This window comes from Streptomyces sp. NPDC101160 (assembly GCF_044768205.1).
Lineage (GTDB): Bacteria > Actinomycetota > Actinomycetes > Streptomycetales > Streptomycetaceae > Streptomyces.
This window is the reverse complement of record NZ_JBIWPJ010000001.1, coordinates 1130226-1235735: the sequence shown is the minus strand read 5'-3', so window position 1 is coordinate 1235735 and position 105510 is coordinate 1130226. Positions and strand designations below refer to the sequence as shown.

The window sequence follows — 105510 nt, the reverse complement described above, 5'->3', positions numbered from 1 at the left end:
CACGGAGCGCCCCCGCAGCGCGCGGCGGGGGGGCTCCTGGGGGACGGCGCGGCCCCGGCGGGGGGGGCCCGTGCACGGGGGCCCCCGCGCCCCCACCCCGGGGGCGCCCCTCCTTCGTCGTACGGCGCGGGCCGCCGGTCAGCCGACCAGGCCCGCGAGCTTGCGCAGTGACTCCGTCAGCGCCGCCGTCGCCGAGTCCTTGAGCTTGCCCGCCATCAGGGAGACGGCCGCACCCGTGAACTCCCCGTCGATCCGTACGGTGGTGGCCGCGCCGTCCGCGACGAGCGAGTAGCGCGTCCCGACGTTGACGCCCATCGGGCCCTTGCCGCGGATCGCGAACACCCGGCCCGGCTCCAGCTCCTCCACCGTCCACAGCACCTCGGCGGGGAAGCCCATCAGCTTCATGTTCTCCGTGAACGTCGCGCCGGCCTCCAGGGTGGCCGGGCCGCCGTTCGGGAAGTTTGTGTGGGTGGCGTTCCACTCCCCGTACGAACCGAAGTCGGTGAGCTGCGCCCACACCTTCTCGGACGGTGCCTCGATCCGTGCCTCCGCGCTGACTTCGGCCATGGGAACCACCCCTTCACGCGTACCAGTCGGGCCTGTCGGTGTCGCGGAACGTAGCCGGAGCAGCACGAACATTCAACACTGATGAACCGTCAGTTCTGTGGTCTCGTCGTCGACGCCGTCGATCCACCAGATCTGCGCGGAGTCGAACCGGTCCGAGGCGCGCGGCCCGCCGCTCTCGTCGTGGCAGTGGAACGCGGCCCAGAACAGATCGGCCGGCAGCGCCTCCCGCGGTGCGTACACCCGGTAGACGTACTGCCGCCCGTCGAGCGCGAGCAGAGCCACCATCCAGAACATGTCTGAAGGACGATACGGGGCGGGCACATGGTTGCGTCCGGGGCGCAATGCAAGGCGGCGCGCGCCCCCTGGGGGAGAAGTCGCGCGATCTCATCCGTGAGGAGGAGGAATCGCTCGCGCGTGCCCGACTCCGGAGGGACGCGAACATGCTCCTCGGCGGGGATGCCCCGAGGCGGGTGGGTTTGATGAGGTGGAACCGTGCACAGTCCTGTCCCTCAACAGCCGTCCGCCCCGAACGTCAGGCACCGCAGCGGCCCCGGCTCCGGGCCCCAGGTGCCGTGGTCGCTGCCCGCCGCCCGCCGCGCCGAGCTGGAGGGCGTGCTGACCGCGGAGCTCCTGACGGCGGTGGCCGGCGCCCGGCGGCGGGCGCTGCGGGACGGCGACCGGCAGATCGACACCGCCCACCTCCTGCACTCCCTCGTCGAGGCCGATCCCGAGGCCGGCGCCGCCCTCGGCGGCCCGCCGCAGCACGCCCGGGTCCTGGGCTATCTCGTCCAGCGGTCCATCGGCTACGGGCTGCGCTGGCAGCGCTCCGTCGAGGACACCGGCTCCGCGCTGCCCGCCGTCAGGGGCGCCGAGACCGCCTCCTCCGGCTGGTCCCCGGCGGCCGCCGCCGCGCTCGCGGGCGCCTGCGAACGGGCCGCCCTGCGCGGCGACCGAAGGGTCCGCGGGCTCGATCTGCTCGCCGTGCTCGCCGCCGATCCCGGCAGCCGGGCCGCCGAGGTGCTGCGCGCCGCGGGGGTCGACCGGGCCGCGCTGACGGTCCGGATCGAGGAGCTGTCTCAACAGGTGTAACGGGGGTTACGCCCCTGACCGGGTCCTGTCATCATGGCCCGATGCACGCGTCTCAGGGGAGAAGCGCCGGCCTGGGACTCGCCCTGGCATCGGCCTTCGCATTCGGTGGTTCAGGAGTGGCGGCCAAGCCGCTCATCGAGGCGGGCCTCGACCCGCTCCACGTGGTGTGGCTGCGGGTGGCCGGTGCCGCCCTCGTCATGCTGCCGGTGGCCTGGCGCCACCGCGACCTGGTGCGCCGCAAGCCCGCCCTGCTCGCCGGCTTCGGCCTGCTCGCCGTCGCGGGCGTCCAGGCCTGCTACTTCGCCGCCATCTCCCGGATCCCGGTCGGCGTGGCCCTGCTCATCGAGTACCTCGCCCCCGCCCTCGTCCTCGGCTGGGTCCGCTTCGTCCAGCGGCGGCCGGTCACCCGCGCCGCGGCCGTCGGGGTCGTCCTCGCCGCCGGCGGACTCGCCTGTGTCGTGCAGGTCTGGTCCGGGCTGAGCTTCGACCTCCTCGGCCTGCTGCTCGCGCTCGCCGCCGCCTGCTGTCAGGTGGGCTACTTCGTGCTCTCCGACACCGGCAGCGACGAGGCCGAATCCGCCGACCCGCTCGGCGTCATCGCGTACGGACTCCTCGGCGGCGCCCTCGTCCTCACCCTCGTCGCCCGCCCGTGGGGCATGGACTGGTCGGTGCTCGGCGGCACCGCCGACATGAACGGCACCGACGTCCCGGCCTGGCTGCTGATCGGCTACATCGTGCTGATCGCCACCGTCCTCGCGTACGTCACCGGCGTCATCTCGGTGCGCAGGCTCTCGCCGCAGGTCGCCGGCGTGGTGGCCTGCCTGGAAGCCGTGATCGCGACCGTCCTCGCCTGGGTGCTGCTCGGCGAACACCTGGCGGCGCCGCAGATCCTCGGCGGCGCGGTGGTCCTCGTCGGCGCGTTCATCGCGCAGTCCGCCACGCCCAAGGCCGCGGCGCCCGAGCCGGTGGCCGGATCGGCCGCGTCCACCGTGGAGGGCGCCGAAGAGGCCGAGGTGGCGGCCGGGCGGACCGCCCCGTAGGGTGCCGACCATGCACTCGACCGTTCTGCCGCCTCCCGCCGCCTAGCGCGGGCGGCTCCTTCCGCTGACGAAGACCGGGCTCGGGCGTGCCGACACACGGCCCCCGAGCGGTTCGTCGCTGCCCGCGCGCGAAGCCGAGCGACCAACCCACCCCGTCTTCACACGGATTCACGGAAGAAGAACGCGCGTGTCGAACACGTCTGTCACGCCTGCCTCCACCCTCTCCACCGGGCGGAGCCTCACCTATCTGATCGTCGCCGGAATCGCCTGGGGCACGGCCGGCGCCGCCGCCTCCCTGGTCTTCCGGGCCAGCGACCTGGGCCCCCTCGCCCTCTCCTTCTGGCGCTGCGTCGGCGGCCTCGTCCTGCTGCTCGGAGCGGTCGCCCTGCGCCGCGGACCGAAGGCCCCGGCCGCTCCCGAGCCGCTGCGCAGGCGCCTGGTCCGCATCCTCGGTACGGGCATCGGCCTGACCGTCTTCCAGAGCGCCTACTTCGCCGCCGTGCAGGCCACCGGGCTCGCCGTCGGCACCGTCGTGACCCTCGGCGGCGGCCCCGTGCTCATCGCGGCCGGCGCACGGCTGCTGATGGGCGAGCGGATCGGGGCGGGCGGCGCGATCGCCGTCGCCGGGGCACTCGCCGGGCTCGGCGTGCTCGTCCTCGGCGGGCTCGGGGACGGCGGCGCCGAGGTCCGGCCGCTCGGCGTCCTGCTCGCCGTCCTCTCCGCCGCCGGATACGCGGCGATCACCCTGCTCACCCGGTGGCTCGGGCGCACCGGCGGTGGCGGGGACGCGCTCGCCACCACCACCTGGGCGTTCGCGATCGGCGCCGTCGGTCTGCTGCCCATGGCCGCCGTCGAGGGACTCGTCCCGCACACCGACGACCCGGCGCGGGTGCTCGGCCTCCTCGCGTACGTGGCTGCCGTGCCGACCGCCCTCGCCTACGCCCTCTACTTCGCCGGAGCGGCCGTGGTCCGCGCCGCGACCGTCTCCGTGATCATGCTCCTGGAGCCGGTGAGCGCGGCGGCCATCGCGGTCACGCTGCTCGGCGAACGCCTCACCGCCGCGACCGTCGCCGGCACCCTGCTGCTGCTCACCGCCGTCACCGGCCTGGCCCTCACGGAGGCCCGCACGGCGGCGGGCCGCCGCAAGGGCGAGGCGGTGGCGGTCACTTCGTAGCGCCCGCAGCGCCCGGAGCGGTGGCGCGGCGGCGGAGCTGATGGTTCCGGGCCGCCGCGTCCCCGGGGCCGGCGCGCTCGGCGAGGCGCTCCGAGACCCGCTCCTGGACCTCCACCGGCTTGTTGCCCGCGTACTTGAACTTCGCCCGTACGTCGGTCACTTCGAGCCGCAGGACGCGGATGCCCGCGAGCATCCGGCCGAACGGCGCCTCGCCCGGGCGCACCGGCGCCGTGCCGCCCTCCGGCTGGAAGTGGCCGACCTGCCGGTTGAGCAGGGCCGCCTTCTCCTCCGGGTCCTCCACGATGTGCGCCGTGCAGCGCAACTGCACGGCCGCGTAGTACGAGGTGGGGGTGCCGTGCTCGGTGGGCGCGCCGTCCGGGGCGGTCCAGTGGCCCGGCACGTACACGTAGTCGTCGACGACGCTGAGCAGCACGGTGGGACTGCGCTCCAGGTCGTGCCAGAGCGGGTTCGGGCGGGCGAGATGGGCGATCGCCTGCCCGTACGGGCCCGGCTCGGCCTCGTAGCGGAAGTGCATCGGCTGCACCCACGGCGGCTCGCCGTCCGCGCCGTTGACCGCGAGCTGGCCGAAGTCGTGGGCGGCGAGCCAGTCGCGCCACTCGCCCTCGTCGTGGGCCGCGTCCCAGGGGTGGATCAGCATGATGTCCCTCCGCTGTCAGAAGCTGTCAGAGCGCGGCGAGGTAGCCGGGCAGGGCGACGGCCGGGTCCAGGTCGGCGGCCGGCTCGGGCGTGCCGTAGCTCTTCTGGACCGGGATCACGCCGGCCCAGTGGGGGAGCGCGGCGTCCTCGGGCTCGTCGTTGGGGCCGCCGGTGCGGACCTTCGCGGAGACCTCGGCGAGGTCGATGCGGAGCACGGCGGTCGCGGCGAGCTCCTTGGCGTTGCCGGGCCGGGAGTCGGCGGCGCGGCCGGGCACCACGTGGTCGACGAGCGCGTCGAGGGCGGTGCGCAGCTCCTCGGGGTCGGTGACCTGGTGGGCGGTGCCGTGCACGACGACCGAGCGGTAGTTGATCGAGTGGTGGAAGGCGGACTTGGCGAGGACCAGACCGTCCACGTGGGTCACGGTGAGGCAGACCGGCAGGCCCGGAGCCTCCTCGCGGGCACCGTCGACCACGCCCTTGCCCTGGGCGGCCATGCGCATCGGCCGGGAGCCGGTCGAGCCGTGCACGTAGAGGACCTCGCCGACCCGGCCGTAGAGGGTGGGAAGCACGACGGGCGCGCCGTCGCGGACGAAGCCGAGGTGGCAGAGGTAGGTCTCGTCGAGTATCGCGTGCACCAGCTCGCGGTCGTAGGAGGCCCGTTCGCGGGAGCGGGTGGGGACGGTCCGTTCGGTGGGCTCGTAGCTCCCGGCGGCCGTCATCGCGTCCGTCTCCGACATTGCGTACTCCATTGCACTAGTGCATACTTGGCTTTGTGCTAGGAGAGTATCTGATCGAAGGCCGTCGCGCATCGGAGATCGCCGCCAGCGTCGAGCGCGGGGTGGGCGCCGGGCAGCTCGCGCCCGGACAACTGCTGCCTCCCATGCGGGAGTTGGCGGCTTCGCTCGGGGTGAATCCGAATACGGTCGCCGCCGCTTACCGCACCCTGCGCGAGCGCGGGGTGATCGAGACCGACGGGCGCCGCGGCAGCCGGGTGCGGCCCGCGCCCGCGACCACCGCCCGCGGCTCGATCCGGGTCGAGGCGCCCGAGGGAGTCCGCGACGTCAGCAACGGCAGCCCCGACCCGGCGCTGCTGCCGCCGCTCGACACCGTCCTCGCGGCGGTCGCGCGCGAGTACGCGGAGCGGCCGCCGATGTACGGGGAGGCGCCGGTCGACGAGGAGTTCGCGGCGCTCGCGCGGGCCTCCTTCGACGCGGGCGGGGTGCCGGCCGGGCCGGTCGGTGTCGCGTCCGGCTCGCTCGACGCCGTGGAGCGGGTGCTCGCCGCGCATCTGCGGCCGGGCGACGCGGTCGCCGTCGAGGACCCCGGCTGGGGCAGCCTCCTCGACCTCGTACCGGCGCTCGGGCTGCGCCCGGTGCCCGTCGCCGTCGACGACGAGGGGCCGCTGCCGGAGTCCGTGGCGCGGGCGCTGCGGGCCGGGGCGCGGGCCGTGATCGTCACCGACCGGGCCCAGAACCCGACCGGCGCGTGCGTCACCGCCGAACGCGCCGCCGCGCTGCGCGCCGTCCTCGACGCCCATCCCGACGTGCTGCTCGTCGAGGACGACCACGGTCACGGCATCGTGGCCCAGCCGCTCCACCCGCTCGCCACCGGGCGCGGCAAGTGGGTCTTCGTGCGGTCCGTCGCCAAGGCGTGGGGACCTGACCTGCGGATCGCCGCCTTCACCGGCGACGCCGAGACCGTCGACCGCGTCCTCGGGCGCCAGCGCCTCGGCCCCGGCTGGGTCAGCCGGCTGCTCCAGCGCGCGGTCGTCCACCTGTGGCGCACCGGCGCCCTCGACCCCGACACCGTCGCGGCGGCCTACGGCGCGCGGCGTGACGGCCTCGTCCGCGCCCTCGCCCGCCGGGGCGTCACGGCCCACGGCCGCAGCGGCATGAACGTCTGGGTCCCGGTCACCGACGAGACCGGCGCCGTCGCCCGCCTCCTCGCCCGCGGCTGGGCCGTCGCCCCCGGCGCCCGCTTCCGCCTCTCGGCCGGCCCCGCCGTCCGCCTCACCGTCTCCGGGCTCACGCTGGCCGACATCGAGCCACTGGCGGACGCGGTGGCGTACGCGGCGGGGCCGGCGCCGGCGCGGAGTTACGGGTGAGGGTTGTTACGGATACACCGTGGGCGGTCCGGGCGGGCTGACCGGGCGGGCCCGCGCCCGCGGCCGCCCAGTCGGCCGCAGGCCGGACCTGCCGGCTCGCCCACGACCTCGTCGCCGTGCACGGCGAGCCCGGGCCCGGTTCGTCACCACCGCGACTCCGCGAGCGTCGGCCCGTCTTTGGTCACTGTCCGCGCCCACCGAGTCGCGGGCGGTGATCAACGGCGGCAGGATGGCATGGTGCGGGGGCCGGACGAGGCGGAGGATCCGCAGGCGGCCCCCGGGGCCGGCCCGGCAGCCGCCGTACGGCGCTCCCCGAGGCAGGCAGACGCCCGAACCAGCATGCAGGAGGCTCCGGTCATGGATCCCGTGCTCACCCCCGACACGCTCGCCGCGCTGCGCCGGCCCCGGCCGTATCCCGCCGTCTCGCTCGTGATGCCGACGCACCGGCGCGAACCGGAGGACGCCCAGGACCCCGTACGGCTGCGCAACCTGCTCGCCGAGGCGGAGAAGGCGGTCCAGGAGGACCCGGACGTGCCGCGTGAGCGGCGGCTCGACGTGCTCGACCAGTTGCGCAGGGCGGTGGCCGAGGTCGATCTCGTCCACGCGGAGGACGGGCTCGTGATCTACGCGGCGCAGGGGGAGCACCATGTGTGGTCGGTGGCCCGCTCCGTGCCCGAGCGGGTGGTGCTGTCCGACACGTTCCTCACCCGGAACCTCGTCGCGGCCCAAGCCGCCGAGCAGCCCTACTGGGCGCTGGCGGTGGCGGCCGACCGCGTCTCGCTGTGGAACGGCGACGCCGAGCGGGCCTCGGAGGCACGGAAGGACGGGTTCCCGCTCACCCGCAGCCTGGAGGATCCGGACGCGGAGCGGAAGGAGCGCATCGGCGACCTGCCGAGCACCTTCCGGGACGAGGCCACCCGCCAGTTCCTGCGTGAGGCGCACGAGAGACTGCGGGCCGTTCTCGCGGCCGAGCCCCGCCCCCTGTACGTGCTCGGCTCGGACGCCGCGCTCGCCCTCCTGGAGGAGCTGGGCCCGCTCGGCCCGGGCGCGGTGACCATTCAGCGGGGCGGACTCGCGGAGGGACCGGCCGCGGCCGTGTGGGAGGCCGTCGAGCCTTCGCGTACCGCGCGCGAGTCGGCGGCGACGGCCACCGTCGTGGCCGAGCTGGAGACCGCGCGGGGCCGGCGCGAGTACGCGGGCGGCATGGACGAGGTGTGGCAGGCGGTGCGGCAGGGGCGGGTGCGGCTGCTCGCCGTGGAGGACGACTACCGGACGGTCGTACGCGAGGACGGCGACCATCTGGCGCCGGCGGCGGCCGGAGACCGCGGCGCCAGGGACGACATGATCGACGAGATCGTCGAGCGGGCGCTGGAGAGCGGGACCGAGGTCCGCTTCGTGCCCGACGGCACACTGGCGGCCGAGGGGCACATCGCGGGCGTCCTGCGCTTCTGAGTCGCGGTGCCATTGAGCCGGGGTGGCCCTGAGTCACGGGCTGTCGAGTCACGCGGCGATCGAGCCACGGGCTACTGAGCCACGGTGCTACCGGGCCACCGGCCGGGGTTCGGCCGCCGGCTCCCGGACCGGCTCCTGGACCGGTTCGCCGGTCCTGCCGGTCCCGCCGGTCCCGCCGGACCCGGCGGACCCGGCGGCCACCGGGGCGGCGGCCCGCTCCGTGGGCGTACGGCGCGGGCCGCGGGTCTGGGTGAGGGCCGCGCCCGCCAGGACGACGAGGGCGCCCACCGGGGTGTTCCACGTCAGGTGCTCGCCGAGGACGGCGACGCCGGCGGCCGTGGCGATGACCGGGATGAAGTACGTGACCATGGCCGCCGTCGTGGGGCCGACCTCCGCCACCACGCCGTACTGGAGCAGCATCGCGTACCCCGTGCCGAGCGCGCCGAGCGCGATCACCGAGAGCAGCGGGAGGAGCTCGATCCGGCTCGGCCAGGTGGTGAACAGCGGGGTGACCAGGGCGAGTTGGAGGGTGGCGAGGCCGACCTGGGAGCAGGCGAGGGAGAGGTTCGAGGAGCCCGTGCCGGCGAGGGTGCGGCGGACGTAGATCCAGCCGACCGCGTAGCTGAACGAGGCGAGCAGGGCCAGTGCCGTGCCCGTGACGTCCAGGCCGGAGAAGCCCTGCCAGGCGCCGAGCACGGTCAGGACGCCGATGAAGCCGATGCCCAGGCCCGCGGCCCGCACCCGCGTCGGGCGGTCCTCGGAGAGCGCGACCAGGGAGAGGACCATGCCCCACAGCGGGGTGGTGGCGTTGCAGATGCCGGCGAGCGTGGACGGGATCGTCAGCTCGGCGTAGGCGAAGAGCGAGAACGGCAGCGCGTTGAGCAGGAACGCCGCCACCGCCAGATGACCCCAGGTGCGCGCGCCGCGCGGCAGCCGCTCGCGCTTCACGAGGAGCGCGACGGCCAGCACCGCCGTACCGAAGAGGAGCCGGCCGAAGGTCACCTGGAAGGGGGCGAAGCCCTCCGTGCCGACCTTGATGAAGAGGAAGCTGAAGCCCCAGATCAGGGCCAGGACGCCGAAGCGCACGCGCCAGTCGACCGTACGGGCGGGGCGGGCGGGGGAGGGGGAGGGGCTGCTCATGTCCCTCAGGGTCGCCGACCTGAACCTCGTAGTACAAGCGAGAATTCCTCGACCCGATGTCTTAGCATCGCTTACATGTTGAATCTGGAGCGCCTGCGGACCCTCGACGCCGTCGCGCGGCACGGCTCGGTGAGCGGCGCCGCCGAAGGACTGCACGTCACGACCTCCGCCGTCTCGCAGCAGCTGGCCAAGCTGGAGCGCGAGATCGGCCAGCAGCTCCTCGCCAAGAACGGGCGCGGGGTGCGGCTCACCGACGCCGGGCTGCTGCTCGCCGAGCACGCGGCCCGGATCCTGTCCCAGGTCGCCCTCGCCCAGGCGGACATCGAGGCGCAGCGCGGCCAGGTGGTCGGCGAGGTGCGGATCGCGGCCTTCCCGACAGCGGTGCGCGGGCTCTTCCCGACCGCGATCCGCGCGCTGCGCGCCGCCCACCCCGAGCTGCGCGTGCACACCGCCGAGCTGGAGCCCGACTTCGGCGTGCGCGAGGTGCTGCGCGGCGACAGCGACCTCGCCGTCGTCCTCGACTGGAACAACAAGCGGGCGCCCGTCCCGGCCGGGCTCGAACGGGCCCATCTGCTCGACGACTCCGCCGACGTGGCCCTGCCCGCCGACCATCCGCTGGCCGGGCGGGAGACCGTGGACCTGGAGGACTTCGCCGACGAGGAGTGGGTCTCCTGGCCGGCCGGCGAGTTCTGCCACGACTGGCTGATGTTCACGCTGCGCGGCAAGGGCATCGAGCCCCGGATCGCCCATGTCGCCGGCGACCACCACACCCAGCTCGCCCTGGTCGCCGCCGGGCTCGGCATCTGCGTCGCGCCCCGGCTCGGCCGGCCCGCGACCATGGACGGCGTCGCCTTCGTGTCCGTACGGCAGCCGGTGCGCCGCCACATCTACGCGACCTGGCGCACGGATGCCGGCCGCCGGCCGTCCATCCGCGCGGTCGTGGACGCGCTGCGGGCGGCCGGTGCGCCGGTCGCCGGGCAGGACCTGTCCGGCCGGCCGGGGCAGTCCTAGGGTCTTACGGAGTCCGCGGAGTCCGCCGGGCCGGTCTCAGCCTTCGGCGAGCTTGCGGAAGTCCCAGGAGGCGACGGCGGTCGGGGTGAGCCGCAGCCAGGCGTGCCGGCCGTCGTGCGGCATGGCGTCGAGGCCGAAGTTCTTGGCCGCGAACAGGCGCTCGGGCGCGTCCAGTTCGGGGCAGGGCTCGCCGGTGCGCGGCGCCTCGCCCACGAACTCCACGGTGCCCGACAGCTCCGCCCCGCGCAGCTCCCCGTACGCCACGCCGTCGTCGACCAGGACCGAGACCTGTGGCCGGGCGTTCAGCTCGGCCCAACGGCGGCTGCGGGTCAGGGAGTAGAGCCAGAGCGAGGTGCCGTCCCACGCGAACCAGAGCGCGCTGAGGTGCGGGCGGCCGTCGGCCGAGACGGTCGCGACCCGGCAGGTGCGCTGCTCGGTGAGGAAGGTGTCGAGCTCGGCCGGGGTCATCATGATCCGGCGGCCGTGGCGCTGTGCGACAGTCATCGTCCGCACCCTTCTGGATTTCTGATGGAGTGTCAGAAATCATGCTGCCACCGCAGTCGAGGTGCAAGGGGAGGACGTCATGGTCATGACCCGGTCCGAACGGCTCAGGGAGCAACTCGCCCCGGACGGCACCGTGCTGCTCACCGTCGAATGCCAGCAGGGCGTCGTCGGACCCCGCAGCGCCCTGCCCGAACTCGCCGCCGTGGCACGCGAGTCGGGCGCCCTGGACAACGTCGCCCGGCTCGTCTCGGCCGCGCACGACGCCGGCGTGCAGGTGCTGCACGCCGTCGCCGAACGGCGCCCCGACGGGCGCGGCGCCAACAGCAACGCCCGGCTCTTCCGCGCCGCCGCCCGGCTCCCCGTACAGCAGCACACCGGAAGCGCCGCCGTACGGATCGCCGAACCCATCACGGTCGCCGAGGAGGACCTCGTGGTGCGGCGGCTGCACGGGCTCTCGCCGATCGCCGGGACCGACGTCGACGCGCTGCTGCGCAACCTCGGCTGCCGGACCCTGGTCGTCACCGGCGTCTCCGCCAACGTCGCCGTTCCGAACGCCGTCTTCGACGCCGTGAACCTGGGCTACACCGTCGTCGTGCCGAGCGATGCCGTCGCGGGCGTGCCGGCCGACTACACGCCCGCGATGGTCCGCCACACCCTCGCGCTCGTGGCCGGCATCGCCACCACCGACGAGGTCCTCGACTGCTGGAAGTCCGCCGGGCGGGTCAGCCGAGCCTGATCGTGTCGCCCGACACCTCGATCGGCGTCGGCTCCAGGGGCTTGGTGGCCGGGCCCTGCTTCACGCTGCCGTCCGAGGCGTCGAACTTGCTCTGGTGACACGGGCAGACGATGACCCCGTCCGCCACGCTGCCCACCGTGCAGCCCCGGTGGGTGCAGCGGGCGGAGAAGGCCAGGAACTCGCCGGCCTTGGGCTGGGTGATCACCACACCCTTGTCGGCGAGCACCTTCCCGCCGCCCACCGGGATGTCACTGGTCTTCGCGAGCGGCGCGTTCTCCTCGACGACCTGCTTGCCCCCGTCGTCCCCGCCGCCACAGGCGGCCACCGCCGCCGCCAACCCCGCCGTGCCCGCCGCCGCGACGACCGTCCTGCGCGCCACACCACTCATACCGCAACCCCTTTGATCACTGTCGTGCCGGATGTACGCGCGCCATCGTGCCCGACGCACCCCCTGCGGAACGAGCCCCGCGCCCGCCTGACGTGTGGCGGCGCGCACCGTGCGGGGGTGAACCTGGTGTCCACCGACCGGTGGACACCAGGTTCAACCGGCCGCTCCTGTCGGCGGGACGGCCCTGCCGAGGAGTCTGGGGCCATGACGAACCCCACCGTACGCATGGCCCGCCACAGCGCCCGGCACCCCTGGCGCGCGATCGTCGGCTGGCTGCTCTTCGTGGCCCTCTGTCTGGGCGCGGGCGTCGCCGTCGGCCGCCTTCTCTGGGGGCAACCGTGTGGCGCGAGGCGAGTGGAGGCCACTTTACGCAGCTCAGCGCCGGTGTGAACGACAGCATCGTGTGCAACATGTGTGGCGCTACCCGTCGTGAGACTCGCTGAGTTTCGGCAGCGCTCGTCTCCGCCGGGCAAGGCTGGCTGATCACCCCTGGAATTCACACGAATTCGACTACGGTCGGGCGCATGGATCGCCTATCCGAGATCACGTTCCTTTTGCCCGATACAGCCGAATCATGCAATTTCCTCGACGAGTTGCGCTCGCTGTTCGCCGAGGTGGCATACGCCGACTTCGCCGAGGACGCGAGCACGGCCGACAGGGTGGGTGACCGCCTGACCCTCACCCCGCCGCAGCCCGCCGATGCCCGTCCCGTGACGATATTCGAGCTGGCCAGCGTGCGTGCGCCTGAGATCGTCCTCGACACAGGCCACTCCATCGGTGGGTGGGATGGCACCGACTCGCACGAGACGCGGGCCCTGCCGGCCCGGATCGAGATGGCGGAACTGACCCGCCGCATTGCCGGGCACGTCCAGCGCGTCGACCACACGGGCGTGAACGTGCCCGCCTGCGCCACTTCACCCGAGCAATGGAGCGACCTCACGACTGCGCTCGCCTCGGCGTCCACCATGTACCGCTATCCCACCGGTGAGGACTGGCCGTTCGTCCTTCCATCGACATCGGATGAGCTGATCGACGACATCCGTGACTTCGTCGTCGGCCGCGAGCCCAGGTTCGAGCTGGTTTACGACCAGTGGCTGACGCAGACGCAGTGGCAGTTCGCCCTCTGGACCGACCTGACCCGCGCAGACCTGGAGCAGATGTTTCCTGAGCCCGAAGGGATGACGTTCCCGGAACTTGAGGAGATCTTCCGCGTCGTACCAGTCCTCAGTCCATGGCCAGGCCTGGATATCCGATTCGACCTGTGCTACCGGATCGAAAACGGTCCGTCCGACTGGGAAACCGGCGAATGGCTGGTCACGGAAGGCGGCCGTATCCGCTGACACCGACGCGATCCGGCCGCCATGGTGACCGGGTCACCTCGTCTGCGAACTCAGCCGCGTTGGTTCAGAGCTCTGGTCAAGTCCCGGTTCGCCTCCCTCGCGGCATCGAGATCGGATCGGGCCTCCTCCAACGCGGAGGTCAGTTCGACGTTCTGCTGCTCAAGCCTCGTAATCCTCCGCTGGAGCTCGTCGATGTCCGCCGGGGCTCCCAGCCCCGACTCCTGCCATGCCTGAGCACCCAACGCCTACGACAGCCGCTTCTCCAGCTGCTGAACGCGGGCGGCCAGACGGGTGTTGCGGGCCTGGGCGTTGGCGAGGTCGGCCTGGAGCGAGGCCCGGCTCACTGGAGATCCGCCGGCCGGGTCCTGGGCTGCCGGTTCGAGTTCGGCGGCATGGACGATGTCGAGGAGGTCGCGGTGACGGTAGAAGAAGCTGCGGTCCACTCCGGCTTGCCGGGCGATGGCCGAGACGCGCCGGGAGTCCTCCGCGTCGTGGTCGTCGACGACCACCCGGTCATGCGCGCGGGAGTGATCGCACTCCTGGCCCCCGTCCCGGATATCACCGTCGTCGGCGAGGCGGCTGACGGCCGTGAGGCCGTCGCCCTCGTCGAGCGGCTCGCCCCCGACGTCGCGCTGGTCGACCTGCGCATGCCGGTGATGGACGGAGTGGCCGCCACAGCGGCGATCCTTGCCGGCCCCGCGCCGACCCGGATCCTCATCCTCACCACGTACGACACCGACGTGGAGATCGAGCGGGCCGTCGAGGCCGGCGCCGTCGGCTACCTGCTGAAGGACACCACTGCCGAGCAGCTCGCCGAGGCCGTCCGCGCTGCAGCCCGCGGCGAGACCGTCCTCGCTCCCTGGGTCGCCGAACGCCTGGTCGCCCGGATGCGCAGGCCCGCCCCGGTCGTCCTCACCGCGCGCGAGCAGGAGGTGCTGGGCGCGGTGGCGGACGGCCTCTCGAACGCCGAGATCGGCAGACGCCTCGGCATAGCGGAGGCCACGGTCAAGACCCACCTCCTGCGCGTCTTCGCGAAACTGGATGTCAGCGACCGCACCCGCGCGGTGGTCGTCGCCCTCGACCAGGGCCTACTGCCCGGCCGCCGGCCGTCCCGACGCAGGCCCGACCCGCCCACCCGACCACATACCCACGAGATCGCGGGCACGTCGCCCAGCAGCGGGCAGGCCGCGAGCCGTGGCTCCGCCCTGGGCGCCAGTGCGCCGGTCACGAGAACGTCCGCACAAGCGCACCGCCCTGCCACCAAGGCCCCGACCAGGTACGGGGCGGACTCCAGTGATGCTCCTGGCCGGGGCCTTGTGTCGTGCGGTGCGCGCGTCAGTCGGGGATTTCTAGTCGACCGGCAGACCGAGGAACTTTGCCGGAGCCACCTGAAGGAACTTCGACATCGCGGTGTTCAACCGGGTCGTCTCGGGACTGTCGGCAGCGGCCGCCAAGCTACGGAACGTCAGTTCCAGGGCCCTGTCACCGTCGCGCACCAGGAGCGTGGTGATCTGGGCCTGCTGCCCGACCGGGCCGGCGAGCATCGTGCGCATCAGCGCCTCGTCGCCGAACCTCTGCTCCACCTCGAGCGGCTTGCTCGGATCATCGGCCGGATCCACCACCTCGACGGTTATCTCCTGATCGCCGAGGCTGATGGTCCACGCGGCGCACTGGGCGTACACCTGTCGCATATCGGCCATCCAGCTCACGGCGGCCCCCGCCACCCGCTCCGAAACCCCCTCGTCGACGACGATCGAGGAGTCGGCGTTCACGAAGGACGTCCTGACCTCCCTCGCGGCCTTGTCGGTGAACGTACGGTTCAGCAGAGCCGTGGTTTCCGGGGTCGGGCCGGTCATCGGCGGCGGGTCTTCGTCCGACGAGGGCGAGGCCAGCTCGGTGAAGTCGTCCAGGCCGGCCGGGGCCAGATCGTCGGCCCTGACCAGTAGGCGCTCAAGGTCCCCGGACGGGGCGGCCGACGGTGTTGACGAACCTTCAAATGTGCTCACACGTTTCCTGTTCTCAAGCGATGAACGGTGCGTGACGGACACGGTGTCCCGGACCGCATCGCGCCGCTCAGCCAGGAGCTTCTCTTCCTCGTCAAGCTCCGCCCGGCAGCCCGCGACGCGTTCGGCGACCTTGTTGATCTCCGTCATCTGGGCAGCCTACGAATCCCTACGCCTCCGCGACCTGGAAACGAACAGACCGGCCTTGACCACCGCCGGACGATCAGGAGCGCAGACTGCCGCCCACGACCACCAGTGCAATGCCTGCATCGGCTCCTGAGAATCGCCACAGCAGCATCACACAGGCTGCGCACGGTCTTTCGAAAGCTTGGTTAGCGTTGCAGGCTGCTCGAATCTCGTTTGCGAACGTGACCGGGCCGCGGGCCCGTCGGCTCGGCGGCATGCCTCTTCAGGAAGACCAGAGATGGATTACTGCTCGTCGTGCCGCCGGCATCTCAACGGCGCCCTGGTGTGCCCCGGCTGCGGCGCCTACGCCCCGGATATCGCCCCGATGACCGCTGGTGGTCGCGTCGTCCCGGCACCCGTCGCCACCGCGACGACGCGGGAGATCGTGCCGGACACCGAGGTGGCGGCCCCGTGGCGGCATGGCCGGCTTCGCGGCGAGATCGCGGTCGGCGCCGTGCCGGAAGAGGCAACGGAGAGTGACTCGTCCATGGAGCTCGTGGGTGCGGCAGCGCTGGTCGAGGGCCGGGCGGCACGGCGTCGACAGCGGGCCCGCTGGAAGAAGAACCAGCGCCGTGCCGTGGTCGCGACCGCTGTCGCGCTCGTGGGCGGCGGGCTGGCGATGAGCGCGATGGACCGGCAGTCCGGCGACCGGGCGCTGGCGGCCACGGCACCGCAGGACCCGGGCACAGATGCCGCCGAGAATCATGCGGAGCAGGAACCCCTTCCGACATCGATACGGGCCGACACCGACCGCTCCGCGGCCGCGTCGTCCACGCCTCGCGCCGGCTCGCCCGCCCCTGACCGGCCGCGTCACACGTACGCGACGGCGTACGTTCGTAACACGCCGTCAACCTCCCTGCCAGCCGCCACCGCTCCGCGGCCCCCGGCCGACGTGCCGGCCGCACAGCCGAAGAGCACCGCACCGACCCATGAGGCCCCGGCCCCCGCGACTCCGGCCCCGGCTCGTCCGAGCACGGAGGACACACCGGGTGCGCACACGCAGACCCCTGCCACCACGGACGGCACCAGCGCCACGAGCCCGGCCCCGAAAACGCGGACGGACACGACACCGGCCTCGTCCTCTCCGTCGGAGATCTGCCTGCTCGTGGTGTGCCTGCCCGTCTCCTGACCTTGGCCTCGGGCTGTCTCGAACGGCGGCCCTCGTGGACAGCCGGGGCGCTCTCAGCGCCCCGGCTCTTCGCGCGCTGCGGGAGGAGGACGGCGATCCCGTCCCGAACCGCGCCGCCGACGTGCCCGACAGGACTGTCCTGATGGACGATCTCATCCGGCAGGAGTGGCGTCCGCGCTGAGGCCGGACCGCTGACGGCCGGTCCGTCGTCCCGCCGATCCGCCCCAGCGAAAACCGGCGCGGTTCACCTTTTGCTGTCTTCGGCGAGGGTGTGTGCGACGAGTGCGTTGGCGTGGCCGTGGCCCAGGCCGTGCTCGGTCTTGAGCCAGGAGACGAGCTCCATGTGCTTGGTCAGGGGCGAGGAGCGGATCATGTCCTTCCACTCGGCGATCGGGCGGCCGTACTTCTTCTCGATCGAGGGGAAGTAGCTGGCGGGGCCCTTCACTGCTTCGGTCATGCTGCTGAATCCCGTCCGTGAGTGCTTATTGATGTGGATTGTTGTCTCGCCAGGAGCGGCGGGAGAAGGAAGGAGGTGGCTAAGGGCGTACGGGTGGGGGCGTCGCGGCCACCAGCCGGGCGGTGACGACGCTGAGTCCGAGGAGGCCGAGGCCGGCTCCGGCGGTGAAGGCCGCCACGGTGGCGGCGGAGGCGGCGAATCCGGCGAGGACCCCGACCGGCAGGAGCCGGGTGGCCAGTGCCCAGCCGCGCTGTCGGCGGAAGGCGAAGTGCCGGCCGATGACGAGGAACGCGGCGCACAGCGCGAGGTAGCCGACCGTGCCGGCGAGCATGTGGACGGTGCCGTGTCCGCTCAGTGAGGCGACCCGGTCCTCGGGGGCACCGGCGGGGAAGCCGGCCCCGGGGTCGGCGCGGAAGACCCCGGCGACGAGGAACGAGGCGCCGAACACGGCGAGCAGCCGGGGTGCCCAGGTGCCACCCGGAGTGTCACGCAGTGCGCGGCGTATCGCGATCGCACCGGCGATGACGAGCGGGCCGGTGAGCAGGAAGGCGGTGACCTGGATCCAGCCGAGGTCGCCGAGGCTGAGCTGACTGAGGGCGTTGCGGGTGAAGTCGAAGCCGTCCCGGGTCAGGCCCTGGGCCAGGCCCGCCGCGAGGAAGAGCGGGCCTGCCGCGATGCCGGCGGCCGGCAGGAGCCGTGAGGCCGGGCGGGCCGGGGGCGCGGCGAGAGCGGCTGGGGGGTTGAGCGTCTGGGACATGTGGAGATCTCTCCTGGGCGTGAGCGTGGGCGAAGGCGGTTGCACGGGTCAGCGCGCCCGGGCATGAGGGGGCGGCGCGCCTGGGGGGTGTAGCGGGCTTCGATGACGCCGCTGGCGGAGGCGCGGGTGGCCACCAGGTGCATGGGGATCTGCGTCCTGCGTTCGGAACTAGACGGTACAGTACTGAAGCAGGAACTAGACTGTCCAGTACCGATCGAGGGAGACGCATGGAGACCACCGGACAAGGCCGCTCGGCCCGCAAGCATCAGGCGATCATGGAGGCCGCGACCGCGGTGTTCATGGAGAAGGGCTACGCCGGCACGAGCATGGACGACATCGCGAAACTGGCCGCGGTGTCCAAGCAGACCGTCTACAAGCACTTCTCCGACAAGGAGAAGCTCTTCGCCGCCATCGTCCTGGCCACCACCGACCGGCTCGACAGCACGATCGACCTGCTGGCCGACGTCGAGACCGACGCCGCCAACCTGGAAGAGAACCTGACCCGGCTCGCCCGCCAGTTCCTGACGGCCCTCACCCACCCCCAGGTCATCCAGCTGCGGCGCCTGATCATCGCCAACGCCGACGTCTTCCCCGACCTGGGCACCGAGTGGTACGAGAGGGGCTTCGAACGAGGGCTCGCCAGTCTGGCCGCGACCTTCCAGCGCCTGGCCGACGAAGGGCTGCTCCGCGTCGACGACGCGCTCCTGGCCGCGAACCACTTCTCCGGGCTGCTGCTGTGGATCCCGGTGAACAAGGCCATGTTCACCGGCAGCCCCCAGCACACCGAGGCCGACCTCGATCGCTACGCGGCCGCCGGCGCCCGGGTCTTCCTCGCCGCCTACCGCTGACCACCACACCGCGACAACGCACAACATCCCCCTGCAGGAGGGCTGCTCCGTCGACCTCTCCGCCCACCTGAGCATGTCGTACAGCCCACGTGCGATCGGGCTGGTCAAACGGGCCCTGGACCCTTCAGCCCCGGCAGCTCCCTGCGTGCTGAGGGCGCCCGCCTTCTGATTCCGGCCCGAAGGCCCCCGAAGCCTTCTCCCGGGACCGCGTCGCCCTGCCCTTCACGCTCGGCGCCGGCGGCGCCGGTGATCACCCTCGGTTACTATGCTCACTTCATGCCGGAAGCCGGCAGCACGGGGCGCGGCACCGTCGACGGTCTGCCGGGGGAGCGGGGAGACCGGCTCGCCGGCCGGAACTCCCCAGATTCTCCCCAGCACCGTTGACCCGCGATTCCTGCCTCCAGCTCCGGAGAAGTCGTCCGTGAATGGATAAGGCTGAAGAGATGGGTGGCCTGGGAAAGTGTTGGAAGAGGTCGTAGCGACCCGCTACGTCACGCCCCTGCGTGAAGGCGGCTCGCTCCCCGGGATCGTCGAGGCCGACGACCTGGGCACGTACGTCATGAAGTTCACCGGCGCCGGGCAGGGGCGCAAGACCCTCGTCGCCGAGGTGATCTGCGGGCAGCTGGCCCGGCGGCTCGGGCTCAGGGTGCCGGAGCTGGTGGCGATCCAGCTGGATCCGGTGATCGGGCTCTCGGAGCCGGATCAGGAGGTGCAGGAGCTGCTGAAGGCGAGCGGCGGACTGAACCTCGGGATGGACTTCCTGCCCGGCTCGCTCGGCTTCGACCCGCTCGCGTACGAGGTCGACCCGAAGGAGGCCGGGAAGGTCGTCTGGTTCGACGCCGTGATCAACAACGTCGACCGGTCCTGGCGCAACCCCAACATGCTGGTCTGGCACGGCGAGCTGTGGCTCATCGACCACGGCGCCACCATGATCTGGCACCACAACTGGCCCGGCGCCCAGGCGTCCGCCGCCAAGCCCTACGACGCGTCCGACCACGCCCTCGCGCCCTTCGGGCCCGACATCGCGGCCGCGGCGGCCGAGCTCGCACCACTCGTCACCCGCGAGCTGCTCACCGAGGTGGCCGCCGACGTGCCCGACGAGTGGCTCGTCGACGAGCCCGGCTTCGCGAGCACGGACGAGCTGCGGGCGGCCTACGTGGAGGCGCTGCTGCCGCGCGCGGCGACCATCCACGAGCGGATCACCCTCGGCCCCCGCACGGAGCGCCGGCCCCAGCAGCCCCCCGGCTGGCTCGCCGACCGCCTCGCCCCGCGCTCCGCTCAGAAGCCCGGCGCCCAGAAGGACAGCACCGAGAAGGACAGCACCACGTGACCGACCGCGATGTCTTCGAGTACGCGCTGCTGCGCGTCGTGCCCCGCGTCGAGCGCGGCGAGTGCTTCAACGCCGGCGTGGTCGTCTACTGCCGGGCCCGGTCCTTCGTGGCCGCGCGCACCCATCTGGACGAGGCCAAGCTCGCCGCGCTCGACCCGAACGCCGACGTCACCGGCGTACGGGCCGCGCTGCACGCGGTCGAGGGCGTCTGCCTGGGCGGGGACGCCGCCGGTCAGGCCGCCCGCGACGACGCCGGCCGGCGCTTCCGCTGGCTGATCGCGCCGCGCTCGACGGTGGTCCAGCCCGGTCCCGTACACACCGGTCTGACGGCCGATCCCGAGGCCGAGGTGGAACGCCTGCTCGACCTGCTCGTGCGCTGAGCGCCCGCGCGCGGCCCGGTGCACCCGGTGGGCCGTTGACACCGGGTGCCAGGGCTTCTAGCGTCTCGTCTGCGGACCTACTAAGCGGTTGCTCATGTGCGGGAGCGCGAGCCGACCGCGGGGTGCGGACCGTATCCAGGGACGATCCAAGGGCGAGGAGAACAAGCATGTCCACCACCGAGCAGCGCGTAGCCGTCGTCACCGGTGCGGCGCGGGGCATCGGCGCCGCCACCGCGATCCGGCTCGCGGCCGAGGGCCGCGCCGTCGCCGTGCTCGACCTCGACGAGGCGGCCTGCAAGGACACCGTCGAGAAGATCACCGCCGCGGGCGGCCGCGCGCTCGCCGTCGGTTGCGACGTCTCCGACAGCGCCCAGGTGGAGGCCGCGGTCGCGCGTGTCGCCGCCGAACTCGGCGCGCCGACCATCCTCGTCAACAACGCGGGCGTGCTCCGCGACAACCTGCTCTTCAAGATGTCCGAGTCGGACTGGGACATCGTGATGAACGTGCACCTCAAGGGCGCGTTCCTGATGGCCAAGGCCGTCCAGAAGCACATGGTGGACGCCGGCTTCGGCCGGATCGTCTCGCTCTCCTCCTCCTCGGCCCTCGGCAACCGCGGCCAGGCCAACTACTCCGCCGTCAAGGCCGGTCTGCAGGGCTTCACCAAGACCCTCGCCAAGGAGCTCGGCAAGTTCGGCATCACCGCCAACGCCGTCGCCCCCGGTTTCATCGTCACCGAGATGACCGCGCAGACCGCCGAGCGGGTCGGCATGGGCTTCGAGGAGTTCCAGGCGGCCGCCGCCTCCATGATCCCGGTGCAGCGCGTCGGCCGTCCCGAGGACGTCGCCAACGCCATCGCCTTCTTCACGGGTGACGACGCCGGGTTCGTCTCCGGCCAGGTCATGTACGTGGCCGGCGGCCCGCTCAACTGACGCGCGGCGCGAGAGGAGCCTGAGGAAGAGGAGTCAAGGACATGAGCGCGAAGCAGCTGCCCGAGCTCTCGGGCAAGGTGGCCCTGGTCACCGGCGCCAGCCGGGGCATCGGATACGGCGTCGCCGAGGCCCTGGTCGCCCGCGGCGACCGGGTCTGCATCACCGGACGCGGCGAGGAGGCCCTCAAGGAGGCCGTGGAGCGGCTCGGCGCCGACCGGGTCATCGCGGTGCCCGGCAAGGCCCACGACGAGGCCCACCAGGCCGCCGCGGTCGAGGCCACGATGGCGGCCTTCGGCCGGGTCGACTTCCTGGTCAACAACGCCGGTACGAACCCGGTCTTCGGCCCGATCGCCGAGCTCGACCTGGGCGTCGCCCGCAAGGTCTTCGAGACGAACGTGGTCTCGGCGCTCGGTTTCGCCCAGCAGACCTACCGGGCCTGGCAGAAGGAACACGGCGGGGCGATCGTGAACATCGCCTCGATCGCCGGAATCTCCGCGTCGCCGTTCATCGGCGCGTACGGGATGAGCAAGGCCGCCATGATCAATCTCACCCTCCAGCTGGCGCACGAGTTCGCGCCACTGGTCCGGGTCAACTCGATCGCCCCGGCCGTCGTGAAGACGAAGTTCGCCGCCGCGCTCTACGAGGGCCGGGAGACCGAGGCGGCCTCCCGCTACGCGCTGGGCCGGCTCGGCGAGCCGCAGGACATCGGCGGTGCCGCCGCCTTCCTCACCTCGTCCCAGGCGGAGTGGATCACGGGCCAGACACTGGTCGTCGACGGCGGTCTTTTCCTGAACTCCGGAGTCGAGTGACCGTTATCCGGACACTTTCCTGAATTCCTGACCGGTTTGGCCCCGGTTGCACGCGGAATGCCTCAAGTGCCCCGTCAGGGTCGGTCATTGATCTGGCGGGGCGCTGCGGTATCGTCTGCCGACCCCAGGCTGAACGAGGAGCGTGCGCGTGTTCAACCGGACCAGCCTGCAGGCAACTGCAGCTCTTGCGTCCATATCCGTCCTGTCCGGATGCAGTGTGTTTTCGGACGCCGAATCCACGGCGGAACAGAGAATCGTCGTAGGGACGACGAGTTCTCCCACGACGCTCGATCCCGCGGCCGCCTGGGACAATTCCTGGGAGCTTTTCCGGAATGTCTTCCAGACGCTCGTGGCCTTCCCCACCGGCAGCGCGGCGCCCAAGCCGGACGCCGCCGACTGCCAGTTCAAGCCGGATTCCAACAGCCGGGTCTTCGAGTGCTCGATCCATGACGGGCTGACCTTCTCCAACGGTCACAAGCTGGACGCCAACGCGGTCAAGTACTCGATCGAGCGGATCCGCACCATCAAGGTCGAGGGCGGCCCCAACGGCATGCTCGGCTCGCTCGACAAGATCGAGGTCCCCGACCCGAGCACGGTGGTCTTCCGGCTGAACAAGCCCGACGCGACCTTCCCGTTCATCCTCGCCACCCCGGCCATGTCGATCGTCGACCCGGCCGAGTACCCCGCGGACAAGCTCCGCGAGGACGGCAAGCTCATGGGCTCCGGCCCGTACGTCCTCGACTCCTACCAGGAGGGCGAGGAGGCCAGGCTGAACACCAACCCCAGCTACAAGGGCTTCGCCGACCGCAAGAACGGCGGCGTGACCATCCGGTACTTCAAGGAGTCCGAGCCGATGGTCGCCGCCCTGAGGAAGAAGGAGATCGACGCCACCTACCGCGGTCTGACGGCCGCCGAGGTCGTCGACCTCCAGGCCGACAAGCCGGAGAACGAGCACCTCCAGCTCGTCGAGTCCACCGGCGCCGACATCCGCTACCTGGTCTTCAACGCCAAGGACGGAGCGGTCGCCAAGCTGCCCGTGCGCAAGGCCATCGCCCAGCTCGTCGACCGCGACGAACTGGTCAGCAAGGTCTACCAGGGCACCGCCGAGCCGCTGTACTCCATGGTTCCCAAGGGCATCGCCGCGCACACCACCAAGTTCTACGACCGCTTCGGCTCGCCCAGCGTCTCCAAGGCCAAGGCCATCCTGCGCGGCGCCGGCATCACGGACCCCGTCGAGCTGGACTTCTGGTACACCACCGACCGTTACGGCTCCGCCACCGTCGGCGAGTTCGCCGAGCTCAAGCGGCAGCTCGAGGAGTCCGGGCTGTTCAAGATCACCCTCCACGGCAAGCCGTGGAAGGAGTTCCAGGCCGGCTACCAGCACGGCGAGTACCCGGTCTTCGGCCGCGGCTGGTTCCCCGACTTCCCCGACCCGGACAACTTCATCGCCCCCTTCGTGGGCAAGGAGAACGTCCTCGGCACCCCGTACATCAGCCCGGAGATCACCGACGACCTGCTGCCCAAGTCGCGCCGGGTCAGCGACCGCGGGGCCGTCACGGACGAGTTCAACCAGGCCCAGGAGGTCATGGTCCAGGACGTCCGGCTGCTGCCGCTGTGGCAGGGCAAGCTCTACATCGCCGCCAGCGAGGACATCGGCGGCGGCGAGCGGGCGCTCGACCCGCAGACCGTCATGCAGATGTGGGAGCTCAGCCGCCGTACCAGCTGGTAGGAACCGCGGAATCCCGCGGAGGAGGAGGGAGCGGGCGGCGTTGTCAGTGGGTCCCGGTAGGTTCTCGTTCGGAGTAACAAGAACGCCCACCGGAGGTTGTTGACGTGACCGACACCGACATGCTGCCCGAGTCCTGGCGCGGCGTCCTCGGCGCCGAGCTGGAGAAGCCCTACTTCGCGCAGCTCACCGAGTTCGTCGAGGAGGAGCGGGCCAAGGGGCCGGTCTACCCGCCGCGCGAGGAGGTCTTCGCCGCCCTCGCCGCCACCCCGTTCGACAAAGTGAAGGTCCTCATCCTCGGCCAGGACCCGTACCACGGCGAGGGCCAGGGCCACGGCCTGTGCTTCTCCGTACGCCCCGGCGTGAAGACCCCGCCCTCGCTGCGCAACATCTACAAGGAGATGCAGGCCGAGCTCGGCCACCCCATCCCCGACAACGGCTATCTGATGCCGTGGGCCGAGCAGGGCGTGCTGCTGCTCAACGCGGTGCTCACGGTCCGCGCCGGCGAGGCCAACTCGCACAAGGGCAAGGGCTGGGAGAAGTTCACCGACGCCGTCATCTCGGCCGTCTCCGCCCGCCCCGACCCGGTGGTCTTCGTGCTGTGGGGCAACTACGCGCAGAAGAAGCTGCCGCTCATCGACGAGTCGCGGCACGTCGTGGTGAAGGGCGCCCACCCCTCGCCGCTGTCGGCGAAGAAGTTCTTCGGCTCGGCGCCGTTCACCCAGATCGACAAGGCCGTCGCGGCCCAGGGACACGAGCCGATCGACTGGCGCATCCCCGACCTCGGCTGAGCCTCGCCCGGATCCGGCGCGGCGCCGGTTAGCGTCGGATCCGACTCTTGTCCCCGGCCGTCTCGTACGGGGGCCGCAGCGACCGCATGGACAGCGTGGAGGCCGTATTGACCGGGCAGCAGGTGTCGGACGACGCCGTCATGACCAGGATCGGGCAGGCGATGATGCTGCTCCACGGCGGCGACCGGGAGGAGGCCCGCAACCGCTTCGGCGCGATCTGGCAGCAGCTCGGACCGGACGGCGACCCGCTGCACCGCTGCACGCTCGCCCACTACATGGCCGACGCCCAGGACGACCCGGACACCGAGCTGGCCTGGGACCTGCGGGCGCTGACCGCCGCCGAGGGACTCGACGAGGACCGGCTGGCCCGGCACGACTCGGCGGCCGCGCTGCGCGCCCTCTACCCCTCGCTCCACCTCAACCTCGCCGCCGACTACGTGAAACTGGCCCGTCCCGACGCGGCCCGCGTCCACCTGGACCGGGCCCGCGCTGCCTCCGCGTACCTGGACGACGACGGGTACGGGAACGGGGTGCGGGCCGCGATCGAGCGCCTGGAGCTGCGGCTGCGCGGGCAGTGAGGCACGTACCCGGAGGCCCGAGGGTCCCCGTGCCCCAAGGTCCGCGAGGCCTCGTATCCCAGGGTGCGCGGGTCCCTGTGCCTCGCGGTCGCGGGTGCCGCGGCTCAGTGTCCGTAGGTACCCCGGCAGATCCGCGCCTGCTCGCTGCGCGGGCTCCAGCCGCCGTACGCCTCGCCGAGGGCGCAGACATCGGCCCGGGAGTGCGGCGCCTTCGCCACCTCCGGCAGCTCGGGCATACCGAGCTCGGGCATACCGGCGGCCGGGTGCCGGCGCTGCTGTCCCGGTACGTGGTCGGGGCGCGGGCTGGTGGCCTGGTGCCGGTGCGTCGGGGCCGCCGGGCCGCCGGCCGGGTGGCGGGCGACGGTCGAGCGGGGCTCGGGCGTCGGGGGATCGGGCATCGCCGCCTCCAGGGCCTCCCGGGCGGGGCCCTGGACGATCTGGGGCGCGACGTCCTGACCGGCGGGGCCGGAGGAGGCGACGGGCGCGGGGGCGGGCGCGGGGGCCGCGGGGGACGGTTGGACGGCGACGCAGCCGGAGAGGGCGGCCACCGCCATCCCGGCCACGCCGGCGAGCAGCGTCACTGTGGTTCTGGTTGCATGCACCCGCGCAACTCTGCTGGCCGCGGCCGGCTCCGCGAACCCCTACTCGCGGGGAATGCCCCGCACGAGTGATCACCCGGGCGCGGGCTGACCGCAGGGGCTGACCGCGCGGGCCGGCCGCGTGCGCCCAGGGCCCGCGCCCGGAAGCGTCCGGAAGCTTCCGGGCGCGTCGGGGCGGGCTCAGTCGCCGGTGGCGCCGTCGATGCGCTCGCGGATGAGGTCCGCGTGGCCGTTGTGGCGGGCGTACTCCTCGATCATGTGCAGGTAGATCCACCGCAGGTTGAAGGTCTGGCCGGAGCGGTGCCTGCCCACGCTCAGGTCGTCGAGACCGCGGCCGGCCGCGTTGGCCCTGGCCTGCTCGATCTCGGCCTGCCAGGTGGCGTACGCCTCCTCCCAGGTGTCCTCGTCGGTGACGTGGATGTCCCGGTCCCGGTCCTCCTCCGTGGAGTAGATCCAGCCGACCTCCTCCCCGGTGAGGACCCGCCGGAACCAGCCCCGCTCGACCTCGGCCATGTGGCGGACCAGGCCGAGCAGGTTGAGGTCGGACGGCGGCGCGGAGGCGGTGCGCAGCTGCGCGTCGTCGAGGCCCGCGCACTTCACGGCCAGGGTCAGGCGGTGCCAGTCGAGCCACTGTTCCAGAGCCGTGCGCTCCGCCTCCTGGGTGTCGGGCAGCGTGCGCGGGTCCGTTTCGATGCGTTCGGCAAACATGCTCCGCATCCTTGCCGATGATCCCGTTCCGATGCCAGGGAATTGACGGTGGTTCAGCCGCCGGTGCCGCCGAGCATGCCCCGCAGCAGCTCGTCGAACCCGGTGCGCAGCTCCGCCCGGCCCGGTACGGCCGCGTGGAAGGACCCGGCGGCGCAGGAGAACATCAGCCCCTCGCACCAGGCGACGAGCGAGAGCGCGTGCCGCTCGGGCGCGGGGGAGCCGGCGGCGCGCATCATCGCGATCAGCGGGGTGTGGAAGACGCTGCCCGCCGCGTCGAAGAAGGAGCGCAGCTCGGGGCGGCGGGTGGCCTCCAGGGCGAGCTCGTAGCGGGACACGAGCAGCGCCCGGTGGTCCGTCAGATAGCGATGCAGCGCGAGCGCGAGGGCGTCGGCCAGGGCCTCCGGTCCGGCGCCGGCCGCGGGCAGCTCGTGCGGGGCGAGCACGGCCGCCTCGAGCTCGACCTGGCGGCGCACGGCGGTCTCCAGGAGGGCCTGGCGGGTGCGGGCGTGGTTGGAGGTGGAGCCCTGGGGGAGTCCGGCCCGCTCGTCGACGGCGCGATGGGTGAGCCCGCGCATCCCGCGCTCCACCAGCAGGTCGAGGGCGGCGTCGCCGATGCGATCGGCGCGGGTGGGCGGTGCGCCGGGTGCGTCGTGCGGTGTGTCGGGCGGTGTGCCGGGTGCGTCGGGGGCCGGTGCTGCGGTCATGAGGGACAACCTACCGACCCGGGCCTGACAGGCCGACTACAGGTGTAGTACGTTCGCATGCGTCACTACACCTGTAGTCCCCGAGGGGGAGTCATGGAACAGCACCGCGCCGTCGTCGTCGGAGCCGGCATCGGCGGCCTCACCGCCGCCGTCGCCCTGCGCGCCCGCGGCTGGCACGTCACCGTCCTCGAACGCGCCGCCTCCCTCGCCCCCGTCGGCGCCGGCATCGGCCTCGCCCCCAACGCCCTGCGCGCCCTCGACGTCATCGGCCTCGGCGACCCGGTCCGCGAGCTCGCCGCCTGGCAGGGCGACGGCGGCATGCGCCGCCCCGACGGCCGCTGGCTCGTCCGGACCGACGCCAAGGCCGCCGCCGCACGCTTCGGCGGCCCCCTGGTGGCCCTCCACCGCGCCACCCTCGTCGACCTGCTGCGCGCCGAACTCCCCGAAGGCACCATCCGCACCGGCGCCGCCGCCGTCCTGGCCGATCCGGGCGACGCCCACCGCCCCGCCCGCCTCACCACCCCCGACGGCGAACTCGCGGCCGAACTCGTCGTCGGCGCCGACGGCATCCACTCCGCCCTGCGCCGCACCCTCTTCCCCGCCCACCCCGGCCCCCGCTACGCCGGCTTCACCACCTGGCGGACCGTCATCCCCGCCCCCACCGCCCCCTTCGCGCCGCACGAGACCTGGGGCCGCGGCCGGCTCTGGGGCACCCAGCCGCTGAAGGACGGCAGGATCTACGCGTACGCCGCGGCCACCGCGCCCGCCGGAGCGCACGCCCAAGACGACGAACGCGCCGAACTGCTGCGTCTGTTCGGCGACTGGCACCACCCCGTGCCCGAGATCCTCGCCGCCGCCGACCCGGCCGGCGTGCTGCGCCACGACGTCCACCACCTGATCGACCCGCTGCCCGCCTTCCACCACGGCCGCACCGCCCTTCTCGGCGACGCCGCCCACGCCATGACCCCGAGCCTCGGCCAGGGCGGCAACCAGGCCGTCGAGGACGCGATCGTGCTCGCCCACCACGCCCGGACCGGCGCGCCGGTCGACCGCGCGCTCGCCGCCTACACCGCCGACCGGCTGCCCCGTACCACCGCCGTCGTCCGCCGGGCCGCCCGCACCGGCCGCGCCACCATGCTCAGCGCCGCACCCGCCGTCGCCCTGCGCGACGTGCTCGCCGCCGCCGTCTCCCGCTTCGGCCCCGGGCTGATCCTGCGCGGCTTCGACGGCATCGCCGACTGGCACCCCCCGGTCGACGACGCGCCCGCGCGCGTAAGCTGACCGGCGCGAACGCCGCTACCCCCACCCCAGGAGGAGACCCCGTGAAGGTCGGCTGCATCGGACTCGGCGACATCGCCCAGAAGGCATATCTCCCCGTGCTGACCACCCTTCCCGGGGTCGAGCTCCACCTCCAGACCCGCACCGCCGCCACCCTCGACCGCGTCGGCGACACCTTCCACGTGCCCGCCGGCCGCCGCCACCGCGACCTCGACTCGCTGCTCGCCGCCGGGCTCGACGCGGCCTTCGTGCACGCCCCCACCTCCGCGCACTCCGGAATCGTCACCCGGCTCCTGGAGGCCGGCGTGCCCACGTACGTCGACAAGCCGCTCGCCTACCACTACGCCGAGTCCGAACTGCTCGTGGAACTCGCCGAGAAGCGCGCCGTCAGCCTCGCCGTCGGCTTCAACCGCCGCCTCGCGCCCGGCTACGCCCAGTGCGCCGACCACCCGCGCGAACTGATCCTCATGCAGAAGAACCGGATCGGCCTGCCCGAGGACCCGCGCACCTTCGTCCTCGACGACTTCATCCACGTCGTCGACACCCTGCGCTTCCTCGTCCCCGGCGAGGTCGAGCACATCGACGTACGGGCCCGGATCCGCGAGGGCCTGATGCACCACGTCGTGCTCCAGCTGTCCGGCGACGGCTTCACCGCCATCGGCACCATGAACCACATGAGCGGCTCCACCGAGGAGATCCTGGAGGTCTCCGGACAGGACTCCAAGCGCCAGGTCCTCAACCTCGCCGAGATCGTCGACCACAAGGGCCAGCCCACCGTGCGGCGGCGCGGCGACTGGGTGCCGGTAGCTCGTCAGCGCGGCATCGAGCAGGCGGTGCACGCCTTCCTCGACTCCGTACGCGAAGGGCGGCTGCTCAGCGCGCGGGACGCCCTGCTGACCCACGAGCTGTGCGAGCGCGTGGTCCGCGAGGCCCTCGCCCAGGCGTCCTGAGCCCGTTCGTCCCGAGCCGGTTCGTCAGCCACCTCGCCGCGGCGGTGGCCAGCAGTACCAGGACCGCCGCGTACACCGGCCAGGGGCCCAGCCGGTCGTACAGCGTCCGGGTGTCCGACAGCGGCAGTTCGTAGACGGCGGAGGCGCTGGCGCGGGTGCCGAGCACCGGGCCGGTACGCCGCCCGTCCGGGCCGTAGGCGGCACTGACCCCGGTCAGCGTCGCGTGCACCATCGGCCGGCCCGTCTCCGCCGCCCGCAGCGCGCCGAGCGAGGCGTGCTGCGCCGGGGCCCAGCTCTCCTGGAAGGTCGAGGTCGACGACTGGGCGACGAGCACCGCCGCGCCGTTGTTCGCGAGCCGCCGGCTCATGTCGGGGAAGGCCGTCTCGAAGCAGATCAGCGGACCGATCCGCAGGCCGGGCGCCGTGCCGCCCGGGGCGGCCGGCAGGGTCATCACCACCGGCGTCGTGCCGCGCCGCCGGTCCTCGGCCGCCGCCTTGCCGACCGAGGTCGCCCAGCCGAGCATCGGCCGCATCGGGATGTACTCGCCGAACGGCACGAGCCGCATCTTGTCGTAGCGCTCGTCCGTCGGCCCGTCCGGCCCGACCAGGATCGCGCTCTTGTAGATCCCGGGCCGGTCGGAGCGGCGCGCGTCCACGTTCACCAGGACCGGCGCCCCGACCCGCCGGGCGAGCGCGGTGAGCCGGGCCGAGAGCTCCGGCCGGGTCCGCAGGTCCGCGCCGACGCTGCTCTCGCCCCACACCACCAGGTCGAGCCGCTGCCCGGACAGCGCCCGGGTCAGCGCCTCGCCCCGACTGAACCGCAGGCCCGCGACCCCGGCCCCGTCGGGGTCGTACACGCCCGGCTGGACCACCGCGATCCGCACGGTGCCGGTGAGCCGCGGCGCAGGGACGCCCCACCAGACAAGCCCCAGGGCCAGCGCGCCACCGGTGAGACCGGCGATCCCGGTGCGGCGTACGGGCGCGGTCGAGGCGAAGAGCAGGGCGACGGCCGTGTTCACCGCCACCACCAGCAGGCTCACCAGCCACACCCCGCCGACCGAGGCGAGCCGCAGCGCCGGCGGCACCTGCCACTGACTCGCCCCGAGCAGCCCCCAGGGCCCGCCGAGGCCCTGCCAGGACCGGACCAGCTCGACCATCAGCCAGCCGGAGGGGACGACCAGGAGCGCGGCGGCGGCCCGCCCCGGAGACGGCCGCCCGCCGAGCATCGCCCGCACGAGCCGCCCCCACGGCAGCCACAGCAGCCCCATGAGCGCGGCGAGCACCAGCAGGAACACATGCAGGCTCGGCAGCAGCCAGTGGTGCACCGCCAGCATGAAGCCGACCCCGCCGGACCAGCCGTCCAGACCGGCCCGGCGCGCGCTCGGAGCCGTACGGATCAGCAGCAGCCAGGGAACGAGGGCGACGTACGCGAACCACCACAGGGACGGCGCGGGAAAGGCGAGCGCGGGCAGCGCGCCGAGCACCAGCGCGAGGGCGGAACGCCGCACACCGGACCACCGCCCGCCGCCGCTGTCGCCGGCCTCGGTCGTGGCTTCGGTGCGCGCGCCGACGGTCATGCCCCGCCTCCAGGAGTCGTCTCCAGTGTGCGCGCGCGGGCGCGGCGGGAGGGTCGGACGCGCCGGGAGGTTCGGGTGCGTCGGAAGGCTCGGACGGCGGGCGGGACCGGACGCGCCCGGAGATCCGGTTGGCCCGGAGGCGTCGGAAGGTTCAGGCGGCCCGGCGGGCCCGGGCCCGGTCACGACCGGCGCCACTTCTCCTCGACGACCACCGAGCGCAGTCTCCAGCCGTCCTCCGTGCGCCGCAGCGTGAAGCCGTACCGTCCGCCGCACACGAAGTCCGCGCCCGACTCGAAGCGCATCGGGTTCACGTAGTCGGCGCGCACGGTCGCCGCGTCGCCCGGGTAACCGCCGAGGTCCTGGAGGCGGACCCGGCGGTTGACGATGAGGTGCTGGCGTACGGGAAAGAGCCGCATCGTCTCGGCGAGCCAGTCGGCCACCTCGGCGGCCGGGCCCTCGATCCCGCCCGAGCCGCGGTAGTCGGCCCGCCCGTCCGGGGTGAAGAGCGCCCGGTACGCCGGCCAGTCGGAGTCGTCCACGGCCATCGCGTAGCCGGTGACCAGGTCGTCGACGGCGAGCCGGTCCATCACGGTCGCGAGATCCACGCGCTGCGTCATCGGCTCAGTGTCGGGCCTGACGGGCGCGGGGCCAAGGCCCGTGCGGCGGGTGATTCCCCGGGGTTCGGTGCGTCAGCCGGCGGACGCGCCCGCGTGCGGGGCGAGGACGCCGGCGCCGACCAGGACGAGGAGGAGGACGCCGAGGGCGATCCGGTAGTACACGAAGGGCATGAAGCTCTTGGTGGTGATGAACTTCATGAACCAGGCGATCACCGCGTAGCCGACGGCGAAGGCGATGACCGTGGCGAAGATCGTCGGGCCCCAGGAGACACCGCCGTCCTGGGCCGCGTCCTTGAGCTCCATGCCGCCGGAGGCGAGCACCGCCGGGATGGCGAGGAGGAAGGAGTAGCGGGCGGCGGCCTCGCGGGTGTAGCCCATGAGCAGACCGCCGGAGATGGTCGCGCCGGACCGGGAGACGCCGGGGATCAGCGCCATCGCCTGGCAGACGCCGTAGATCAGGCCGTCCCGCACGCCGAGCTCCGCCAGCGTCTTGCGCTCGCGGGCCGCCCGGTGCCGGCCGCCCGTCTCGTCGCGGGCCGCGAGCCGGTCGGCGATGCCGAGCACGATGCCCATGACGATCAACGTGGTGGCGGTGAGCCGCAGATCGCGGAACGGGCCCTCGATCTGGTCCTTGAGCGTGACGCCGAGAACGCCGATCGGGATCGAGCCGACGATGACCAGCCAGCCCATCTGGGCGTCGTGGTCGTGGCGCAGCGCCTTGTCGAAGAGCGAGCGGAACCACGTGGAGATGATCCGCGCGATGTCCTTGCGGAAGTAGATGATGACCGCGGTCTCGGTGCCTATCTGAGTGATGGCGGTGAACGCGGCTCCCGGATCCTCCCAGCCGGCGAACGCGGCGGTGAGCCGCAGGTGCGCGCTGGAGGAGATGGGAAGGAACTCCGTCAGCCCCTGGACGAGTCCGAGGATGAATGATTCGAACCAACTCATGGGGCCAGGGCCGTCCCGAATGTGCGTGCGCGGTCATATGGTCGGTGCGCAGAGTACAGGCACAAAGTGACGTGATCGTTCACGGGGCGGCGGGAGGTCGGTGGCCGGTCGGTGGCCGCTCGGTGGCCGCCGAGTCGCGGGGCGGTCAGTGGCGGAACCGATCCCCCTGCGACCTGCGGCGCGGCGAGCGCAGCTTGCGCAGTCCGGTCAGGGACAGGGCCGTGGCGGCGAGAACGAAGAGCACCATGGCGAAGACGGAGTGCCCCGTGGACTGGCCCTGGACGAGGGTGTAGATCCCGCCGGCCACGGTTCCCACGGCGAGACCGAGCGCCGGCGGCCAGCGGTCGGTGACCAGGCCCATGACCGTCACCGCGAAGGCGGGGAGCAGCAGGACGACGAAGGCGATGCCGGGCACCCAGTGGATCTCGAAGCTGTTGGTGACGCAGCCGCCGCGCGGCCCGCGCACGCAGTCGTCCGGGAAGTCGCGACCGAACGGGGTGATCCAGAAGTCCGTCACCGCCCACGCGATGCCGAGCGTGACGACCGCGCCGAGCGCGATCCACCACGGCTGCCGCCAGGTGTCCTCGATGTCCCGCCCGCCGTCCGACGTGCCCTGCCCGCTCATGCTGCCCCCTGGGTGCGAACTGGACGCGACTATACGGCTATGCGGCTGTACGGCTGTGCGGCGTTACGGCTGTGCGGCTCTGCGGCGCCGTCAGACGGCCGCGTGCTCGCGTTCCGGAGCCGGCTGGGCCTCCGCCTCCGCCGGCCTGCGCAGATGGTGCCGCTTGCGCCAGCCGACCACCGCCGCGACCACCGCCGACAGCACGATGAAGCCGGTCGAGATCAGGAAGGCGGGGGAGGTGGGGGAGGTGGCCTCGCTGCCCGCGACCACGTACGCGATCGTGTTCGGTACGGAGCCGAGGCCGGTGGCCAGCAGGAAGGGGAGGTACCGCATCCGGGAGATGGCGGCCCCGTAGTTGGCCACCGCGAACGGCATCCCCGGGAACAGCCGGATCGCCAGCATCGAGCGGAAGCCGTGCCGGCTCAGCTGGCCGTCGGCTGCCTGCAGCCAGCGGCCGCGGACGTACGGGCGGAGCGCGTCCTGCCCCAGCGCGCGGCCCAGCGCGAAGGAGAGGCCCGCGCCGAGGACCGTGCCGGCGAGAGCCGCCGTGAAGCCGGCCGCGGTGCCGAAGAGCGCGCCCGCCGCCAGGTTCAGGATCGGCCGCGGGACCAGGGCCGCCGTGCACACCCCGTACGCCAGGCCGAAGACGACCACCGCGCCGGCGCCGCTCGACTGCGGCGGCCAGCCCGCCGAGAGCAGCCGCTGCGGCTCGAAGAGCAGCACCGACACCCCGGCGGACAGCAGGATCACGGCCAGATAGATCAGCCGGGCCTTGGGCGACAGAAGCACCCGGGGAGCGTAACCGACACACGGATGTGATCGCCGTACCGCTGGATGCCCGGATCTGGCCGGATCGCGCCGACCCTGCCTCCTCGCGCCCGCCCACAGCCGCCTCGCGGTCTGCGCCGGGCGCGGGCGGCACCTGTCGGTGCCCCTGGTGCCTATCGTGAGGGCATGACCCAGGTCATCACGCCCGCCGTCCCCGACAGCGCCCTCGCCGACACCGTGCTCACCCGCCTCACCGGGGTCTACCCCGCCGCGGGCGACCCCTTCCGGGCGCAGGAGATGGTCGCGTACATGAAGGGCGTGGCCCCCTTCCTCGGCCTGCGCACGCCCGAGCGCCGCGCCCTGTCCCGCACCGTCCTGGACGGGCTCCCCGCGCCCGACGAGGCCGACTGCACGGCGATCGCGCTGCGCTGCTTCGCGCTGCCCGAGCGGGAGTACCACTACTTCGCCGTCGACTACCTGCGCCGGCACGTCAGGCGCTGCTCCTCCGCCTTCCTGCCGGTCGCCCGCACCCTCGTCACCACCGTCTCCTGGTGGGACACCGTCGACCACCTCGCCGCCCACGTCGTCGGCGGCCTGGTCCTCGCCGACCCCGCGCTCGTCTCCGACATGGACGAGTGGATCGCCGACGACGACCTCTGGATCGCCCGCACCGCCCTGCTCCACCAGCTCCGCTACAAGACCGCGACCGACGCCGGCCGGCTCTTCTCCTACTGCCTGCTGCGTTCCGCGCACCCGGACTTCTTCATCCGCAAGGCGATCGGCTGGAGCCTGCGCGAGTACGCCAAGACGGCGCCCGACGAGGTCCGCGCCTTCGTCACCCACAACACCTCCCGCTTCTCCCCGCTTTCGGTCCGCGAGGCCCTCAAGAACCTCTGACGGCCGGGAAATTCGCTCGACGCGGGCCGGGAGAGCCGGGAACATCGGGGGCATGTCCCGGTACGCCTTCCCCGCAGCGCCGTCCGCAGTCGCGGACGCGCCGAAGGCTGCCGTCGTCGCGGTTCCGGCAGATCTCGCCGCTCTCGCCGCTCTCGATGTTCCTGCCGCTGTCGCCGTCGTCGCGACGCCCGGCGGCGACCGAAGCTGACCCTCCCCGGATCGTCCGGCGGACCCCACAGGGGGAGGGTCGGTCCGGCCACGGGGTCCCCGCACACGCTTCGAGTCGCGAAACGAGCGATCAGCCATGTCCCACACGTCCCACACGACCCACACGTCCAAGACGTCCAAGCAGGCGTACGCCCGCACCAAGCCGCACCTCAACATCGGCACCATGGGCCACGTCGACCACGGCAAGACCACCCTCACCGCCGCCATCACCAAGGTCCTCAGCGAGCGCGGCACCGGTGGCCCGACCACGTACGTGCCCTTCGACCGGATCGACCGCGCGCCCGAGGAGGCGCGACGCGGGATCACCATCAACGCCGCGCACGTCGAGTACGAGACGGACACCCGGCACTACGCGCACGTCGACATGCCCGGGCACGCCGACTACGTCAAGAACATGATCACCGGCGCGGCGCAGCTCGACGGGGCGATCCTCGTCGTCTCCGCGCTCGACGGGATCATGCCGCAGACGGCCGAACACGTCCTGCTGGCCCGTCAGGTCGGCGTCGACCACATCGTGGTGGCGCTCAACAAGGCGGACGGCGCCGACGACGAGCTGACCGACCTGGTCGAGCTGGAGGTACGCGAGCTGCTCACCGCGCACGGTTACGGCGGCGACGGCCTGCCGGTCGTCCGGGTGTCCGGGCTGCGCGCCCTGGAAGGGGACCCGCGCTGGACGGCGGCCGTGGAGGCGCTGCTCGACGCGGTGGACACGTACGTGCCGGTACCGGTGCGTTATGTGGAGGCGCCGTTCCTGATGCCGGTGGAGAGCGTGCTCACCATCACCGGCCGCGGGACCGTCGTCACCGGAGCCGTCGAGCGCGGCACCGTCCGGCTCGGCGACCGGGTCGCCGTCCTCGGCGCGGACGCGGACACCGAGACCGTCGTCACCGGCGTCGAGACCTTCGGCCGCCCGATGGAGTCGGCGCAGGCCGGCGACAACGTCGCGCTGCTGCTCCGCGGCGTGCCGCGTGGCGCGGTCCGCCGCGGTCATGTGGTGGCCCGTCCCGGCAGCGTCGAGCCGCGCCGCCGCTTCACGGCCCGGGTGCACGTCCTGTCCGCCGCCGAGGGTGGCCGCCGCACGCCCGTCTCGACCGGCTACCGGCCGCAGTTCCACCTCCGCACGGCGGACGTCGTCGGCGCCGTCGACCTCGGCGACCAGGGCGTGGCCCGCCCCGGCGAGACGGTCACCATGACCGTCGAGCTCGGCCGCGACCTGCCCCTGGAGCCCGGCCTCGGCTTCGCCATCCGCGAGGGCGGCCGCACGGTCGGCGCGGGCACGGTGACCGAGGTGCTCTGACCCGGCGCTCGGTGCGCACGGCGCCGCCGGGTGGTCCGCGTGCGTCACTCTCGCTGCTCGGCGTGGGTGACGCAGGCGAGGCCGCGCCGACCCGGCGACGCCTCCAGGTTGCGCACGGCGCTGCACCGCCGCAGCGTGGCGCGGCGGCGTGCCGGCCGAGGGCCGTCGTGCGGTCGCGCGGTCGCGCGGTCACGCCCGGAGCGCCGCATTCCGGCCCCCGCGGGACGCGGGTGGTCGGCTGTCCGACACACTTTGATCATGACCGAGACAACGAGGCGTACGGCACTGGTTCTGGGCGCGGGCGGCGTGACCGGTGCGGGGTGGGAGATCGGGGTCCTGCAGGGACTCGCCGAGGCGGGGACGGACCTGACGACCGCCGATCTGATCGTCGGAAGCTCCGCGGGCGCGGTCGTCGGTGCCCAGCTGGCCTCCGGGAAGTTCCCGCTCGACGCGCTGTACGAGAGTCAGCTCGGCGACCCGCTCGGGGAGTTGTCGGCGCGGCTCGGCTTCGGGCAGATCGTGAAGTACGCGCTGGCCGTGCTCCGGTCCCGTACCCCCGAGGAGTACGGGCGGCGGCTCGGCCGGCTCGCCGGCGCCGCCACCACCGTCGCTCCGGCCGTCCGCCGTCAGGTGATCGCCGGCCGGCTGGGTCCCGCCACCGCGTGGCCCGAGCGGCGGCTCGTGATCACCGCCGTCGACGCCGACAGCGGCGAACTCGCCACCTTCGAGGGCGCCGACGCGGCCGTCTCGCTCGTCGACGCCGTCACCGCCAGCTGCGCGATCCCCGGCGTCTGGCCCGTCGCCGAACTCGTCGGGCACCGTTACATCGACGGCGGCCTCCACTCCACCGCCAACGCCCACCTCGCCGCCGGCTACGAGCGGGTCGTGGTCATCGCTCCCAGCGGCGCCGGCAGCAAGGTCATCGTCTCGCCGGCCACGCAGGGCGCCGCGCTCGCCGCGGCCGGGGCGCGGGTCGAGGTGATCACGCCCGACGCCGAGTCCAAGCAGGCGTTCGGCCGCAACCCGCTCGACCCGACCCGCCGGGCCCCCGCGGCCCGCGCCGGACGGGCCCAGGCCGCGGCCCATGCGCAGGCCGTCGCGGCCCTGTGGGGACAATGAGGGAGTGAACGAGCACCCCGAGCACCACGGTCAGAACGAGCGGGACGAGCCGAGCGACCCGACCGACCCGACCGAGCCGAACGAGCGGGACGAGCCGAGCGACCCGACCGAGCCGAACGAGCGGGACGAGCCGAACGATCGGGGCAAGTCGTCTGCGTCGGCCCAGTCGTTCGAGCCGGCCGAGTCGTACGAGCCGACCGAGGCGATTCCCGTCGTCCGTGACGTCGACTGGGGCACCGCCCGGCTCATGCCCGACGTGGACACCGAGCGGGGCTGGCTGCTCACGGTCGACGGCGCGCCCCAGTCGTACGTCGACCTCGACGACCCGGCGCACCTGGAGTTCGAGTACGCCCAGCGGCTCGCCCATGTCGTCGACCGGGTCGCCGAGGAAGGCGCCCCGCTCGATGTGCTGCACCTGGGCGGCGGGGCGCTCACCCTGCCCCGTTACGTCGCCGCCACCCGGCCCGGCTCCCGGCAGCACGTCGCCGAGGCCGACCGGGGGCTGCTCGCGCTCGTCGCCGAACACCTGCCACTGCCGCCGGGCTCCGGCATCGAGGTCCACGGCGCCGATGCCCGCGCCTGGCTGGAGGCCGTGCCCGACGCCTCCGTCGACCTGCTGATCGGCGACGTCTTCGGCGGCTCCCGGGTCCCGGCCCACCTCACCTCCGTCGAGTACGCCCGCGAGGCCCGCCGCGTGCTGCGCCCGGGCGCCACCTACGCGGCCAACCTCGCCGACGGCGCCCCCTTCGCCTTCCTCCGCTCCCAGCTCGCCACCTTCGCCGCCGTCTTCCCCCACCTCGCCCTCATCGCCGAACCGGCCGTCCTGCGCGGCCGCCGCTTCGGCAACGCGGTCCTGGTCGCCTCCGACGAGGAGATCGACACCGCCGGCCTGGCCCGCCGCACGGCGGCCGACCCCTTCCCGGCGCGCGTGGAGTGGGGCGAGGCGCTCGCCCGCTTCACGGGCGACGCGCGGCCGGTGCACGACGCGGAGGCGGTGCAGTCGCCGGTGCCGCCGGAGGGCGCGTTCGGCATCGGCTGAGGCGGGAAGGGGAGGGGAGACCGAGGATCGGTCCCGGTTCTCGCCGGGCCTGCTGATCCGGCCCGGCCCGGCCGACGGGCCCGGCTGCCGCCCGACGCGGGGCCGAGGGACGGTGTCGTTACCCGCCGGGCGTGCCGAGTCGGTCAGGTTCGGACGGCAGGCCCGGCCCGCCACCTCGCACGAGGTGGCGGCCCGTTTCGGGTCTTGCCGGGCTTGCTGAGCCGGCCTGGTCGGACGACAGGCGCCGCCCGCCGCCCGCCGTCCAGGGCGGGCCGGCGGTCGGTCTCGGGTCGCCCGGCCAGCTGATCCGGCCTGGTTCGGACGACAAGCACCGCCCGTCGCCCTGCGCGGGCCGAGGGCCGGACCCGGATCTGTCGGCTCGCGGAGTCGGCAGATCCGGACGACAGCCCCGGCCTGGCCCGGCGCCGCGCCCGCGCCCGTCAGCTCAGGTCCGCCGGCTCGCTCCGTACGCCGCCCTCGACGCCGGCCTCGACGCCGCCGTCCGAAGCCGCCACCGGTTTCGTACGCCGCGTCAGGTTCCGTACGTCCGGCACCAGCAGCACCAGCGCCGTCACCACCACGATCAGCGTCGCCGAGCCCCAGAGCGCCGTGCCGCGGCCGAAGGCGGTCTCCGCGGGGCCGGCGAGGGCCGTGGAGAGCGGCAGCATGGCGGTGGAGCCGAACCAGTCGTAGGCGGAGACGCGGGAGAGCTTTTCCTCCGGGATCTCCTGGTGCAGCGCCGTCATCCAGGAGACGCCGAACCCCTCGATGGCGACCCCGCTGACGAACATCGCCACCGAGAGCCCCACCACGTCGAGCGGCACCGCGAGCGCCGCCGAGGGCAGCGCGATCGGGAAGACGCACAGCGTGCCGACGAGCAGCATCCGGCGCGGTTTCCAGCGGGCCATCAGGACCGCACCGCACAGCGTGCCGACACCGAACGCGGCGAGCGCGAGGCCCCAGGGCCGGGCGCCGCCGAGCTGGTCGCGGGCGACCAGCGGTCCGTACACCGACTCGGCGGCCCCCACCAGGGCGACCACGACGGAGAACTGGGCGACGATCGACCAGAGCCAGGGCCGGCTCACGAACTCGTCCCAGCCCTCCCGCAGATCGGCGAGCAGCCCGCCGCCGGGCGCGCGCTCGGGAATGTGCCGGACGTCGAGGAAGGCGCGGAGCGCGCCCGCCACGGCGAACGCCGCCGCGTCCACGGCGAGCATCCAGCCGGGCCCGATGGCGGCGATGAGCGCGCCGCCGAGCGCCGCACCGCCGATGCCGGCGCCGTTCATCGCCATCCGGAAGAGGGCGAAGGCGCGGCCGGCCTGTTCGCCGCTGACGCTCGACATCAGCATGCCCTCGGCGGCCGGGTTGAAGAACGCCTGCCCCGTGCCGCACAGCGCGGTCAGCAGCATCATGTGCCACAGCCGGGCCTCGCCGGTGAGGACGAGGACGGCGAACACGGCCTGCGAGACGCAGTTGAGGGCGTTGGCGGCGACCATCACGCGGTGCCGCGGCACCCGGTCGGCGACCGCTCCGCCGATGAGCAGGAAGAGCACCAGCGGCAGGGTGCGCGCCATCGCCACCAGGCCCACGTCACCGCCGTCGCCGCCGGACTGGATGACGGCGAACGCCGCCGCGATCAGGGCACCGTGGGTGCCCAGGTTGGTGACGATCGCGGCGGCGGTCAGGAGCAGGTAGTTCCGCCCTGCCCAGTCGGGCATCCGGTCGCGGATCACGACTCCGGTCCCGACCCGGGTCCCGACGCCCGTCCCGACCCGGGTCCCGACTCCGGTCCCGACCCGGGTTCCGACTTCCGTCCCGGCCCTGTCATGAGTCCGGTCACGACTGCGGGGACGGGGCCTCGGGGGCCAGGCGCACGGTGGAGACGATCTTCTTGATGGTCTCGTCCGGCACCTCCTCCTTGACGCCCTTGGCGGCGTACAGCACGAAGGAGGAGAAGTCGCCCTTGGCGTTCTTGAAGGAGAAGGCGACGGACTTGCCGTCCGACTCGCACTTGTTCCGCTTCTTGATGTTCGGGGCGACAGCCGTGGCCATGCTGCCCTGGAGCCCGGAAGCGGTGGTGAACGGCACCGCCTTGGTGATCTTGATCGTGCCCTTGGGCATGTGCTGGGCGTAGCCCGCCCACACCCAGTTGCCGGCCTCGTTGTAGGCCGCCTCCGCGGTGTCCTTGGCGCCCTGGCCGCCCTTGGTGCCTGCGGTGCTCAGGCCCCAGGTCTCCGGGGAACCGTCCTTGTTGGTGTCGTAGGAGCACCAGTTGGTCTTGAAGTGCGCCGGCGCCGACATCGTGACGACGGGGGAGCCGTCGCCCTTCTTCTCGTCCTCGAAGAAGTTGATCGTGCCCGGCTTGGACAGCTCCCACTCCGGCGGTACGTCGAACAGCGTGCCGTACTTGGGGTTGTAGACGACCTTCCAGCCGGGGATCGTCGGCTGGTGCGACGCCTCGTCGCGCGGGTTGTCGAGCGACGGGGAGGCGGAGGTGGTCGGCGCCGAGATCGTCGACTGGCTCGGCTTGGGGTCGTCGGCCTGGTTCTTCTTGTCGTCGTCCTTGCCGAGGACGAGCCAGCCGGCGACACCGGCCGCGGCAAGCACGGCGACGGCGGCGACGATCGCCACCACGGTGGTCTGCTTCTTCTTGCCGCCGCTGCCGTCACCGCCGCCCGGCTGGACGGGGCCCGGCATCGCGTACTGCGGCACGGTCGGCTGCTGGTACGGGTTCGGCTGGCCGTATCCGCCCTGCTGGGTGGGCTGTTGATACGGGTTCGGCTGGCCGTAACCGCCGGGCTGGCCCGGACCGGGCTGACCCGGCTGCTGGTACGGCCCGGGCTGCGCGCCCGGCTGCTGGTTGGGGTAGCCGTAGCCGGGCTGCGGTGCCGGCTGGGCGTACGGGTTCTGACTCTGGTCCTGCGGGTTCTGCTCGCCCCCGGGCGGCTGCTGTCCTGGCCACATGGGCCGTAACGATAGAGGTGCGGCCGGTGACAGGCTACGGCCGCCCCCGTACGGATGTCGGAACGGAGAGCGGAACGGGGAGCGGAACGGATGGTGGAACCGATGGTGGAACCGATGGCGGAGGGCGGCGGAAGGGGATGGCCAAGTCTGCTACTCGCGGGTAACATCACGGCTCATGAGCGCAGACCAGATGTCCGTCGGCGAGATGCTCGCCGCCACGGTGCCCATGGCCAGGACCCTCAACCTCGAGTTCCTGGAGACCACCCCCGAGCGCGCCGTGGTGCGCCTGCCGGACCAGGCCGACTACCACAACCACGTGGGCGGCCCGCACGCCGGAGCCATGTTCACCCTCGCCGAGTCCGCCAGCGGCGCCATCGTCCTGGCCGCCTTCGGCGACCAGCTCGGCCGGGCCGTGCCGCTCGCCGTCAAGGCCGAGATCGGCTACAAGAAGCTCGCCATGGGCGTCGTCACCGCCACCGCGACCCTGGGCCGCCCGGCCGCCGAGGTCGTCGCCGAACTCGACGCCGGCCAGCGCCCCGAGTTCCCGGTGCGGATCGACATCACGCGCGAGGACGGCGCCGTCACCGGCGAGATGACCGTCGTGTGGACCCTGCGCCCGAACAACTGAGCAGGGCCCGGAGCCGGGTTCCCAGAGGGGAGCCCGGCACGGCGGCACCGAATCGGACGAACCGTCACGCATAGTGCGATCAATGCAGATCGTCGGAATCGTGCCGGTCCGAAGGAGCGCCGCCGTGCCCAAAGCCCCCGCCCCGGAGCAGCAGGAACAGCGCGAACGGCCGGAGCCGTCGCGGCACATGGCCGACCACGACGCGCCGGCCACGCCTCCCGTCACCGTCAGCGCCACTGCTCCCGTCAACGCCGCCGCCCCTCCCGTCACCGCCACCACCCCGACCGCTGCCGTCCTCGCTCGCGCATCCCGCCCGACCTCCCGGCGCCGGCTGCTGCTCGCCCTCGCCGGCGCGGCGGCCCTCACCGTCGCCCCCGCCCTGCCCGGCGGCGCCCGGGCCACGGCCCGCGGCCGACGGATCGCCACCGGACGGGTCTCCGAACGGGTCGACCGGCTCCTCCAGCAGCTCACCCTCGACGAGAAGACCACGCTGCTGCACGGGCACACCGACCCCCGTGACCTCGGCCAGGCCGGCTACGTGCCCGGCGTGCCCCGGCTCGGCATCCCCGCCCTCCGGCTCGCCGACGGCCCCGCCGGCGTCCGCGTCCACGAGCCCGCCACCGCGCTGCCCGCGCCCGTGATGCTCGCCGCCGCCTTCGACCCCGCACTCGCCCGCGCCTACGGCCAGGTCATCGGCCGCGAGGGCCGCGCCCTCGGCCAGGACGTGCTGCTCTCGCCGATGGTCAACCTCATCCGCACGCCCTACGCGGGCCGGAACTTCGAGACCTTCGCCGAGGACCCGCTGCTCGCCGCCGACCTCGTCGCCGCGGAGGTCCGCGGCATCCAGGCCGAGGGCCTGATCGCCACCGTCAAGCACCTCGCCCTCAACAACCAGGAACACGACCGGATGACCGTCGACGTCCGGGCCGGCGAGCAGACCCTCCACGAGACCGAACTGCGCGGCTTCGAGGCCGCCGTCGCCGCCGGCGCGGGCGCCGTCATGGCCGCGTACAACAAGGTCGACGGCGTCCACGCCACCGAGAACCGCGCGCTCCTCAGCGACATCCTGCGCGACCGGTGGGGCTTCGACGGCTGGGTCATGAGCGACTGGGGCGCCGTCCACTCCACCGCCGCCGCCCTCACCGCCGGCTGCGACATGGAGATGCCGGGCGGCCGCTACTACGGGGCCGCGCTCGCCCGCGCCGTACGCGAGGGCCGCGTCGAACAGGCCGCCGTCGACACCGCCGTACGCCGGCTCCTGACCGTGTGCGAACGCTTCGGCCTGCTCACGGACGGGCCGGAGCAGACCGAGCCCGCGGCCCGGCCCGAGCGCGACGCGCCCGCCGGGGCTCGGCTCGCGCTGCGTGTCGCGCTCGCCGGGGCCACCCTGCTGCGCAACGAGGCCCGTGCGCTGCCGCTCACGGGCCCGGCCGCCCGTTCCCTCGCCGTCATCGGCCCCACCGGCGCCGTGCCGTTCGTCAGCGGCGGCGGCAGCGCCCACGTCGTCCCCGACGCCGCCATCAGCCCCCTCGACGCGCTGCGCGCCCGGGCCGGTGACGGCGCCACCGTCACGTACGCCCTCGGTGAGGACCCCTACGGCAAGCCGTTCGCGCAGACCGGCGGCGGTCTCGCACCCGCGCGCTCCCTCGACGCCGTCGCCGTCGCGGCGGGCGAGACCTGGAGCTACGAGGGCATGCTCACGACCACCGTCGACGACGACTGGAGCTTCTTCGTCCACTACAGCGGCCGGCGCCCCACCGTGCTGCTCGACGGCGCCGAGCTCTTCCCCGTCCGGCCGGGCATCGCCGAGTACTTCACCGGCGGGCTCGGCGGCCGCGCCGCCGACGGCCTGGAGCTGCGCCGCGCCGACCGCCGCCTCGCCGCCGGCGCCCACGTCCTCACCGTGGCGGCCGACGGCGGCGCCGAGGGGCAGCTCTTCCGGCTGCGCGCCGCCGACGGCGCCAGCCGGGCCGCCGACGTCGCCGGGGCGGTCAGCGCCGCCCGCGCCGCCCACAGCGTCGTCCTCTTCGCCTACGAGGACGCCACCGAGGGCCGCGACCGCACCGGCCTCGCCCTGCCCGGCCGCCAGGAGGCCCTGATCAGGGCCGTGACGACCGCCAACCCCCGCACCACCGTCGTCCTCAACACCTCGTCGGCCGTCACCATGCCCTGGCTCGACGCCACCGCGGCCGTGCTCCAGATGTACTACCCGGGCCAGGAGGGCGGACCCGCCACCGCCGCCGTGCTCTTCGGCGACGCCGACCCCGGCGGCCGGCTCACCCAGACCTTTCCGCGCTCCGCGGACGCCCATCCCACCGCCGGCGACCCGAGCCGCTACCCCGGGCAGGGCGGCATCGAGCTGTACGCCGAGGGCATCCACGTCGGCCACCGCTGGTACGACGCCCAGGGCGTCACGCCGCTGTTCCCGTTCGGCCACGGCCTGTCGTACACCACCTTCGGATACGGGGAACTCGACGTCGAGGCGGTCGGCGACGGGCTCCACGTCAGCTTCACCGTCGTCAACACCGGGCTGCGCACCGGCATCGACGTGCCGCAGATCTACCTCGGCCCCTCGCCCGACCTCGCCGCCCTCGGCATCGACCAGCCGGTCCGGCTGCTCGCCGGCTACCGCCGGCTCCAGCTCGCCCCCCGGGAGCGCCGCCGGGTCACCGTCCCGGTCGCCGCGCGGACGCTGTCCTCCTGGGACCCGGCCCGGCACCGCTGGGTGCTCGGCACCGGGCGGCGGCAGGTGTGGGTCGGGGCCTCCTCCCGCGAACTCCGGCTGACGGCGCGGGCCGAGGTCCGGGCGGCACCGGGCCGGGGCGGCGCCCGGAGCGCGCCCGGGCGAGGCGGCGCTTAGCGCCCGCTTACCGCGGCCCGGGGTAGGCTGCCCGGGATCGATTCGGGTCGCCGAAGCGTCGCCGAAGCGGTCGCCGAAGCGGTCGCCGACACGGGAGAGGAACCCGCGTGCACGTCCAGGAATGGCTGGAGACGATCCCCGCGATCGCCGTCTACGCACTGGTCGGGGTGGTGATCGGGATCGAGAGCCTGGGCATCCCGCTGCCCGGCGAGATCGTCCTCGTGAGTTCGGCCCTGCTCGCCTCCCAGCACGGCCACATCAACCCGTACGTGCTCGGTGCCTGCGCCAGCGTCGGCGCGATCGTCGGCGACTCCATCGGCTACGCCATCGGCCGCAAGGGCGGCCGGCCGCTGCTGACCAGGCTCGGGAAGAGGTTCCCCAAGCACTTCAGCGAGGGCAACATCGGCCTCGCCGAGCGCTCCTTCGAGAAGTGGGGCATGTGGGCGGTCTTCTTCGGCCGCTTCGTCGCCCTGCTGCGGATCTTCGCCGGGCCGCTCGCGGGCGTGCTGCGCATGCCGTACTGGAAGTTCCTGATCGCCAACGTCCTCGGCGGCGTGCTGTGGGCAGGCGGCACCACGGCCGTCATCTACACCGTGGGCATCGTCGCCGAGGCCTGGCTCAAGCGCTTCTCGTGGCTGGGCCTGGTGCTCGCGGTCCTCATCGGCGTCGTGTCGATGCTGATCCTGAAGAACCGGGCCAAGAAGGCCGCCGCTGCCCACTCGGCGGCCGGCGAGCCGGCGGCCGTTACGGAGACGGCCGCCGCCGAATAGGAAGGTCGGGGCCCTGGGCTCCCGGGTCCCGGGGCCCGGGAGCGGTCCCGGGGTCACTCGTCCGCGAAGGTCTCCGCGTGGGCCTTCGCGAGGTGCAGGTACATCTCGGCGTTGAGCCGGAGTCCCGCCTGCTCCTCCTCCGTCAGCGGGCGGCGCACCTTCGCGGGCACGCCCGCCACCAGGGAACCCGGCGGCACCTGCATGCCCTGCGGGACGAGCGCCTGCGCGGCGACCAGCGAACCGGCGCCGATCCTGGCCCCGTTGAGGACGGTCGCGCCCATGCCGACGAGGACGTCGTCCTCGATGACGCAGCCGTGCACGGTCGCGTTGTGGCCGATGGTCACCCGCGCGCCGATCGACACCGGGAAGCCCGGGTCGACGTGGACCGTGCAGTTGTCCTGCACGTTGGTGTCCTCGCCGAGCTCGATCGGCCCGCAGTCCGCGCGCAGCACGGCGTGGTACCAGACGCTGGTGCGCGGCCCGAGGGTCACCTCGCCGAGCACCACCGAGGTCGGGGCGGTGAAGGCGGTCGGGTCCACCTGGGGCTCCTTGCCGCCCACACCCTTGATCAACGCCCCTGAGATCTCTGACATCGTTCGCTCCTGCATCGCTGGCTGTGTCGGTCGCGCTCGGACCGCACCCTAGTCCGCGCTCATGACGGACATCACAGCGCACCGGTCTGATCAGCGGCGACGCCGCCGACTACGGTGTCCGGGTGCCCCGGAACAGAAACACGTTCTCATCGCTGACCGCCTGGCGGCGCCGTGTCGTCGCCCGCGCACTGCAGGGCGGCTGGCGCCGGATCCAGCAGGCGGGCGCGGTCACGGCCGAGCATCCGGGGCGGCTGCGCTTCCGTCGCATTGGCGAGGGCACCCGGCTCGCGTTCCCGCAGGGCACGGTCTTCGGCGAGCGGTGGATCGAGATCGGTGCCTGCTGCATCATCGCCGAGCAGGTCACGCTGACCGCGGGCATGCTGCCCGACCTCGACCTGGGCACGGACACGGTGCTGACCCTCGGCGACGGCGTCGTCCTCGGCCGCGGCAGCCATGTCATCGCCGACGCGCCGATCACCATCGGCTCGGACACCTACTGCGGCCCGTACGTCTACATCACCTCGACCAACCACAGCTACGACGACCCCGACGTGCCCGTCGGGCGCCAGTGGCCCCGCTCCGAGCCGGTCGTCATCGGCCCCGGCTGCTGGCTCGGCACCGGCGCCGTGATCCTGCCCGGTGCCCGGCTCGGCCGGAACGTGGTGGTGGCCGCCGGAGCGGTCGTACGGGGCGAGGTGCCCGACCACGCGGTGGTGGCGGGCGCGCCCGCGAAGGTGGTCCGCTCCTACGACCCGGAGAAGGGCTGGCAGCCCCCGCTGCGCACGCCGGCGCCGCGGCCGATCCCGGACGGCATCACACCGGAGCAGCTGGCGGCGCTCGCGGGGCTGGGTGAGCAGGAGCTGAACGACCTCGCGGAGCTCGAGCGCTGACGTGATGTACGAGGGTGACGGCATGGCGGCGGTACGAGGGTGACGGCGCGACCCGTACGAGGGTGACGGCGCGACCCGTACGAGGGTGACCGCCTGGCGGTACGAGGTGACCGTGTGACGGTGCGTCAGCCCGAGGCCAGCAGGACCGTGCCCACCAGGGCCAGGCCCGCGCCCGCCGCCTGGACCGCGCGGAGCCGTTCCTTGAGCACGCCGCGGGCCGCCAGCGCCGTGACCACCGGGTAGAGGCTGGCCAGGACCGCGGCGACGGTGACCGGGCCGCGCTGGGCGGCCAGCGCGTAGGTGCCGTTCGCGGCGACGTCCGCGAGGCCCACGAAGGCCAGTGCCGGGAGCGCCAGGGCGACGGCCTTGAGGGGGCCGCCACCTTCCGGCAGGGCCTCCGGCAGGGCGCGGCCGCCGCGCCTGACGGAGAACCGCAGGGCGCCGCCGCCCACGACGACATTGGTCACGCGCTGCACGAAGAGGGCGAGGAAGAGGCCGGTCAGTGTGGTGGACGCCTCGGAGATCAGGGCCATCACCGCGCCGAAGCCGAAGGCCGCGACGAGGGTGAGGAGCACCGCCTGGCGCTGAACGGGCGCACCGCGCAGTTCCGGGCCGCCGGCCAGGACGACTCCGATGACCGCCACCGCGATCCCGGCGAACTGGAGCAGTCCCGGCCGGTCGCCGAGGAGCAGGCCGGCGCCGACGGGGACGACCACGCCGAGCGAGCCGAGCGGGGAGACCACGCCCATCGGGCCGAGCGCGAGGGCCCGGTAGAAGGCGAGCATCGCGGCGGGACCGACCGCGCCGGCCGCGACCGCGTACCAGAGCCGGGGCCCCGCCTCGCCGAGCGCGCCGGTGGCGAGGACGACCGTGCCGAGGACGACGACGGCTATGGACTGCGAGACGACCACGACGGTCAGTGCGGGGAAGCGGCGGGTGAGCAGTCCGCCGCCGAAGTCGGCGAGTCCCCAGAGCAGACTGGTGGCCAGGGCGAACACCGCCGTCAGTGCCGTCATCAGGGGTCCTCGCAGTACAGTGCAGTGAACAATCGGGTGCACCACACGGTAGTACAACCTGTTGAACTCTGTCATTCACAATATTGGACGGAAAGTGTCGGACCTCGATCAGCTCACCCAGTCGCTCGCCCGCAACCTCAAGCGCTGGCGCAACGAACGCGGCTTCACGCTGGACGCCCTCGCCGTCAGGGCCGGGGTCAGCCGCGGCATGATCATCCAGATCGAGCAGGCCCGCACGAACCCCAGCGTCGGCACCACGGTCAAGCTGGCCGACGCGCTCGGCGTCTCGATCACCACCCTGCTCGACTACGAGCAGGGCCCCCACGTCCGGCTCGTGCCGCCGGAGCAGGCCGTACGCATGTGGTCCACCTCCACCGGCAGCCACACCACGCTCCTCGTCGGCACCGAGGCCCGCGGGCCCCTGGAGCTGTGGGAGTGGACCCTGATGCCGGGCGACGGCAGCGCCTCCGACCCGCACCCCGACGGCACCACCGAACTCCTCCACGTCACCGCCGGGACCCTCACCCTCGTCGTGGACGGAGTGGAGCACCCCATGCCGGCCGGCACCTCCGCCGTCTTCGAGAGCAACGTGCCGCACGCCTACCGCAACGACGGCGAGCAGACCGTGGAGATGACGATGGCCGTCTCCATCCCGCCCGCACGCTGAGACGAACAGCCGTCGCGGGAAGCCGAGTTGCTAGCGTGCCGGCATGCGCGCACCTCTCGGAGACTTCGACGACGCCCGGCCCGCCCCCGACTGCCTCGACCTGCTCACCGCCCCCGTGGCGGCCGCCGTCCGAGCCTGGCGCGGCACCGTACCGGCCGAGCAGCTCCTCTACGTGGACACCGACCCGGCCGTCGCCGACACCGCCGTCTTCGTCGAGCACCACGGGCCGGGGCTGCTCGACGCGTCCGCCAACTGCGTCATCGTCGCCGGCAGGCGCGGCGAGACCACCACCCTGGCCGCGTGTGTCGTGCGCTCCGCCACCCGCGTCGACGTCAACGGCGCCGTCCGGCGCGAACTCGGCGCCCGCAAGGTGCGCTTCGCGCCGATCGAGACCGCGACCGGCGACACCGGCATGGAATACGGCGGCATCACCCCGATCGGCCTGCCCGGCGCCTGGCCCGTCCTCGTGGACGCAGCCGTCGTCGACACCGAGTGGGTCCTCATCGGCAGCGGACGCCGGCGCGGCAAGCTCATCGTGCCCGGCAAGGCCCTTGCCGAGCTCCCCGGCGCCGTCGTCCTGGAGGGCCTGGGCCTGGCGGCCGCGTAGCGTCAGGCCAGCCGCGGTATCTCGATGGCGGGGCAGCGGTCCATCACGATCTCGAGCCCCGCCTCCCGCGTCCGCGCGTACGCCTCCACGTCGACCACCCCGAGCTGGAACCAGACCGCCTTGGCGCCGATCCCGACCGCCTGATCGGCGACCGCGCCCGCCAGCTCGCTGTTCACGAACACGTCGACCACGTCCACCGGGAACGGGATGTCCGCGAGCGACGCGTACCCCTGCTCCCCGTGCACCGTCTCCGCCTTCGGATGCACCGGCACGATCCGCTTGCCGAACCGCTGGAGCGTCTGCGCCACCCCGTACGCCGCCCGGGCACTGTTGTTGGACAGCCCCACGATCGCCCACGTGTCGCCGCTCTCGGTGAGGATCCTGCGAACGGTCTCCGGGGTGCCGTACATGCGCTGCCTCCTGCGGGCGTGTGATGTGCTCTGCCGGAACGTGCAACCAGCGCGGTCACCAGGAGATTCCCGGGCGCGGACGAGCGCGGACGAGCGCATAGGCTGGCGGGATGCAGGAGCAGTACCGCACGCTCGCCGGCGAGGGCGTCCACGAGACCGAGATCAACCGATCGCGCTTCATCTGCGCGCTCGCGCCCGTCGCCACCGAGGAGGAGGCGCAGGCGTTCGTCGCCCGGATCAGGCGCGAGCACCCGACGGCCACCCACAACTGCTTCGCGTACGTCATCGGCGCCGACGCCTCCGTCCAGAAGGCCTCGGACGACGGCGAGCCCGGCGGCACCGCCGGGGTGCCGATGCTCCAGATGCTGCTGCGGCGCGAGATGCGGTACGTCGCCGCCGTCGTCACCCGCTACTACGGCGGCGTGAAGCTCGGCGCGGGCGGGCTCATCCGCGCGTACGGCGGGGTGGTCGGCGAGGCACTCGACGCCCTGGGCACGATCACCCGGCGCCGCTACCGGCTCGCCACCGTCACCGTCGACCACCACCGCGCGGGCAAGCTCCAGAACGACCTGCGGTCCACCGGCCGGTCCGTCCGCGAGGTGACCTACGGGGAGGCCGTCACCATCGAGATCGGGCTGCCCGACGCCGATGTGACGGACTTCACGGCCTGGCTCGCCGACGCCACGGCCGGCGAGGCCACGTTCGAACTGGGCGGCGAGGCGTACGGCGACGGGTGAGCCGGCGTCCGGGTCCGGCAGCGTCGAGCCGGCCGGCGTTGTCGTACCCCACCGATACGCTCAGGAACCATGAGGCTTCTGCACACGTCGGACTGGCACCTGGGACGGTCGTTCCACCGGGTCGCGCTGCTCGACGCCCAGGCCGCGTTCCTCGACCACCTGGTGGCGACGGCGCGCGAGCGCGAGGTGGACGCGGTCCTGGTGGCCGGGGACGTCTACGACCGCGCCGTGCCCCCGCTCGCCGCCGTCGAGCTCTTCGACACCGCCCTGCACCGGCTCGCCGACGCAGGCGTGCCCACCGTCATGATCTCCGGCAACCACGACTCGGCCCGCCGCCTCGGCGTCGGCGCCGGCCTCATCCAGCGGGCCGGCATCCATCTGCGCACCGACCCGGCCGGCGCCGGCACCCCCGTCGTCCTCGCCGACGCCCACGGCGACGTCGCCCTCTACGGTTTGCCGTACCTCGAACCTGCCCTGGTCCGCGAGCAGTTCGGCGCCGAGAAGGCGGGGCACGAGGCCGTGCTCGCCGCCGCCATGGACCGGGTCCGCGCCGACCTCGCCACCCGGCCCGAAGGCACCCGCTCCGTCGTCCTCGCCCACGCCTTCGTCGCCGGCGGCGAACCCAGCGACAGCGAGCGCGACATCACCGTCGGCGGCGTCGCCGCCGTCCCCGCCGCGGTCTTCGACGGCGTCGACTACGTGGCCCTCGGCCACCTCCACGGCAGCCAGACCATCACCCCGCGCGTCCGCTACTCCGGCTCCCCGCTCGCGTACTCCTTCTCCGAGACCGACCACCGCAAGACCATGTGGCTGATCGAGCTCGGCGCGGACGGCGCCGTCGACCTCGCCGAGCGCGTCGACTGCCCCGTGCCCCGGCCCCTCGCCCGGATCCGCGGCCACCTCGACGACCTGCTCGCCGACCCCGCCCTCGCCCGTCACGAGGACGCCTGGGTCGAGGCCACCCTCACCGACCCGGTGCGCCCCGCCGACCCCATGGCCCGGATCGGCGCCCGCTTCCCGCACACCCTCAGCCTGGTCTTCGACCCCGAGCGCGGCGACGACGACTCCCTCGTCTCCTACGCCACCCGGCTCCGCGACCGCAGCGACCAGCAGATCGCCGAGGACTTCGTCGCCCACGTCCGCGGCGGCGCCGGACCCGACGGCGCCGAGCGGACCGTCCTCTACGGCGCCTTCGACGACGTCCGGGTGGACGCGGCCGAGCGCGAGGTGAGCCGGTGAGACTCCACCGCCTCGCCGTCACCGCCTTCGGGCCCTTCGGCACCACCCAGGAGATCGACTTCGACGCCCTGTCGTCGGCCGGGCTCTTCCTGCTCCACGGCCCCACCGGCGCCGGCAAGACCTCCGTCCTCGACGCCGTCTGCTTCGCGCTGTACGGAGCCGTGCCCGGCGCCCGGCAGAGCCCCGGCGCCGGCCTGCGCAGCGACCACGCCGCCGCCGGCACGTACACCGAGGTCACCCTCGACCTCACCGTCGGCGAGCGGCGCCTGGAGATCACCCGCCGGCCCGCCCAGCAACGCCCCAAGAAGCGCGGCAGCGGCTTCACCACGGAGAAGGCGCAGAGCTGGCTGCGCGAGCGCGACGCCGGGACCGGCGAGTGGCGCGCGCTCAGCCGCTCCCACCAGGAGATCGGCGAGGAGATCAGCCAGCTCCTCGGCATGAGCCGGGACCAGTTCTGCCAGGTCGTGCTGCTGCCCCAGGGCGACTTCGCCCGCTTCCTGCGCGCCGACGCCGAGGCCCGCGGCAAGCTCCTCGGCCGGCTCTTCGACACCCGCCGCTTCGCGGCCGTCGAGGACCGCCTCGCCGAGCTGCGCCGGGCCGCCGAGCACCAGGTCCGCGAGGGCGACGAGCGGCTGCTCGCCCTCGCCCACCGGATGGCCCAGGCCGCCGGGACCGGGAGCGCCGCCGACGTGACGGAGCGGCCCGGCGAACCCGGCCTCGCCGAGGCCGTCCAGACCCGTGCCGCCCTCGCCCGCAGCGAGGCCCGCGAAACCCTCGACATCGCCCAGCTGCGCCTCGCCGCCGCCGAGCGGCGGCAGGCCGACGCCCGCGCCGCGCTCGACGCCGCCCGCGAACTCGCCGACCGGCAGGCCCGGCACGCCGACGCACTCCGCCGCCAGGCCGAGCTGACCGCCCGCCGCCCGCAGCGCGACGACTGGCAGGCCGCCCTCGACCGCTCCCTCAAGGCCGACCGGGTCGCGCCCGCGCTCGGCCTGCGCGAGCACGCCGAGGCAGCCCACCGCACCGCGAACAGCGCCCGCGACCGGGCCCGTTCCGTGCTGCCGCCCGACCTCGCCGACGCCGGCGCCGAGCACCTCTCCACGGTCGAGCGGCGGCTGCGCGAGGAGCTCGGCGCTCTGGAGTCCGCCCGCCGTGCCGAAGCGCGGCACGCCGAGATCAGCGCCGAGCGGGCGAGCCTCGACCGGGAGGCCCGCGCCGACGAGGAGTTCGTCCAGGACGCCGCCGCCTGGCTGGCCGGCTGGGAGCAGCGCCGCGCCGTGCTGCGGCAGCGCATCGAGGCCGCCCAGGACGCCACCGCCCGCGCCGAACAGCTCGCCGGCCGTCTCGCCCAGGCCCGCCGCCGCCTCGCCGCCGCCCGCCGCCGCGACGACCTCGCCGCCGAACTCGCGGGCGCCCGGGAGCGTTTGACCACCGCCCGCGAGCGCCGCAACGAGGCCCACGAGCACTGGCTCGACGTCAAGTCCCGCCGCCTGCGCGGCATCGCCGCCGAACTCGCCGCCGCCCTCGAACCCGGCGCCCCCTGCCAGGTCTGCGGCTCCGCCGACCACCCCGCCCCCGCCCGCACCACCGCCGACCACGTCGACCGCGCCGCCGAGGACGCGGCCTACGCCGCGTACACCCGCGCCGACGAGGTGCGCACGGCGGCGGAGACGGGCGTCGCCGCGACGACGGAGGCGTGGGAGGCGGCCAGGCAGGAGGCCCGCGCGGGTGCGTCGGGCGCCGACGAGCCCGGCCGTCGCGCCCGGCCCACGGCCGCGAACCAGGCGCCGGCCGATGGCTCCGGGGCCGCCGGGCGCGGTTCGGGCGTTGCCCGGATCGCGGGCGAGGCCGAGCCGGGCACGGCTGCGGCCGGGGCGGATCGGGTAGCCGACGCGGCTGGTGCGCTGGACCATGCCCTGGCCCCTGCCCGCACGGGCGGCAGCCCCGCCGTCGCCGTCAACGGCGGCGGCGAGGGATGGGCGATGAACTCAGCGGCCCTCAGCGCGGGAGGCACGGGTGGCCGGGCCACCGGTGCCGCCGACTCCGCCCTCGACCCCGCCGTCGGCGATCTCGTGCGCGAGGTCGACGAGCTGACCCGCGCGCACGCCGAAGCCCATGCGCTCGCCGCGCAGACGCATGCCGCGCGGGAGGAGCTGGCGCGGGCCGAGCGGGAGTACGAGGAGCGGGGGGCCGCGCTTCGTGAGGCCGAGCGGCGGGTGGCGGCGCGGACGTCGCGGCGGGAGGCGCTGGAGGAGGAGCAGGGCGCTCTGGCGGCCGAACTGGCGCGGGGGCGCGGCGAGTCCGGGAGCGTGGCCGCGCACGCGACGCTGCTCGAGCGGCGGATCGCGCTGCTGACCGAGGCGGCGGAGTCCGTGCGGGCCGCCGAGGTGACCGCGCGGGGGCTCAAGGAGGCCGACGACCGGCTGGCCGACGCCGCGTTCAGGGCCGGGTTCGACACGCCCGCCGCGGCCGCGGCCGCGCTGCTCGACGAGACCACCCGCCGCACGCTGCAGCAGCGGGTCGACGCCTGGCAGGCCGAGGCCGCGGCCGTCGCCGACCGGCTCCGGGAGGAGGCCACCGCTGCCGCCGCCGCGCTGCCGCCGGCCGACCCGGCCGCCGCCGAGGCCGCGTACGCCGCCGCCGAGCGCGCGCTGCGCGAGGCCGCCGCCGCGCTCTCCGCCGTACAGGAGCGGACGGAAGCGCTGGACCGGCTGTCCCGGGAGGCCGACGCCGAGGTGCGCCGGCTCGGGCCGCTGCGCGAGGAGTACGAGCGGGTCGCCCGGCTCGCCGGGCTCACCGCCGGCACCTCGGCCGAGAACGAGCGCAAGATGCGCCTGGAGTCGTACGTGCTCGCCGCCCGGCTCGAACAGGTCGCGGCCGCCGCCACCGCCCGGCTCCAGCGGATGTCCGCCGGCCGGTACACCCTCGTCCACTCCGACGCCCGCAGCGGCGGCCGGCGCGCCGGCCTCGGGCTGCACGTGGTCGACGCCTGGACGGGCAACGAGCGGGACACCGCGACGCTCTCCGGCGGCGAGACCTTCTTCGCCTCCCTCGCGCTCGCCCTCGGCCTCGCCGACGTCGTCACCGACGAGGCCGGCGGCGTCCGGCTCGACACCCTCTTCATCGACGAGGGCTTCGGCAGCCTCGACGACCAGACCCTCGACGAGGTCCTCGACGTCCTGGACTCGCTGCGGGAGCGCGACCGCAGCGTCGGCATCGTCAGCCACGTCGGCGATCTGCGCCGCCGCATCCCGGCCCAGCTGGAGGTCGTCAAGGCCCGGCACGGGTCGGCGGTCCGGCTCCGTACCGGAGGAGAGGCGCTCAGCGGCTGATCGCGCGCCGGGGCAGCGGCGAGGAGTAGACGACGCTCGTCGTCACCGAGCCCAGCGCGCCCACCTTCCCGGAGATCTCCTCCAGGTGCCGCATCGACCGGGCGGCCACCTTCAGGACGAAGCAGTCGTCGCCCGTCACATGGTGCGCCTCCAGGACCTCCGGGGTGGTGGCGATGAGGTCGTGGAAGGGCTTGTAGTTGCCGTTCGGATAGCGCAGCCGGACGAACGCGAGGATCGGCAGGCCGAGCCGCTCCTGGTCGACGACCGCCGTGTACCCGGCGATCACCCCCGCCTCCTCCAGGCGCCGCACCCGCTCGGTCACCGCCGACGGGGACATGGACACGGCCCGGGCGAGCTCGGCGAAGCTGGCCCGGCCCTGCTCCTGGAGGGCCGCGAGGATCCGCCAGTCCGTGGCGTCCGGGGTGTATCCGCTGGTCATGGGCGTGACCTTGCAGGGAAAACCCCGGGAGTTCAAGTCCTCCCGGGGTTTCTCACATGCCGGAATCCCGGGCGGCGCCGTCAGAGCTTGGAGATCTCCTCCACCAGGTCGTCCAGACCCAGCGGACCCTGCGAGAGCGCCGCCATGTGCCACGCCTTCGCGTCGAACGCGTCGCCGTGTGCGGCCCGCGCGTTGGCCCGGCCGAGCAGCCAGGCCCGCTCGCCCAGCTTGTAGCCGATCGCCTGCGCGGGAACCGAGAGATACCGGGTCATCTCGCTCTCCACGAAGGCCGGCGGCCGGCTGCTGTGCCGCTGGAAGAACTCCTGCGCGAGCTCCGGCGTCCACCGCTCGCCCGGGTGGAACGGCGAGTCCGCCGGGATCTCCAGCTCCAGGTGCATGCCGATGTCCACGATCACCCGGCAGGCCCGCATCATCTGCGCGTCGAGGTAGCCGAGGCGGCGCTCCGGGTCCTTGAGGAAGCCCAGCTCGTCCATCAGCCGCTCCGCGTACAGCGCCCAGCCCTCGGTGTTGGCGCTGACCTTGCCGACCGTCGCCTGGTAGCGGGAGAGCCGGTCGGCCACGTGCACCCACTGCGCGAGCTGGAGGTGGTGGCCGGGCACGCCCTCGTGGTACCACGTCGACACCAGGTCGTACACCGGGAAGCGGGACTGCCCGTCGACCGGCAGCCAGGTGCGGCCGGGGCGGGCGAAGTCCTCCGAGGGGCCCGTGTAGTACGGGGCGGCCGCGCTGCCCGCCGGGGCGATCCGGGACTCCACCTGCCGCACCCGCTCGGCGAGTTCGAAGTGGGTGCCGTCGAGCGCCTCGATCGCCTCGTCCATCAGCCGCTGCAGCCAGGACCGCACCTCGTCGACGCCCTCGATGTGCGCGCCGTGCTCGTCGAGGTGGGCCAGCGCCTCCCAGGGGTCGGCGCCGGGCAGGATCCGCCCGGCCTCCAGACGCATCTCGCCGAGCAGCCGGTGGTACTCGGACCAGCCGTACGCGTACGCCTGGTCGAGGTCCAGGTCGGTGCCGTTGAAGAAGCGCGACCAGCGCCGGTAGCGCTCCCGGCCCACCGTGTCGGGCGCGTCGGCGACCGCCGGGGCGTACACGTCGCGCATCCAGTCCCGCAGCCGGGTGCACGCAAGGTCCGCGCCCGCGCCGGCCGCCGCGAGCTCGGCGCGCAGCTCCTCCGGTACGGAGTCGCCGGCGCCGGCCGCGAAGCCCGCGAACCAGCCCTGACCGGCCCCGTCCGGCCCGGCGCTCGCCCACTCGGTGAGCTGGGTGACGAAGGTGGCGGTGGCACGCGGCCCGCCGCGCATGCCCCGCTCCAGACCGAGGGTCAGCGAGGCCCGGTAGCCCTCCAGGGCCGCCGGGACCGCGCGCAGCCGTGCGGCGACGGCCGTCCAGTCCTCGACGGTCGCGGTGGGCAGCATGGTGAAGGAGAGGCGCACGCTGTGCGCGGGCGAGCGCAGATTGCTCACGCAGCACAGGCCCTCGTCCGCCTCGTGCACGAGGAGTTGGGCGGTCAGCCGCTCCCGCAGCAGCCGGGCGCAGCGCCGCTCCGCCTCGTCCGCCGCACCCGGCTGCTGCTCCGCCTCGTCGAGCCGGGCGAGGGTGCGCCGGGCGAGGGCGGCGACGGCTTCCTGTCCGGCGGGCGAGAAGTCGGGCAGGCGGCCCGCGCTCTCGCGGACTCCCAGGAACGTTCCGGTGATCGGGTCGAGTTCGATGAGCGCGTCGACGTGGTCGTCGGCGACCTTGCGGGGGAGGGCGGGGGTGGAGGTGTCTGGCATGGAGCTCATCCTCGCCCCAGCGCCGTTCCCGCGTCACCCTCCCGAACTCTCAGTCGATCTCAGTCGGCTGACAAATGAGCACCCGGGACGGGCGGCAGCAGAGGGCCGCACTCCCACTGCTGGAAGATCAGCCGGGTCTCCACCCGGGCCACCTCGCGTCGCGACGTGAACTCGTCCAGGACGAGTCGTTGCAGGTCGGCGGGGTCCGCGACGGCCACGTGGACCAGATAGTCGTCCGGTCCGGTGAGGTGGAACAGCGCCCGGGACTCGGGCAGCGCCCTGATCCGCTCGACGAACGGACCGATCAGTTCACGCCGGTGGGGCCGGACCTGGACCAGGAGCAGCGCCTCCAGGCCGCGGCCGAGTTTGGCCGGATTCAGCTGTAGCCGGTGTCCGAGGATCACACCGGTGCGGCGCAGCCGGGACACCCGGTCCAGACAGGTGGAGGGGGCGACGCCCACCTCGGCGGCGAGCTCGCGGTAAGTGGTCCGGGCGTCGTTCTGCAGTAGGCGAAGAATGTGCAGATCGACCGCGTCCAGTACGACAGAATCGGCCATCGGCCGAACGTAGCACGGGCTTTTCCCGCTACGGTCCGGTATCCGTTCACAGTGCCGCGCATGGACACCTCCACGGATGCCGCTCTGGGCGGCTTCGCCTCAGCCGTCCCGGCCGCCGCCCTCACCCGGGCCCTGGCCACCGAAGCCGTGCACGCCGGCCGCGACGACCTCGCGGAGCTCGGTCTGCACGCCCCGCCGCTCGACCTGTCCACCACCTACCCCTCGTACGACGCCCGGGCCGAGGCCGCCCGGATCGACGAGTTCGCCACCACCGGCGCCCGGCCGGACGGGCCGCCGGTCTACGCCCGGCTCGACAACCCCACCACCGGCCGCTTCGAGACCGCCCTCGCCCGTCTGGAGGGCACCGAGGCGGCGGTCGCCTTCGCCAGCGGCATGGCCGCGCTCAGCGCGGTGCTGCTGAGCCGGGCGAGCGCGGGGCTGCGGCACGTCGTCGCCGTCCGTCCGCTGTACGGATGCAGCGACCACATGCTGAACGCCGGCCTGCTCGGTACGGAGGTCACCTGGACCGACCCGGCGGGCGTCGCGGACGCGCTGCGGCCCGACACCGGTCTGGTGATGGTCGAGTCGCCCGCCAACCCGACCCTCGCCGAGGTCGACATCCGCGCCGTCGCCCACGCCTGCGGTTCGGTGCCGCTGCTCGTCGACAGCACCTTCGCCACCCCGGTCCTCCAGCGGCCCGCCGAGCTGGGTGCGCGGATCGTGCTGCACAGCGCCACCAAGTACCTCGGCGGCCACGGTGACGTGATGGGCGGCGTCGTCGCCTGCGACGAGGAGTTCGCCCGCGTCCTGCGCCAGGTGCGCTTCGCGACCGGTGGCGTGCTCCACCCGCTCGCCGGCTATCTCCTGCTGCGCGGCCTCTCCACCCTGCCCGTCCGGGTGAGGGCCGCCTCGGCGACCGCGGCCGAACTGGTCCGCCGGCTCGAGGCCGACCCGCGGGTCGCGCGTGTGCACTATCCGCGGATCGGCGGCGCGATGGTCTCCTTCGAGGTGTACGGGGATCCGCACGAGGTCATCTCGGGCGTCCGGCTCATCACGCCGGCCGTCAGCCTCGGCAGCGTCGACAGCCTGATCCAGCACCCGGCCTCGATCAGCCACCGCATCGTCGACGCCTCGGACCGGCGCTCGGGCGGCATCAGCGACCGGCTGCTGCGGATGTCGGTGGGCCTGGAGGACGTCGAGGACCTGTGGGCCGACCTGACGCAGGCCCTCGGCAGGGCGACCGGGCCCGGGACCGTCGCCGAGCGACCGGTCCTGGCGGAGGCCGTCGCGCAGGCTTAGCCGTGGGGACCGGGTCCGGGCCTTGATTCCGGCCGTGGCCGGGGCCAGGTCCGGGCCCTGATCCCGGCCGGGCCGTGGCCGGGCCTGGGCGTCGGCCCCCGGCGTCTGGGTCTGGGTCCGGGCCGGAGTCCGGGCCGGGCTCCGCGTCTACGGCCGGGTCTGGGCCTGGGCCTGGGGCTGCGCGGCCCGGGTTCGGGCCGGGCGGTCGGCCAGGCGGGCGGTGATGACCAGGGTGCCCTCCTCGACCTGGTAGTCGAGCGGCAGGTTCAGCGCCCGCATGGCGGCCACCATGCCGGTGTTGGAGGACTGGGTCACCGCGTACACGCTCTCGCAGCCGGCCTCGTCCGCCATCGCCACCAGTCGGCCGAGGAGTTCGGCGCCGATGCCGCGCCGCTGCCAGTCGTCCTCCACCATGAGGGCGACCTCGGTCTCGTCGCCGTCCCAGAGCAGATGGCCGAGGGCGACGACCCGGCCGGAGGCCGTCTGCGCCGCGAGGGTGCGGCCGAAGCGCGGGCTCAGCAGATGGTCGAGGTAGCGGTCGGCGTCGGCGACGGGGCCGTGGTAGCGCAGGCTCAGGGTGCGGGCGGAGCAGCGGTCGTGCATGGCACGCGCGGCGGGCAGGTCGCGCCGGTCGGCGCGGCGGACGGTGATCTCGTTGCCCTCGGGCAGGGTGAGCACGTCACTGCCGGGCGGGACGCGCGGACCGAGCCGGGCGTCGAGCTCGACCAGGGCGCGGGCCCGGGCGAACTCGGTCGGCGTGAACGGCAGATGGGGCCGCTCGATGACGAGCGTGCCGCCACTGGGGTCGCGCAGCCGCATCACCGTCTCCTCCAGGACGCCCTCCTCGGGGGCCTGTTCCCCGGTGGGGCGGCCGCTGAGGGACACCGCGGGGACCGAGTGGATCGTGCACCGGCCGAGGAGCTGGCGCAGGGCGAGCGGGAGTTCGGCCGCGTCGAGCGCGGTGCGGGTGGCGAGGCCGAGCACCCGGGTCGGGGTGTCGACGAGGTCGTGGGCGTCGGCGCGCTCGGTCCAGGTGTCGGCCCCGCCGGCCGCGGCGACGGCCCGGGTGAGCGTGCCGGTCTGCAGCGCGGCGGGTGCCCGGAGCAGGAACTCGTCGACCGTGCCCTCGGCGAGCGGATGGGTCTGCAGGGTCAGGATGTCCACCCCGTGCCGGGCGAGCACCGTGCACAACGCGGCCAGGCTGCCCGGGGTGTCGCGGACGGTGGTCCGCATCCGCCACAGGACCGTTCCGGCAGAGTCCCCCACGGGGGTGGGGTCGACGCCGGACGCGGCGGCCGGCGGCAGCGAGGAGGCCTCCCCGCTGCCGCCGGGATCGTCGACGGGCGGCGCATGGCTGTGCCGCCGCGCCCACCAGGTGTGGAAGGCGGCGGTGGCGACCAGCGCGATCGCCGAGAACACCAGCAGGTAGGGGCCGTCGGGGCCCTTGGCGATGGTCTTGGCGATCGAGTCGGCCACCACCACAGCGGTGAACATCGCGGCGAGCTCGATGACGTCGTGCCGCCAGTGGTGGCTGCGGCGGGCGTTCTGCGCGGTCTTCAGATCGGTCATGAGGTCACTGTGACCCAGCGGTGTTGCGTGATCACGAACGATTTGTGTCTGATGGGTTAAGCGCCGATCTGGGGCCTTAGAGACCTATTTCGACCGCTTACGACTGAGCCTGCTCGACCCCCTGTCCGAGCGCGGCGAGCAGCCGCCGCGCCTGCACCACCAGCTGCGTCGACCCCGGCCGCGCCGCCGTCTCCGCGAGCCCCGCGACCGCCGCCGTACCGCCGGACCCGCCGCACCGCTCGACGCACTCCGCCGCGACGGCCACCAGCTCCCCGGTCCCGCGCACCGGCTTCGGCGCGGTGAGCAGCGCCGGCAGCAGCTCCACGAGCACCGCGCGCACCGTCGCGTACGCCCCGGTCGCCGCCGCCGTACGGGCCGCGTCCGCCAGCCGGTTCGGCTTCGCCGTCCCCTCGGCGACAAGCGATGCGAGCCGCGCCCCGAGCAGCACCGGATCCAGCTCGCCCCGGGACGCCAGCACCAGCAGCGCGTCCACGGCCGTCAGCCGGTCCTCGGCGTGCCGGCAGCCGAGCCCGACGGCGAGCGCGAGATGGACGGCGGGGCCGACCGGCCCGTCCGCCTCGGCCAGCGCCGTGAGCCCCCAGGCCGCGCCCCGCTCCTCCCACTCGGCCCCGCCGAACAGCGACGGCAGCAGCCAGGCCGCGAGGGTCTCCCGGTCGTCCGGCAGCACCCCCGGCCACAGCGGACGCAGCCCCGACCAGTGGTAGTGGCCGCACCCGCGCGCGATCTCCGTCGGCGACGCGCCCAGCCACGCGAACGCGGGCGGGAACTCGTCACGTATCACCCGCCGCTCCCGCACCGTGAGCACCAGCCGGTCCGCCAGCCACCACCGCCCTGACCCGTGGTCCTCGCCCCGGGTCAGGAAACGCAGTCCTGGCGCGAGCGACTCGTCGGCCGTCAGCCAGTCCGCGAGCCGTGCACCGGCCCCGGTGCCGAGCGCCGCCGCCTCCGAGGCCGCCGTGGCCGCCGACGGGTCGCCCTTCCGCACCCGCAGCAGCGCCTGCGCCAGGTCCACCGGCATCGGCTCCACTCCGGCGTCCCGGTACTCCCGCAGCCGCGCCACGAGCGCCAGCGGATCGATCGCCCCGGTGTGCCAGGTCGGCGTGGCCAGCAGGAACGGCACCCGCGCCGCGGTGGTCAGCATCCACGCCGTCTCCCACATCCGGGTGTCGACCGCCCGCGTCAGCGCCCTGTGCGCACAGGACGGCGTACCGGCCGGACGCCTGCGGGCGGCGTCGATCGTCTCCGGCCGCGCCGTGCCGAGCAGCGCCGCGAGCACGGTGAGGATCCCCTGCGAACCGTGCGAGACATGGTCCGTGCGCTCCAGCCAGTACGCCCCCGAGAACGCCTCCCGCACCGCCGCCGTCAGTGCCCTCCGGTCCCGGTGCGCATGCCGTACGACACCGTCCAGCGCCCGCTCGAAGTCCTCCAGGGATTCGTACTGGTGCCGCTCCAGCGCGACCAGCTCCTCCACCAGTTCCGCGACCGTCGCCGCCGCGGGTGCCAGCGGACGGCGCTCAGGAACCGGCGGCAGCACCTCCACATACGGCAGGTCGTCGCCCAGCGCGGCCATCCCGAACAGCTCCACCGCCGCCGCCCGGTGCACCGGGCTCAACAGCTCGGCCGCACCCGCCAGCTCCACGCGCACCTGCTCGTCCACGCGTCCCAGATGCCGCCCCACCAGGGCCAGCGCCCGCTCCTGGATCACCGTGTCCTCGTGCCCGAACGCGTCCGTGACCACCGGCAGCAGCTCCGCCGCCGCGTCCGGCGCGCGCCGCAGCACCTTGCCGAGCAGCGTCAGCTGCGCCCGCACCAGCTTCTTCTCGGTGCGGAACAGCACCGCACCGGACATCTCCGCCAGCTCCGCCACCGTGAGCCCGCCGTCCAGGGCGAGCTCGGCGAGGACCTTCTGCGCGTACGCGGCCACCGGCGACGGGGCGTCCGCCACCATGCCGAGCCAGTCCGCGACCCGCCCGCGCCGCTCCTCGTCAGTCGTCCCGAGCAGCTCGAGCAGGGCCAGCGGGAAGCGCAGATCGCGGGGCCGGCCGCCGCGGAGGAGCCGGGAGAGACAGCTCTCGACCAGCCCGGCCCGGTCCAGGACGCCCTCGTCGGCGAGCGCCCTGAGGGCGCCCGGCCAGTGCGCGGGCGACTCGGCCCCGTACGACCAGACCAGTTGCCCGGGCGTCTCGGTGAGCTCCAGGACGTACGGCACGAGCACCGGCGTCTGCGGGTCGGCGCGCAGCGTCTCCACCAGCCGCCGGCCGGCCATCGCCCGCGTCCAGCCGAGCAGATACCCCTCGTTCGTCGGCACCGGGCAGCCCGAGCGGACCACCAGCGCGTGCACCAGGCGGTACTGGTCCTCGGCGACCGCCGGCCGCTCGGCCAGTCGCTGCGCCAGGTCCGCGAGCCACGCGGGCTCCCGGTCGGCGAGCACGGCGAGGATGCCGTCGATCGTGTGCTCGCCCCAGCCGGTCAGGTCCCGGGCGCCGATCCAGGCGGCGGCCGCGGCGGCGCCCGTGTGGCAGCCCGCGCCGGCCACCCGCAGCGCGCGCTGCGCCTCCACCTGAGCGTTCCACTGGTCCCAGCCCCAGCCGCGCACCTCCTTGCGGAGCTCCTTCAGCTCCGGAAGCAGTGCCTTCCGGGCTGCCGCGTCCAGATGGGCGAGCAGGCCCGGCACATCGGCGTGCCGTCCCGCCCGGACCGCCGCGAGCAGCCCATCGGCCACCGCCGCCCTCTCCGTCACCGTCAGCGTCGTCGTGGTCATCGCACACCCCCCACGGCCGTCCCGGCCGTCTCGACCTTCGCCCCGCGACGCGTCATCCGCACCGCGAGCGCGTGCTTGCACGGGCCGCGCCGGCCCCGGGTCTGCGAGCGGGGCAGCGAACGCAGGAACCGCACCGCCTCCGCGCCCGACAGCCCGGCCCGCAGATCGAAGCCGGCCGACGACACCTGCGCCTCGGCGAACCCGCGCAGCCAGCGGTCCGGCAGCGGCACCTTCTTCTCCACCACCGGGCCGTCCAGCGTCGTCACCGCCAACTCCTCGGGCCCGACCCGCAGATGCAGCGGATCGTCCCCGGTGAGCCGCGAAAGCGCCTCCCGCAGCGGGTTGTTGACGTCCACGTTCGTCGTCCCGTGCCCGGTCTGCGCACCGCCGAGCCCCGCGCTCAGCACGTCGAGCCGTGCGTACACCCCGCCGCAGCCCGAGAACGACTCGAACCGGAGCCGGTCGCCGTTGCCCGTCACCACCGGGTCGAGCGAACCCGGTCTCATCCGCTGGTGGTAACGGGCCGCGGCCACGTCGGCGACGGCCAGCAGACCGCGCGCCGCCGGCTGCGGCGAGGTGAGGAATCCGGAGAAGAACCGGGGACGGGCCTCGGCGCCGCGCGGCGTGAGACCCCCGGCCGTCTCCAGGCCGAGCAGCCGCCCGGAGCCCACGGGCTCCAGGGCGGACGGGCGTGCGTAGGCGAGCGCCTGTACGGATCGCGTCATGCGAACGACCGTAGGGCCCGGCACTGACAATCGGCCCTGGCATGGGTTCTGGCCTGCGGAAACGGAGTTACGGGGGCCCGGACATGAGGGGGCGTCAGGCGCCCCCACCGGGCCTCCTTCACGCGCCGGCGATGGCCCGCAACGCGTCGAGATGCCGCCGGTACACCGTGCGCCCCCGTTCCGTCAGGGCCAGCCAGGTCCGGGCCCGGCGGCCCACCCGGCCCTTGTCCACGGACACGAGGTCGGCCTCCTCCAGGGCCGAGACCTGCTTGGACAGGGCCGAGTCGCTGACCTCCACCAGATCGCGGACGAAACCGAACTCGGCCTTGTCCAGCGGCGCGAGGGCCGCGACGACCGAGAGCCGCACCGGGGAGGTGAGCAGCGGCTCCAGGTCGTGCCGTGGATGTGCGCCAGGGCGGTCGCCGCCCCGGCTGTCCGTCGTCTCGCTCATGCCCGCGCACGCCGTTCGAGGAGCGCCGCGACGGCCACCGGAGCCACGCAGGCGGCCGTGGCGGCCACGGCGAAGGGCACGCTGTCCCGCAGCAGAGAGGTGCCCAGCGCCATCGAGGTCGTGAACATGGCGGCCCACGCGGCGAGTGTGAGGCTGTGCCGCAGCCCGAAGCGCCGCCGAACCGCCGGCTGGCGGGACGCGTACACGCTCAGCGCGATGACGATCGAGACGTACAGCGCCATGGTGACCGCGAACGCGGCCGGTTCGTGCCACAACAGCACCGCGGGTACGAAGAACAGCTGTACGCCGCCGAAGGCCAGCAGGTAGCGCAGATACCAGCCACCGCCCTGGCGCCGGGCCGAGCTCTCCAGCCGGGCGGTGCGGCCCAGCACCTCGGCGGCTTCCGAGTATTCGGACATGACGACCCCCCTTGTCTTGACTGCAAGTACTTTCCACTATGGCAAGTAAGTGCAGCCAAGGCAACTATGGGGTGCGCGAAAGGACTTACTGGCCCACGCGACCCGGCTGGAGCGTCTTGCTGAACAGCACCAGACCGCCCTCGGCGCGCAGCCGGACCGTCAGTTCCCCGCTGTCGCCGTCGATGTCGACCTCGCCGAAGTACTGCGGGGTCTCCATCGGCGACAGGTTGGCCCGCTCGGGCGCGCGCAGGAAGACCCGCTCCGGGCCGAAGGTGTCGTCCAGCCTGTTCGCGGGGAAGCCGCCGGCCGCCAGCGGACCGGACACGAACTCCCAGAACGGCTCGAAGTCCTGGAACACCGCACGCTCCGGCGCGTAGTGCTGCGCCGAGGTGTGGTGGACGTCCGCCGTGAGCCACAGCGTGCCGGTGATGCGCCGGTGCTTGATGAACCGCAGCAGCTCGGCGATCTGCAGCTCGCGGCCGAGCGGCGCCCCCGGGTCGCCCTGCGCGACCGCCTCGAAGTTCACGGCGCCGTCGGTGACGACGAGCCCGAGCGGCAGGTCCGCCGCGATCACCTTCCACACCGCGCGCGACCGGCTCAGCTCCCGCTTCAGCCACTCCAGCTGCTCCGCGCCCAGGATCCCGACGGTGTCGTCGGACTGCCGGTCCGGCGAGTTGGCGTTCCGGTAGGTGCGCATGTCAAGGACGAACACGTCGAGCAGCGGACCGCGGCGCACCACCCGGTGCACCCGGCCCTCCGACCGGGTCTCTTCCGCGCGCGCGTGCAGCGTGGAGACCGGGAAGTACTCGGCGAAGGCGCGCGAGGCGTGCGCCGCGAGGACGTCGACGTTCTTCTCGGTGTAGCGGGCGTCGTCCAGGATCTGGCCCGGATACCAGTTGTTGCGGACCTCGTGGTCGTCCCACTGCACGATCGACGGCACCTGCGCGTTGAAGGCGCGCACGTTGTGGTCGAGCAGGTTGTAGCGGAAGTTGCCGCGGTACTCGTCGAGGGTCTCGGCGACCTTCGACTTCTCCGGCGTGGTGAGGTTCCGCCAGATCCGGCCGTCGGGCAGCGTCACGCTGGGCTGGATGACGCCGTCCGCGTAGATGGTGTCGCCGCTGCACAGGAAGAAGTCCGGGTCGAGACGGCGCATCTCCTCGTACGCGCGGAAGCCGCCGATGTCCGGGTTGATGCCCCAGCCCTGCCCCGCGATGTCGCCCGACCACAGGAACCGCACCCCGTCCCGGCGCCGCTCCGGCGCCGTGCGGAAGGTGCCGAGGACCGGCTCGCCGGTACGGCGCGGGTCGTCCGGGTCGGCCAGCGTCACCCGGTAGTGGATCTGCTCACCGGGCGGCAGGCCGCGCAGCGCCGTGGTCCCGGTGAAGTCCGTGCCGGGCCCGAGCAGCGGGCCGTAGTGGCGGCGCACCCGCCGGAACGACTCACTGGCCGAGGTCTCCACGACCATCCGGGCCGGCCGGTCCGCACGGACCCACACCAGACCCGAGTGCGCGGTGACGTCGCCGGTCTGCACGCCCCACGCGGCCGAAGGGCGCCCCGACAGCGCGAACGACGGGCTCGCGAACGCGCCGCCGCCGGCGGTCAGGGCGGCCGCCGAGGCGGCGAGCGATCCGCGCAGGACCGTACGACGGGCGGGGGCCGGGCCGGATGCGGGCTGGGACATCGAGCGCCTCCAAGAGGTGGGCGGAGTGGGACCGTCGTGGCGTGGGACTGTCACCCGTACGGGGTACGGCCCCGAGGCCGCGTCCCATGCCTAGCGCCCGGGAACGGCGCCCAGCCGAACCCCGTGTGAACAACCGCCCGGTTCCGCAGGCCCGTTGGACGCGGTCTCGGATCCTCCGCCCCGCCGAACGAAGCCCCGGCGTGCGCGGCGCTCAGCCGCGCTCCTCCGCCGCGTACGCCCCCGCCACGAGTCCGATACCCCGCGCGATCTCCGCCGGCGGCAGATGCGCGTAACCGAGCACCAGCCGTACCGCGCCGTCTTCCGGCCGCTCCGTGCCGTACTCCTCAAGCGGCCGCAGCGCCACACCCGCCGAGCCCGCCAGGGAGAGGAAACGCTCGGTCGGGCCGTACTCCGCCGGCACCCGCGCGATGATGTGCAGACCCGCGGCGATGCCGCTCACCGCCGTGCCCGGGAAGTGCCGTTCGAGCGCCGCGAGCAGGGCGTCCCGGCGCTCCCGGTAGGCGCGCTGGCAGCGGCGCAGCTGCCGGTCGTATCCGCCGCCCGACACGAACCGGGCGAGCACCGCCTGGTCGAGGGCCGGATTCCCGAGGTCCATCGTGCGCTTGCGCTCGGCGATCTCGTCGAGCAGCGCGCCCGGCAGCAGCATCCAGCCGAGCCGCAGCCCCGGAGCGAGCGACTTGCTCACCGAACCGGCGTACGCGACCCGCTCCGGGTCGAGCCCCTGGAGCGCGCCCACCGGCGCGCGGTCGTAGCGGAAGTCCCCGTCGTAGTCGTCCTCCAGGACGTAGCCGTCCACCTGCCGCGCCCAGTCGAGCAGGCCGGCCCGCCGCCGCGCCGAGTAGACAATGCCGGACGGGAAGTGGTGCGACGGCGTCACCACCACCGCCCGCACCCCCGACGCGGCCAGCGGCCCGGGCACCAGACCCTCTCCGTCGACCGGCAGCCACACGGTGTCCAGGCCGGTCGCCGCGAACAGCCTGCCGTGTTCGGGGCTGCCCGGGTCCTCGACGCCCACCGCGCGGTGGCCGCGCGCCCGCAGCGCGAAGCCGAGCAGCGTCGCCGCCTGCGCCACGCCCGAGCACACCACCAGGCGCTCGGGATCGGCCACCACCCCGCGCCGGCGCGCGAGCAGTGCGGCGAGCGCGCCCCGCAGCTCCGGCAGCCCGCGCGGATCCGGGTAGCCGAGCTGCCGGTGCGCGAGTTCGGCCAGCACCGCCCGCTGGGCGGCGCCCCACGCGGAGCGCGGGAACAGCGACAGGTCGGGCGTCCCGGGGCGGAAGTCCACCCGCACGCCGGCGCCCGGCGCACGCGGCGCCAGATCCCGTACGCCGGGCGCCGCGGCGCGCGCCGCTCCGCCGACCCAGGTGCCCGATCCCCGTGCGCCGCGCAGGTATCCCTCGGCGGTCAACTGCTCGTACGCCTCCGTCACCAGACCTCGTGACACGCCGAGGTCGGCGGCGAGCTCCCGGCTCGACGGCAACCGCGTCCCCGGCGCGAGGCGGCCGGTCCGTACCGCCTCCCGCAGCGCCTCCTGCAGCGACCGGCCCCGCTGCCGTGCCGGCGCCGCCACGGCGGGCAGCAACAGCTCCCAGGCCGGCTGCGGGCTTCCGTTACCGGCTGAAGTGGTCCCCGATGACGTCATGGAAGTGGACCTTAAAACGGACAGCGCCCTTTCCTAGCGTCGGGACCATGCACACGAACACCCTGCGCGGCGCACTCCTCGTGACCGTCGCCTACGCCCTCGTCGGCGCCTCCTTCACCGCCAACAGCCTGCTCGGCTCCTATCCGTACGCGGGCGGCCAGGCGCTGCGCTACGCCGCGGCCTGTCTGCTCCTGCTGCCCCTCCTCCTGCTGCGCCCGCTGGGCGGGCACCGGGGCGCGCTCGCACCGCTGCGCGCCCTGACCCTCCGCCAGTGGCTCCGTGTCGCGCTGCTCGCGGCCGTCGGCATGGTCGGCTTCAATCTGGCCGTCCTTGCCGCGGAGCGCACCGCCGAACCCGCCGTACCCGGCGTCCTGGTGGGCTGCGCGCCGGTCGTGGTCGCCGTCCTGGTGCCGCTGACGGACGGGCGCAGGCCGACCCGGGCGGTGCTGTGCGGGGCCGTCGCGGTCGCCGCCGGCGCGTTCGTGGTGCAGGGCTGGGGGCGTACGGATCTCGTGGGGCTCGGCTGGTCGGTGGCCGCGCTCGCGGGCGAGGTCGGGTTCACCGTGCTGGCGGTGCCGGTGCTGCGGCCGCTCGGACCGAAGCTGCTGACCGCGGTGGTGTGCGCGGTGGCCGCCGTGGAGGCGATGGCGCTCGGTCTGCTCGCCGACGGGACGGCCGCGCTGCGGATGCCGGCGCTCGTGGAGACCGGCGCGCTGGTGTGGCAGGCGGCGCTCGCGACCGTCGTCGGCTTCGTCCTCTTCTACATGGGCGTGCAGCGGATCGGTATGGAGAGGGCGACTCTCTATACCGGCGCGATCCCGGTGGCCGCCGCGCTGACCGCCGCGGTCGTGTCCCACGGCTCCTTCGGGCTGCCGCAGGCCGCCGGCAGCCTCCTGGTGGGGGCCGGTGCGGCCCTGGGAACCGGTCTGTTCGGCCGCCCGAAGCCGACGTCAGACGGTGCTGCCGTCGAGGATCACCCGGGACACCAGGGCGGGGTCGTCGTTCATGGGGACGTGACCGCAGCCCGGCAGCCGGACCAGTCGCGCGCCCGGGATGGTCTGCTTGGCGCGGACGCCCTGACGGCGCAGCAGCAGCCGGTCGCGGCTGCCCCAGGCGACGGTGACGGGCACGGCAGGGACGTCGTCGGTGAACAGCACGGTCCGGCCGGCCGCCAGGGTCTGGTGGAAGCCGCTCGCCTGCCGCAGGGCCAGCGTCTCGGCGACCGCGGCCTCGGGTGAACGGCGGCCGGGGCGGGCGTAGATGGTGCTGGTGAGGGCGGTGCGGCCGGCCGCGCTGCGGGAGAGCCGTTCGATCAGCGGGACGGGCAGCGCGAGCGCCGCGCCGCGCATGGCCCGCAGCGTCGTGAACGCGTACCGCCGCTCGCTCTCCGACCAGAAGCCGGCGGGCGAGAGCGCGGTCACCGAGCGCACCAGCTTCTCCCGGCCGAGCGTCAGGGCGAGCAGGCCGCCGAGCGAGTTGCCCGCCACGTGCGGCCGGTCGATCCCGAGGGCCGCGCAGAACGCGCCGAGCACCGGCACCACGCCGTCCAGGTCGTACGCCAGCGGCTCGGGCAGCGCAGGGGAGGCGCCGAAGCCCGGCAGGTCGACGGCGACGACGTCGCGCCCGGCCGCCAGGATGTCGAGCACCGGCTCCCACGCCTGCCAGTGGTGCCCGATCCCGTGGAGCAGCAGCAGGGGCTCGCCGGCGCCCCGCCGCTCGTACGTGACGGTGACCGTGCGCGGCCCCGCGGGCGACTCCACGGCGAACGAGATCTGTGCGGACATGGCTGCTCCCTGTCGTACCGTCACCCCACTGAGACATCCTGTCAGCAAGAATTACCCGCGAGTAGAGTCGAGTTCAAGACCTCGCGCGTCCCACTCGGCCCGAACTGGACAGGCGAGGGTGCGTCCGCTGGGATGGGGGAGTGCCGACCGAGATGATCACCGACCCGACCGACGTGTTCGAGGCCCACCGTCCGATGCTCATCGGTGTCGCCTACCGGATGCTCGGCCGCGCCGCCGACGCCGAGGACGTCGTGCAGGAGGCATGGCTGCGCTGGTCCGCGGAGGACCGCGGCGAGGTCCGCGAACCCCGCGCCTTCCTCGTCCGGATCACCACCCGGCTCGCCATCGACCGGCTCCGCCAGGCCCAGTCCCGCCGCGAGTCCTACGTCGGCCCCTGGCTGCCCGAGCCGATCGTCACCGACTTCGGCCCCGCCGTGCCCGACACCGCCGAACGGGCCCTGCTCGCCGACACCGTCTCGCTCGCCCTCCTCGTCGTCCTCGAAGCCCTCTCGCCGCTCGAACGCGCCGTCTTCGTCCTGCGCGAAGCCTTCGGCTTCCCCTTCGCCGAGATCGCCGCCACCCTCGACCGCAGCGAGGCCGCCGTACGCCAGCTGGCCGGCCGTGCCCGCAGGCACGTCGACGAGGGCCGGCCCCGCTACGACGTGGATCCCGTCCAGCGGCGCGACCTCACCGAACGGTTCCTCGCCGCCGCCTCGGGCGGCGACCTGGAGGGGCTGCTGGCGCTGCTCGCGCCGGACGCCCGGCTCGTCGGCGACGCCGGCGGCAAGGCGAAGACCCCGCGGCGGATCATCGAGAGCGCCGACAAGATCGGCCGCTTCCTGGTCGCCATCGCCCAGGGCGCGGCGGAGGACACCTCCCTCCGCTTCGCGGAGGTCAACGGCGGCCCGGCGCTGGTCACCCTGGTCGACGGCACGGTCGACGCCGTCTTCCAGATCGACATCCGCGACGGACTCATCGCCTGCGTCTACATCCTGCGCAACCCCGACAAGGTCCAGGGCCTCGCCCTCGACTGAGCCCGGACCGCCCCGCATCGGGAACGAACGCCCCGCCCGGAACCGTACGAAACGGTCCGGGCGGGGCGTTCTGCTACGCAGACCGCACAACGACGCGAACGTCCTGTGAACGATCAAGACCAGACGGTCACATTCCGGAGCTCCCGGCGCAGGATTGGTCTTGACCAAGGGTGGGCGGCGCCCTATGGTCGCAGAGTTAGTGCAGGAACCTTTAATAAACAAGGGCGCGGAAAACGCCGCGGGACACGGCGAATGTGCGGAGGATGAGGGTGGGGACCACGCAGCTGGAGACGGTGCCGGAGCCGAAGTACTGGCACCTCAAGACCGTGATCGGCGAAGCCCTCGACTCGGACTTCGCGGTCGGCGAGATCCTGCCCAACGAGCGCGAACTGGCCGCCCGTTTCGGCGTCGCCCGCGCCACCCTCCGGCAGGCCCTGGAGCAACTGGAGCTGGAGGGCCGCCTGCAGCGCCGTCGCGGCGTCGGCACCACCGTCGCCCCGCCGCGCGTCGGCGTCGACGTCTCCACCACCCAGCACGCCTGGCCCGGCGTCGGCGAGGAGACCTGGCAGTCCATGGACGCGGGCGCCGACACGGCCCCCGCCGCCGTCGCCCGCCTGCTCGAGCTCGACTCAGGCGAGCGCGTGCACATCGTGCGCCGGCTCCGCATCACCGAGGGCCAGCCGGTCGCCGCCGAACTCCTCTACGTGCCCGCCGAGTCGGTGCCCGGCCTCGCCGCTGCCGACACGACCGGCGGCCCGGACCGCGCCCGCACCGTGCTGGGCGAACTCCAGCGGCTCAGCCTCGACGGCCAGGACCGCTCCGTCGAACTCGGCTCCGCCCGCGCCGACGACGCCAGGGAACTCGACCGGCTGCCCGGCTCCCCGGTCCTCGTCGTCACCACCCGCTACCTGTCGGAGGGCCGCACCGCCGCGGTCTCCGTCGCCACCTACCGCGCGGACACCTGCAAGCTCACCTTCGGCGACTCCGGCGACCTGGCCATGGCCTCCTGAGGCCGGGGCCCCGTCCCTGAGCGACAAGACGTACGACAACGGCCCCGGGCACGCGCGCCCGGGGCCGTTCTCGTACGTCACGCCCCCTCAGCGGCGGGCCGTCACCGTGCCGTCGACCGCGAACAGCTGCTCCTCCACGTGGTCGAGCGCGAGCCGCAGCGCGCCCGTGGCCACCGCCGCCTCGCCCAGCATGGAGAGCACCACCCGCGGCGGCCGCAGACAGAACCGGGCCAGCTCCTCGCGCAGCGGCTGCAGCACGCCGTCGAGGCCCGCGGCCCAGCCGCCGATCACCACCAGCTCCGGATCGAGCGCCAGGACCAGTGCGGCGACGTCGTGCACCAGACGCTGGATGAACCGTTCCACCGCGGCCTGGGCCCGCGCGTCACCCTGCCTGGCCAGCGCGAAGACCTCCGCGACCGCCTGCTCGTCGAGCGGGTGCAGCGGCTCGTCCGTCGTCGACAGCAGATGTTCCGGCGTGACGCCGCGGCCGAGCAGGTGCAGCGCGCCGATCTCGCCGGCGGCCCCGCCGTAACCGCGGTGCAGCCGCCCGCCGATCAGCGAACCGGCGCCCGGGCTCAGCCCCGCCAGCACGAACACGATGTCGTCGGAGTCCGTCGCCGCGCCCTTCCACTGCTCGGCGACCGCCGCCGCGTTGGCGTCGTTCTCCACGATCACCGGGCAGCGGAAGGAGCGGCGCAGCCGCTCGCCGAGCGCCAGACCCGTCCAGCCCGGCAGCGCCGTGCCCAGGCGCACCGTTCCGTCGGCCTCCACGATGCCCGGCGTGCCGACACCGACCGCCCGCAGGTTCGACCGGGGCACCCCGGTCCTGCGCAGCACGTCGGCCACCACCGTGCGGACCCGGTCGAGTCGCTCGTCCTCCGGCGCCGTGTCCGCGACCTCGCGGGAACCGGCGCCGATGATCCGCCCGTCCAGGCCGGAGATCAGCGCGGCCACCCGGTGCGGACCGATCTCGATACCGAGCAGATGTCCGGCCTCCGCCCGGAAGCGGAACCTCCGCGCCGGCCGGCCCTGGCGCCGGGTCTCGCCCTCCTCGGGCGCCGCCTCGACGACCAGACCGCCCTCGATCAGGCCCTCGGTCACGCCCTCGACCGTCGGCCGGGACAGACCCGTGATCCGGGTCAGATCCGTGAGCGTGAGCGCGTCGGAGCTCCGCAGCGCATGGAGTACCACCGCGGAGTTGATCCGCCGCAGCAGCGACGGGTCCCCGCCGGTCAGCCGCCCCACCGTGTGTCCTCCCAGCTCGTGCGCCTCTTTGGCCGGATGTTACTCAATGGACGAGGGGGCGGCGAGCGCCGTCCACGGGCCGGTCCCGGGCCCGTCGGCCGACGGGGGCTGACGGGCCGCCAACTGTCAGTGGCGCGCGCTTTACTGGCTCCATGGACAGGACACAGCACCTCGCGGCGATCGACGAGCTGGTGGGCCGGGCCTTCCCGGAGCGCGCCGAGCGCTCCGGGATCCGCGACAGCGGCCCGGGTCACCACGTCGTCGCGCTCGCCACGAGCGAGGAGTTCTGGGAGGACGACGGCACCCGCCGGTTAGCCGTCGAGGAGCAGTACGAAGCGGAGCGGGACGGCCTGTCCACGCTGCTCGGCGCCCGCTGGGGCCCGCCGCAGGTCTTCAGTCTGTGGTCGGTCCTCGACCGGAGCCTGTCCGGCGAGCACATACCCGAGCCGTGGGGCGGCGTGAGCTGTCACGTCCCGGACCTGCACCTGTGGCGGGCGGGGGAGCGGTGGATCGCCCTCGGGGTGTCCCAGTGGGACAAGGAGCTGCCCTTCCAGCTCCTTGCCCTCGTCACCACGGTCGACCCGCCCTGACGAAAGAACCGGTGACTAGCCCGTACGCCGGTCCGGCAGCCCCGCCGCCTCCCGCAGCCGCGCGAACTCCTCGGCCATCGTCTCGGCCGTCGAGTGCGCGTTCAGGCCGCTCGGGTTGGGCAGCACCCAGACCCTGGTCGTCCCGTGCGGCCCGTCGATCGTCCGCTCCTGCGGCCCGATCGCGGCGCGCTTCTCACCGAAGGCCGTGCGGTACGCGGTGACCCCGACGACCGCCAGCCAGTGCGGGCCGAGCCGCGCCACCTTCTCGGCGAGGATCCGGCCGCCCTCCCGGTACTCCTCGGCGGTCAGCTCGTCCGCCCGTGCGGTCGGCCGCGCCACCACGTTGGTGATGCCGAGGCCGTACGCCAGGAGCTCCTCCTGCTCGGCGGGGCGCAGCTGCCGCGGGGTGAAGCCGGACAGGTGCAGCACCGGCCAGAACCTGTTGCCGGGCCGGGCGAAGTGGTGGCCCGTCGCCGCCGTCATCAGACCCGGGTTGATCCCGCACAGGAGTACGGAAAGGCCGCCCGTGACCACGTCGGGGACGACGCGGTCACGGGCGGCCTCCAGCTCCTGCCTGGTGAACCGGGGAGTCCGGGTCAGAGGATCGCTCCGGGGGTGTAGCCGGCGGCCTCCGGGTTCGCCTTCACGATCTCCTCGATCCGGGAGACCACCGCGGCGACCTGGTCGGCGGCGGCGCCCGTGAAGGAGAGCTTGTCGGCCATCAGCTCGTCGAGCTGGGCGCGGTCCAGCGGGATCCGCTCGTCGGCGGCCAGCTTGTCGAGCAGCTCGTTGCGCTCGACGCCCTGCTCGCGCATGGCGAGGGCGGAGGCCACGGCGTTCTCCTTGATGGCCTCGTGGGCGACCTCGCGGCCCACGCCGGCGCGCACCGAGGCCATGAGGACCTTGGTCGTGGCGAGGAACGGCAGGTAGCGGTCCAGCTCGCGGGCGACGACGGCCGGGAAGGCGCCGAACTCGTCGAGCACGGTCAGGAAGGTCTCCAGGAGACCGTCGAGCGCGAAGAACGCGTCCGGCAGGGCCACCCGGCGCACCACGGAGCAGGAGACGTCGCCCTCGTTCCACTGGTCGCCCGACAGCTCGCCGGTCATCGACGCGTAGCCGCGCAGGATGACCATGAGGCCGTTGACGCGCTCGCAGGAGCGGGTGTTCATCTTGTGCGGCATCGCGGAGGAGCCGACCTGGCCGGGCTTGAAGCCCTCCGTGACCAGCTCGTGGCCGGCCATCAGGCGGATCGTCTTGGCGATCGACGACGGGGCGGCGGCCAGCTGCACCAGGGCGGTGACCACGTCGTAGTCGAGCGAGCGCGGGTAGACCTGGCCGACCGAGGTGAAGGCGTGCGCGAAGCCGAGGTGCGCGGCGATCCGCTGCTCCAGGTCGGCCAGCTTGCCGGCGTCGCCGCCGAGCAGGTCCAGCATGTCCTGGGCCGTGCCGACCGGGCCCTTGATGCCGCGCAGCGGGTAGCGGCCGAGCAGCTCCTCCAGGCGTCCGTACGCCACGAGCAGCTCGTCGGCGGCGGTCGCGAAGCGCTTGCCGAGGGTGGTGGCCTGGGCGGCCACGTTGTGCGAGCGGCCGGCCATGACCAGCTCGCCGTACTCGGCGGACAGCTTGCCGAGGCGGGCGAGGACGGCGACCGTGCGGTCGCGCATGAGCTCCAGGGAGAGCCGGATCTGCAGCTGCTCGACGTTCTCGGTGAGGTCGCGGGAGGTCATGCCCTTGTGGACGTGCTCGTGGCCGGCGAGGGCGTTGAACTCCTCGATCCGGGCCTTCACGTCGTGCCGGGTGACCTTCTCGCGCTCGGCGATCGACGCCAGGTCGACGTCGTCGAGCACGCGCTCGTAGTCGGCGAGCGCCGCGTCCGGCACCTCGATCCCGAGGTCCTTCTGGGCACGCAGCACGGCGAGCCACAGCCGGCGCTCCAGCTTCACCTTCTGCTCGGGGGACCAGAGGACGGCGAGCTCCGCGGAGGCGTAGCGGCCGGCCAGGACGTTGGGGATGCGGGGCTTCGCAGTCACAGCTGTCACGTGTCCAGATTCTACTGGCGATTTCTGCAGGCCAGCGCCGCGGTCCGGGCTGGAGCTTGCTACGAGACGGGCGTCACGTCGACGCCACGGGACCGGTCGGACCGGCCGGCGCGTCGCGCCGGGCGGGCGCCCGGCAGGCCGTCAGACCGCCGGGCCCTCGTACGGCAGCAGCTCCGGGCGCTTCGGCGGGCGTCCGTCGCCCGAGGAGCGGCCGGTGAGCCGGCGGCCGATCCATGGTCCCAGATGCTCCTTCGCGAAGCGGGCGTCGGCCACCCGCCGGTCCAGCCAGCCCGCGCGCTCGGACGGGGGGAGCGGGGAGCGCCAGTCGTCCTCGGCCGGCAGGCCCAGGGTCTGCCACACGGCCTCGGCCACCCGCCGGTGCCCCTCGCCGGTCAGATGGAGCCGGTCCACGTCCCACATGCGCGGGTCGCCGAGCGCGGGAGCGCCGTACAGGTCGACGACCAGGGCGCCGTGCCGGGCGGCGAGCTCGTCCACGTACGCGAAGAGCTCCTCCATGCGGGGCCGGAAGCGCTCCATGACCGGGCCGTTGCGGCCGGGGCTGCGCATCAGGACCAGCTGCCCGCAGGACGGGGCGAGCCGCTCGACGGCCTCGCCGAGCAGACCGCGCACGCGGCCCATGTCGCACTTGGGGCGCAGGGTGTCGTTGAGCCCGCCGACGAGCGTGACGACGTCCGCCTTCATGGCCGCCGCCGCCTCCACTTGCTCGTCGACGATCTGGCCGATGAGCTTGCCCCGCACGGCGAGGTTGGCGTACCGGAAGCCGGGCGTCCGAGCGGCGAGCCGCCCGGCGAGCAGGTCGGCCCAGCCCCCGTAGGAACCGTCGGGCTTCAGGTCCGACATGCCCTCGGTGAAGCTGTCGCCCACGGCGACCAGACTGGTGTAGGTGGCATTCATCTCCATGGCCCAGCGATCGTACCGCGCGGTATGGACGGGGCGCGGGCCGCTGCCCGGGGGGCGGCCCGCGACCGCGCTCCGGGACGCAGAAGCGCCCGGAGCACGCCGAAGGGCCCGGGATCTCTCCCGGGCCCTTCTCGCAGCGGAGCGGGGCGCAGCGGTCTTGCGGGGCGCAGCGGCCTTACGGGGCCGAGGGGCGGCCCACCAGTTCCCGCAGCACGTCCTCCATCGTCACCAGGCCGGTCAGCCTGCCGTCCTCGTCCCCGTCGGTGACGGCGGCGAGATGGGTGCGGCTGCGCCGCATCGCCGTCAGGACGTCGTCCAGCGGGGTCGCCGCCCGCACCCGGGCGATCGGCCGCATCGCCGACACCGGGAACGGCTGGTCGCGCGGGGTGACGTCCAGGGCGTCCTTGACGTGCAGATAGCCGAGGATCCGGCGGCCCTCGTCGACGACCGGGAAGCGGGAGAACCCGGACCGCGCGGCGAGCGCCTCCAGTTCCTCCGGGGTCGTGCCCACCTGCGCCTGCACGACCTTCTCCACCGGCATCACGACGTCCCGCACCGGGCGGCGGCCCAGCTCCAGGGCGTCGTGCAGCCGCTCGGCGGCCCGGTCGTCGAGCAGTCCGGCGTGACCGGCGTCGGTGACCATCCGGGCCAGCTCGTCGTCCGAGAAGGTGGCCGCGACCTCGCCCTTCACCTCGACCCGCAGCAGCTTCAGGATCCCGTTGGCGAAGGCGTTCACCGCGAAGATCACCGGGCGCAGCGCGCGCGCCAGCGTCACCAGCGGCGGGCCCAGCGCCAGCGCGGTCCTGCTCGGCTCGGCGAGGGCGATGTTCTTCGGGACCATCTCGCCGAGCAGCATGTGCAGATACGTGGCGACGGCGAGGGCGATCACGAACGACACCGGGTGCACCAGGCTCTCCGACACGCCGACGGCGTCGAAGACCGGTTCGAGCAGGTGTGCGATGGCCGGCTCGGCCACGATGCCGAGCACCAGGGTGCACAGCGTGATGCCGAGCTGGGCGGCCGCGAGCAGCGCGGAGACGTGTTCGAGGCCCCAGATGACACTGCGGGCCCGCCGGTTGCCGGCGTCCGCGAGCGGTTCGATCTGGCTGCGGCGCACGGAGATCAGGGCGAACTCGGCGCCGACGAAGAAGGCGTTGACGACGAGCGTCAGCAGACCGACGAGGAGCTGGATGACGGTCATCGGCCGGCCTCCTCGTCCGGGTTGCCGGTGCGGCGGAGCGGGGCGTGCAGCAGCACCCGGGCCGCCCGCCGCCCGGACGCGTCCACGACGTCGAGCCGCCACCCGGCCAGCTCCACGCTGTCGCCGTTGGCCGGGATCCGGCCGAGTTCGGTGGCGAGCACGCCCGCCAGGGTCTCGTACGGGCCCTCCGGCAGCCGCAGGCCGATGGCCGCCAGCTGGTCGGTGCGGGCAGCGCCGTCCGCCGACCACAGCGTGCGGCCGTCGGCGTCCTCGCCCGCGGGGGCGAGGTCGGGCGTCTCGTGCGGGTCGTGCTCGTCGCGCACCTCGCCGACGACCTCCTCGACGATGTCCTCCAGGGTGACGACGCCGGCCGTGCCGCCGTACTCGTCGATGACGACGGCCATGGTCTGCCGGCCGGACAGCCGGTCGAGCAGCTTGTCCACGGTGAGGCTCTCGGGCACGAGCAGCGGCTCGCGCAGCACGTCGCCGACCGGGCGGCGGTGGCGCTCCTCGGCCGGTATCGCGAGCACGTCCTTGATGTGCGCGATGCCGACGATCGTGTCCAGGTTGCCGCGGTAGACGGGGAAGCGGCTCAGGCCGGTCGCGCGGGTCGCGTTGGCGACGTCCTCGGCGGTGGCGTGCACCTCGAGGGCGGTGAGCTGGACGCGCGGGGTCATCACGTTCTCCGCGGTCAGCTCGGCCAGGTTGAGGGTGCGCACGAACAGCTCGGCGGTGTCGGCCTCCAGGGCGCCCTCCTTGGCGGAGTGGCGGGCCAGGGCGACCAGCTCCTGCGGGGAGCGGGCGGAGGCCAGCTCCTCGGTGGGCTCCAGGCCGAGCCGGCGCACGGACCGGTTGGCGGTGTTGTTGAGATGGCTGATCAGCGGCTTGAAAGCGGCGGTGAAGATCCTCTGCGGGGTGCCCACCACCTTGGCGACGGCGAGCGGTGAGGAGATCGCCCAGTTCTTGGGGACCAGCTCGCCGACGACCATCAGGACGATCGTCGACAGCGCGGTGCCGAGCACCAGGGCCACCGAGGAGGCGACCGACTCGGACAGGCCGAGGTCCTCGATCGGGCCGCGGATCAGCTTCGAGATCGAGGGCTCGGAGAGCATGCCGACGACCAGATTGGTGACGGTGATGCCGAGCTGGGCGCCGGAGAGCTGGAGGGTGAGCGACCTGACGGCCTTCAGGGCGCCGGCGGCGCCCCGCTCACCTCGCTCGGCGGCGGCTTCGAGCTCGCCGCGCTCGACGGTCGTCAGCGAGAACTCGGCCGCGACGAACGCACCGCAGGCGAGGGCGAGGAGCAGCGCCACGACGAGCAGCAGTACCTCGGTCATCGGTCCTTCACCTCCGTCCCTCGACGCATCCCATGATCAGTCAGGGGAGGGAGGACCGCGCGATGTCGGCCGGCGGTACGGCTACTGGGAGGCTCGCCCATGGGCGGACGCTCACACCTTTCGGTAGGAGGATCGGTTCTGCCCCTCCATGGTAAAGGATCGGCAAAGTGCTCAGGCGGTGGGGGCCGGCAGCGGCTTCACCCAGCGCGTCCACTGCTCCTCGGGGCCGTACGCCGCCGCCCGCCACGCCGCCTGCCCGAGGTCGTTCCGGTCGAGCACCATCGCGTCCGCGCGCCGGCCCCCGAGCCGTACGAAACGCTCCTCGGCGGCCGCGAGCAGCGCGCCGCCGATACCGCGACGGCGATGGTCCGGACGGACGGCGAGCCGGTAGAGATGACAGCGCCAGCCGTCGAAGCCGGCGATGACCGTGCCGACCAGCTCGCCGCCCCGCTCCGCGAGCAGCAGGGCCTCCGGGTCGCGGTCGACGAGCCGGGCCACCCCGGCCCGGTCGTCGCTGATGCTCGTGCCCTCGGCCGCGGCCTGCCAGAAGGCGAGCACGGCGTCGATGTCGGCCGCGACCGCGGCCCGTATCCGAAGATCGTCCATGGCGGCCATCCCACTACCGGCCGGCTCTGCTTGTCGACCCTGTTTCGCCTGACGGGACGCGCTACGCGCCGCGCAGCTCCGCGATCACCGGGCCGAACTCCTCCATCGAGTGGTCGAGCACGGTGAAGTACGAGATGCCGAGCCGCTCGCGCAGGCCCAGCAGCCGGTCGGCGATCTCCCGGACCGTGCCGGCCGCGAGGATCGGCAGGTCGAGGACCTGCTCCTGGGTGAGGTACGGGACGTGCGGGAGGAAGTCGGCGGCCGCCGCGGCCCGGTCGTCGGTCACCACGACGCGCTGGATCAGCAGATTGCGCTCCGCGGGCACCTCCCGGCCGGCCTCCTTCTCGAAGCCCGCGTAGGCCTCGACGCGCGCCGCCAGCTCCTCGGCCGTGAGCACGGTGGGCGTGTCGCCGTCGAAGCGGCCGCCGGAGAAGGCCATCACGTCGGCGTGCCGGGCGGCGAGCCGCAGCACCCGGTTGCCGTTCCCGCCGATCAGGAGCGGCACGCCGGACGGCTCGTCCTTCAACTCCTCGACGGTACGGGTGAGATGGTCGACGCGCTCGCGCGGCGGCAGGAACGGGATGCCCGCCTGCTCGTGCTCCGACGGCATATAGCCGGTGCCGAGGCCGAGTTCGAGCCGGCCGTCGGTCAGCGCGGCCGTCGTCGCCACCTCGCGGGCCAGCAACGCCGGGTTCCAGAAGCCCGAGTTGAGCACGAAGGTGCCCACCCGGGTGCGGGTGGTGGCCTGCGCGGCCGCCACCAGGGAGGGGAACGGGGCGGGCATGCCGAGGTGGTCGGCGACCAGGATCAGGTCGTAGCCGAGCTCCTCCGCGCGGGCGCAGCGGGCCCGCCACTCGTTGCCCGTGGCGCTCTGCTCCAGCATGTTGACGGCGAATCGGAACGGTAACACCACGGTGAGACCCCCTTGTTGACGATACCTGCCGTACGAACCTACCCCGTGGACCTAGCCCGTCACGAAGCAGAACTCGTTGCCCTCCGGATCGTGCATGACCTGGAACGACCCCTGCTCGTCGGTCACGATCCCGCCCGAGCGCCGCGCGCCCAGCGGCAGTACCTCCGTGGCCGCCGCGTCCGGGTCGGCCACCTCCACGTCCAGATGGACGCGGTTCTTCGCGGCTTTGCCCTCCGGCACCCGCTGGAACGCGATCCGCACGAACCCGGGCGGGTCCACGTACGACCAGTCCGGGCTCCGGTCGACCGGCGAACCGCCGAGAAGCGCCGCCCAGAACCGCGCGAGGGCGGCCGGGGCGGCGCAGTCGAAGACGATCTCCTGAACACGAGCGCGCATGGCGCCAGCGTACGAGTGCGGGAGTGGTCAGGCTTCCCGGGTGCCGCCGAGCGCGGGCGCCAGCCAGGTCGGCGCGGCCGCCCGGAACGCCTCCGGGGACAGCGCGCCCACGCCCGCCGGCACCACGCCGAGCAGCGGCGCGCCCGCCACCTCCGGCAGATCCGTCAGATTGCACCGCTCCGCGAGCCCCGGCTCCTCGGGCCAGCTGCCCACGACCACGCCCAGCTGCTCGATCCCGCGCGCCCGCAGCGCCTCCGCCGTCAGCTCGGCGATGTTGAGCGTCCCGAGCCCCGCCTGTGCGACGACGAGCACCGGCGCGCCGAGCAGCCCGGCCGCGTCGGCGAGCGTCCCGCCCTCCTCGTCGAACCGCACCAGGAGCCCGCCCGCGCCCTCGACGAGGACCAGGTCGTGCTCCTCGGCCAGCTTGCGTGCGGCGTCGGCGACCTCGGCCGGCCGCACCGGCGCCATGCCGGCCCGCCGAGCCGCCGTCCCCGGCGCCAACGGCTCGGGGAAACGAGCGAGTTCAGCGATGGTCACGGCGCCGGAGAGACGCGCGACGTCGTCGGCGTCGCCGGGCTCGCCGGGCGCGACACCGGTCTGAGCGGGCTTGAGGACGGCGACGGAACGCCCGGCGGAGGTGGCGGTGGCGGCGACAGCGGCGGTCACGACGGTCTTGCCGACCTCGGTGTTGGTGCCGGTGATGACGATGATGCTCATGGGAATGTCCTTTGTCCGTAAGGGGTGAGCGGGGGCGTGGACGGGCCGGGCCGTGCGGGACGAGAGCCCCGCACGGCCGGAGCCTTGCGGCCGCTCAGCCCGCCCGCGCCGCCTCGCGTACCGCCGCGCAGATGCGGGCCAGGTCCTCGTCGCCCGTCACGTACGGCGGCATCGTGTAGATCAGGTCGCGGAACGGGCGCAGCCACACGCCCGCCCGGACCGCTGCCTCCGTGGCCGCCGCCATGTCGACGTCGTGGTCGAGCTGGACGACGCCGATGGCGCCGAGCACCCGCACCTCGCGCACACCGGGGAGTTCCGCGGCCGGGGCGAGCCCCTCGCGGAGTCCCGTCTCGATGCGCTTGACCTCCAGCGCCCAGTCCTGGGACATCAGCAGGTCGATCGAAGCGCAGGCCACCGCCGAGGCCAGCGGATTGCCCATGAAGGTCGGCCCGTGCGCCAGAACGGGAACCTCGCCGCGCGAGATGCCCTCCGCGATCTCCGTCGTGCAGAGCGTGGCCGCCATCGACAGGTAACCGCCCGTCAGCGCCTTGCCCACGCACATCACATCGGGCGAGATGCCGGCCTGGTCGGCGCCGAACAGCGTGCCCGTACGGCCGAAGCCGGTCGCGATCTCGTCGAAGATCAGGAGGACCCCGTGTTCGTCGCACGCCTCGCGGAGGACGCGCAGGTACTCGGGCGGGTGGAACCGCATCCCGCCCGCGTTCTGCACCACCGGCTCCACGATCACCGCGGCGACCTCGTCCGCGTGGAGAGCGATCTGCTCCCGCAGCATCCGGGCGTACGACTCCTCGTACGTGACCGGCGGCGCGTCGACGAAGACCTGGCGCTGGAGCACGCCCGACCACAGCTCGTGCATCCCGCCCTCGGGGTCGCACAGAGACATCGGCTGCCAGGTGTCCCCGTGGTACCCGCCGCGCCAGGTCATCAGGAGCTGCTTGCCGGGCCGGCCCACCGAGCGCCAGTACTGCAGACACATCTTGGCCGCGACCTCGACGGAGACCGAGCCGGAGTCGCTGAGGAAGACGTGCTGGAGAGGCTCCGGGGTGATCTCGACCAGGCGCGTGGCGAGCCGCACGGCCGGCTCGTGGGTGAGCCCGCCGAACATGACATGGCTCATCCGGTCCAGCTGGCCGTGCGCCGCCTCGTTGAGGACGGGGTGGTTGTAGCCGTGGAGCGCCGACCACCACGAGGACATGCCGTCGATCAACTCGGCCTGGCCGTGCACCGGTTCGGCGAGGCGGAGCCGGACACCCGACGCGGACTCGATGACCAGTGGATCCGTACGTCCCGGCATGGGCGCGTACGGATGCCACACGTGCGCCCGGTCCAGGGCGAGCAGCTCGTCGTTACGCATTCGGGGCGAGCTCCGTACCGGCACCGCGGCGGCGCACCGCCACGAGGTCGGGACGCGCACCCGGCACCTCGCCGGCGGGCTCGGCGGCGGGATCGGCCGAGGGGGCCGCCTGCGCGTGACCGCCGCACGGCCCGCAGCCGCCACCGGCCTCGGCGTGCGAGCCGCAGCCCGCGCCCTCCGCCGCCTCGTGCGAGCCGCAGCCGCCGGCGGCCTCCGCGTGCGAGCCGCACCCGCCCGCCCTGGCCGCCGCGACGTCCGCGCGGTGCGCCGGCAGCGTCGTCGTGCCCGCGCCCTCCACCTCGAAGCCCGCGTCGGCGATCATGTCCAGGTCGGCCTGGCCGGCCTGGCCCTCGCTCGTCAGGTAGTCGCCGAGGAAGATCGAGTTGGCGATGTGCAGCGCCAGCGGCTGCATCGTGCGCAGGTGCACCTCGCGGCCGCCCGCGATCCGGACCTCGACGTCCGGACAGACGAACCGCACCATCGCCAGGATCCGCAGCGCGCGCTGCGGGGTGAGGTTCCACTCCTTGGCGAGCGGCGTGCCCTCGAAGGGGATGAGGAAGTTGACCGGCACCGAGTCGGAGTCCAGCTCGCGCAGCGCGAAGACGACGTCGACGAGGTCCTCGTCGCTCTCGCCCATGCCCGCGATCAGACCGGAGCAGGCGGACAGACCGGCGGCGTGCGCCTTCGTCACGGTGTCCACGCGGTCCGCGTAGGTGTGGGTGGTCGCGATGTCCCCGTACGTCCCCTCGGACGTGTTGAGGTTGTGGTTGTACGCGTCGGCGCCGGCCGCCTTCAGCCGCTCGGCCTGGCCGTCGGAGAGCAGACCGAGGCAGGCGCAGACCTCCACGCCCTCGTTCTGCTCCTTGATCGCCTCGATGGTCTTGCCGACCCGGTCGACGTCCCGGTCCGTCGGGCCGCGGCCGCTCGCCACCAGGCAGACCCGCTTGGCGCCGCCGGCCACACCGGCCGCGGCGGCCTGCGACGCCTCCTCGGGCTTCAGCCACGTGTACTTGAGGATCTCGGCCTTGGAGCCGAGACGCTGCGAGCAGTAGGAGCAGTCCTCGGGGCAGAGCCCGGACTTCAGGTTGACGAGGTAGTTGAGCTTCACCCGGCGCCCGAACCACTGGCGGCGCACCTTGCCGGCCGCGGCCACCACATCGAGCAGTTCGTCGTCGGAGGTCGCCAGCACGGCGAGCGCTTCTTCGCGGGTCGGCGTCTCGCGCCGCAGCCCCTTCTCCACCAGCGTGTTCAGCAGGTCCATAAGGGCTGATCCTGGCCTACGGCACGCCTCGCGGCCAAGGAGGAACTGAACAAACGGCCCCGTTTGAGGTGTGTGTATGACCACACCCTGACCTCGGCCGCAGCCGGTTAGGGTCTGTGCGCTGCCTACAAAAGGATCTGCCATGCCGTCGTACGCCGTGGACCCGCCGGCCTCCGGGGAGGCGCCGGCCCCGCGCCCGTCCGCCTTCGACTGGACCGAGGCCGCCGCGCGGCAGCGCGCACAGGCCGGTCTCGTACGGACGCTGCGGCCCCGGGCCGCCGAGTCGGAGCTGCTCGACCTCGCGAGCAACGACTACCTGGGCCTGACCCGCCACCCGGAGGTCACCGGGGCGGCGGCCGAGGCGGCGCTCCGCTGGGGCGCGGGCGCCACCGGCTCCCGGCTCGTCACCGGCTCGACCCGGCTGCACGCCCGCCTGGAACGCGAACTCGCCGACTTCTGCGGATTCGAGGCGGCGCTCGTCTTCTCCTCCGGCTACGCCGCCAACCTGGCCGCGCTCACCGCGCTGTCCGACCGGGACGGGCTGATCGTCTCCGACGCCGCCAACCACGCCTCCATCGTCGACGGCTGCCGGCTCGCGCGCGCCGCGACCGCGGTGGTGCCGCACGCCGACCCGGAGGCCGTCGCGAAGACGCTCGCGGCGCACCCGGGCCGCCGGGCCCTCGCGGTCAGCGACTCCGTCTTCTCGGTGGACGGCGACCGGGCGCCGCTCACGGAGCTCGCGGCGGCCTGCCGGGAGCACGGCGCGGGCCTGGTCGTGGACGACGCGCACGGCTTCGGCGTCCTCGGCGACGGAGGGCGCGGGGCGCTGCACGCGGCGGGGCTCGCGGGCGCGCCGGACGTGGTGGCGACGCTGACGCTGTCCAAGTCGCTGGGCAGCCAGGGCGGTGCGGTGCTCGGCCCGGCCCGGGTGATCGAGCACCTGGTCAACGCGGCCCGCACCTTCATCTTCGACACCGGCCTCGCCCCGGCCGCGGCGGGCGGCGCGCTGGCCGCGCTGCGGCTGATCGCCGCCGATCCGGGGCTCGCGGCCCGGGCCCGTACGGTCGCGACCACCCTGCACCGGCTGCTCACCGAGGCCGGCCTCACCGCCGCCCACCCCGACGCCGCCGTGGTCTCGGTCCGTGCGCCCGGCCCGAACGAGGCCCTCGGCTGGGCCGCCGCCTGCCGCGAACTCGGTCTCTCCGCCGGCTGCTTCCGCCCGCCGTCCGTCCCCGACGGCATCTCCCGGCTCCGGCTGACCGCCCGCGCGGACCTCACCGACGCCGAGATCGAGCGCGCGGTGACCACGATCGTGCGGACGGCTCCGCCGGGCGCGCGGGGCGCATAGGGGATGTCCCGCGGCTGTCGGGTCGCCCGTCGCACGGTTCACCGCTTCGGGCGACAGATATCCGTATAACTTGGTCGATCGCCGCCCAGGGCCGCACGATCGGTGGCAGTCTGACGCGAAGCGCAACCCGGGCCGGGCCCGGAGGGGAAAGGGACAGCGTCGCCATGGCAGACCAGCAGGAAGCAACCGTCACGCTGCCGAGCGACCCCGCATCGGTCCCCGCCGCGCGGAGGTACGTCGCCGAGGTGCTCGCCTCCTGGGGGCTCGGTGACGTCGGAGACCCCGCGGGCCACGCCGACACGGCCGACGCGGTCCGGCTCATCGTCTCCGAGCTGGCGACCAACGCCGTCCAGCACACCTTCGGGCAGTCGCCCACCTTCACGATCGACGTCCGTCTGGAGCGGGACGAGCGGCTGCGCATCGGGGTGACGGACAGCCACCCCCGCTGGCCGAGGCGCCTGCCGGCGGCCGTCCAGCAGGACAACGGCCGCGGCATGATGATCATCCGCTCGCTGACCGTCGAGGCGGGCGGCCGGCTGTCGGTGACGCCGACGGCCGAGGGCGGCAAGACCGTGTGGATCGAGCTGCCCTGGCCGGCGGCGGTCCCCGGCTGACCGGCCGACCGGCCAACCCGCTGACCGGATGGCCGGAAGATTGGCCGCCTGGTGCCGTGCGACGGGTCAGCGGACCCGGCCGTAGGAGACCTTCGAGGTCCAGATCCGGTCGAGCTTCACCCATGAGCCGGTCTTCGGCGAGTGCCAGATCGCGTTGTTACCCGCGTAGATCCCGACGTGGTACACCCTTCCACCGGAGTGGAAGAAGACCAGGTCCCCCTTCTGGCGGCTCGCCGCCGAGATGTGGCGTGTGGTGTTGTACTGCTGCTGCGCGGTGCGGGGCAGCGTCTTGCCCGCCCTCTTGTACGAGTAGAGCGTGAGACCCGAGCAGTCGAACCTGGTGGGGCCTGATGCGCCGTACCGGTAGGGCGATCCCTTCTTCGAGGCGGCGACGCTCAGTGCCGTGTTGGCGTACGAGCTCGCGGCCTGGGCCTCCGGCGCCGCTCCTGGTGCGAGCAGCGTGCCGCCGACGGCGGCGAGGGTGAGAGCCGAGACGGCTCCGGCCCGGGACAGCAGGGACGGGACATGAATCTGCGCAGTCATGCGCAACCCTTCGTCAGCCGCCTGTGAAGGATGACCTGTCGGGTTCGGGCAGGCGAAGATGCCCGGCCGCGGCTGCGGCTTCACCCCGAGGGACGGCTCCGATCGCTCGGACGTCCCGTGTTGCTCGGGTCCTCCACTCCTGCCGATCCACTCCTGTCGACCAGACATCCGGGACGGCGGCAGGACTCGGCGTCCGCCCGGACCGCCCCGCCTCGGGTGGCGGGGGCTTGTCGTCGACAGGGATCTTGACCCACGCCGGCGCCGAAATCCGAGTGGAAACGGCGATATGTGAGGCTCCTCACGACTGATCCATTCGGGTGGACAGTCAGGTTTGGTGATCGTCCGAGGTTTGCGCGACGAGTCCGCCACCAGGGGTGGAACGCCCGATTCCGCCAGATGTGTACACCCGTTGCGCAAGATAGCTGAGCTCTATGTCGATACGTCGACTACGCCGAAAGGAGGACCGATTCCGGCGTTCCGCTGGCCCGAGTGGACCTCGACACGACACGCCCTCGTGTCAACTCACCTGTTGCCGGGGCATGGTGACGCGGGCCGCGCGGCGCTCTCCGTCCAACACTCGCAGCGCGCGGGCCAATGTGTCCGCGTGCACCTCGCTCTCGCCCCGCGCGTGCATGAGCGTCAGCGCCTCGCGCAGCGCCGTCGCCCGCCCGACCAGCGCCTGGGCGGCCCGTAGCGCCCCATAGGTATGCGAGGTCCTGGATGGATTGATCCGGCCGAGCAGATCGACGACTTCGAGGTACGCGTCGACGAACTCGCCCTCGGCGCGGGTGAGCGCGGGCAGCGGCGGCAGTTCCGGGACCATGGCCGGCTCACACCCGCCCGGCGCCGGCGGTCCCGCCGTCGCGGCGGCTGCGGACCACGTGGTCCACCAGGCCGTACGCGAGGGCGCCCGCAGCGTCGAACACGGTCGTCCGGTCGAGGTCGGAGTCGATCCGGCCCCGCTCCTGGCCGGTGTGTTCGGCGAGCATCCCGGAGATCAGCTCCCGCTGCCGCAGCAATTCGCGGGCGTGGACGTCCAGATCGCTGGGCTGTCCCTGCAACGGCTCGTCGAGCGAGGGCTGCTGAAGGACGATCCGTGAGCCCGGCAGTGCGAGCCGGTGCCCCGGCGAGCCCGCCGCGAGCAGCACCGCGGCCGGCCCGACGGCCTGGCCGAGGCAGATGGTCTCCACCTCGCACGAGACCGTGCCGATCGTGTCGTAGATCGAGGTCATGGCGCTGATGGAGCCGCCGGGGGAGTTGATGTAGAGGCTGATCAGCTGCCCCGGGGACGCGTAGTCGAGGTGCAGGAACTGGGCGATCACGTCGCCCGCCGCGATCTCGTCGACCGGCGTGCCCAGGAAGACGATCCGCTCGTCGAGCAGCTTCGCGTACGGGTCGAGGGTGCGGGTCCCGAAGGCCGTGCGCTCGGTGAACTCCGGAAGCAGTTGTCGCATGGCGCTCCTCCTCCTTGCTGCGGGCCGCTTCCGCGGCCCTGTCGTCTGTAAAAAATGTACAGGACGTACAGACCGTAAGATGAGGAGCATGGCCTATGAGATTCCGGTGACGCAAGCGCGCGCAGAGCTCGCGGATCTGATCAACCGCGTCGTATACGGCAACGAACGGGTGGTCGTGACCCGCCACGGGAAGCCGCTCGTCGCCCTCGTCTCCGCCGCCGACCTGGCGCGACTCGAGGAGGCGGAGCAGCCGGCCGAGGAGTCGGTGATCAGCTCGGTCGCCGAGCTCGGGAACCTTCCGTCCGCTCCGGGCGAACGGCGCCGGTTCGGCATCGCGGCCCACCATCAGGAGCCCGGGCGTCCGAACGGCTGAATATCGACGTTTGCCATGAACGCGCAAAGCACCGGTTAACCAGCCGGAAAAACTTCCGCCCTAACGTGCAATGTCTGACCGGGCGGCCCATCACCGCAGTTCAACAGTGTGTTGAAGATCGGTAGGGTCCGTCGCTGTCCGGGGCAACCCGGCGAGACAGTGAGGTGGAAGCGTGCAACTCAGCCCCCACGAGCAGGAGCGCCTGCTCATCCATGTCGCGGCCGACGTGGCCGAGAAGCGCCGGGCGCGCGGAGTGAAGCTCAACCACCCCGAGGCCGTCGCCCTCATCACCGTCCATGTGCTCGAAGGCGCCCGGGACGGCCGGACCGTCGCCGAGCTGATGGCCACCGGGCGCAAGGTGCTCAGCCGCGACGAGGTCATGGACGGCATCCCCGAGATGATCCACGACGTCCAGGTCGAGGCCACCTTCCCGGACGGCACCAAGCTCGTCACCGTCCACGACCCGATCGTCTGAGGGCGGGTGCGACCGATGATCCCCGGAGAGATCCTGTACGCGGACGGGCCCGTGCCCCTGAACGAGGGCCGCCCCGTCACCCGCCTCACCGTCCTGAACGCCGCCGACCGGCCTGTCCAGGTCGGCTCCCACTACCACTTCGCCGAGGCCAACCCCGGTCTCGACTTCGACCGCGCCGCCGCGCGCGGTCTGCGTCTGAACATCGCCGCCGGCACCGCCGTCCGCTTCGAGCCCGGCATCCCCGTCGAGGTCGAGCTGGTGCCGATCGCCGGCCGCCGGATCGTGCCCGGCCTGCGCGGCGAGACCGCCGGAGCCCTCGACAACGCCGAGACCAAGGGAGGCGAACGTGCCTGAGCTGCACCGCGCCGTCTACGCCGACCTGTTCGGCCCCACCACCGGCGACCGCATCCGGCTCGCCGACACCGACCTGCTCGTCCAGATCGAGGAGGACCGCTCCGGCGGCCCCGGCCGGGCCGGCGAGGAGGCCGTCTTCGGCGGCGGCAAGGTCATCCGCGAGTCCATGGGCCAGGCCCGCACCACCCGCGCCGAGGGCGCCCCCGACACCGTGATCACCGGCGTCGTGGTCATCGACCACTGGGGCATCGTCAAGGCCGACCTCGGCATCCGCGACGGCCGCATCACCGCGCTCGGCAAGGCCGGCAACCCCGACACCATGGACGGGGTCCACCCCGACCTGGTCATCGGCCCGGAGACCGAGGTGATCGTCGGCAACGGCCGGATCGTCACCGCCGGCGCCGTCGACACCCACGTCCACTTCATCTCGCCGACCGTCGTCGAACAGGCCCTCGCCACCGGCGTCACCACCCTCGTCGGCGGCGGCACCGGCCCCGCCGAGGGCACCAAGGCCACCACCATCACCCCCGGCCCCTGGCACATGGCCCGGATGTTCGAGGCCCTGGACACCTTTCCGGTCAACATCGGCCTGCTCGGCAAGGGCAACACGATGTCCCGGGAGGCCATGCACTCCCAACTGCGCGGCGGCGCCCTCGGGTTCAAGATCCACGAGGACTGGGGCGCCACCCCGGCCGTCATCGACGCCTGTCTCAGCGTCTGCGACGAGACGGGCGCCCAGCTCGCCATCCACACCGACACCCTGAACGAGGCGGGCTTCGTCGGCGACACCCTCGCCGCCATCGCCGGCCGCACCATCCACGCGTACCACACCGAGGGCGCCGGCGGCGGGCACGCGCCCGACATCATCACCGTCGTCTCCGAGCCGTACGTGCTGCCCAGCTCGACCAACCCCACCCGGCCGCACACCGTCAACACCATCGAGGAACACCTCGACATGCTGATGGTCTGCCACCACCTCAACCCGGCCGTGCCCGAGGACCTCGCCTTCGCCGAGTCCCGCATCCGCCCCTCGACGATCGCCGCCGAGGACGTCCTGCACGACCTCGGCGCCATCTCGATCATCTCCTCCGACTCCCAGGCCATGGGCCGCATCGGCGAGGTGATCATGCGGACCTGGCAGACCGCCCACGTGATGAAGAAGCGGCGCGGCGCGCTGCCCGGCGACGGCGCCGCCGACAACCACCGGGCCCGGCGCTATGTCGCCAAGTACACGATCAACCCGGCCGTCGCCCAGGGCATGGGCCACCTCATCGGCTCCGTCGAACCCGGCAAGCTCGCCGACCTGGTGCTCTGGGAGCCCGCCTTCTTCGGCGTCAAGCCGCTGATGGTCATCAAGGGCGGCCAGATCGCGTACGCGCAGATGGGCGACGCCAACGCGTCCATCCCCACCCCGCAGCCGGTGCTGCCGCGTCCGATGTTCGGCGCGCTCGGGCGGGCCGCCGCGGCCGGCTCCGTCAACTTCGTCGCCGCGACGGCACTCGAGGACGACCTGCCGCAGAAGCTCGGTCTGCACAAGGAGTTCACCGCCATCGGCTCCACCCGGCGGGTCACCAAGGCCGACATGCGCGAGAACGACGCCCTGCCCCGGGTCGAGGTCGACGCCGACACCTTCTCGGTGACCATCGACGGCGAACCGGTCGAACCCGCGCCCGCCGCCGAACTGCCCATGGCCCAGCGCTACTTCCTCTTCTGAGTCAGAGCGCCGAAGATGTCACGTTCCGCACTCCTCGTGCTCGCCGACGGGCGGTTCCCCGCCGGCGGGCACGCCCACTCCGGCGGCGCCGAGGCCGCCGTCAAGGCGGGCCGGCTCACCGACGCCGCCGGCCTGGCGGCCTTCTGCCGCGGCCGGCTCCACACCACCGGCCTCACCTCGGCCGCTCTCGCCGCCGCCGCGGCCCTCGGCGCCGACCCGTACGCACTCGACGAGGCCGCCGACGCCCGCACCCCCTCGCCCGCGCTGCGCGCCGCCGCCCGCCGGCTCGGCAGACAGATGATGCGGGCGGCCCGCGCCGCCTGGCCGGGCCCCGAACTCGACCGGCTCGCCGCCGCGTTCCCGCGCGGTGCCCACCAGCCCGTCGTGCTCGGCACCGCCGCCCGGGCCGCCGGGCTCGGACCCGAGGACGCCGCCCACTGCGTCGCGTACGAGACGGTCAGCGGCCCCGCGACCGCCGTCGTGCGGCTGCTCGGCCTCGACCCCTTCCAGGCCACCGCCGTCCTCGCCCGGCTCGCCCCCGAGATGGCCGACGTCGCGGCCCGCGCCGCCGAAGCCGCCGACGTCGCGCTCCGCGAGGGAGTCGACGCGCTGCCCGCCGCCTCGGCCCCGCTGCTCGACCTCACCGCCGAACAGCACGCCGCCTGGCCCGTCCGCCTCTTCGCCTCCTGACACCCCACGTCCGCTAGGAGCCCTCATGCACCTCGACCACTCCCACGACCACGGCTCCGCCGTCTCCGCCGACGCCCACCGGCCCGACGGCAGCCGCCGCGCGCTGCGCATCGGCCTCGGCGGGCCCGTCGGCTCCGGCAAGACCGCCACCGTCGCCGCGCTCTGCCGCGCCCTGCGCGACACCCTCTCCCTCGCGGTCGTCACCAACGACATCTACACCCGCGAGGACGCCGAGTTCCTGCTCCGCGAGGCCGTGCTGCCGCCCGAGCGGATCGCCGCCGTCGAGACCGGCGCCTGCCCGCACACCGCGATCCGCGACGACATCTCCGCCAACCTCGAAGCAGTGGAGGACCTGGAGGACTCGGTGGGCCCGCTCGACCTCGTCCTCGTCGAGTCCGGCGGCGACAACCTCACCGCCACCTTCTCCAAGGGCCTCGTCGACGCCCAGATCTTCGTCATCGACGTCGCCGGCGGCGACGACATCCCGCGCAAGGGCGGCCCCGGCGTCACCACCGCCGACCTGCTCGTCGTCAACAAGACCGACCTCGCCCCGCATGTCGGCTCCGACCTGGACGGGATGGCCCGCGACGCGAAGGAGCAGCGCGGCGAGCTGCCCGTCGCCTTCACCTCGCTCCGCTCCGAGGAGGGCGTCGCCCCCGTCGCCGCCTGGGTCCGGGAGCAGCTCGCCGCGTGGACCGCATGACCGACCGGATGAGCCTCGCCGCGACCGCGCGGATCGTCGCCGGCGCGGACGGCTCCCTGCCCGTCCTGGAGAGCGACGGCCCGCTCGCGCTGCGCCGCACCCGCGCCCCGGGCCCGTACACCCGGGTCACCGTGGTCGGCGCGATGAGCGCCCCGCTCGGCGGCGACCGGCTCCGCCTGGAGACGGAGGTACGGGACGGGGCGCGGCTCCTGGTCGACTCGGCCGCCGCGACCGTCGCCCTGCCCGGCCGGGGCGGCGCGCCGGCCTCGTACGACATCGCGCTCACCGTCGGCGCGGACGCCGAACTGCGCTGGCTGCCCGAGCAGCTGGTCTCCGCCGCCGGATCGGTGCTGCGGATGCGCACCCGGGTCGATCTGGCCGCCGGTGCCCGTCTCGTCCTTCGAGAAGAGCAGGTCCTCGGCCGGCATGCCGAGCAGCCCGGCACCCTCGTCAGCAGGCTCACCGTGCGCCATGCCGGACGGCTCCTCTTCGACCAGGAGCTCGGCCACGGCCCCGGTGCGCCGGCCGGCTGGGACGGCCCGGCGGTCCTCGCCGGGCACCGCGCGACCGGTCAACTCCTGGTCGTCGACCCCGCGTTCGCGGACAAACCGGCTGAAACCAGACTGCTCGGCGAGCATGCCGTCCTCGCCCCGCTCGCCGGCCCCGCCGCCCTCGTCACCGCCGTCGCCCCCGACGCCCTCGCCCTGCGCCGGGTGCTGAACGAGGCTTTGGTCCTTCTCGCCCCGCTTTGAGCAGGTGGACGAATCGTTCACCGCTCAGCGGTACACCAGTCACCGGTTATTGGTTCGGCAAAGAAACACGCGTTCGCTCTTTTACCCGAGGCCCCATTGACGAAAGGATCCCCCGGACAGCCCACCACGGCGCTGCCACGGGGGCGGCGCCTTTCGAGGGGGAGGGACCACTTGAGAAAAGCAGCAGTGCTCGGCTCTGCCGGCACTCTGATAGCGGGCACGCTCATGGCGACCGCGCTCGCGGCTCCGACGGCCGGAGCCGTCACGGGCCACGACCGTGACGAGGAGGCGCGCGGCGCGACCATCGCCGCCGCCGAGGCCGCCAAGGCCGGCATCGACTGGCAGGACTGCCCGGCCGACTGGGGCTTCGCACAGCCCATCCAGTGTGGCTGGGTCACCGTTCCGGTCGACTACGCCAAGCCCCACGGCAAGAAGATCAAGCTTGCCGTCGACCGCGCCAAGGCCACCGGCACCGCCGGTGAGTACCAGGGCGCGCTGCTCTACAACCCGGGCGGCCCCGGCGGCTCCGGCCTGCGCTTCCCGAAGCGGGTCACGACCAAGAACCCGCTCTGGGTGAACACCGCCAAGGCGTACGACTTCGTGGGCTTCGACCCGCGCGGCGTCGGCCACTCGGCGCCCATCTCCTGCGTCGACCCGACCGAGTTCGTCAAGGGCCCGAAGCTCGACCCGGTCCCGGACAGCGAGGCGGACAAGCTCGTCCAGCGCAAGCTGGCGGCCGACTACGCCAAGGGCTGCGCCGAGAAGAGCGGCGACATGCTGCCCTACATGACGACGCGCAACACCGCCCGTGACCTCGACGTCATCCGGGCCGCGCTCGGCCAGAAGAAGCTCAACTTCATCGGCGTCTCGTACGGCACCTACCTCGGCGCCGTCTACGGCACGCTGTACCCGAACCACGTGCGCCGCATGATCGTCGACAGCGTGGTCAACCCGGCGAAGAGCAACATCTGGTACAAGGCCAACCTCGAGCAGGACATCGCCTTCGAGGGCCGCCTCAAGGACTGGATGACCTGGGTCGCCCAGCACGACGACAAGTTCCACCTCGGCAAGACCTACGACGAGGTGCAGCAGCAGTGGGTGACCCTGCGCGCCGCAGCCAAGAAGAGCCCCCTCGGCGGCAAGGTCGGCCCGAACGAGCTCATCGGCTTCTTCCAGAGCGCCCCGTACTACGACTCCTCGTGGGTCCCGGTCGCGCAGGCCTGGAGCGCCTACGCCGCGGGTGACCCGCAGCCGCTGATCGACGGCGCCTCGGCCGACCTCACGGACACCGCCGGCAACATCGCGTCGGAGAACGGCAACGCCGTCTACACCGCCGTCGAGTGCGCCGACGCCGCGTGGCCGACCAACTGGAACAAGTGGAACCGGGACAACACCCGGCTCAACGAGCAGTACCCGTTCATGACCTGGTCGAACGCCTGGATGAACCTGCCGTGCGCCACCTGGTCCGCGCCGCAGCAGAAGCCGACCGAGGTCAAGACCGGCAAGGGCCTGCCGCCGGTGCTCATCGTCCAGTCCGAGCGTGACGCGGCGACGCCGTACGCCGGTGCGGTCGAGCTGCACAAGCGCTTCAAGGGCTCGCGTCTCATCACCGAGAAGAACGCGGGTTCGCACGGTGTCACCGGCCTGGTGAACCCCTGCATCAACCCGAAGGTCGAGACGTACCTGCTCACCGGCAAGGTGGACAGCCAGGACGTGACGTGCGAGCCGCACGCCACGCCCGCCCCGTAACACCCGCACCACCAAGGGGGGCGGTCGCCACACGGCGGCCGCCCCTCCGCGTTCGGCGGGTCAGCGCGAGGCCAGCCAGGCGTCCTCCGCCGCGTAGTCGAACCAGTCCGACTGGTACTTGGCCAGCTTCGGGAAGGCGTCCAGCCAGTCCCGGCCCGCCAGCTGCCGCGACAGATACTCCACCGTCCCGGGCAGCGAGTCGACGTACGACACCACCGGCCGGTACCCCAACTCCCGCTCCGCCGCGCCCATGTCGAAGACGACCGGCCGGTCCACGCCCCACGGCGTCTGCCCGACCTCGCCCACCGGCGGCGGCCCGTCGACGAGCACCGTCTCGCTCTCCACGCCGAGCACGGCGTCGATCGCCGCGCCGATCTCCGCCACCGTCGGCGCCTCCGGGTCACCGCCGTTGAGCACCCGGCTGCCGGGCCGCGCCGCCGCGAGCCGCACGAGCTCGCCCAGGTTGTCCACGTGCACCGGGTGGAAGCGCGAGGAGCCGCCGTACGCGAGCACCCGCACCCGCCGCCCGTCGAGCGCCCGCTTGACGAACCACAGTTCGCGCGGACCGCGGCAGTACGGGCCGTGCACCGCGCCCGCGCGCAGCAGCGTCGTCGGCAGCCGCTCCCCGAGCGCGAGCAGCTCCTGCTCCAGGGCCACCTTGCGGGTGCCGTAGGTGCTGTCGCCCGGCGCCACCGTCGGCTGCGACTCCGGAATCGGCAGCGGGTACAGGGGGAAGCCGTCCGGCTCGTCCTGGGTGTCGAAGCTGCGGCCCTTGTCGTCCTCGTACACCGCCCCGCTGGAGATCACCACCGCCGAGCCGATCCGGTCCGCGAGCCCCGCCAACTGGCGCCCGTGCCCCGCGTCGTACGCGACCACGTCCACCAGGACGTCCGTGCCCGCGCCGAGTGCCCGGGCCAGCGCCCCGTCCTCGTCGCGGTCCACCGCCACCGACCGGACCTCCGCCGGCCACCGCTCGTCCCGCCCTCCGCCGTGCGAGGCGGCGGTCACCTCCCAACCGTCCGTGACGAGCGCCCGCACGGCCGCCCGTCCGATCTGTCCCGTCGCTCCCAGCACGAATGCGTTGCCCTTGGTCATGGCAGGGACGCTACGGGTCCGGGGCGAGGCGGCCCAGGATCTTTCGCCGTGCGCGGATTCGCCCTCAGCGTTCCGACTGCGGGAACTTCCCGGGAGCCTGACCGGTTCCGGCCGCCTTCACCGTGGCCGCGTACTCGTCCACGTACTCCTGCCCGGACAACTCCAGGATCCGGTACATGATCTCGTCGGTGACGGCTCGCACCGCCGCCTTCTCGCCCGCCATCCCCGCGTACCGCGAGAAGTCCAGCGGCTCACCGAAGCGGATCGTGACCCGCCGGATCCGCGGCAGCACCCGGCCCGGCGGCTGGATCTCGAAGGTCCCGACCATCGCGCACGGCACCACCTTCACCCCGGCCGTCAGCGCCATCACCGCGACCCCCACCTTGCCCTTGTAGAGCCGCCCGTCGTGCGAGCGCGTCCCCTCCGGATAGATGCCGAGCAGCTCGCCCTTCGCGAGCACCCCGAGCCCCTCGCGGATCGCCGCCTGCCCCGCCTCCTTGCCCGAGCGGTCCACCGGGATCTGGCCCACGCTGCGGAAGAAGGCGGCGGTCAGCCTGCCCTTGAGGCCCGGGCCCGTGAAGTACTCCTGCTTGGCCAGGAAGGTGATGCGCCGGCTCAGCATCACCGGCATCAGGAAGTGGTCGGAGAAGGACAGATGATTCCCCGCGACGATCGCCGCGCCCTCCTTCGGGACATGCTCCAGACCCTCCACCCGCGGCCGGAACAGCAGCCTGAGCAGCGGACCGAACACGGCGTACTTCAGCACGTAGTAGAACACCGGCAACCCCCTTCCCTGCCTTTGCCCCTGTTCCCTGTCTTTGTAACGAAGGCCGTCGGCGTGGTCCACTGGTGAGGAGGAAGCCGGACCGATGACAGGCGCGCGCGGGCACAGGCGTCCCGGCGCAGCCGCCACCGTCGCACTGCTGTGCGCCGTGACGGCCGCCGGTCTGTACGGCTGCTCCGGCTCGGGCCCGTCGGAGCCGAAGCCGCACCCGACGCCCACGCCCGCGCCCGCCACCTCGAAACCCGCCACGCCGGTCCCCAGCGGGCTCTCCCCGCTCACCGGACTGCCCGCCAAGCCCGGCCGGGTGCTCGCCGTCAAGATCGACAACGTGCCGCCGGCCCGCCCGCACACCGGACTCGACGCCGCCGACCTCGTCTACGTCGAGCAGGTCGAGTCCGGCCAGACCAGGCTCATGGCCGTCTACTCCTCGCACCTGCCCGCCCGCGTCGGCCCGGTCCGCAGCGCCCGCGAGTCCGACCTCGCCCTGCTGCGCCAGTACGGCACCCCGGTCCTCGCCTACTCCGGCGCCCAGTCCAAGCTCACCCCGCTGCTGCGCGCCGCCCCGCTCCACCTGGTCAGCGAGGGCAACCACCCCGGCGCCTTCCTGCGCGACCCCGCCCGCAGCGCCCCGCACAACCTCTATCTGCGGCCCGCCCGTGCGCTCGCCACCGCGCCGGACGCGAGCAAGGTCAAGGACGTCGGATTCCGCTTCGGCCCGGCCACGGGTGGCGGCACCCCGGTCAACAGCCGCACCGTGCGCTTCCCCGCCGCCCGCTACACCTTCACCTGGGCGCCCGCCGAACACGCCTGGCACGTGGCCATGGACGGGCGCTCCGACGGGCCGCTCAAGCCGGCCACCGTCGTGGTGCAGCACGTGACCGTGCGGTCCTCGCGCTTCCACGACTTCCTGGGCGCCGTCTCCCCGTACACCGTGACCGTCGGCAAGGGCACCGCGCAGGTGCTGCGTGACGGCCGGGTGTACGAGGCCCGCTGGAGCCGCCCGACCGCCGACGCCGGCACGGTCTTCACCACCCCGTCGGGTGCGCGGCTGACCTTCGCGCCCGGTCAGGTGTGGGTGCTCTTCACCAAGGCGTGAGTGGGTTCCGGTGGAGCCGGCCCTACGGCTGGGGCTTGGGCTTCGGGCGGCCGTGCCGGGGTGGCCGGACGTGCGTCTCGCCGCTGTCCGCCGCCGCCATGCCGATGGTGATCACGCCGAGCAGCACCCAGCCGAACCACAGCCAGCCGCTGCTGCCGAGCGCCACCGTGTACGTGGTGATCACGATCAGGGCACCGAAAGTGATCGCGCCCATCGTCTTCGTAGGACCGGACATCGTCGCACCGCCCTCCTCCACCAGGCCATCGTGACCCTGCGGAGGGGGCGCGCGCCAGCCCTGGGACGCTCCGGCGTGCGCCCCCATGGCCGGATATCGCCGGTCGGACCGGCTACTGCCCGCCGCGCGTCTGGAGCGAGGCCAGATAGGCGTTGTACGCCTCCAGCTCCTTGTCGCCGTTCCGGTCCGCGGCCCGGTCCTTGCGGACCGCCTGCCGCTGCTCGGAGTGGTACCACTGGTAGACCAGCGCGATCAGCACGAGCACGGACGGGATCTCGCTGAACGCCCAGGCGATGCCGCCCGCCGCGTTCTGGTCGGTCAGCGCGTCGATGCCGAGCGAGGCCGGCGGGTTCTCGTACGCCCTGACCATCGGCGTCGTCGCCATCATCAGCGCGATGCCGAAGAAGGCGTGGAACGGCATGCCCGCGAACAGCTCCAGCATCCGCATCACATAACCCGGCCGGTGCGGGCCCGGGTCCACGCCCATGATCGGCCAGAAGAAGACCAGGCCCACCATCAGGAAGTGGACCATCATGCCGATGTGGCCCGCCTTGGACTGCATCAGGAAGTCGAACAGCGGCGAGAAGTACAGCGCGTACAGGCTCGCGATGAACATCGGGATCGTGAACGCCGGATGCGTGACGATCCGCATGTAGCGGCTGTGCAGCAGCTTCAGGAGCAGCTCGCGCGGACCGGCCGAGCCCCGGCCCGCCACCGGCAGCGCCCGCAGCGCCAGCGTCACCGGCGCGCCGAGCAGCAGCAGGATCGGCGACAGCATGGAGATCACCATGTGCTGCACCATGTGCACGCTGAACATGACCATGCCGTAGTCGTTGAGCTTGGTGCACATGACGAACGCGATGGTCAGCACGCCGACCGCGAAGAAGACCGTCCGGCTCGGCGGCCACGCGTCGCCGCGCCTGCGCAGCCGCGCCACGCCCCAGCCGTACAGCGCGAGACCGGCGACACAGCCGACGAGGAAGAACAGGTCGGGGGAGAACTCCAGGGCCCGCCCCAGCGTGAACGGCGGCAGATCCATGGTCATGCCGTGTCCGCCGTGCCCGCTGTGATCCATTTGTCTACTCCTGGAGCCCGATTCGCGCTTGTTGTCCGCACCAGACTAGAACCGCCCCCGGTCGCGATCACGACCGGGGGCGGGTGTCATACGGGGGAGTGGGCGCAGGCGCGGGTCACAGGACGCACTCGGCCTCGGCGTAGCGGTCCACCGGGACCGTCTTCAGCTTCTCCACGGCCTTGGCCAGCGGCACCAGCTCGATCTCCGTGCCGCGCAGCGCCGTCAGCATGCCGAACTCGCCGCGGTGCGCCGCCTCCACCGCGTGCCAGCCGAAGCGGGTGGCGAGGACGCGGTCGTACGCGGTCGGGGTGCCGCCGCGCTGGACGTGGCCGAGGATCACCGGGCGGGCCTCCTTGCCGAGGCGCCGCTCCAGCTCGACGGAGAGCTGGTTGGCCACACCGGTGAAGCGCTCGTGGCCGTAGATGTCGGTGCCGGCCGTGTGGAACACCATCGAACCGCCCTCGCGCGGCTTCGCGCCCTCGGCGACCACGACGATCGCGAAGCGCTTGCCGTCCTCGAAGCGGGCGCCGACCCGGGCGGTCAGCTCGTCGATGTCGAAGGGCCGCTCGGGGACGACGATGGCGTGGGCGCCGGCCGCCATGCCGGAGTGGAGCGCGATCCAGCCGGTGTGCCGGCCCATGACCTCGACGATCAGCACGCGCTGGTGGGACTCGGCGGTGGTCTTCAGCCGGTCCAGGGCCTCGGTGGCCACGGTGACGGCCGTGTCGAAGCCGAAGGTGACGTCGGTCGAGGCGATGTCGTTGTCGATGGTCTTCGGGACGCCGACGATCGGCAGCCCGGCCTCGGAGAGCAGGTTCGCCGCCTTCAGGGTGCCCTCGCCGCCGATCGGGATGATCGCGTCGAGGCCGAGGTCGGCCACATGGCCCCTGGCCCGCTCGACGCCGTCGACGAGGTGGGCCGGCTGGACCCGGGAGGAGCCGAGGATGGTGCCGCCGCGGGCCAGGATGCCGTTCACGGCCTCCAGGTCCAGCTTGCGGTAGTCGCACTCCAGGAGGCCCTTCCAGCCGTCGTGGAAGCCGATGACCTCGTCACCGTGGTCGACGACGGCGCGGTGCACGACGGACCGGATGACGGCGTTCAGACCGGGGCAGTCTCCGCCGGAGGTGAGCACACCAATGCGCATAGCCCAAAAACCTTTGCAACGTGGGCCGACTCCCGGACCACGTCGTCCGGCTGGATCCCCGCCACCCTATCGGTGGAAAGTGGCGGGGCCGAACCGGATGTCCGCAGATTGGACACGCTATTTACTTACGAATCCAATGTGCGTATACGCGCTCAGACGTGCAGTCCGAAACGGTCTGAAACGTCCGCCCGGTGCAGCGTCCGACGGCCCGTCAGGAGGGCTGCGACGCCGCCGCGATGCGCTCGGCGCGCAGCGCCTCGTACCAGCGGTCGTCCGTCGGCGGCAGCGCGTTCACGTCGAGCGCCAGCTTCAGGAGCAGGTCCGCGATCTGCGGGTTGCGCGCCATGACCGGGCCGTGCATGTAGGTGCCGAAGACGGTGTCGTTGTACGCGCCCTCGGTGCCGTCGCCGGTGCCGTTGCCGTTGCCGAACACGGTCCGGGCGAACGGGCGGGCGGTCGGGCCCAGATGGGTGACGCCCTGGTGGTTCTCGAACCCGGTGAGCTGGGGGAGGCCCAGGTGCGGGTCGATGTCGGCGAGCACGTCGCCGACGCAGCGCGCGCCCTCGCCACGGACCGTCGTCACGTCGAGCAGGCCGAGGCCGGGCTCGCGCTCGCCGAGGTCGTTGATGAACTCGTGGCCGAGGATCTGGTAGCCGGCGCACACCGAGAAGATGATCGCGCCGTTGGCGGCGGCCCGGTTGAGGCCGCCGTCACGGCGCAGCCGCTCGGCCGCGAGCCGCTGCGGCCGGTCCTCGCCGCCGCCGATCAGATAGATGTCGCCGGAGGTCGGGATCGGCTGGTCGCTGCGCACGTCGACGCGCTCGACGCTGAGTCCGCGCTGGTGGGCGCGGCGCTCGACGACGAGGACGTTGCCCTGGTCGCCGTAGGTGCTGAGCAGGTCCGGGTAGACCCAGACCAGACGCAGGCTGCTGTCAGTCATGCTGCAAGTCCTTCTGCGGGGTCGTGTCGGGTCAGTTGCCGACGCGGCGGCGGACGTCCTGGAACGCGGTGTAGTTGGCGATCAGCTCGATCTGGCCGGGCGGGGCCACCGTGACGGCCTCGTCGAGGCTCTCGCACACGCGGAAGGCCACGCCCGCGACCTCGAGCCGGACCGCGAGGTCGAGCTTGCGGTCGCCGATCACCATGATCGGGTGGCCGGCGAGCCGGCCGTAGTCCACGTCCCACAGCCAGGAGGTGTCGGTGCCGTCGGCGCCGCGGGCGTTGACGGAGAGGATCACCGGCGCCGGCGGCTGATCGATCAGCGAGAACGTCTCCAGCCAGCCGGCCGGGTTCTTCGCGAGCAGCAGCCGGATGTCCCGGCCCTGGAAGTTGATCACGTCGTAGCGGCCGGCGACGGCCTGCACCTGGTACATCCGCTCCAGGGCGACCTGCGGCGGCACCCCGAAGACCGCGGCGACCGCGGCGGAGGTGGCGGCGTTGGCCTTGTTGGCGCGGCCGGGCAGCTGCAGGTGGATCGGCCAGGCCGAGCCGTGCGGGTCGAGCACGTGGTCGCCGTTGAGCGCCCAGCTCGGCGCGGGACGGCGGAAGCCGCACTCGCCGCAGAACCAGTCGTCACCGGGGCGCTGGAGCACACCGCCGCAGGAGGGGCACGACCAGGCGTCGTCCTTCCACTCCTGGCCGACGGCCACCCACACCACGTTCGGCGAGGAGGAGGCGGCCCACACGATCAGCGGGTCGTCGGCGTTGGCGATGACCACGGCCTTGGTGCCGTTGAGCCCCTCGCGCCACTTCTCGGCGAGCATCCGGGTCTCGGCGGCGCGGTCGAGCTGGTCGCGGGAGAGGTTGAGCAGCGCGATCGCCTTCGGCGTGGTGTCGCGTGCGACGCCGGCCAGGTACTTCTCGTCGACCTCGATCACGCCGTACTTGGCGTCGCCGCCGCCCGCCAGGGCGGAGGTGATGCCCGCGGGCATGTTCGCGCCGAGCGCGTTCGAGACGACCGGGCCGCTGGCCCGCAGGGCCTCGGCGATCAGCCGGGTGGTGGTGGTCTTGCCGTTGGTCGCCGACACGAGCACGACGTCCAGGTGCTGCGCGAGAGCTCCCAGCAGGTCGGGGTCGAGCTTGAGAGCCACCCGGCCGCCGATCACCGATCCGCTGCCGCGTCCTGCCGCGCGCGACACGGCGGCGGCCGCCTTGCCGGCCGTCACGGCCAGCTTGGAGCGCGCCGACAGCGGCTCCGGATTACCGGCGTGTCCTGACATCGTCCCTGTTCCTCCTTGCGTCGGTCCGGGCTCAGCCTATCGAGATCCGGCCAGGAGCCCGAACCGCGGCACCGCCGGGCGGGGGCGAGCCCCCCTGAACGTACGCTTGCGCACATGCGAAACCGGTTGATCCCCGGCAGTTCCGGCCGCGTCCGAGCGATGACCCTGCTCGACGAGCCCGTGCTGCACACGCCCTGCGAGCCCGTCACCGACTTCGGCCCGGAGCTCGCCCGGCTCGTCGAGGACATGTTCGCGACCATGTACGCGGCGAACGGCGTGGGCCTGGCCGCGAACCAGGTGGGCGTGGGGCTTCGGGTCTTCGTGTACGACTGCCCCGACGACGAGGACGTCCGGCACCTGGGCCATGTGGTGAACCCGCGGCTCGTCGCGGCCGACGGCGACGTGATCCGCGGCCCCGAGGGCTGCCTCTCCCTCCCCGGCCTCGAGGCCCCCACCCCGCGCTTCGACCGCGCGGTCGTCGAGGGCGTCCGCCTCGACGGCACCCCGGTCCGGGTGGAGGGCACGGGCTTCTTCGCCCGCTGCCTCCAGCACGAGACGGACCACCTGGAGGGCGGGGTGTACGCGGACCACGTGACGGGCTGGAGCAGGCGGAAGCTGCTGAAGTCGATCAGGAAGGAGCCGTGGGGGAGGGGCTACTGAACCTGTCGCGGTCAGCCGGGGTCAGAACCCCGGGCCGTCCGCGCGGTCCCCGGCCGCCGCCAGCCGCCCCCACAGCAGGTCCGCCAGGCTCCGTACCAACTCCGCCCGCGAACACGGGCGTTCGCCCAGCCACCAGTCGCCGGCAGCGTGCATCATGCCGACGATGCCGTGGCCCCAGATGCGGGCCTGGGCCTCGCTGTCGGGGCCGAGGTCGACGCGTTCGGCGATGACCTGGCCGAGTTCCTCGCCCATGCGGCGGAGCAGCGGGGCGGAGTGCCGGCCGACGTCGAAGCCCTGCTCGGCCTGGTGGGACTCCTCGGCGGGGTGCATGAGGAAGCGGTAGACCTGCGGCATGGCCTCGATGGAGGCGAGATACGTGTCGAGGGTGGACTCGACGCGCTGCCGGCGGTCGGCGGGCGCGTCGAGCGCGGCGCGCAGGGCCGAGAGCAGGGCGTCGGTGTGGCGGGTGGCGAGGGCCCGGTAGAGGCCACCCTTGTCGCCGAAGTGGCGGTAGAGGATCGGCTTGGTGATCCCGGCCTCGGCGGCGATCGCGTTCATGGACGCCTTCGGCCCGTCGCGGAGCACCACGCGGTCCGCCGCCTCCAGCAGTTCCCGCCGCCGCTGGTCGGCCGGCTTCTGCTGGTCGGTGGTGGTCCGGTGTGTGGTGTCCATAAGCGTGTCTCCCCGCCCGTACGGAATTCCTGAGGCTGTTCGCAACGTAACACCCCGGCGGCACCCGGTGCCGTCCGACCGCCGCCGCTCCGCCGCCCGCAGGAACCACGTCGCTGCTGGTTGACAGGGTCTACCCGTCGGTAACACACTGCTGTTACCGCAAGTAACACGCCGCCGGGAGGGACCATGAGCGAGTTCACGCTCGAACTCAACGACGACCAGAAGCAGGTGCGCGACTGGCTCCACGGCTTCGCCGCCGATGTGATGCGCCCCGCGGCCGCCGAGTGGGACGAGCGCGAGGAGACCCCCTGGCCGATCATCCAGGAGGCCGCCAAGCTCGGAATCTACTCCCTCGACTTCTACGCGCAGCAGTTCTTCGACCCGACCGGCCTCGGCATCCCGATGGCCATGGAGGAGCTGTTCTGGGGCGACGCCGGCATCGCGCTGTCGATCGTCGGCACCGGCCTCGCCGCCGTCGGCGTCCTCGCCAACGGCACCGAGGAGCAGATCGGCACCTGGATCCCGCAGATGTACGGCGACGTCGACGACGTCAAGGTCGCCGCCTTCTGCTCCTCCGAGCCCGACGCCGGCTCGGACGTGGCCTCCATGCGCACCCGCGCCGTCTACGACGAGGCCAAGGACGAGTGGGTGATCAACGGCACCAAGACCTGGGCCACCAACGGCGGCATCGCCAACGTCCACGTCGTCGTCGCCGTCGTCGACCCCGAGCTCGGCTCCAAGGGCCACGCCTCCTTCATCGTGCCGC

106 protein-coding genes, 3 pseudogenes and 1 riboswitch (1 of these 110 cut by a window edge) are annotated in these 105510 nt (G+C 73.3%); of the genes and pseudogenes, 51 read left to right on the top strand and 58 right to left on the bottom strand.

Features of this window, described 5'->3' with window-relative positions; genetic code table 11:
* Nucleotides 1-138 precede the first annotated feature (138 nt).
* Both ACIRSU_RS05465 and ACIRSU_RS05460 read right to left on the bottom strand, forming a co-directional pair.
* Nucleotides 139-567, bottom strand: a complete 429-nt coding sequence (locus ACIRSU_RS05465) for an SRPBCC family protein (protein WP_403789335.1) — start codon at nucleotides 565-567, stop codon at nucleotides 139-141.
* 72 nt (nucleotides 568-639) lie between these two features.
* On the bottom strand, nucleotides 640-861 hold the full coding sequence (locus ACIRSU_RS05460) for a hypothetical protein (protein WP_403789334.1): 222 nt from the start codon (nucleotides 859-861) through the stop codon (nucleotides 640-642).
* A gap of 198 nt (nucleotides 862-1059) precedes the next feature.
* On the opposite strand from ACIRSU_RS05460, the gene ACIRSU_RS05455 reads away from it, so the two are divergent.
* The 3 genes from ACIRSU_RS05455 (at nucleotide 1060) to ACIRSU_RS05445 (ending at nucleotide 3870) form a co-directional block, all read left to right on the top strand.
* On the top strand, nucleotides 1060-1656 hold the full coding sequence (locus ACIRSU_RS05455) for a Clp protease N-terminal domain-containing protein (RefSeq protein ID WP_403789333.1): 597 nt from the start codon (nucleotides 1060-1062) through the stop codon (nucleotides 1654-1656).
* Nucleotides 1657-1697: 41 nt separating this feature from the next.
* Nucleotides 1698-2696 carry an EamA family transporter gene (locus tag ACIRSU_RS05450; protein WP_403789332.1) on the top strand — a complete coding sequence of 333 codons (999 nt, stop codon included), beginning with the start codon at nucleotides 1698-1700 and terminating at the stop codon, nucleotides 2694-2696.
* 187 nt (nucleotides 2697-2883) lie between these two features.
* Entirely contained in the window at nucleotides 2884-3870 is a 987-nt protein-coding gene (locus tag ACIRSU_RS05445; RefSeq protein ID WP_403789331.1) for a DMT family transporter, read from the top strand.
* Here the strand turns inward: ACIRSU_RS05445 and ACIRSU_RS05440 are convergent.
* Nucleotides 3860-4528, bottom strand: a complete 669-nt coding sequence (locus ACIRSU_RS05440; protein WP_403789330.1) for an FMN-binding negative transcriptional regulator — start codon at nucleotides 4526-4528, stop codon at nucleotides 3860-3862. The genes ACIRSU_RS05445 and ACIRSU_RS05440 overlap by 11 nt on opposite strands.
* 25 nt (nucleotides 4529-4553) lie before the next feature.
* Nucleotides 4554-5276 (bottom strand): pyridoxamine 5'-phosphate oxidase family protein, encoded by a 723-nt coding sequence (locus ACIRSU_RS05435; RefSeq protein WP_403789329.1) that lies wholly within the window; start codon nucleotides 5274-5276, stop codon nucleotides 4554-4556.
* 23 nt (nucleotides 5277-5299) lie between these two features.
* Here ACIRSU_RS05435 and ACIRSU_RS05430 point away from each other — a divergent pair, with 23 nt between their 5' ends.
* Nucleotides 5300-6631 carry an aminotransferase class I/II-fold pyridoxal phosphate-dependent enzyme gene (locus ACIRSU_RS05430; protein ID WP_403789328.1) on the top strand — a complete coding sequence of 444 codons (1332 nt, stop codon included), beginning with the start codon at nucleotides 5300-5302 and terminating at the stop codon, nucleotides 6629-6631.
* Between the two features lie 357 nt (nucleotides 6632-6988).
* The gene (locus ACIRSU_RS05425; protein WP_403789327.1) at nucleotides 6989-8083 is read left to right on the top strand and encodes a chemotaxis protein; all 1095 of its coding nucleotides are present in this window, start codon (nucleotides 6989-6991) and stop codon (nucleotides 8081-8083) included.
* A gap of 87 nt (nucleotides 8084-8170) precedes the next feature.
* Here the strand turns inward: ACIRSU_RS05425 and ACIRSU_RS05420 are convergent, their stop codons facing one another.
* Nucleotides 8171-9223 (bottom strand): DMT family transporter, encoded by a 1053-nt coding sequence (locus ACIRSU_RS05420; RefSeq protein WP_403789326.1) that lies wholly within the window; start codon nucleotides 9221-9223, stop codon nucleotides 8171-8173.
* 75 nt (nucleotides 9224-9298) lie between these two features.
* Between ACIRSU_RS05420 and ACIRSU_RS05415 the strand changes: the two genes are divergently transcribed.
* A complete protein-coding gene (locus ACIRSU_RS05415) occupies nucleotides 9299-10234 on the top strand; it encodes a LysR family transcriptional regulator (protein ID WP_403789325.1) in 936 nt (311 codons plus the stop codon).
* A 36-nt stretch (nucleotides 10235-10270) separates the two neighbouring features.
* Here the strand turns inward: ACIRSU_RS05415 and ACIRSU_RS05410 are convergent, their stop codons facing one another.
* Complete coding sequence (locus ACIRSU_RS05410; RefSeq protein WP_403789324.1) at nucleotides 10271-10738, bottom strand: pyridoxamine 5'-phosphate oxidase family protein; 468 nt, start codon at nucleotides 10736-10738, stop codon at nucleotides 10271-10273.
* 85 nt (nucleotides 10739-10823) lie between these two features.
* Here ACIRSU_RS05410 and ACIRSU_RS05405 point away from each other — a divergent pair, with 85 nt between their 5' ends.
* The gene (locus tag ACIRSU_RS05405) at nucleotides 10824-11474 is read left to right on the top strand and encodes a cysteine hydrolase (protein ID WP_403789323.1); all 651 of its coding nucleotides are present in this window, start codon (nucleotides 10824-10826) and stop codon (nucleotides 11472-11474) included.
* Here the strand turns inward: ACIRSU_RS05405 and ACIRSU_RS05400 are convergent.
* Nucleotides 11461-11862 (bottom strand): Rieske (2Fe-2S) protein, encoded by a 402-nt coding sequence (locus ACIRSU_RS05400; protein ID WP_403789322.1) that lies wholly within the window; start codon nucleotides 11860-11862, stop codon nucleotides 11461-11463. The two genes, ACIRSU_RS05405 and ACIRSU_RS05400, sit on opposite strands and share 14 nt — an antisense overlap.
* A 524-nt stretch (nucleotides 11863-12386) precedes the next feature.
* Here ACIRSU_RS05400 and ACIRSU_RS05395 point away from each other — a divergent pair.
* A complete protein-coding gene (locus ACIRSU_RS05395; RefSeq protein ID WP_403789321.1) occupies nucleotides 12387-13202 on the top strand; it encodes a hypothetical protein in 816 nt (271 codons plus the stop codon).
* 245 nt (nucleotides 13203-13447) lie between these two features.
* Here ACIRSU_RS05395 and ACIRSU_RS05390 read toward each other — a convergent pair whose 3' ends face one another.
* Nucleotides 13448-13711 (bottom strand): hypothetical protein, encoded by a 264-nt coding sequence (locus tag ACIRSU_RS05390; RefSeq protein ID WP_403789320.1) that lies wholly within the window; start codon nucleotides 13709-13711, stop codon nucleotides 13448-13450.
* Between the two features lie 6 nt (nucleotides 13712-13717).
* Here ACIRSU_RS05390 and ACIRSU_RS05385 point away from each other — a divergent pair.
* Nucleotides 13718-14305, top strand: a pseudogene (locus ACIRSU_RS05385) (response regulator); the annotation flags it as partial.
* Between the two features lie 246 nt (nucleotides 14306-14551).
* Here ACIRSU_RS05385 and ACIRSU_RS05380 read toward each other — a convergent pair.
* The gene (locus ACIRSU_RS05380; protein ID WP_403789412.1) at nucleotides 14552-15355 is read right to left on the bottom strand and encodes a hypothetical protein; all 804 of its coding nucleotides are present in this window, start codon (nucleotides 15353-15355) and stop codon (nucleotides 14552-14554) included.
* Nucleotides 15356-15629: 274 nt separating this feature from the next.
* On the opposite strand from ACIRSU_RS05380, the gene ACIRSU_RS05375 reads away from it, so the two are divergent.
* Nucleotides 15630-16520 (top strand): hypothetical protein, encoded by an 891-nt coding sequence (locus ACIRSU_RS05375; protein WP_403789319.1) that lies wholly within the window; start codon nucleotides 15630-15632, stop codon nucleotides 16518-16520.
* A gap of 244 nt (nucleotides 16521-16764) precedes the next feature.
* Here the strand turns inward: ACIRSU_RS05375 and ACIRSU_RS05370 are convergent, their stop codons facing one another.
* Together ACIRSU_RS05370 and ACIRSU_RS05365 are read right to left on the bottom strand one after the other, a co-directional pair.
* A complete protein-coding gene (locus ACIRSU_RS05370; RefSeq protein ID WP_403789318.1) occupies nucleotides 16765-16977 on the bottom strand; it encodes a DUF4287 domain-containing protein in 213 nt (70 codons plus the stop codon).
* 79 nt (nucleotides 16978-17056) lie between these two features.
* Nucleotides 17057-17734, bottom strand: a complete 678-nt coding sequence (locus ACIRSU_RS05365) for a DUF998 domain-containing protein (RefSeq protein WP_403789317.1) — start codon at nucleotides 17732-17734, stop codon at nucleotides 17057-17059.
* A gap of 227 nt (nucleotides 17735-17961) precedes the next feature.
* Here ACIRSU_RS05365 and ACIRSU_RS05360 point away from each other — a divergent pair, with 227 nt between their 5' ends.
* The 8 genes from ACIRSU_RS05360 to ACIRSU_RS05325 all read left to right on the top strand — a co-directional run bounded on the left by ACIRSU_RS05360 (nucleotide 17962) and on the right by ACIRSU_RS05325 (nucleotide 25125).
* Nucleotides 17962-18582: a TetR/AcrR family transcriptional regulator gene (locus tag ACIRSU_RS05360; RefSeq protein ID WP_403789316.1), complete on the top strand. Its 621-nt coding sequence runs from the start codon at nucleotides 17962-17964 to the stop codon at nucleotides 18580-18582.
* Between the two features lie 460 nt (nucleotides 18583-19042).
* Nucleotides 19043-19912 carry a HipA family kinase gene (locus tag ACIRSU_RS05355; RefSeq protein ID WP_403789315.1) on the top strand — a complete coding sequence of 290 codons (870 nt, stop codon included), beginning with the start codon at nucleotides 19043-19045 and terminating at the stop codon, nucleotides 19910-19912.
* Nucleotides 19909-20292 (top strand): DUF3037 domain-containing protein, encoded by a 384-nt coding sequence (locus tag ACIRSU_RS05350; RefSeq protein WP_403789314.1) that lies wholly within the window; start codon nucleotides 19909-19911, stop codon nucleotides 20290-20292. Before ACIRSU_RS05355 ends, ACIRSU_RS05350 begins: the two co-directional genes overlap by 4 nt.
* Nucleotides 20293-20459: 167 nt before the next feature.
* Nucleotides 20460-21221, top strand: coding sequence for a 3-oxoacyl-ACP reductase FabG (gene fabG, locus ACIRSU_RS05345; protein ID WP_403789313.1), 762 nt, complete (start codon nucleotides 20460-20462; stop codon nucleotides 21219-21221).
* 41 nt (nucleotides 21222-21262) lie between these two features.
* The gene (locus ACIRSU_RS05340; protein ID WP_403789312.1) at nucleotides 21263-22030 is read left to right on the top strand and encodes an SDR family oxidoreductase; all 768 of its coding nucleotides are present in this window, start codon (nucleotides 21263-21265) and stop codon (nucleotides 22028-22030) included.
* Between the two features lie 148 nt (nucleotides 22031-22178).
* Nucleotides 22179-23759: an ABC transporter substrate-binding protein gene (locus tag ACIRSU_RS05335; RefSeq protein WP_403789311.1), complete on the top strand. Its 1581-nt coding sequence runs from the start codon at nucleotides 22179-22181 to the stop codon at nucleotides 23757-23759.
* A 104-nt stretch (nucleotides 23760-23863) separates the two neighbouring features.
* The gene (gene ung, locus ACIRSU_RS05330; RefSeq protein WP_403789310.1) at nucleotides 23864-24547 is read left to right on the top strand and encodes a uracil-DNA glycosylase; all 684 of its coding nucleotides are present in this window, start codon (nucleotides 23864-23866) and stop codon (nucleotides 24545-24547) included.
* A gap of 86 nt (nucleotides 24548-24633) precedes the next feature.
* On the top strand, nucleotides 24634-25125 hold the full coding sequence (locus tag ACIRSU_RS05325; RefSeq protein WP_403789406.1) for a hypothetical protein: 492 nt from the start codon (nucleotides 24634-24636) through the stop codon (nucleotides 25123-25125).
* A gap of 104 nt (nucleotides 25126-25229) precedes the next feature.
* On the opposite strand, the gene ACIRSU_RS05320 is transcribed toward ACIRSU_RS05325, so the two are convergent.
* The 3 genes from ACIRSU_RS05320 to ACIRSU_RS05310 all read right to left on the bottom strand — a co-directional run bounded on the left by ACIRSU_RS05320 (nucleotide 25230) and on the right by ACIRSU_RS05310 (nucleotide 27136).
* The gene (locus tag ACIRSU_RS05320) at nucleotides 25230-25727 is read right to left on the bottom strand and encodes a hypothetical protein (RefSeq protein WP_403789309.1); all 498 of its coding nucleotides are present in this window, start codon (nucleotides 25725-25727) and stop codon (nucleotides 25230-25232) included.
* A 177-nt stretch (nucleotides 25728-25904) separates the two neighbouring features.
* Complete coding sequence (locus ACIRSU_RS05315; RefSeq protein WP_403789308.1) at nucleotides 25905-26441, bottom strand: DinB family protein; 537 nt, start codon at nucleotides 26439-26441, stop codon at nucleotides 25905-25907.
* 44 nt (nucleotides 26442-26485) lie between these two features.
* A complete protein-coding gene (locus ACIRSU_RS05310; protein ID WP_403789307.1) occupies nucleotides 26486-27136 on the bottom strand; it encodes a TetR/AcrR family transcriptional regulator in 651 nt (216 codons plus the stop codon).
* Nucleotides 27137-27229: 93 nt separating this feature from the next.
* Here ACIRSU_RS05310 and ACIRSU_RS05305 point away from each other — a divergent pair, with 93 nt between their 5' ends.
* Both ACIRSU_RS05305 and ACIRSU_RS05300 read left to right on the top strand, forming a co-directional pair.
* The gene (locus ACIRSU_RS05305) at nucleotides 27230-28417 is read left to right on the top strand and encodes an FAD-dependent monooxygenase (protein ID WP_403789306.1); all 1188 of its coding nucleotides are present in this window, start codon (nucleotides 27230-27232) and stop codon (nucleotides 28415-28417) included.
* Nucleotides 28418-28458: 41 nt separating this feature from the next.
* Nucleotides 28459-29364, top strand: coding sequence for a Gfo/Idh/MocA family protein (locus tag ACIRSU_RS05300; protein ID WP_403789305.1), 906 nt, complete (start codon nucleotides 28459-28461; stop codon nucleotides 29362-29364).
* On the opposite strand, the gene lnt is transcribed toward ACIRSU_RS05300, so the two are convergent.
* The 5 genes from lnt to ACIRSU_RS05275 form a co-directional block, all read right to left on the bottom strand.
* Nucleotides 29288-30940 (bottom strand): apolipoprotein N-acyltransferase, encoded by a 1653-nt coding sequence (lnt, locus tag ACIRSU_RS05295; protein ID WP_403789304.1) that lies wholly within the window; start codon nucleotides 30938-30940, stop codon nucleotides 29288-29290. The two genes, ACIRSU_RS05300 and lnt, sit on opposite strands and share 77 nt — an antisense overlap.
* A 179-nt stretch (nucleotides 30941-31119) precedes the next feature.
* Nucleotides 31120-31557, bottom strand: coding sequence for a nuclear transport factor 2 family protein (locus ACIRSU_RS05290; protein WP_403789303.1), 438 nt, complete (start codon nucleotides 31555-31557; stop codon nucleotides 31120-31122).
* Between the two features lie 72 nt (nucleotides 31558-31629).
* Complete coding sequence (locus ACIRSU_RS05285; protein WP_403789302.1) at nucleotides 31630-32505, bottom strand: undecaprenyl-diphosphate phosphatase; 876 nt, start codon at nucleotides 32503-32505, stop codon at nucleotides 31630-31632.
* A 145-nt stretch (nucleotides 32506-32650) separates the two neighbouring features.
* Nucleotides 32651-33130: a hypothetical protein gene (locus ACIRSU_RS05280; RefSeq protein ID WP_403789301.1), complete on the bottom strand. Its 480-nt coding sequence runs from the start codon at nucleotides 33128-33130 to the stop codon at nucleotides 32651-32653.
* A 90-nt stretch (nucleotides 33131-33220) separates the two neighbouring features.
* The gene (locus ACIRSU_RS05275; RefSeq protein WP_403789300.1) at nucleotides 33221-33919 is read right to left on the bottom strand and encodes a TVP38/TMEM64 family protein; all 699 of its coding nucleotides are present in this window, start codon (nucleotides 33917-33919) and stop codon (nucleotides 33221-33223) included.
* A 165-nt stretch (nucleotides 33920-34084) separates the two neighbouring features.
* On the opposite strand from ACIRSU_RS05275, the gene ACIRSU_RS05270 reads away from it, so the two are divergent.
* The 4 genes from ACIRSU_RS05270 (at nucleotide 34085) to ACIRSU_RS05255 (ending at nucleotide 38478) form a co-directional block, all read left to right on the top strand.
* Complete coding sequence (locus ACIRSU_RS05270) at nucleotides 34085-34795, top strand: DNA alkylation repair protein (protein ID WP_403789299.1); 711 nt, start codon at nucleotides 34085-34087, stop codon at nucleotides 34793-34795.
* Nucleotides 34796-35099: 304 nt separating this feature from the next.
* A complete protein-coding gene (tuf, locus tag ACIRSU_RS05265; RefSeq protein ID WP_403789298.1) occupies nucleotides 35100-36320 on the top strand; it encodes an elongation factor Tu in 1221 nt (406 codons plus the stop codon).
* A 258-nt stretch (nucleotides 36321-36578) separates the two neighbouring features.
* Nucleotides 36579-37439: a patatin-like phospholipase family protein gene (locus ACIRSU_RS05260; protein ID WP_403789297.1), complete on the top strand. Its 861-nt coding sequence runs from the start codon at nucleotides 36579-36581 to the stop codon at nucleotides 37437-37439.
* A 247-nt stretch (nucleotides 37440-37686) separates the two neighbouring features.
* Nucleotides 37687-38478, top strand: a complete 792-nt coding sequence (locus ACIRSU_RS05255; protein WP_403789405.1) for a spermidine synthase — start codon at nucleotides 37687-37689, stop codon at nucleotides 38476-38478.
* Nucleotides 38479-38918: 440 nt separating this feature from the next.
* Here the strand turns inward: ACIRSU_RS05255 and ACIRSU_RS05250 are convergent, their stop codons facing one another.
* Together ACIRSU_RS05250 and ACIRSU_RS05245 are read right to left on the bottom strand one after the other, a co-directional pair.
* A complete protein-coding gene (locus tag ACIRSU_RS05250; protein ID WP_403789404.1) occupies nucleotides 38919-40196 on the bottom strand; it encodes an MFS transporter in 1278 nt (425 codons plus the stop codon).
* Between the two features lie 118 nt (nucleotides 40197-40314).
* The gene (locus ACIRSU_RS05245) at nucleotides 40315-41442 is read right to left on the bottom strand and encodes a hypothetical protein (RefSeq protein ID WP_403789296.1); all 1128 of its coding nucleotides are present in this window, start codon (nucleotides 41440-41442) and stop codon (nucleotides 40315-40317) included.
* Nucleotides 41443-41632: 190 nt separating this feature from the next.
* Here ACIRSU_RS05245 and ACIRSU_RS05240 point away from each other — a divergent pair, with 190 nt between their 5' ends.
* The 3 genes from ACIRSU_RS05240 (at nucleotide 41633) to ACIRSU_RS05230 (ending at nucleotide 45700) form a co-directional block, all read left to right on the top strand.
* Entirely contained in the window at nucleotides 41633-42070 is a 438-nt protein-coding gene (locus tag ACIRSU_RS05240; protein ID WP_389345303.1) for a DUF4442 domain-containing protein, read from the top strand.
* 124 nt (nucleotides 42071-42194) lie between these two features.
* Nucleotides 42195-44930, top strand: a complete 2736-nt coding sequence (locus ACIRSU_RS05235) for a glycoside hydrolase family 3 C-terminal domain-containing protein (RefSeq protein ID WP_403789295.1) — start codon at nucleotides 42195-42197, stop codon at nucleotides 44928-44930.
* Between the two features lie 107 nt (nucleotides 44931-45037).
* Entirely contained in the window at nucleotides 45038-45700 is a 663-nt protein-coding gene (locus ACIRSU_RS05230) for a DedA family protein (protein ID WP_403789294.1), read from the top strand.
* A gap of 53 nt (nucleotides 45701-45753) precedes the next feature.
* Here the strand turns inward: ACIRSU_RS05230 and ACIRSU_RS05225 are convergent, their stop codons facing one another.
* A complete protein-coding gene (locus ACIRSU_RS05225) occupies nucleotides 45754-46293 on the bottom strand; it encodes a gamma carbonic anhydrase family protein (protein WP_403789293.1) in 540 nt (179 codons plus the stop codon).
* A 122-nt stretch (nucleotides 46294-46415) separates the two neighbouring features.
* Between ACIRSU_RS05225 and ACIRSU_RS05220 the strand changes: the two genes are divergently transcribed.
* A complete protein-coding gene (locus ACIRSU_RS05220) occupies nucleotides 46416-47183 on the top strand; it encodes an acyltransferase (protein WP_403789292.1) in 768 nt (255 codons plus the stop codon).
* Between the two features lie 125 nt (nucleotides 47184-47308).
* Here ACIRSU_RS05220 and ACIRSU_RS05215 read toward each other — a convergent pair whose 3' ends face one another.
* Complete coding sequence (locus tag ACIRSU_RS05215) at nucleotides 47309-48190, bottom strand: EamA family transporter (protein WP_403789403.1); 882 nt, start codon at nucleotides 48188-48190, stop codon at nucleotides 47309-47311.
* A gap of 103 nt (nucleotides 48191-48293) precedes the next feature.
* Here ACIRSU_RS05215 and ACIRSU_RS05210 point away from each other — a divergent pair, with 103 nt between their 5' ends.
* Nucleotides 48294-48866, top strand: a complete 573-nt coding sequence (locus tag ACIRSU_RS05210) for a helix-turn-helix domain-containing protein (protein WP_403789291.1) — start codon at nucleotides 48294-48296, stop codon at nucleotides 48864-48866.
* Nucleotides 48867-48909: 43 nt separating this feature from the next.
* A complete protein-coding gene (locus ACIRSU_RS05205) occupies nucleotides 48910-49473 on the top strand; it encodes a YbaK/EbsC family protein (protein WP_403789290.1) in 564 nt (187 codons plus the stop codon).
* Nucleotides 49474-49475: 2 nt separating this feature from the next.
* On the opposite strand, the gene ACIRSU_RS05200 is transcribed toward ACIRSU_RS05205, so the two are convergent.
* Complete coding sequence (locus tag ACIRSU_RS05200) at nucleotides 49476-49883, bottom strand: CoA-binding protein (protein ID WP_403789289.1); 408 nt, start codon at nucleotides 49881-49883, stop codon at nucleotides 49476-49478.
* Nucleotides 49884-49993: 110 nt separating this feature from the next.
* On the opposite strand from ACIRSU_RS05200, the gene ACIRSU_RS05195 reads away from it, so the two are divergent.
* The 3 genes from ACIRSU_RS05195 (at nucleotide 49994) to ACIRSU_RS05185 (ending at nucleotide 55191) form a co-directional block, all read left to right on the top strand.
* Nucleotides 49994-50620, top strand: a complete 627-nt coding sequence (locus tag ACIRSU_RS05195) for a YigZ family protein (RefSeq protein WP_403789288.1) — start codon at nucleotides 49994-49996, stop codon at nucleotides 50618-50620.
* 69 nt (nucleotides 50621-50689) lie between these two features.
* Nucleotides 50690-51859: an exonuclease SbcCD subunit D gene (locus ACIRSU_RS05190; RefSeq protein ID WP_403789287.1), complete on the top strand. Its 1170-nt coding sequence runs from the start codon at nucleotides 50690-50692 to the stop codon at nucleotides 51857-51859.
* Nucleotides 51856-55191, top strand: coding sequence for an AAA family ATPase (locus ACIRSU_RS05185; protein ID WP_403789286.1), 3336 nt, complete (start codon nucleotides 51856-51858; stop codon nucleotides 55189-55191). The genes ACIRSU_RS05190 and ACIRSU_RS05185 overlap by 4 nt, the downstream gene beginning before the upstream one ends.
* Here ACIRSU_RS05185 and ACIRSU_RS05180 read toward each other — a convergent pair.
* From ACIRSU_RS05180 to ACIRSU_RS05170, 3 genes are all read right to left on the bottom strand, one after another.
* Nucleotides 55181-55630: an Lrp/AsnC family transcriptional regulator gene (locus ACIRSU_RS05180; RefSeq protein WP_403789285.1), complete on the bottom strand. Its 450-nt coding sequence runs from the start codon at nucleotides 55628-55630 to the stop codon at nucleotides 55181-55183. The two genes, ACIRSU_RS05185 and ACIRSU_RS05180, sit on opposite strands and share 11 nt — an antisense overlap.
* Nucleotides 55631-55710: 80 nt before the next feature.
* The gene (locus ACIRSU_RS05175; protein ID WP_403789284.1) at nucleotides 55711-57420 is read right to left on the bottom strand and encodes a DUF885 domain-containing protein; all 1710 of its coding nucleotides are present in this window, start codon (nucleotides 57418-57420) and stop codon (nucleotides 55711-55713) included.
* A gap of 59 nt (nucleotides 57421-57479) precedes the next feature.
* On the bottom strand, nucleotides 57480-57977 hold the full coding sequence (locus ACIRSU_RS05170) for an Lrp/AsnC family transcriptional regulator (RefSeq protein WP_403789283.1): 498 nt from the start codon (nucleotides 57975-57977) through the stop codon (nucleotides 57480-57482).
* Between the two features lie 60 nt (nucleotides 57978-58037).
* Here ACIRSU_RS05170 and ACIRSU_RS05165 point away from each other — a divergent pair, with 60 nt between their 5' ends.
* Nucleotides 58038-59276, top strand: coding sequence for a trans-sulfuration enzyme family protein (locus tag ACIRSU_RS05165; RefSeq protein WP_403789282.1), 1239 nt, complete (start codon nucleotides 58038-58040; stop codon nucleotides 59274-59276).
* 147 nt (nucleotides 59277-59423) lie between these two features.
* Here ACIRSU_RS05165 and ACIRSU_RS05160 read toward each other — a convergent pair whose 3' ends face one another.
* The 7 genes and pseudogenes from ACIRSU_RS05160 to ACIRSU_RS05130 form a co-directional block, all read right to left on the bottom strand.
* Entirely contained in the window at nucleotides 59424-60845 is a 1422-nt protein-coding gene (locus ACIRSU_RS05160; protein WP_403789281.1) for a GNAT family N-acetyltransferase, read from the bottom strand.
* 97 nt (nucleotides 60846-60942) lie between these two features.
* Complete coding sequence (locus tag ACIRSU_RS05155) at nucleotides 60943-63627, bottom strand: DUF6493 family protein (RefSeq protein WP_403789280.1); 2685 nt, start codon at nucleotides 63625-63627, stop codon at nucleotides 60943-60945.
* 83 nt (nucleotides 63628-63710) lie between these two features.
* Nucleotides 63711-64352, bottom strand: a pseudogene (locus ACIRSU_RS05150) (SWIM zinc finger family protein); the annotation flags it as partial.
* A 118-nt stretch (nucleotides 64353-64470) separates the two neighbouring features.
* The gene (locus tag ACIRSU_RS05145) at nucleotides 64471-64803 is read right to left on the bottom strand and encodes a transcriptional regulator (protein WP_403789279.1); all 333 of its coding nucleotides are present in this window, start codon (nucleotides 64801-64803) and stop codon (nucleotides 64471-64473) included.
* Complete coding sequence (locus ACIRSU_RS05140) at nucleotides 64800-65222, bottom strand: hypothetical protein (protein ID WP_403789278.1); 423 nt, start codon at nucleotides 65220-65222, stop codon at nucleotides 64800-64802. The genes ACIRSU_RS05145 and ACIRSU_RS05140 overlap by 4 nt, the downstream gene beginning before the upstream one ends.
* Nucleotides 65223-65307: 85 nt before the next feature.
* Nucleotides 65308-66903 (bottom strand): alkaline phosphatase D family protein, encoded by a 1596-nt coding sequence (locus tag ACIRSU_RS05135; RefSeq protein WP_403789277.1) that lies wholly within the window; start codon nucleotides 66901-66903, stop codon nucleotides 65308-65310.
* A 211-nt stretch (nucleotides 66904-67114) separates the two neighbouring features.
* On the bottom strand, nucleotides 67115-68566 hold the full coding sequence (locus ACIRSU_RS05130) for a PLP-dependent aminotransferase family protein (protein ID WP_403789276.1): 1452 nt from the start codon (nucleotides 68564-68566) through the stop codon (nucleotides 67115-67117).
* On the opposite strand from ACIRSU_RS05130, the pseudogene ACIRSU_RS05125 reads away from it, so the two are divergent.
* Nucleotides 68557-69471 (top strand): annotated as a pseudogene (locus ACIRSU_RS05125) (EamA family transporter); the annotation flags it as partial. The gene ACIRSU_RS05130 and the pseudogene ACIRSU_RS05125 sit on opposite strands and share 10 nt — an antisense overlap.
* A 45-nt stretch (nucleotides 69472-69516) precedes the next feature.
* Here the strand turns inward: ACIRSU_RS05125 and ACIRSU_RS05120 are convergent.
* Nucleotides 69517-70350: an alpha/beta fold hydrolase gene (locus tag ACIRSU_RS05120; RefSeq protein WP_403789275.1), complete on the bottom strand. Its 834-nt coding sequence runs from the start codon at nucleotides 70348-70350 to the stop codon at nucleotides 69517-69519.
* Nucleotides 70351-70502: 152 nt separating this feature from the next.
* Here ACIRSU_RS05120 and sigJ point away from each other — a divergent pair, with 152 nt between their 5' ends.
* Both sigJ and ACIRSU_RS05110 read left to right on the top strand, forming a co-directional pair.
* The gene (sigJ, locus tag ACIRSU_RS05115) at nucleotides 70503-71384 is read left to right on the top strand and encodes an RNA polymerase sigma factor SigJ (RefSeq protein ID WP_403789402.1); all 882 of its coding nucleotides are present in this window, start codon (nucleotides 70503-70505) and stop codon (nucleotides 71382-71384) included.
* Between the two features lie 269 nt (nucleotides 71385-71653).
* A complete protein-coding gene (locus tag ACIRSU_RS05110; RefSeq protein ID WP_403789274.1) occupies nucleotides 71654-72394 on the top strand; it encodes a GntR family transcriptional regulator in 741 nt (246 codons plus the stop codon).
* Between the two features lie 87 nt (nucleotides 72395-72481).
* On the opposite strand, the gene ACIRSU_RS05105 is transcribed toward ACIRSU_RS05110, so the two are convergent.
* A complete protein-coding gene (locus ACIRSU_RS05105; RefSeq protein ID WP_403789273.1) occupies nucleotides 72482-73639 on the bottom strand; it encodes an ROK family transcriptional regulator in 1158 nt (385 codons plus the stop codon).
* A 152-nt stretch (nucleotides 73640-73791) separates the two neighbouring features.
* Here ACIRSU_RS05105 and ACIRSU_RS05100 point away from each other — a divergent pair, with 152 nt between their 5' ends.
* Nucleotides 73792-74229, top strand: a complete 438-nt coding sequence (locus tag ACIRSU_RS05100) for a hypothetical protein (RefSeq protein ID WP_403789272.1) — start codon at nucleotides 73792-73794, stop codon at nucleotides 74227-74229.
* A 15-nt stretch (nucleotides 74230-74244) separates the two neighbouring features.
* On the opposite strand, the gene mug is transcribed toward ACIRSU_RS05100, so the two are convergent.
* The 11 genes from mug to bioB all read right to left on the bottom strand — a co-directional run bounded on the left by mug (nucleotide 74245) and on the right by bioB (nucleotide 84995).
* On the bottom strand, nucleotides 74245-74763 hold the full coding sequence (gene mug / locus ACIRSU_RS05095) for a G/U mismatch-specific DNA glycosylase (protein WP_403789271.1): 519 nt from the start codon (nucleotides 74761-74763) through the stop codon (nucleotides 74245-74247).
* Between the two features lie 62 nt (nucleotides 74764-74825).
* A complete protein-coding gene (purB, locus tag ACIRSU_RS05090; protein WP_403789270.1) occupies nucleotides 74826-76268 on the bottom strand; it encodes an adenylosuccinate lyase in 1443 nt (480 codons plus the stop codon).
* Between the two features lie 141 nt (nucleotides 76269-76409).
* Nucleotides 76410-77189, bottom strand: coding sequence for an SGNH/GDSL hydrolase family protein (locus ACIRSU_RS05085; RefSeq protein WP_403789269.1), 780 nt, complete (start codon nucleotides 77187-77189; stop codon nucleotides 76410-76412).
* Nucleotides 77190-77364: 175 nt separating this feature from the next.
* Nucleotides 77365-78390: a hemolysin family protein gene (locus tag ACIRSU_RS05080; RefSeq protein ID WP_403789268.1), complete on the bottom strand. Its 1026-nt coding sequence runs from the start codon at nucleotides 78388-78390 to the stop codon at nucleotides 77365-77367.
* Nucleotides 78387-79727, bottom strand: coding sequence for a hemolysin family protein (locus ACIRSU_RS05075; RefSeq protein ID WP_403789267.1), 1341 nt, complete (start codon nucleotides 79725-79727; stop codon nucleotides 78387-78389). Before ACIRSU_RS05075 ends, ACIRSU_RS05080 begins: the two co-directional genes overlap by 4 nt.
* Before the next feature lie 171 nt (nucleotides 79728-79898).
* Complete coding sequence (locus ACIRSU_RS05070; RefSeq protein WP_403789266.1) at nucleotides 79899-80333, bottom strand: GNAT family N-acetyltransferase; 435 nt, start codon at nucleotides 80331-80333, stop codon at nucleotides 79899-79901.
* Nucleotides 80334-80394: 61 nt separating this feature from the next.
* Complete coding sequence (locus ACIRSU_RS05065) at nucleotides 80395-81246, bottom strand: TIGR03621 family F420-dependent LLM class oxidoreductase (protein ID WP_403789265.1); 852 nt, start codon at nucleotides 81244-81246, stop codon at nucleotides 80395-80397.
* 51 nt (nucleotides 81247-81297) lie between these two features.
* Nucleotides 81298-81642, bottom strand: coding sequence for a VOC family protein (locus ACIRSU_RS05060; RefSeq protein WP_403789264.1), 345 nt, complete (start codon nucleotides 81640-81642; stop codon nucleotides 81298-81300).
* 27 nt (nucleotides 81643-81669) lie between these two features.
* Nucleotides 81670-82359, bottom strand: coding sequence for a dethiobiotin synthase (bioD, locus tag ACIRSU_RS05055; RefSeq protein WP_403789263.1), 690 nt, complete (start codon nucleotides 82357-82359; stop codon nucleotides 81670-81672).
* A gap of 94 nt (nucleotides 82360-82453) precedes the next feature.
* Nucleotides 82454-83734, bottom strand: coding sequence for an adenosylmethionine--8-amino-7-oxononanoate transaminase (locus ACIRSU_RS05050; RefSeq protein WP_403789262.1), 1281 nt, complete (start codon nucleotides 83732-83734; stop codon nucleotides 82454-82456).
* A complete protein-coding gene (gene bioB / locus ACIRSU_RS05045; protein ID WP_403789261.1) occupies nucleotides 83727-84995 on the bottom strand; it encodes a biotin synthase BioB in 1269 nt (422 codons plus the stop codon). The genes ACIRSU_RS05050 and bioB overlap by 8 nt, the downstream gene beginning before the upstream one ends.
* A 142-nt stretch (nucleotides 84996-85137) precedes the next feature.
* On the opposite strand from bioB, the gene ACIRSU_RS05040 reads away from it, so the two are divergent.
* Both ACIRSU_RS05040 and ACIRSU_RS05035 read left to right on the top strand, forming a co-directional pair.
* On the top strand, nucleotides 85138-86343 hold the full coding sequence (locus tag ACIRSU_RS05040; protein WP_403789260.1) for an 8-amino-7-oxononanoate synthase: 1206 nt from the start codon (nucleotides 85138-85140) through the stop codon (nucleotides 86341-86343).
* A gap of 164 nt (nucleotides 86344-86507) precedes the next feature.
* Nucleotides 86508-86957, top strand: coding sequence for an ATP-binding protein (locus ACIRSU_RS05035; RefSeq protein WP_403789259.1), 450 nt, complete (start codon nucleotides 86508-86510; stop codon nucleotides 86955-86957).
* 66 nt (nucleotides 86958-87023) lie between these two features.
* Here the strand turns inward: ACIRSU_RS05035 and ACIRSU_RS05030 are convergent, their stop codons facing one another.
* The 3 genes from ACIRSU_RS05030 to ACIRSU_RS05020 all read right to left on the bottom strand — a co-directional run bounded on the left by ACIRSU_RS05030 (nucleotide 87024) and on the right by ACIRSU_RS05020 (nucleotide 88954).
* Nucleotides 87024-87500, bottom strand: a complete 477-nt coding sequence (locus ACIRSU_RS05030; RefSeq protein WP_403789258.1) for a C40 family peptidase — start codon at nucleotides 87498-87500, stop codon at nucleotides 87024-87026.
* 3 nt (nucleotides 87501-87503) lie between these two features.
* Nucleotides 87504-87702, bottom strand: a riboswitch (cyclic di-AMP (ydaO/yuaA leader).
* 315 nt (nucleotides 87703-88017) lie between these two features.
* Complete coding sequence (locus tag ACIRSU_RS05025; RefSeq protein WP_403789257.1) at nucleotides 88018-88323, bottom strand: hypothetical protein; 306 nt, start codon at nucleotides 88321-88323, stop codon at nucleotides 88018-88020.
* A gap of 7 nt (nucleotides 88324-88330) precedes the next feature.
* On the bottom strand, nucleotides 88331-88954 hold the full coding sequence (locus ACIRSU_RS05020) for an ATP-dependent Clp protease proteolytic subunit (RefSeq protein WP_403789256.1): 624 nt from the start codon (nucleotides 88952-88954) through the stop codon (nucleotides 88331-88333).
* A gap of 88 nt (nucleotides 88955-89042) precedes the next feature.
* Between ACIRSU_RS05020 and ACIRSU_RS05015 the strand changes: the two genes are divergently transcribed.
* The 8 genes from ACIRSU_RS05015 (at nucleotide 89043) to ACIRSU_RS04980 (ending at nucleotide 95764) form a co-directional block, all read left to right on the top strand.
* Nucleotides 89043-89327, top strand: coding sequence for a type II toxin-antitoxin system Phd/YefM family antitoxin (locus tag ACIRSU_RS05015; RefSeq protein WP_403789255.1), 285 nt, complete (start codon nucleotides 89043-89045; stop codon nucleotides 89325-89327).
* A gap of 172 nt (nucleotides 89328-89499) precedes the next feature.
* A complete protein-coding gene (locus ACIRSU_RS05010; RefSeq protein WP_403789254.1) occupies nucleotides 89500-89802 on the top strand; it encodes an urease subunit gamma in 303 nt (100 codons plus the stop codon).
* Between the two features lie 15 nt (nucleotides 89803-89817).
* On the top strand, nucleotides 89818-90156 hold the full coding sequence (locus tag ACIRSU_RS05005; RefSeq protein ID WP_403789253.1) for an urease subunit beta: 339 nt from the start codon (nucleotides 89818-89820) through the stop codon (nucleotides 90154-90156).
* Nucleotides 90149-91870: an urease subunit alpha gene (locus ACIRSU_RS05000; protein WP_403789252.1), complete on the top strand. Its 1722-nt coding sequence runs from the start codon at nucleotides 90149-90151 to the stop codon at nucleotides 91868-91870. The genes ACIRSU_RS05005 and ACIRSU_RS05000 overlap by 8 nt, the downstream gene beginning before the upstream one ends.
* Before the next feature lie 15 nt (nucleotides 91871-91885).
* Nucleotides 91886-92560, top strand: a complete 675-nt coding sequence (locus tag ACIRSU_RS04995) for an urease accessory protein UreF (RefSeq protein ID WP_403789251.1) — start codon at nucleotides 91886-91888, stop codon at nucleotides 92558-92560.
* A 25-nt stretch (nucleotides 92561-92585) separates the two neighbouring features.
* Entirely contained in the window at nucleotides 92586-93263 is a 678-nt protein-coding gene (ureG, locus tag ACIRSU_RS04990; RefSeq protein WP_403789250.1) for an urease accessory protein UreG, read from the top strand.
* Nucleotides 93264-93271: 8 nt separating this feature from the next.
* Nucleotides 93272-94015: an urease accessory protein UreD gene (locus ACIRSU_RS04985; RefSeq protein ID WP_403789401.1), complete on the top strand. Its 744-nt coding sequence runs from the start codon at nucleotides 93272-93274 to the stop codon at nucleotides 94013-94015.
* A 171-nt stretch (nucleotides 94016-94186) separates the two neighbouring features.
* On the top strand, nucleotides 94187-95764 hold the full coding sequence (locus ACIRSU_RS04980; RefSeq protein WP_403789249.1) for an alpha/beta hydrolase: 1578 nt from the start codon (nucleotides 94187-94189) through the stop codon (nucleotides 95762-95764).
* Nucleotides 95765-95824: 60 nt separating this feature from the next.
* Here the strand turns inward: ACIRSU_RS04980 and ACIRSU_RS04975 are convergent, their stop codons facing one another.
* On the bottom strand, nucleotides 95825-96859 hold the full coding sequence (locus tag ACIRSU_RS04975) for an NAD-dependent epimerase/dehydratase family protein (protein ID WP_403789248.1): 1035 nt from the start codon (nucleotides 96857-96859) through the stop codon (nucleotides 95825-95827).
* Between the two features lie 64 nt (nucleotides 96860-96923).
* Nucleotides 96924-97637 carry a lysophospholipid acyltransferase family protein gene (locus tag ACIRSU_RS04970; protein WP_403789247.1) on the bottom strand — a complete coding sequence of 238 codons (714 nt, stop codon included), beginning with the start codon at nucleotides 97635-97637 and terminating at the stop codon, nucleotides 96924-96926.
* A 91-nt stretch (nucleotides 97638-97728) separates the two neighbouring features.
* Between ACIRSU_RS04970 and ACIRSU_RS04965 the strand changes: the two genes are divergently transcribed.
* Entirely contained in the window at nucleotides 97729-98739 is a 1011-nt protein-coding gene (locus tag ACIRSU_RS04965) for a DUF3048 domain-containing protein (protein ID WP_403789246.1), read from the top strand.
* 22 nt (nucleotides 98740-98761) lie between these two features.
* On the opposite strand, the gene ACIRSU_RS04960 is transcribed toward ACIRSU_RS04965, so the two are convergent.
* The 5 genes from ACIRSU_RS04960 to ACIRSU_RS04940 form a co-directional block, all read right to left on the bottom strand.
* Nucleotides 98762-98974, bottom strand: a complete 213-nt coding sequence (locus ACIRSU_RS04960) for a hypothetical protein (RefSeq protein ID WP_403789411.1) — start codon at nucleotides 98972-98974, stop codon at nucleotides 98762-98764.
* Between the two features lie 112 nt (nucleotides 98975-99086).
* Nucleotides 99087-100049, bottom strand: coding sequence for a cytochrome c oxidase assembly protein (locus ACIRSU_RS04955; protein WP_403789245.1), 963 nt, complete (start codon nucleotides 100047-100049; stop codon nucleotides 99087-99089).
* 115 nt (nucleotides 100050-100164) lie between these two features.
* Nucleotides 100165-101193 carry a 6-phosphofructokinase gene (locus tag ACIRSU_RS04950; RefSeq protein WP_403789244.1) on the bottom strand — a complete coding sequence of 343 codons (1029 nt, stop codon included), beginning with the start codon at nucleotides 101191-101193 and terminating at the stop codon, nucleotides 100165-100167.
* 211 nt (nucleotides 101194-101404) lie between these two features.
* On the bottom strand, nucleotides 101405-102133 hold the full coding sequence (locus tag ACIRSU_RS04945; protein ID WP_403789243.1) for a type 1 glutamine amidotransferase: 729 nt from the start codon (nucleotides 102131-102133) through the stop codon (nucleotides 101405-101407).
* Between the two features lie 31 nt (nucleotides 102134-102164).
* Entirely contained in the window at nucleotides 102165-103412 is a 1248-nt protein-coding gene (locus ACIRSU_RS04940) for a MurT ligase domain-containing protein (RefSeq protein WP_403789242.1), read from the bottom strand.
* A gap of 114 nt (nucleotides 103413-103526) precedes the next feature.
* Between ACIRSU_RS04940 and def the strand changes: the two genes are divergently transcribed.
* The gene (gene def / locus ACIRSU_RS04935; RefSeq protein ID WP_403789241.1) at nucleotides 103527-104072 is read left to right on the top strand and encodes a peptide deformylase; all 546 of its coding nucleotides are present in this window, start codon (nucleotides 103527-103529) and stop codon (nucleotides 104070-104072) included.
* A 21-nt stretch (nucleotides 104073-104093) separates the two neighbouring features.
* On the opposite strand, the gene ACIRSU_RS04930 is transcribed toward def, so the two are convergent.
* The gene (locus ACIRSU_RS04930) at nucleotides 104094-104744 is read right to left on the bottom strand and encodes a TetR family transcriptional regulator (protein ID WP_403789240.1); all 651 of its coding nucleotides are present in this window, start codon (nucleotides 104742-104744) and stop codon (nucleotides 104094-104096) included.
* A gap of 186 nt (nucleotides 104745-104930) precedes the next feature.
* Here ACIRSU_RS04930 and ACIRSU_RS04925 point away from each other — a divergent pair, with 186 nt between their 5' ends.
* On the top strand, nucleotides 104931-105510 hold the 5' end (the start) of the coding sequence (locus tag ACIRSU_RS04925; protein WP_403789239.1) for an acyl-CoA dehydrogenase family protein. Its footprint extends 650 nt past the window's final position; only the first 580 of its 1230 coding nucleotides appear in the window; the start codon lies at nucleotides 104931-104933; its stop codon lies beyond the right edge, outside the window.

Bases quoted from the DNA above. Each gene is read 5' to 3' on its own strand.
- ACIRSU_RS05140 (WP_403789278.1), bottom strand. From the start codon at position 65,222: ATGTCCGAATACTCGGAAGCCGCCGAGGTGCTGGGCCGCACCGCCCGG.
- ACIRSU_RS05145 (WP_403789279.1), bottom strand. From the start codon at position 64,803: ATGAGCGAGACGACGGACAGCCGGGGCGGCGACCGCCCTGGCGCACAT.
- ACIRSU_RS05325 (WP_403789406.1), top strand. From the start codon at position 24,634: ATGGACAGCGTGGAGGCCGTATTGACCGGGCAGCAGGTGTCGGACGAC.
- ACIRSU_RS05400 (WP_403789322.1), bottom strand. From the start codon at position 11,862: ATGAGTGGTGTGGCGCGCAGGACGGTCGTCGCGGCGGCGGGCACGGCG.
- tuf (WP_403789298.1), top strand. From the start codon at position 35,100: ATGTCCCACACGTCCCACACGACCCACACGTCCAAGACGTCCAAGCAG.
- ACIRSU_RS05270 (WP_403789299.1), top strand. From the start codon at position 34,085: ATGACCCAGGTCATCACGCCCGCCGTCCCCGACAGCGCCCTCGCCGAC.
- ACIRSU_RS05310 (WP_403789307.1), bottom strand. From the start codon at position 27,136: ATGACCGCAGCACCGGCCCCCGACGCACCCGGCACACCGCCCGACACA.
- ACIRSU_RS05340 (WP_403789312.1), top strand. From the start codon at position 21,263: ATGAGCGCGAAGCAGCTGCCCGAGCTCTCGGGCAAGGTGGCCCTGGTC.
- ACIRSU_RS04985 (WP_403789401.1), top strand. From the start codon at position 93,272: ATGAGCCTCGCCGCGACCGCGCGGATCGTCGCCGGCGCGGACGGCTCC.
- ACIRSU_RS05050 (WP_403789262.1), bottom strand. From the start codon at position 83,734: ATGCGTAACGACGAGCTGCTCGCCCTGGACCGGGCGCACGTGTGGCAT.
- ACIRSU_RS05405 (WP_403789323.1), top strand. From the start codon at position 10,824: ATGACCCGGTCCGAACGGCTCAGGGAGCAACTCGCCCCGGACGGCACC.
- ACIRSU_RS04955 (WP_403789245.1), bottom strand. From the start codon at position 100,049: ATGGATCACAGCGGGCACGGCGGACACGGCATGACCATGGATCTGCCG.
- ACIRSU_RS04945 (WP_403789243.1), bottom strand. From the start codon at position 102,133: ATGACTGACAGCAGCCTGCGTCTGGTCTGGGTCTACCCGGACCTGCTC.
- ACIRSU_RS05180 (WP_403789285.1), bottom strand. From the start codon at position 55,630: ATGACCAGCGGATACACCCCGGACGCCACGGACTGGCGGATCCTCGCG.
- ACIRSU_RS05250 (WP_403789404.1), bottom strand. From the start codon at position 40,196: ATGCCCGACTGGGCAGGGCGGAACTACCTGCTCCTGACCGCCGCCGCG.
- ACIRSU_RS05415 (WP_403789325.1), top strand. From the start codon at position 9,299: ATGTTGAATCTGGAGCGCCTGCGGACCCTCGACGCCGTCGCGCGGCAC.
- ACIRSU_RS05060 (WP_403789264.1), bottom strand. From the start codon at position 81,642: ATGCGCGCTCGTGTTCAGGAGATCGTCTTCGACTGCGCCGCCCCGGCC.
- ACIRSU_RS05020 (WP_403789256.1), bottom strand. From the start codon at position 88,954: ATGCGACAACTGCTTCCGGAGTTCACCGAGCGCACGGCCTTCGGGACC.
- ACIRSU_RS05070 (WP_403789266.1), bottom strand. From the start codon at position 80,333: ATGGACGATCTTCGGATACGGGCCGCGGTCGCGGCCGACATCGACGCC.
- ACIRSU_RS05085 (WP_403789269.1), bottom strand. From the start codon at position 77,189: ATGGAGATGAATGCCACCTACACCAGTCTGGTCGCCGTGGGCGACAGC.
- ACIRSU_RS05460 (WP_403789334.1), bottom strand. From the start codon at position 861: ATGTTCTGGATGGTGGCTCTGCTCGCGCTCGACGGGCGGCAGTACGTC.
- ACIRSU_RS05200 (WP_403789289.1), bottom strand. From the start codon at position 49,883: ATGTACGGCACCCCGGAGACCGTTCGCAGGATCCTCACCGAGAGCGGC.
- ACIRSU_RS05120 (WP_403789275.1), bottom strand. From the start codon at position 70,350: ATGTCCGCACAGATCTCGTTCGCCGTGGAGTCGCCCGCGGGGCCGCGC.
- ACIRSU_RS05170 (WP_403789283.1), bottom strand. From the start codon at position 57,977: ATGGCCGATTCTGTCGTACTGGACGCGGTCGATCTGCACATTCTTCGC.
- ACIRSU_RS05225 (WP_403789293.1), bottom strand. From the start codon at position 46,293: ATGTCAGAGATCTCAGGGGCGTTGATCAAGGGTGTGGGCGGCAAGGAG.
- ACIRSU_RS05035 (WP_403789259.1), top strand. From the start codon at position 86,508: ATGGCAGACCAGCAGGAAGCAACCGTCACGCTGCCGAGCGACCCCGCA.
- ACIRSU_RS05380 (WP_403789412.1), bottom strand. From the start codon at position 15,355: ATGACGGAGATCAACAAGGTCGCCGAACGCGTCGCGGGCTGCCGGGCG.
- ACIRSU_RS05205 (WP_403789290.1), top strand. From the start codon at position 48,910: ATGCGCGCACCTCTCGGAGACTTCGACGACGCCCGGCCCGCCCCCGAC.
- ACIRSU_RS05365 (WP_403789317.1), bottom strand. From the start codon at position 17,734: ATGTCCCAGACGCTCAACCCCCCAGCCGCTCTCGCCGCGCCCCCGGCC.
- ACIRSU_RS05080 (WP_403789268.1), bottom strand. From the start codon at position 78,390: ATGACCGTCATCCAGCTCCTCGTCGGTCTGCTGACGCTCGTCGTCAAC.
- ACIRSU_RS05425 (WP_403789327.1), top strand. From the start codon at position 6,989: ATGGATCCCGTGCTCACCCCCGACACGCTCGCCGCGCTGCGCCGGCCC.
- lnt (WP_403789304.1), bottom strand. From the start codon at position 30,940: ATGACCGTCGGCGCGCGCACCGAAGCCACGACCGAGGCCGGCGACAGC.
- ACIRSU_RS05420 (WP_403789326.1), bottom strand. From the start codon at position 9,223: ATGAGCAGCCCCTCCCCCTCCCCCGCCCGCCCCGCCCGTACGGTCGAC.
- ACIRSU_RS05305 (WP_403789306.1), top strand. From the start codon at position 27,230: ATGGAACAGCACCGCGCCGTCGTCGTCGGAGCCGGCATCGGCGGCCTC.
- ACIRSU_RS05005 (WP_403789253.1), top strand. From the start codon at position 89,818: ATGATCCCCGGAGAGATCCTGTACGCGGACGGGCCCGTGCCCCTGAAC.
- bioB (WP_403789261.1), bottom strand. From the start codon at position 84,995: ATGGACCTGCTGAACACGCTGGTGGAGAAGGGGCTGCGGCGCGAGACG.
- ACIRSU_RS05155 (WP_403789280.1), bottom strand. From the start codon at position 63,627: ATGACCACGACGACGCTGACGGTGACGGAGAGGGCGGCGGTGGCCGAT.
- ACIRSU_RS05395 (WP_403789321.1), top strand. From the start codon at position 12,387: ATGGATCGCCTATCCGAGATCACGTTCCTTTTGCCCGATACAGCCGAA.
- ACIRSU_RS05255 (WP_403789405.1), top strand. From the start codon at position 37,687: ATGCCCGACGTGGACACCGAGCGGGGCTGGCTGCTCACGGTCGACGGC.
- bioD (WP_403789263.1), bottom strand. From the start codon at position 82,359: ATGAGCATCATCGTCATCACCGGCACCAACACCGAGGTCGGCAAGACC.
- ACIRSU_RS05030 (WP_403789258.1), bottom strand. From the start codon at position 87,500: ATGACTGCGCAGATTCATGTCCCGTCCCTGCTGTCCCGGGCCGGAGCC.
- ACIRSU_RS04930 (WP_403789240.1), bottom strand. From the start codon at position 104,744: ATGGACACCACACACCGGACCACCACCGACCAGCAGAAGCCGGCCGAC.
- ACIRSU_RS05375 (WP_403789319.1), top strand. From the start codon at position 15,630: ATGGATTACTGCTCGTCGTGCCGCCGGCATCTCAACGGCGCCCTGGTG.
- ACIRSU_RS05075 (WP_403789267.1), bottom strand. From the start codon at position 79,727: ATGACCGAGGTACTGCTGCTCGTCGTGGCGCTGCTCCTCGCCCTCGCC.
- ACIRSU_RS05160 (WP_403789281.1), bottom strand. From the start codon at position 60,845: ATGACCGATCTGAAGACCGCGCAGAACGCCCGCCGCAGCCACCACTGG.
- ACIRSU_RS05410 (WP_403789324.1), bottom strand. From the start codon at position 10,738: ATGACTGTCGCACAGCGCCACGGCCGCCGGATCATGATGACCCCGGCC.
- ACIRSU_RS04995 (WP_403789251.1), top strand. From the start codon at position 91,886: ATGTCACGTTCCGCACTCCTCGTGCTCGCCGACGGGCGGTTCCCCGCC.
- ACIRSU_RS04940 (WP_403789242.1), bottom strand. From the start codon at position 103,412: ATGTCAGGACACGCCGGTAATCCGGAGCCGCTGTCGGCGCGCTCCAAG.
- ACIRSU_RS05040 (WP_403789260.1), top strand. From the start codon at position 85,138: ATGCCGTCGTACGCCGTGGACCCGCCGGCCTCCGGGGAGGCGCCGGCC.
- def (WP_403789241.1), top strand. From the start codon at position 103,527: ATGCGAAACCGGTTGATCCCCGGCAGTTCCGGCCGCGTCCGAGCGATG.
- fabG (WP_403789313.1), top strand. From the start codon at position 20,460: ATGTCCACCACCGAGCAGCGCGTAGCCGTCGTCACCGGTGCGGCGCGG.
- sigJ (WP_403789402.1), top strand. From the start codon at position 70,503: ATGATCACCGACCCGACCGACGTGTTCGAGGCCCACCGTCCGATGCTC.
- ACIRSU_RS04960 (WP_403789411.1), bottom strand. From the start codon at position 98,974: ATGTCCGGTCCTACGAAGACGATGGGCGCGATCACTTTCGGTGCCCTG.
- ACIRSU_RS05315 (WP_403789308.1), bottom strand. From the start codon at position 26,441: ATGCGGAGCATGTTTGCCGAACGCATCGAAACGGACCCGCGCACGCTG.
- ACIRSU_RS05245 (WP_403789296.1), bottom strand. From the start codon at position 41,442: ATGTGGCCAGGACAGCAGCCGCCCGGGGGCGAGCAGAACCCGCAGGAC.
- ACIRSU_RS05290 (WP_403789303.1), bottom strand. From the start codon at position 31,557: ATGACGCAGCGCGTGGATCTCGCGACCGTGATGGACCGGCTCGCCGTC.
- ACIRSU_RS05370 (WP_403789318.1), bottom strand. From the start codon at position 16,977: ATGACCGAAGCAGTGAAGGGCCCCGCCAGCTACTTCCCCTCGATCGAG.
- ACIRSU_RS05130 (WP_403789276.1), bottom strand. From the start codon at position 68,566: ATGACGTCATCGGGGACCACTTCAGCCGGTAACGGAAGCCCGCAGCCG.
- ACIRSU_RS05175 (WP_403789284.1), bottom strand. From the start codon at position 57,420: ATGCCAGACACCTCCACCCCCGCCCTCCCCCGCAAGGTCGCCGACGAC.
- ACIRSU_RS05280 (WP_403789301.1), bottom strand. From the start codon at position 33,130: ATGAGCGGGCAGGGCACGTCGGACGGCGGGCGGGACATCGAGGACACC.
- ACIRSU_RS05435 (WP_403789329.1), bottom strand. From the start codon at position 5,276: ATGGAGTACGCAATGTCGGAGACGGACGCGATGACGGCCGCCGGGAGC.
- ACIRSU_RS04950 (WP_403789244.1), bottom strand. From the start codon at position 101,193: ATGCGCATTGGTGTGCTCACCTCCGGCGGAGACTGCCCCGGTCTGAAC.
- ACIRSU_RS05195 (WP_403789288.1), top strand. From the start codon at position 49,994: ATGCAGGAGCAGTACCGCACGCTCGCCGGCGAGGGCGTCCACGAGACC.
- ACIRSU_RS05190 (WP_403789287.1), top strand. From the start codon at position 50,690: ATGAGGCTTCTGCACACGTCGGACTGGCACCTGGGACGGTCGTTCCAC.
- ACIRSU_RS05465 (WP_403789335.1), bottom strand. From the start codon at position 567: ATGGCCGAAGTCAGCGCGGAGGCACGGATCGAGGCACCGTCCGAGAAG.
- ACIRSU_RS04965 (WP_403789246.1), top strand. From the start codon at position 97,729: ATGACAGGCGCGCGCGGGCACAGGCGTCCCGGCGCAGCCGCCACCGTC.
- ACIRSU_RS05285 (WP_403789302.1), bottom strand. From the start codon at position 32,505: ATGAGTTGGTTCGAATCATTCATCCTCGGACTCGTCCAGGGGCTGACG.
- ACIRSU_RS05450 (WP_403789332.1), top strand. From the start codon at position 1,698: ATGCACGCGTCTCAGGGGAGAAGCGCCGGCCTGGGACTCGCCCTGGCA.
- ACIRSU_RS05100 (WP_403789272.1), top strand. From the start codon at position 73,792: ATGGACAGGACACAGCACCTCGCGGCGATCGACGAGCTGGTGGGCCGG.
- ACIRSU_RS05015 (WP_403789255.1), top strand. From the start codon at position 89,043: ATGGCCTATGAGATTCCGGTGACGCAAGCGCGCGCAGAGCTCGCGGAT.
- ACIRSU_RS05025 (WP_403789257.1), bottom strand. From the start codon at position 88,323: ATGGTCCCGGAACTGCCGCCGCTGCCCGCGCTCACCCGCGCCGAGGGC.
- ACIRSU_RS05440 (WP_403789330.1), bottom strand. From the start codon at position 4,528: ATGCTGATCCACCCCTGGGACGCGGCCCACGACGAGGGCGAGTGGCGC.
- ureG (WP_403789250.1), top strand. From the start codon at position 92,586: ATGCACCTCGACCACTCCCACGACCACGGCTCCGCCGTCTCCGCCGAC.
- ACIRSU_RS05360 (WP_403789316.1), top strand. From the start codon at position 17,962: ATGGAGACCACCGGACAAGGCCGCTCGGCCCGCAAGCATCAGGCGATC.
- ACIRSU_RS05135 (WP_403789277.1), bottom strand. From the start codon at position 66,903: ATGTCCCAGCCCGCATCCGGCCCGGCCCCCGCCCGTCGTACGGTCCTG.
- ACIRSU_RS05165 (WP_403789282.1), top strand. From the start codon at position 58,038: ATGGACACCTCCACGGATGCCGCTCTGGGCGGCTTCGCCTCAGCCGTC.
- ACIRSU_RS04975 (WP_403789248.1), bottom strand. From the start codon at position 96,859: ATGACCAAGGGCAACGCATTCGTGCTGGGAGCGACGGGACAGATCGGA.
- ACIRSU_RS05240 (WP_389345303.1), top strand. From the start codon at position 41,633: ATGTCCGTCGGCGAGATGCTCGCCGCCACGGTGCCCATGGCCAGGACC.
- ACIRSU_RS05260 (WP_403789297.1), top strand. From the start codon at position 36,579: ATGACCGAGACAACGAGGCGTACGGCACTGGTTCTGGGCGCGGGCGGC.